Genomic DNA, 111,576 nt, shown 5'->3' on the forward strand with positions numbered 1-111,576 from the left:
CGACGCAGCAACCCGTCATGCCTGATGACCATAGCGAGCTGGTCCCACCCCTTCCCATCCCGAACAGGACCGTGAAACAGCTCCACGCCGATGATAGTGCGGATTGCCCGTGTGAAAGTAGGTAATCGTCAGGCTCCTCATGCAGTATGTCCAGAACCCCGGTGGCTCACCATGAGCGCCGGGGTTCTGGCGTTTACGCGCGTGGAAATACGCTGAGTGCTTAGTCCTCCCAGACTAAGCGTCAGAGCGTGACGAGAAATGCCCCCACGGCTGGCAAGCCCAGCCGCGTCAGAAGAAAGCTCACTGCGACTGACGTGGAGACCGTTCAGCCCGCTATGTCAGCTCAGTGCCTGCGACGCATGCGGTCGAGCACATGATGCTCGGCCAGCCAGTGGTGCATCATGCCTTCGCCGTTGTGCTCCTGCTTGTAGGCTCGCGATTCAAAAATCGACAACCCAAGCAGAACCAGCAGACCGACAGCAAGACCGATCAGACCCGCAATAGTTTCGGCATCCATGGCAGCCTCCTTCGGTTGCAGCCATGTGAGTATCTTAGAACAGAGGCAGGCAAGAAAAAAATAGCAATGTTCGCTAGCCGTCAGAAGCGTCTCGTACGCGCTAGACTGCTGCACAGCAACATTAATTGAAGGAGTTTGCGTTGATACTACGTGTCTGGCTGGCCATAGCAATGGTCGCACTGCTTTCCGCTTGTGCCGACGATGCAACGATCAAGCATCATGGGCCACCGCCCCACGATCCGGCCGACTATCACGGCGTTCCGACCGATGATCGTCCACCGATGATGATCGAAACGCCGCCGGCGAAGTAAACAAACGCGCCAGCGGACAAGAACAGGCGCCTCAGGGCGCCTGTTGCACTTTGGGAGCCTGAATTGCGCCAGTGATCCGCGGAAGTAGAGGGGACAGGGTCAAGCCGCGTGCTGCCATGAAGATCAACAACGCCATCCAGAGTCCGTGATTGCCGAACGGGCCAACAAGCGCCCACGAGGCGCCGAGAAAAACAAGCAGCGAGGTCGCCATGGCCTGCATTAACTCGCGAGTGCGCGTGGCGCCGATGAAAACGCCGTCGAGCAGGAACCCCCACACGGAAATAAGTGGGGACAGCGCCGCCCATGGCAGAAAGGTTTGCGCGGCTGCGCGAACGGCGGGTTGATCGGTCAATTGCGTGATGATCCACGTGCCGGCGCCCCAATAGACCGCCGAAAACCCGAGCGCACCCAACACCGCCCAGAATAGATTCACCTTCACCGCTTGACGAAAAGCGTCGCGGTCACGGGCGCCGATCGCTGCGCCCACGAGCGCTTCGGTAGCGTGAGCGAAGCCGTCGAGCCCGTATGCCATGAAAGTCTGAAAATTAAGCAGCAACGCATTGGCGGCAAGGATCGCATCGCCTTGCCTGGCGCCCAAGTGCGCGAACCAGCCGAATGATCCCAGCAGGCACATCGTGCGCAGAAAGATGTCGCGATTGATCGCCACGAGGCGCTTGAGCTCGGCTGGCTCCACGATCGTGCGCCACGCTAGCGGCGCGAGATTGCGCGGCCGTTGATGCCACAGCACGGCAGCGCCGAACGCGAAGCCTATCGTATCGGCTGTGGCCGTCGCTGCGCCAATCCCCGCAATGTCCCAGCCGAACCCATAGACGTAGACGAGCACGGCAATCACATTGACGACGTTGATCAGCACCTGTGAAATCAGCGCGATACGTACGCGTTGTGTGCCAAGCAGATAGCCGAGCACGACATAGTTCGCCAGTGCAAACGGCGCTGAACCAATGCGGGCATGGCAATAGAGGCGTGCATTGCGCTGGACTTCGTCGCTGCCGCCGATTAGTTCGAGGACATAGCGGATCAGCGGCGCCTGCATCAGCAAGATCAGCGCGCCGATGCCGAAGGCGAGCAGCAACGCGCGCACGACGTTTGCACGCAGCCCGGACTGATCGTCGGCGCCGAAAGCCTGCGCGACGAGCCCGGTGGTTCCCATGCGCAGGAAACCGAAGCCCCAGAACACGCAGTTGAAAAAGAGGCCGCCTAGTGCGACGCCGCCGAGATCGGCGGCGCTGCCCAGATGGCCGGCGACAGCCGTATCGACGGCGCCAAGAATGGGCTGCGTGAGATTCGCGAGGACGATCGGAAAGGCCAGCACCAGTACGCGCCGATGCCAGTCACCGCGCGTCGGAAGTGCCAGGTTCTCGCTCAACGGCGCTCCTGCACGCAGATCCACGGCGAAACCACAACGGCCCAGAGCTCGGGCTTGCGCTCGGCGTAATCAGCGGCAGTCGAAGCCTGCATGCGTTCGACGAGGCCGGCGGAGAGCCATTGCGTTACCTGCTCGCTGTTGTCGCTTGCGATGGCTTCCGCGATGCTCACGAGGTCGAGGTCGCTAGCGACCGCGAGCAGCTTGCCTTGAGCGAAGAATCGTTCGAGGTCCTGCCAGTCGATCTTGGCGGTTTCGCCGAGCAACTTGGCGTAAAGCGGGCTTGGGGCGTCGTCGTGGGAAGTCGTGGCGTCGGTAGTCATGATCTTGGGCATTGAGTTGCGGGCGTTACTATAAACGATAGGTTGCGGATGGGCGGCCTGCCGGATGACATGACCGAACATCGAACAGAAGATCGGGATGCGCCCCTGCGCAATTCACGCAAGAGGAATAGTAGGGCGTGAATACACAATAGAAAGAATAGGAAATCGACTCGTGATGATTAATCGGACAAAAACACCAATAACCGGATGAGTAAAAAAAGTCTGATAAAAGATAGCAATCGAGACGCCGAAATTCGGCGTTTCAAAATTTCTGCTTGTGCGGATAATTGCATTTATTTGTGCGCTTGCACACCAAATTGCAAGGTAAGCGAACCGGTTCGATGTGCGATATTGCGGTGCGGGATAATGCGGCACGCAATGCTTCTTCAGGGGCACCCTGGTAGTACGCCGCACGCCCGTTCTATAAGCCTTTTCGGCGTTTTTTGGCGACTACACATAGCGCGCTGCAATGCGCGCATTTCGGCTCGAATTCGGCAACTTCAGCGGGTTGATTCGTCATCGGAAATTGATGCGACCCATAATCCGTGCGCCGCGACACATTTTCGATCTAATTAAGTGATTGCGCCGTCAAAGGCGCGTTGATAGATTGCCATTCGGCGCATGGTAAACCGGTCCTTTGCCGATATGCGCCAAACCCCCGTTAGCCCGGCACCATGCCGGGCTTTTTTTTGCAGAAATATCCATTAGTGCGGCGGCAAGTCGCGAGCCGGATCGATAGAGCGCCCCTGATAGCGCAACTCGAAATGCAGCATGACGCGATCGCTGTCGCTATTGCCCATTTCGGCGATCTTTTGCCCCTGTGTCACGGCCTCGCCTTCCTTCACGAACAAGGCCTGATTGTGCGCGTAAGCAGTGAGATATTCGCCGTCGTGCTTGATGATCAGCAGGTTGCCATAGCCGCGCAGGCCGTTGCCGGCATACACGACGGTGCCCGGTGCAGCGGCGACGATGGGCGTGCCGGCGCTGTTGACCATGTCGATGCCCTTTGAGTCGCGTCCGTCGAAGTTGCGGACGACCTGGCCCGTGGTTGGCCAGATGAGCGAAATGGACGAAGCGGGCGGTGCCGTCGTGCTTGCGCTCTCTGCAGCGTCCTGCCTCGGCACGGTGCGCTGGGCACTCGCCGATGAGCCGCCCGGGGGCGAGACGCGCAGCACCTGGCCGACTTCGATCGAATCGGGGTTCGGTAGATTGTTCCAGCGCACGATATTCGAAACCGACTGGCGGTTGCTGCGCGCGATTTTGCTGACCGTGTCGCCGCGCTCCACGCGGTAGAACCCGGGGCCGACCGGCGCTGATCCGCACGCCGCGAGTAGCGCGACGAGCGCCGCGCATGCAAAACGTCTAAATCCCTTTGCCAACGTTGAACCTCGCAAGACGCTGCCGGCGGTTCGCCTCGGGGGAGGCGCCGTTCCGGCAAAACGTCCGATTTTAGCGAATTTGGCGCCGCGCCTGCGTTTTTCCCCTGACGAATCGGCTGGCCTGTTCGCGCATCAAAGGCTGTGTGGCGACGACGCGCCGCATATCAGCCGAGCGTTTCGAAACGCAAGCGCAAGGCAGCGGTTTCGGTGGTGCCCGGTGCAAGCCAGCGCAGGCCGAGGCCGTTGTGAATGGCATCGGGCAGGCCAAGCCATGGTTCGACGCAATAAAAGTCGGAGTCGGCGGCTTCGGTCCAGGTCGTCACCGCGTACCACGGAAGCGAGCCTGGCCGGTCGAGGTCGAACGTGACCGCATGCTTGAGCCCGGGTGCCACCAAACGTACCGGCCGCGCTGTAGTCGCCGGCTCGAGCACGTGAAAGCGGTCCTGAATGCGGGCATCGTCGAGGTGGTACTGTGACTCGCCGGGCTCCGGCGCGCTGATCGACCCATCGGGCAACTGATGACGGCGCTGTGTCGGCGGTACGTCGAGCGTGCTCTGCGCGCGCTGCTCATGCGGCAACTCGAAGTAGAAGTGATGGCCTGCATACCAGGGCATGGGCGCATCGCCGGTGTTTGTCACAGTAAGTACGACGTCGAGTGTGCGATCGTCGGCGAGCCGGTAGGCCGCTTCGAAGCGAAACGCGAACGGGTAGCCACTGTGTGTGGCCGCAGAGTCCACCAGCGTCATGGTCACGCCGCGCCCATCGGTATCGACTTTGGCCTTGAACGGGAGATCTCGCGCAAAACCGTGTGTCGGCAGATCGCGCACGACGCCCTGGGCGTCACGCCAGCGGCCGATCTGCCCATCGACGAAATGGCGTCCGAGAAACGGGAAGAGCAGCGGATTGCCACCGCGTACGCGCGCCGGCTGATCCCAGTTCGCGTTGTCGGACCAGCGGATGACCGGCTTGCCGTCGACCTGCCACGACAGCAGCCGCGCGCCGGCCCACGGCGCGAGGCGCAGCGTCGAGGCGCCGTGGGTGAGTTCGAGAATGTCGTGCTGAGGGCTTGATTCCATGGGCGGGCGTCGAGTCGAAAAGAGGAAGAGGGCAACGGCGAAATGCGCTCAAAGCCGGGACTGGGCCGGTGTTCCACGCGCCCGGGGATTGTGCGCCGCATTCGGATGCGTGAAAACCCTCGTCGGGAAATCGTGGGTGTTGCGCAAGCTTTGGCAAGCCCATAATCGCGCTGACTCGTGCGATTGCGCACGTAGAGACGCAGAAATGAAGAAGGAGGTGCCAAAATGGATCTCGCCATGGCGATGGGAATGGGACTGTTCAGCTTGTTTATTGGCAGCAGCGCGTACTTCTTCTATAAGGTCGCCCGCTGATCGATCATTCGACCTGAGCACCAGGTTACGAATCTTTCAGCATCATTTCGTTTTTATTCTCGCCGGCTTTCGGCTCATCTCTTCCATTTCGCGAACAGGCTACCCGCGGTGCTGGTTCACGCGCGACTTCCCATTCTTTTGTTACCCGAATCCGATTTTTCCTCGCACAATTTTGTTGCGGCGCGGTAACTTTTCAGACAAATGAGTCCCGATGCTTGGCGCTGCAATACGGCCCCGGCATAATCGGTGCGCCTTGCCGCACCGTCCCCGCGATGGTCCGGCACTCTGTCCAACCATCTCGAGGATCCCCGCGTGAGTCTCTCGTTTCTGTTATTTCTGAGCGTGCTGCAAGGTGTCACGGAGCTTTTTCCGGTCAGCAGTCTTGGCCATACCCTGCTCGTGCCGGCGCTCTTCGGCATGCATATCGACAAGCACGCTCCGCAGCTCCTGCCGTTCCTCGTCGCGCTGCATCTCGGTACGGCGGTCGCGTTGCTCTGGTATTTCCGCGCGCGCTGGATCGCGCTCATCAGCGGCTTTTTCGCTTCGCTAGGAGGCCGCAAGAACGATGAGGGCCATATGATGTGGGCCCTTATTATCGGCACGATTCCGACGGGCCTCGTTGGTCTTGCGCTCGAAAAGCGCATCGAGCTGATCTTCCATGACTTGCGGATCGTTGCTGCGGCGCTGATGGTGAATGGCGTGCTGCTATGGTTCGGCGACCGCCTGCAGCGTGCGCGTGCGCATCGCCCGCCCGAGAAGCTCACGTTTCGCCAGGCATTTCTCGTCGGCCTCGCGCAGATCGGCGCGCTGATTCCCGGCTTCTCGCGCAGCGGCCTGACGATGATCGCGGGCAATGCCGCCGGCCTGACGGCCGAGAAGGCCGCCGAGTTCTCGTTCCTGCTCGGCACGCCAATCATCTTCGCGGCAGGCGTGCTCGAACTGCCGAAGCTCTTTCATGCGCACGACCAACTCGTGACGGCCTTGGTGGGCGGCGTGCTGACCGGCATCGCCGCGTGGTTGAGCGTGAAGTTCCTGATGCGCTATTTCGAAGGGCGCGGCCGCCTTGCTTCGTTCGGGTTGTACTGCGTGATCGCAGGCGCGGTCTTCCTCGGCTGGTTCGTGATGCATCCGCAGCCGGTTTGATGGTTTGACTGTGTCGGTGCCGCACTGCTGTGGGCGGTGCGGCACCGTAATCGGGCAGGGCTGATGCATTCCGAACGAGGTATAATCCACGCCCGTCTGCGCCGTGCCTGCGGCGCGCAGCCTTGCAGACCACTCACGCGACAGTAGCTCAGCTGGATAGAGCATCGGCCTTCTAAGCCGAGGGTCGGGGGTTCGAGCCCCTCCTGTCGCGCCAATGAATTCAAACACTTAGCCCGGTTTTTATAGCCGGGCTTTTTGCTATCTAGCGCCCGTGTAACCGCCATGTAACCCGATTTGGTCAATCCGCCCCCTTGGGGGTAACTACCGGTGACCGGCGCGAGGTTTCATGGAGGTATGCTGTAGCACTTTTCGGTCAACGCTTAAGGTTTCGGCTCGTCTTCTGCCGGGCCTCTTTTTATCGCATTTAAGAGCGCCCTATTGTGTTCGCTTACGTCAGACGCCGCGAGGATGATCGTCGCGACTATAACGGTCTGCATGAGCACGATTTCTACCCCGGAGACTTGGAAGTGGACCAAAACAAAGTAGGCGCTTCGAAGCCAGGCGAACGAGCCCGCGGCAAATAGCGCGTACCCGAAAAGTCTGCGGCCGAACGACCGGGTGAGAAGGGGGAGATCGTCTGTGACACTGAGAATCAGATAGCCGCCATACAACGCAGCGGACCATACGAAACCGTGAACCGCGAGCTTGAGCGCGACATCGAGTTCAGTGAACTTTAGCGTGGTCAGCGTTACTACCACGAGGATTGCCGTGGCGAACATGGCTGCAACCGCCTTTTGGCTCGAATCACGGATACCCATTGTGGTCTCTCTTGTTCAAGGTGAGCGACGTTAGTACGCGGGCAGCGGCAGGGCGGGGCATGGGGTTTGGGCTCGGCTTCGGGCGCGCTTATTTTTGGCGCTTCTATGCGCCTTGGGGTTTGTAAGGGCTGTAGTAATAGACCTCGTTTGCGTGTACGTGGAGCCGCTTGCCTTCTTCTGTCTCGACCTCTAGGTACCCCTGGCGACCCGGCTCCGGTCCAATGATCCGCGCCCGCAACTCTCTTTTGCCTATGGCGTTTTTCACGCGGCAATTGAATTTCTCGGTTGCTCGGCCGCTGGCGAGCGCGAGCACGCCTTCAATCATCTTCGCGACGTCCTCGCGTTTTGGGTGTGGGGCGAACAGACCGCTCTTCACGCCGATATCCATTGCGGCGTCAATCATCGAGCCCGTCACATCGATTTTTGCCATTTTTATCTCCAGTTGGACAAATTGGCGCGTTTATAGGTCTGAGGGATGGTACTACGCGAGTGGCGGCAGTGCGGGGCATGGGGTTTGGGCTTGGCTTCGACCAGACCGTTTTATTAGGCGCTGTGGGGCCGGCCAAACTTGGGGCCAGCGTATCATTCAGTCAGAAGAATCGGGCGGACACCGGGGCGCTATGCGCAGGTTTGGGGGTTGGGCGTTAAGTGCGGCAGCAATTGACGCAACAGAACCACATTCGGGGATCAGATGAAAATCGCATACGCAGCCATATCGGTTCTGTTGGTTAGCTTGGCATTGCCGGCATTCGGAGCCGGCCTCCAAAAGGACTATGACCCTGCAGAAACGCGATGCTCTGGCTTTGATGACGCCAGCTTGAAGAATTTCATTGGCCAGCTCGATTACGCGGACCTGGTGCTGCCGAACGTCCCACCCGAAGAAGACCGATACCTGACGGCCGAAAGCGCCGCTGCTCAGAAGCTCTACATGGATGAGTCCACACGAGGGCAAGGCAATATGCGGTATGCGGCACTTGATGCGCGGCCTCTTTACGTTGTATGGGGCGTTCGCAAAGACCTTGTGGACTCAAAACGGGCGATTGCAGGGATTCTCGAAGACGGCGGGCCGGCACGGTCATACCGGAAAAATCCGGAAGCGGAAAAACTCGAACGCGCTACACGAGCGCTCCTTCCGGTGACCGAATACTCTCTGCACATGCAAGATTTTTTGACGAGACAAAATCTTGCACCGAACAAGGCAATCGTCACGTCGGAACAGTGGGCCCGGCTTTACAGTGGCGCCCTAACGCTTACCAGCGACTTGGGGTACTACATGAGTTGCAAGCTGGCGAAGATCATGGGACGGCAGTCGTTTGAATGACGAGATTCGCCGAGCCACGGTTTCTCCCTGCAAACTTAGTTCATCGCCCGAAAACCCTCGCCAGATATAGGAGGTCGGGATTGAGCAACATAGGTGATCGCCAATCGCGGCCAATTGGCCTGCAGTCTGGTACGCGTCGAACGGTTGCGTTGGATTTGCTACTTGTTGCGCTTTATCCGGGGGACCAGCATTATCGTTTGCTTTCCTGCATGACGATGATGTTACTAGCGCGCTTGCTGACGAGGTAGACTGCGACGGGCCGCGCGCCCGGACCCTCGTGCGAGGTTTCCTCAGTTTGAGGAACACCGATTACGCCATCGGCGCATACCTCTAAATCGTCTCCGATGCGATAAGACGCTCGACTGAAACCCCGGAGGGAGAACGATGCTCGGTCTCCAGTACACAAGGCTGGCGCTGGACCACTGGAGAAAGTGGCTTCCGAAGATGTACCGAGAAATGCGCAAGGACGGAACGCTGAACGCCGAGGCGCAGAAAGCCAGTAAGGAAGCGGCCGCGCAAGTGGCGTCGCTGATGGAGGCCGGGTACCAGAAGCACGAGGCAGAGGCAGTGGTACTGCCGGAGTACATTCTGCTGCCGCCGGAGAAGTAAGGCAGCGCAAGCCACCTCCACCTGTGGATAACTGTGATTTTCCGGCTCTGCGCCGACCATGAGCAGCCGCGAAATCGCGGAGCTTGTCGAATCCCGCCATGACAATGTGAAAGTCACCATCGAGCGCCTTGTTGCGCGCGGCGTGATTGAATCTCCTGCAATGCAGGAAAAAGCCACGGCTGGGCGCCCGGCTCTGGCGGCGTCAGGCCGCGTCGTGCTTGTGCGGCTCGGCTGGCAGGGCCATGATTGTCTCCACTGCCTGCGCTATCGCCAGTTCCTCGGCCGTTTTCGTCGCCATGTTGATCTGCTGCGTGCGTTTCAGCGGGTCCGCCTCGAACTGCGGGCTTCCCTGCGTCACCATGCTTGCGATTTCCTGCTGCCGCGCGGCGCTGATCGCCTCCAGCGTCACGCCCATCAGGTTCTCCAGAAACGCGTTCAGCTCGCCGCTCGCCGCCATCTTCCGGTACGCCTTCGGCGCGTACTCCCGGAGCGCTTTCGTCAGGATTCCCAGCAGTTGGTTATCGGTCATTCCACGCCCCGTTTTTTGCATGTCCATGTGCGCGCGACTGATGCAGAGCTTCCCTACGAGAACGTAGGATTGGCGAGGGCGCGCAAGACATTGATTACGTTAGCTCTTTTTTGAGCGTGATGATGGTGGAGATGGGAGGGCACATCATCACCTGACGCTCGACATGGCGAAAGAGCTTTCAATGGTCGAGCGCAACGAGAAGGGGCGGCAGGCTCGTGTATATTTCCTCGCCGGACGAGCGCCGCACAAAGGCCACCGCTTCGCCCGACCATCACGCCTTGCACGCAACGATGAGATTCCGCCGCACGAGCGGCCCGAGGCCGGTCGGCGTGCTCGTCTCGTTCTTGTCCACGATGTCATACGGACCACCGCACTGCTTGATGGCCGCGTTGTAGCACTTCGCCCAACTATCCGCCGAGCCGTCGCACGAGATCAGGAAGCCCGGCTTGCCGTTCGGCGCCGTGACCGACTCCACGCCAGCCGCACACCCCGTAAGCGCCACAGCCGCGCACATCGAAATGATCTTGTTCATTTGTCGCCCCGTTTTTTGTTTGTTTTGGCGAGTCTACCCTCGGTGCGTTGGCATTTCTATTTCATTTCAAAAATATTCGATTCCATTACTTATATGCTCGCCCACCTTACTAATTGTTTCTCTTTCTGGGGCACCCGCAGGTTTCCGTCCATTGGGGGCTGAGCGCTTCCCCTGCAACGCAGGAAAGGGCCACGGCACTCCGTCCGACCGTCGAGCGCCTCGCCGGCAACACTTCTTCGAAGCGCTCTGCGGCCGGGAGCTTCGAGCGCATGATGAGGCGGTAGATATCGCCCTGTTTGCGCTCCAGCGCACATATGAGGCGTGTCGAGCGCTTGCGATACCGTTTTGACTGCCGTTAGACTTTGAACGTCAGCATTCTGAGAATCTGATGTGGTGCCTGTCGATTGAATCGGCAGGTTCCCGTGCATGCTCTTTAGGGCGAGCGGGTTTCGATTGTTCCGCACCCTCCTTTTACAGGACCGCCCTATGTCTCCGACTTTAGTGCGCGCTCGCGACCGCGCATACAACCTCCAGTCCGGCCATTGCTATTACTGTGGCCTTCCAATGTGGAACGACCCGACCGGCTTAGCGGTAATGGCTGCGCACTTCAGCATCTCGTGCAAGCAAGCCAGAGTCTTTCGGTGCACCGCAGAGCATTTGACAGCAAAAAAAGATGGCGGCTCAAATATACAAGGCAATATCGTCGCTGCGCATCCGCTCTGCAATATGGCCCGCCATCGATGTAAGGCACCACGTGACCCGGCTGAACATCAAAAGCACGTCTGCAATCGGATGAGCAGGAAGAAGTGGTGGCCCGCATGGGTCTATGAGTCCGCGATATACAGCGCGGGGGTGGCTCGGCCTGCGCGCGTTCGAGCATGATCTAACCGAACGCGCACACAAGCCGGGCAACCGGCTCGCTCTCGGCGTGCCAACTGATATCGCCGCACCGCGCCCGCCGCCTAGAGCTACTTCAACCACGCGTGAATGTGGGTTTCTCCAGCGTCGTCCCACACGTAGCCGTCTATTTCGCTGTCCACCGGGATATCGAACCCCTTGCGCTCGGCGCCGGCAAACAAAAACTCCCGCACCATCACATCATCGAGATCCAGGGTGCGCGTACCTGCGGGAATATGCGGCACGCCACGCCTCACCACGGCAGAAACGAAGCGCTCAACGCGGTTCGGTAGCCGCTCCACCACCACTTCGATTTTCCGCACTGAGCCGCGCAGTGCGTCGTTGATCCTTTGGGCAATCATTTCTTCGGTGAGGGTGTCGAGGTAGGTCGCCCGGTCCTTCGTCCCTTGGGTAAGCCACGCATCGAGCGTGCCGAAGAACCCAGCGCATTGCTGGCGGAGACTACCGAAACTCTCGCTTTGGCCGCGGCGTCCGACGCTAGCCATTTCTCGGCCGCCCTCCATTTCGAAGCGAATCATGAACGAATCAACGATGTTCGCCAGTTCGCTGACAGGGCAGGCGCATGCGGCCGCCGACCGGAGCGAACGCGCGCTCGTCGAGGTCGGGAATCCCGAGGATGGACAGTTGACGTTCGAGACTCATTGATTTCCCCGAGTGGTGTAGTAGCGACGCGGCTCGTCGCTATCCCAAAAATCTGCGTACTTGGTCATGTTTGCTCCTGTGGTCTGCTGCAAAAAACGATGGGAGATGGCTTCTCTAGAGGGTCACCGTCTGGCGGTGTAGGGGGGATGGTCAAATCGGCCCTGATTGCACCGTCTCCCGGTGTAGGCGGGATGCTCTCTACACCGCCTCCCGGTGCAATTTGGAGGGGCTTTGCACCGTCTCGCGGTGTAAGGCATTCAATTTCGCATCGCGGTATGCGCTGCGCACAAATCCAGCGCGCGCACCGGAGTCGTACCCGTCTAGCTCATCGAGTGCCGCCCAAGTGACTGCGTACCAGCTCGCCTTGTTTGGCCTACGTCCCTTCGCGGTTTCGTATATTAGGTTTGCCTCCAGGAGTTCATTCTTCGCTCGGTTAATCGTGTCGTTCGATGACCAGCCTCGCGGACTCAAATACGCCAGCGTGACGATCATTCGGCCGTTGTCGTCGCCGTGATACTGGCGGGCTATTTCCATCAGCAGGGACTTTGCGGGGTGCGAGAGTGCTCGGTATGCAGGGCTGTCGAGCACGACCCACGGAATTGCGACAAACCCCCCTGCGTCACGGGATACGCGGCTACCCTTCCTCTTTCCCATAGCCTTCGGGCAGAAACGTACCGATGTCCTGCTGGGTCGCGGCGCGGCTGATAGCGAGTGCAGTCATGGTCACTCTCCGATAGCGAAGACAGGAATTGCGTAGATGCGCTCAAGCGCCTCGAAGTGCGTATCGACGCCGAGAATGTCTTTCGGGTGACCGAACTCCGCGACGCAATCACTAGCGAGGTCGAGCGCGTGGTGCGCGCAATCCTCAAGGGTTGCTTCCTCGGGGGTGTCGGGGTGGGGGATTTGTGCGAGGTAGGGCTGTGCGCGGTCAACCAGGTAGCGCAGGCTGGAAACCGTCGCCATCAGAAGGGCGATGCGTTCGGTTTCGTTGGTCGGCTTGCGAGCGATGCGCGGCTGCTGACCGGCTCCGGGGAAAGGGATAACGATGGTCTGCATAGTTAGCCTCCGTTGCGGCGCGTGGCGCGGGCCACCTTCACCTCGTCCACCCACGCACGCGCGCCGGAAGCGAATGCGGCTTCGCGCACGTCGGCAGAGAGCGAGTAGGCAGTGACCGTCGCAGTGCGGCCATCCGTGGTATCGACCGGTTGGTCACGACGCTCGATACGCCAGCCGTGGCGCTTGCCGAGCTCGTGGACCACACTGGCGAGACGCGTCGTGCTGCACGCAAATACCGAGTCGATGGCGGTAAGTTCGCGACCTTCAAGCATGTGGGCCAACACCTCGGCGGCGACCGTATTTTTACGGGTCGGCAGCGTTCCTGCTTTTGCATTGCGCGTGTTGATGGCGCTTACCTCTGCTACATGGTGGCCGGCACTCTGCATTAGCGGCCCCCATTCATCAGTTGTTCCACGGCGTCTACAGGCCATGCGAGCCGGCGACTCGGCAACTTCAACGGGCGAATGCCGTGAAAGCTGCCGGTCATGCAAAGGCGCTTTCGGATGCTTTGCGGGAGCACATGCAGTGCCTCTGCAAATTGGTCAGTGGTAATGAAGTGAGAGCGATTGATCGCCGCGATTTCGCCAGTAGTGGCATTGCCAATTTTCATGGGTCACCCTCAAATTTATCGAGCTGGGATAGCTCGTTTGATGTGACTTTAGATTGATTTTGATGCTCGGAAAACCAGCTATCTCGTTGAAAGAACGAGGAAATATTGCATTGATCTATTGAGTGGAATTCGAAAAGAAATTTGCTTTCTTTATGCTGCTCTAAGCGCCAATAGATCTAATGTAATAATTGTCGGGGGAGGGGCGTGAAAAACACTAAATCAATTCATGGAGTTACCACTCCATTCACTTGCTACGAGTGCTGACGCAATCAAGTCTGGCGATTCAATACAAATTTTTTGGATGGACACGTAAATTTTGTGTCTTTTACACCACAATCACGTCAGGTTGTCACTGCACGCAAGCCCTGTTCGGTCTGCTCTGGCCTGAAGTCGATGCGCGCCTGTTCGAGCATCCACGCCTCGATTTTGTCGTGCCACATGCGAAGGAGGTCGAGCGGGCGGCGGCGATAGTGCTTCTCGGCCAGTGCGCTCGGCTTGTGGCCTTGAATCTGCGCCACCACTCCTACCGGGCATTCGACCCACTCAGACAGCGTACCGAACGAGCGGCGCAGGCCGTGAATGCTCAAATGTGGCAAGCCGGCCGCCATCAGTGCTTTGGTGTGGGCGATGCGCGGCTCCGCCAGCTTACCGTCCGCCGCCGTCTTGCTGGAAAAGACCCACGGCGAAGGCGCCCACGTTTTCCCTTCGGCGGTGAGCCGGCGCAACTGGCGCACGTTCGGCGGGGTGTCGTTCAGCCGCTTCAATTCGAGCAGCAGCGATGCGAGGTAGGGCGTAAGCGGGACGAGCCGGCCCGTTTCCGTCTCTACCTTGTCCGAGACGTGGAGGCTACGCCACTGAAAGTCCACGTCATCCCAACGAAGCCCGGCCAGTTCCTCGCGGCGCGCGCCCGTAACCAGCAAGCCTTGGAGGTAGGCGCTGATGACCGGGTTGCCAATCTGGCGCACCGCGGCGAACCACGTGGCGAGCTGCTCGCGCTGGAGACAGTCATCTTTCGCTCTTGGGCGTGGTACTGCATCGCGCACGGTGCGCGCGGCGTACGCGCCTTCAGGCACCAGCCCGCGATAGCCGGGGCGCTCACCGCACCAGCGGATGAACGCGCGGAGCTTGCGGTATGCCTGTGCCGCGTTCGTCGGGCGGTTCTGAGCCTCGTCGTTCAGCCAGTCAGTGATGCACTCGGCGCTCATGTCGGACAGCTTGAGCTGCATGAGCGGCGCGAGCGGGCCAGCAACCGTCAGCCCCTTGCCGCGCTTCTTCTTCTCGCCGCCAGCCTGAGCGAGGTTCTTGTGATCGGTGGTGTGACGCTCGCTCCACTTCGAGCGATGGGCCTCAAGGTACTCAGCCCATGCCTCCGTTACGGTCGCATCCTTGCGGCGTGCCTCCAACTGCCTCGCTTCATGTGCCGCCCGCTGCTCGGCAGCTTCCTCGCGGGGGTCTTTCCCAGCGTCCGCCAGGCGCTTGATGCGGCGCGCCTCGTCCCGCGCGTCGTCGATGCCCCAATCCTTCGGTGCGCCAATCGTGACGCGCACCGTCGCCCCGTTGAGCTTGCCTTGCCAGATATAGGTGCGCGCGCCTGCCGCCGTGACGCGCAGTCCGAGGCCGGTGGCGCCGATATCCCAGATGAACGCCTGGGACTTGCCAGCAGGGCAGCTATGCCCGTTGACCCGTCCCGCCGTGAAATTGACCTTTGCCACTGTTCGATTCCCCTCGTGCTCCGGGTTACACGGGAATCCATGTAACCGCTATGTAACCCGATTCTATGGAAATCAGTCAATTTAGGTCAACGTGGATTTTCCATGAAAGTCCATGAAGCCCTTTGCTGGATGGGCTTTTCAGGCTTTTCTGGAATTTCGGTCAACGCTGAGAAATGTGAACTTGTTCGGCCTTCTAAGCCGAGGGTCGGGGGTTCGAGCCCCTCCTGTCGCGCCAGTTTCCCGGCCTCGCACCTCTGCGGGGTTACGCCGGAGTTACACAAATCGCAGTGGTCTGGCAGTCGTCAACAAGCCGGCAAGGCACACATAACCGGAACAATCGACGCCGCCAGACTGGGGACCAGTTCAACAGGTGCGCGCGATTCACGGTTGAAGCAGCGGGGCAATCATTCGAGCGTGCTCCTTCGCGTCGTAATGGTGGTCTCGCGGATCAGCGTTAAGCAACGAATCCCTTACGACACCGTCAGCCCCACCGAGTCCTCATCGAGCATCAGATACGCGATGCCGTTCGGATTTGGCAATCCAGACACCGTAATACGAATATTGGCTGATCGCCTCCACCAAGGCCACGACCCAAAAAACGGGCAGCCCTCGGCTGCCCGAAAAAAGCCAGACACCCTCGACGCCCAGCCATCGTGGCCACAATCGCTTAAAGCTTCAAATCAAGCGAGTTGGTCAAATCGCCCATCGCCGGCGCGCCGTTGCTCTTGAGCGCGGCGTCGCGCGCGGCGAGGCCCGGTAGCGCCGGCAGCGCAAAGCGTCGCGTGATGAGCCGCAGGATCGAAGTCGTATCGTACTGCGTATGATCGACGTAACCCTTCTTCGCATACGGCGAAATGACCAGCGCCGGAATGCGCGAGCCCGGGCCCCAGCGGTCGCCCTTGGGCGGCGCGATATGGTCCCAGAAGCCGCCGTTCTCGTCATACGTGACGACCACGACCATGTTGTTCCACTGCGGGCTCTTTTGCAGATGCGCGATGACGTCGGCGATGTGCTGATCGCCGCTTGTCACGTCGGTGTAGCCCGGGTGCTCATTGAGGTTGCCTTGGGGCTTGTAGAACGCCACTTGCGGCAGCGTGCCGGCGTCGATCGCCTTGATGAACTCGCTGCCGCCCATGCCGCCGTCGAGCAGGTGTTTCGCGCGCGCGTCGGTGCCCGGCGCGTAGTTCGCGAAGTAGTTGAACGGCTGATGGTGCGGCTGGAAATTCGGCGCCGTCATGTTCGCGCCGTAGATCACATTCGATGTGCTGTTCTGCGCCGCGCTCACGGCCGCGCCCCATGCGCCGCCGTACCACGCCCACGAGACGCCCGCGTTCGAGAGCAGGTCGCCGATGGTCTGCGCGGTTTGCGGCGGTAGCGTCGACGCCGCATTCGGGTCGGCCAGATTCGTGTCGCCGCCGGAAGCAGGCTTGTTGCCGCTCGGCTGGTATGGCGGCTGCATTGTGTTGATCGCGTAGAAGTCGGGCGTGAGGTTGCCCGATTTCACGAATTTCGGCGGGCCGCCGAGCGCCGAAACCGGCGAGTTCGAGGCGAGCGTGAGCGAGACGCCATCGGCGTTGACGGCCGAGATCGAGTTGGCTGCCGGGCTCTTGTCCGCGTTCGCATAATACGGTGTGCACGCGCAAACGAGCCACTGGTGATTCAGGAACGAACCGCCGAACGCGCCCATGAAGAAATTATCGGCAAGCGTGTATTGCTGTGCGATTTTCCAGAGCGGCAGCGTTTGCGCGTTCGTCGTGTAGTGGCCCATCACGAGACCGCCCGAGTCGGCCCACGCGGCGAACATGTCGTTCTTGCCGCCGTGAATCTGCATCTGGTTTTCGTAGAAGCGGTGATAGAGGTCGCGGGTCGTCACCGAGAGCGGTACGTTGTAGCCCTTTGGGTCGTCGATGGCGAACGGGGCGTTCGGCATGTTCTCGGTCATCGCCGCCGTCACCACTGGCGTGGCGCCCGTTTGCGTGAGGCCGTTCCAGACGGTCGGCAAGGTGGCGAGCACCGAGCCGTCACGGTCGAGTTGCTGCGCGCTTTGCGCGCTCACGTTCTGCAGGCCGTTGGCGCCCGGGAAGTTGCCATACAGATTGTCGAAGCTGCGGTTTTCGGCGTAGATCACGACGATGTTCTTGACGGACGACAGGTCGGCTTTCTTGTCGTCGCTGCCGCCGCATGCCACCACGCTCAGCGTCGCCGCGGCGATCGCAATCGGCGTTGCGTAGAACCATTTTCTCTTGAGCATTCTTTTCTCTCTCTCGCGCGTTGGGGTCCCCCTGGCGGGCAGCGTGCAGACGTCGCCGCGGCACCGGCCATCGGGCGACGCGCAGTGTCTCAGCGCAATTTGACAGTCGTATGTAAATAATTACGTTTGGCTTTTCTTATCCCTCTGATTGCATGACTTCGCGCTTACGTCGGGTCATCTGTTCGTCATCTGATTGACATACGCTTTCGCGATTTCGATGCGCGATGGTGTTTGGCCGATGGTGTTTGGCTATACGTGCACCGCAGCAAGCGAGTTTCGGGGGATCCGTTCATGTTGCAAAGATTGGCGCGTCGTTCGACGCAGAAGCAGACCCAGACCCAGACCCATTCGCACGCGCCGTCAGCCCGCTCGAGCCGTTATGGACGTCTGTTGCTGGCAATGGGTGTGCTGGTGTCGCTGGCGGCTTGCGATGGCGAGACGCCCCGCACGGAGAACACCGGTGGCGTCGATCATGGCGTGAGCGCAGCGAGTGGAGGGCGCAGCGCGAAGCCAATCAAGATCGCCATGTCCGTGCCTGGTTCGACGGCGGCGTCCACCGGCCAGCCGCACGGCCAGCCCCGCGACGAGGTCTACGCCCAAGTGCGTCGCATGACGGCGCTCGGCAAACAGATGTTCTTCGATCCCTCGCTCTCGGGCTCGGGCAAGATGTCGTGCGCGACCTGCCATAACCCGGATCGCGCTTTCACGCCGGCCAACGCGTTCGACGTGCAGATCGGCGGTGCGGACATGCGCCGCCCCGGCATGCGCGCGGTGCCGACGCTCAAGTATTTGCAGGCGGTGCCGCCGTTCGCGGAGCACTACCACGACTCCGACGACGAAGGCGACGAGAGCGTCGACGCCGGCCCGACGGGCGGACTCACCTGGGATGGCCGGGTCGATCGCGGCGCGGACCAGGCGCGCATTCCGCTGCTCTCGTCGTTCGAGATGGCGAGCACGCCGCGCAAGGTGGCCGACGCGGTGCGCGCGGCGCCTTACGCGAACGCGTTTCGCGAGGCATTCGGCGAGCACGTCCTCGACGACGAGGAGGCCACCTTCAAGGCCGTGTTGAAGTCGCTGGAAACCTTCGAGCAGACCCCGGAAGTGTTCTATCCGTACACGAGCAAGTACGACGCGTACCTCGCGGGCAAGACGACGCTCACCGCGGCGGAGCTACGCGGCCTGCAATTGTTCAACGACGAGACGAAGGGCAATTGCGCGAGCTGCCACATCAGCCAGCGCGCGAAGGATGGCTCGCCGCCGCAGTTCAGCGACTTTGGGCTGATCGCGGTTGGCGTGCCGCGTAATCGTGCGCTCGCGGTGAATCGCGATCCGCGCTTCTTCGATCTGGGCGCGTGCGGGCCGGAACGCACCGATCTGGGCGGCCGCGCCGAATTCTGCGGACTCTTTCGCACGCCGACGCTGCGCAATGTCGCACTCAAGAAGACGTTCTTCCACAACGGCATCTATCACTCGCTGGAGGACGTGATGCGCTTTTACGCACGGCGCGATACGAATCCGGAGGAGTTCTATCCGGTGCTGAAGGGCAAGGTGAGGAAGTTCGACGATCTGCCGCGCCAGTATTGGGCAAACCTCAATACCGAGGCGCCGTTCGATCGCAAGCCCGGCGATGCGCCGGTATTTTCCGACGCCGAGATCAAGGACGTGGTGGCGTTTCTTGGCACGCTCACCGACGGCTGGCAGCCGTCGGCTCATTGAGCGGGTATCGCGCGGCGGGTCAGGCGCCCGCGATCAGAATGCAGGTGGCTGTGAGTATGACGAACGAGACGAGCAGGCACAGGACTCCGCCGCGCAACAGGGTTTCGGGCCAGCGCGGCGCGTTGTCGAACTGAATGGCGAAGTGCGGCGCGTTCGACTCGGGCCGCGGCTTGTTCGTATGCTGGGCGACCATGGCCATGAGCCCGATGGCGAGCAGAGACAGCATCACAGCAAAAATCCGTAGGGCGATGGCGTAAGTCATGGCAGAAAATGCCTGGCGGTGCGTAAGTGATTGATGGACCAAGCTTATTCGCCGCTCGCCTGAATCGCTATCGGACCAATCCTAAACGGAAGTCCATCGAGAATGCATCTTTCGCGCCGCGCGCGGCGCGCCGTGGCTCGCCGCACCGGGGGCGGGTAAAAATTGGGGCGCGTGTTATCCTTTTTCGCAATTAACCCTTGCCTGCTAATTCGGCGCTTTGCTTTAATTGGTTCCCGAATTCGTTCGTTATTTTTCCCGCTCATTTTCTGGTCATTTTTCTGCTCAGGGAGAACGCTCAATGCTGAAATCGCCCCGTATTCTGTCCGGCCTTGCCGCCGTATTGCTGCTTTCGGCGGGTCCGGCCGCTCAGGCCGCCAATCTGAGTTTCCTCAATGACACGCCGGCTAGCTGGATGACACAGGCAGACTACAAGTCGCTCACCAGCGCGGTGCGGGCTTCGATCGCGAACAAGGCGGACGGCGAAACCTCGAACTGGAATAACGACGGTTTGCGCAACCCCGTGAAGATTGACGCTACGATTACGCCGAACAAGACCCAAAAGGATGGCGACAAGACCTGCCGCGACTCGGAAGTGGTCGTGACCGCGAAGGGGCAGTCGATGACGCTGCGCCCGCAGTTCTGTCGCGTCGGCAGCGGCGCCTGGGTTTATCAGAAGAAGCACTGAGCACGCCGTGAACGGCAAGACCGTCTCATGCGGCATCGTGCTGCTCGACCCGAACGGCCGCGTGCTGCTTGCGCACGCGACCGGCACCGGTCACTGGGACATTCCGAAGGGGCAAGGCGAGCCGGGCGAGTCCGAGGCACAAAGCGCATTGCGTGAAATGGCCGAGGAGACCGGCATCGCGATCGACGCATCGCGGCTCGTCGATCTCGGGCGCTTCGTGTATCGGCGCGACAAGGATCTGCATCTATTTGCTGCGCGCGCCGAAGCGGGCGAACTGGATCTGTCGCAATGCCACTGCGTGTCGCTTTTCCCGCGTCGTCACGACGGCGTGATGATTCCCGAGATGGACGCTTGGGTGTGGGTCGCGCCCGCCGACGTGGACCAGTACGCGAGCCGCAGTCTCGCGCGGCTCTTCGGCACGACGCTCTCGCTCGCGGAACTGCATGGCCAGCTTTGAGTGACCCATGCGGTTATCGCGTTGATGCGACCAGACAAATAAAAAGCCCGCACGTGATGAACGTGCGGGCTTTTTGCATCTGGAGCTGAAGCGGCCCTGCGTCCGGCCGCTTTTGCGCGCTTACTTGCCCCAGCTGTCGCGCAGGCCAACGATGCGGTTGAACACCGGCGCACCCGGCTTCGAGTCGTAGCGATCGGCGACGAAGTAGCCATGGCGCTCGAACTGATAGCGGTCTTCCGGCGCCGCGTCGCGCGCGCCCGGCTCCAGATACGCCTGCACCACGCGCTTGGAATTCGGGTTGAGCGCGTCGAGGTAGTCGCGCCCGCCTGCGTCGGGCTGCTCTTCGCGGAACAGGCGGTCGTAGAGACGCACTTCCGCCGGGCACGCATGCGCCGCGCTCACCCAGTGGATGTTGCCCTTCACCTTGTAGTTGTTCGCGCCTTCGGTGCCCGACTTGCTGTCGGGGAAGTAGTTGCAATGCACGGCGATCACGTTGCCGTTCTCGTCCTTGTCCGCGCCCGTGCATTCGATCACGAAGCCATAGCGCAAGCGCACCTTGTTGCCCGGGAACAGGCGGAAGTAGCCCTTGGGCGGCGTCTCGTTGAAGTCTTCGCGCTCGATCCACAGTTCGCGCGAGATCGGGAACGTGCGCAGGCCGCGCTCCGGATGATGCGGATGCACGGGCGCCGTGCAGTCCTCGCTCTGGCCTTCCGGATAGTTGTCGATGATGAGCTTGAGCGGGTCGAGCACGGCGGCCGTACGCGGCGCCTTGTCGTCGAGATCGTCGCGCAGCGCGCCTTCGAGGATGCTCATGTCGATCCACGAATCCACCTTGGTCACACCGATGCGATCGCAGAACAGATGGATTGCTTCAGGCGTGAAGCCGCGCCGGCGCACGCCGACGATGGTGGGCAAGCGCGGGTCGTCCCAGCCGTCCACGTGGCCTTCGTTCACGAGTTGCAGCAGCTTGCGCTTGCTGGTGATCGCGTAGGTGAGGTTCAGGCGCGAGAACTCGATTTGCTGCGGCAGCGGGCGCGTGAAGACGCCGGCATCGGCGAGTTCGTTGAGCACCCAGTCGTAGAGCGGGCGATGGTCTTCGAACTCGAGCGTGCACAGCGAGTGCGTGATGTTCTCGAGCGCGTCCGAGATGCAGTGCGTGTAGTCGTACATCGGATACACGCACCATTTGTCGCCGGTGCGGTAGTGATGCGCGAAGCGGATGCGGTAGATCACCGGGTCGCGCATGTTGAAGTTCGGCGACGCCATGTCGATCTTCGCGCGCAGCACGTGCGCACCCTCCTCGAACTCGCCGGCCTTCATGCGGCGGAACAGGTCGAGGTTTTCGTCCACGGAGCGGTCGCGGAACGGCGAGTTCTTGCCAGGCTCCGTGGCCGAGCCGCGGTTCGCGCGCATCTCGTCCGGCGACTGGCTGTCCACATACGCCTTGCCGCGCTGGATCAGCAGTTCGGCGAATTCATAGAGCTTGTCGTAGTAGTCGCTCGCGTAGAAGAGGTACTCGCGGTCGTCGTCGGCCTTCTTCCACTCGAATCCGAGCCAGGTGACGGCGTCGATGATCGAATTGACGTACTCGACGCTTTCCTTTTCAGGATTGGTGTCGTCAAAACGCAGATGGCACACGCCGCCATAGCTCTTCGCCACGCCGAAGTTCAGGCAGATGCTCTTCGCGTGGCCGATGTGCAGATAGCCGTTCGGCTCCGGCGGGAAGCGCGTTTCCACGCGCTGCGCCCACTTGCCCGAGCGGTTGTCGTCGTCGATGATGTTGCGGATGAAATTGGATGCCGCAGGCGCGTCCGTGCGGTCGGCGTCTTTACGTTCGGTATTCATGCGAAAAGGGAAGTCGTTCGAGGGCGCGGTACATAAGGAAAGTCTCAACCCGGCGCCCAGTGTGTCTTCCATTCTACCTGACGAGGTGGGGCCTGCCAGTCCCGGCTCGCGGGCGTTGCGCCGGCCGCTGCCTGGCCCGGCAAGAACCAAAGGAAAAACGACGATGAACGAACCACCGGTGCTGGTGCTGCCGGGCTATATGAATTCGGGGGCGGGGCACTGGCAGACGCGCTGGGAAGCCATGCACGCTGGCTTTGCGCGCGTTTCAATGCCCGACTGGATGCATCCGGATTGCAACGCATGGTGCCGTACGCTCGAAGCCGCATTGAATGCCGATGCGGCGGGCGAGGGCGGCGTGCTGCTGGCGGCCCACAGCCTCGGCTGTCTCACAATCGCGCACTGGGCGGCGCATCACGCGAGCGCGGCGACGCTCGCGAAAGTCGCGGGCGCGCTGCTGGTGGCGGTGCCCGACCCGGACGGTCCCGAATTCCCACGCGATGCGAGCGGCTTCGATCCGGTACCGCTCGAACCTGTGCCCGTGCTGCCGTTCGCGAGCATCGTCGTGGCGAGCGGCGACGATCCCTACGGCGGGCTCGCGTTCGCCGAGCGTTGCGCGCGCGCGTGGGGCAGCCGTTGGATCGAGATCGGCGAGCGCGGGCACATCAACGCGGAGAGCGGCCTGGGGGACTGGCCGCAAGGCTTCGAATGGCTGATGTCGATGCATAAAGGGTAGAGGCGGGGCGGGTTGACACCCACGAAGTTACCCGCGAGTGACGCGCGCTTCAGACCACGCCCTTGCCGCGCAACGCCGCCACTTGCTCGTCGCTATACCCGAGCACGTCGCGCAGCACCTCCACGGTGTGCTCGCCCAGCGTCGGCGGATGGCTCGTCACGGCGGGCGGCGTCGCGCTCATGCGGATGGGGTTGCGCACGAGCTTTGCCGTTGCGCCCGAGGGGTGCGGCACGTCGACCTGCATGCCGCGCGCGATCACCTGCTCGTTCTCGAACACTTCCGCGAGGTTGTTGATCGGCCCGCACGGCACGCCCGCGCCTTCGAGCGCGCCGATCCAGTCGGCCTTGGTGCGTGCGCGGATCAGTTCGGCGACGATCGGCACCAGCGTGTCGCGATTGCGCACGCGCGCGGGATTGGTCGCGAAGCGCTCGTCGTCGGCGAGTTCGGGGCGGCCCGCGATCTCGACGAACTTGCGGAACTGCCCGTCGTTGCCCACCGCGAGAATGATCCAGCTGTCGCTCGTCTGGAACGCCTGATAGGGCACGATGTTCGGATGCGCGTTGCCCCAGCGCGCCGGCGGCGTGCCGCTCGCGAGGTAGTTCGTGTTCATGTTCGCGAGCATGGCCACCTGCACGTCGAGCAGCGCCATGTCGATGTACTGGCCGGCGCCCGTGCGGTCGCGGTGCGCGAGCGCCGTGAGCACCGCGATGGTCGAGTACATGCCGGTCATGAGATCGGCGATCGCCACGCCCGCCTTCTGCGGGCCGCCACCAGGCAGGCTGTCGCGCTCGCCCGTGATGCTCATGAAGCCGCCCATGCCCTGCACGATGAAGTCGTAGCCCGCGCGCGGCGCATACGGCCCGGTCTGGCCGAAACCGGTCACCGAGCAATAGATGAGATCGGGCTTCACGGCGCGCAGCGACTCGTAGTCGAGCCCGTACTTCTTGAGCTGCCCGACCTTGTAGTTCTCCAGCACGACGTCGCTTTGCGCCGCGAGCTCGCGCACGATGCGCTGGCCCTCGGGCGTTGCGATGTCGAGGGTCACCGAGCGCTTGTTGCGGTTCGGCGCGAGGTAGTAGGCGGCTTCGGCGGTCTCCTGGCCGTCCGGCGTCTTCAGGTACGGAGGCCCCCAGTGACGCGTGTCGTCGCCGGCGCCCGGGCGTTCCACCTTGATCACGTCGGCGCCGAAGTCGGCGAGGGTCTGCGCGCACCACGGTCCGGCAAGAACGCGGGTGAGATCGAGTACGCGGATATGACTGAGAGCGCCCATGCTTGTGTCTTCCAATGTCGTTCTGTGGCCAGGGGCGGCCCATGCGGGCAGCAAAGCGGCCGATTCGGGCATCTTAAGCGATCTGCCCGCGAAGAGGTTGGTTTTCGGTACAAAGTTCCGCTATGCGGAACAATGGGGGTGATGCGGGCCGGCGTGCCGGCATGCTGTCGCGCCTGCGCACACTGCGGAGCAGACTGCCCGAGCGCGCCGCCGCGAGCGCACGGCGATCCCGTATAATCGTTCGATTCAGCATCGCCGATTCCGCGCGCATCCGGGAGCCTTCCAGGCCCATGCGCGGGCTTCGACGACCTCACAAGATTCAGCACTGAACGCCCGAAGGTAAATACAGCACGCCATGAAAGCCGCCGAAATCCGCGAGAAATTCCTCAAGTTCTTCGAGTCGAAGGGCCACACGATCGTGCGCTCGTCGAGCCTCGTGCCGGGCAACGACCCCACGTTGCTGTTCACCAACTCGGGCATGGTGCAGTTCAAGGACGTGTTCCTCGGCACCGAATCGCGTCCGTACTCGCGCGCCACGACGGCGCAGCGCAGCGTGCGCGCGGGCGGCAAGCACAACGACCTCGAAAACGTGGGTTACACCGCGCGCCACCATACGTTCTTCGAGATGCTCGGCAACTTCTCGTTCGGCGACTACTTCAAGCGCGATGCAATCCACTACTGCTGGGAACTGCTGACCAAGGTGTACGGCCTGCCGGCGGAAAAACTCACGGTCACCGTCTACAAGGAAGACGACGAAGCCTTCGACATCTGGGCGAAGGAAGTGGGCGTGCCGGCGGAGCGCATCATCCGCATCGGCGACAACAAAGGCGCGCGCTACGCCTCCGACAACTTCTGGCAGATGGCCGACACCGGCCCCTGCGGCCCGTGCTCGGAAGTGTTCTACGATCACGGCCCGGAAGTCTGGGGCGGCCCCCCGGGGTCTCCTGAGGAAGACGGCGACCGCTTCATCGAGATCTGGAATCTCGTGTTCATGCAGTTCAACCGCGACGCCCAGGGCAACATGACGCCGCTGCCCAAGCAGTGCGTCGACACGGGCATGGGTCTGGAACGACTCGCCGCCGTGCTGCAGCACGTGCACAGCAACTATGAAATCGACCTGTTCCAGAACCTGATCAAGGCCGCTGGCCGCGAAACCGGCACCGCGGACCTCACGAACAACTCGCTGAAGGTGATCGCCGATCACATCCGCGCGTGTTCGTTCCTGATCGTCGACGGCGTGATTCCGGGCAACGAAGGCCGCGGCTACGTGCTGCGCCGCATCGTGCGCCGCGCGATCCGCCACGGCTACAAGCTCGGCCGCAAGACCGGCTTCTTCCACAAGCTCGTGGCCGATCTCGTCGCGGAAATGGGCGCGGCTTATCCGGAACTGACGGAAGCGCAGCAGCGCGTGACCGATGTGCTGCGTCAGGAAGAAGAGCGCTTCTTCGAGACCATCGAGCACGGCATGTCGATTCTCGAAGCGGCGCTGGCCGACCTCGAAGCCAAGGGCGGCAAGACGCTCGACGGCGAACTCGCGTTCAAGCTGCACGACACCTACGGCTTCCCGCTCGATTTGACGGCGGACGTCTGCCGCGAGCGCAACGTCACGGTCGACGAACCGGCCTTCGACGACGCCATGGCGCGTCAGCGCGACCAGGCGCGCGCGGCGGGCAAGTTCAGGATGGCGCAGGGCCTCGAATACTCGGGCGCGAAGACCACGTTCCACGGCTACGAGGAAATCGTCTTCGACGACGCGAAGATCGTCGCGCTCTACGTCGATGGCGCCTCGGTCAACGAAGTCAAGACCGGCCAGGACGCCGTGGTGGTGCTCGACCATACGCCGTTCTACGCGGAATCGGGCGGCCAGGTGGGCGACCAGGGCGTGATTTCCAACGCGAGCGTGCGCTTCGCGGTGACCGACACGCTCAAGGTCCAGGCCGACGTGAGCGGTCACCACGGCACGCTCGAGCAGGGCACCCTGAAGGTGGGCGACGTCGTGAAGGCGGAAATCGACGCCATCCGCCGCGCCCGCACGGCGCGCAACCACTCGGCCACGCACCTGATGCACAAGGCGTTGCGCGAAGTGCTGGGCCAGCATGTGCAGCAGAAGGGCTCGCTCGTCGACGCCGATAAAACCCGCTTCGACTTCGCGCACAACGCGCCGATGACCGACGAGCAGATTCGCCGCGTCGAAGAAATCGTCAATGCGGAAGTGCTCGCGAACGCGCCTGGCATCGTGCGCGTGCTGCCTTACGACGAAGCCGTGAAGGGCGGCGCGATGGCGCTGTTCGGCGAGAAGTACGGCGACGAAGTACGTGTGCTCGACCTCGGCTTCTCGCGCGAGCTGTGCGGCGGCACGCACGTGAGCCGTAGCGGCGACATCGGCCTCTTCAAGATCGTGATGGAAGGCGGCGTGGCCGCTGGTATCCGCCGCGTGGAAGCGATCACGGGCGACAACGCCGTGCGTTTCGTGCAGGAACTCGACGCACGCGTGAACGCGGCGGCGGCGGCTCTGAAGGCGCAGCCTTCGGAACTCACGCAGCGCATCGCGCAGGTGCAGGATCAGGTGAAGTCGCTCGAGAAGGAGCTGGGCGCGCTCAAGTCGAAGCTGGCGTCGAGCCAGGGCGACGAGCTCGCGGGCCAGGCCATCGAGGTGAACGGCGTGCACGTGCTGGCCGCCACGCTCGAAGGCGCGGACTCGAAGACGCTGCGCGAGACGGTGGACAAGCTCAAGGACAAGCTCAAGAGCGCGGCAATCGTGCTGGCGGCAGTCGACGGCGGCAAGGTCAGCCTGATCGCGGGCGTGACCGCCGAGGCCAGCAAGAAGGTCAAGGCCGGCGAACTCGTGAACTTCGTGGCCCAGCAGGTCGGCGGCAAGGGCGGTGGCCGTCCGGATATGGCGCAGGCGGGCGGCACCGAGCCGGCTAACCTGCCGGCCGCGCTCGCGGGCGTGAAGGGCTGGGTCGAAGCGAAGCTGTAAGGTGCCAGTGCGGCTGGGAAGCCGCAGCGATTGATGCGATCAATGCAAGAGGGCTGTCCGTGAGGGCAGCCCTTTTTGTTTGGGTGCGCGCCGCAGGCGGGTTGGGGCGCTTTCGGCTGCGCTCAGGCGCTCGTCGGCAAACGCATCGCCTTGGCCGTCTCGCCGCGAGCGCGCGCTTCGCTTTGCGCATGCTCGAGCAGTGCCGTTTTCAAGACGTCCAGCGCGGGCGAAAAGTGCCCGCGCCGCCACGCGAGCAGCGTGTCGACCTGGCCGAGCTTGCCGAACGAGTGAATCGCCACCTCGTCGGCGTTGCGCTGCAGTTCGAGCACGGCGCGAGGCGCAACGGCCACGCCGGCGCCCGCCGCCACGCACGCGACGATCGCGTGATACGAGCCAAGCTCCAGCACGCGCGTGGGCCGGATGCCGTGCTCCAGATACCACGCCTCCACATAGTCGCGGTAGGCGCAGCCGCGCTCGAACGCCACTAGCGTCGAGAGCGCGACGTCGCCGGGCTGGCGGATCGGCCGGTGGCCGCGCGGCGTGATCATCACCAGTTCCTCGCGGTACACGCTCACGTAGTCGAAGGTTTCGGCGTCGGGCGGTCCGGCGAGCGGCATCGCGATCAGCGCGGCGTCCACCTCGAATTCGCGCAGACGCTCGATCAGATGGCCCGTGGTGCCGGTCTCCAGTTCGAGCGTGACTTCGGGCCAGTTCTGGTGGTAGCGCGCGAGGATGCCGGGCAGACGGGTGGCCGCCATGCTTTCCATGGTGCCGAGGCGCAGGCGCCCGCTCGGTGTGCCGGCCTTGACGGCGTGGCGCGCCTCGTCGGCGAGAGCGAGCAGGCGCTCGGCGTAGGGCAGCAGCGTCTCGCCCGCGGGCGTGAGCACGAGGCGGCGGCCGTCGCGCGTGAAGAGCGGCGTGCCGAGCTGGTCTTCGAGCTGCTTGATGCGCGTGGTGACGTTCGACTGCACCCGGTTGAGCTTGGCTGCGGCCCGCGTCACGCCGTTTTCGCGGACGACGGCGCGAAAGATCGCGAGCGCGGCGAGATCCATGATTCTCTCCTTGGGATGATTCTGTTCATCATAATTCATTTTTCGTGAACATTCGTGGCGGCTACCATGCTCACATCGCAGCCCCTTCCAGCCGCCTCCGATCATGAACGACATTGCTTCCCGCGCCGACGTCTCTCGCGTGCTGCCCACCCATCCGGCCCACAGTCCGCATGCCGCGAGGCGCGCCGCGCTTGCCTGCATGGCGGTGCTGGCGGTCGCGCTAGGCGTCGGGCGCTTCGCGTTCACGCCGCTGCTGCCGCTGATGCTGCATGGCGGCGCGTTCGATTTGCGCCATGGCGGCTGGCTGGCGTCGCTCAACTACGCGGGCTATTTTGTCGGCGCGGTGGGGTGCGTGGCGCTGCGCTTCGCGCCCGCGCGCATCGTGCGCGCCGGACTGGCGGCAACGGCGCTCCTGATCGTGGCGATGGGCCTGACGCATTCGTTCTGGATCTGGGCCGTCGTGCGCTTCGTGGCGGGCGCGGTGAGCGCGGCGACCTTCGTGTACGCATCGCAGTGGGGCCTGCGGCGCCTCGCGCAGCTCGATGCGAACGCGTGGGGCGGGGTGATCTTCACGGGGCCGGGCGTCGGTATCGTCGCGACGGGGGTGATGGTGAGCGCGGCGGGCGGCCTGGGCGCGCAGGCGGGCTGGATCGGCTTCGGGCTGATCTGCGCGCTGATCACGGTGCTCGTGTGGCCGGTGTTCGGCGACGGTGCAAGCGATTCGACTGTTGAACCGTCCGTTGCGGCGGCCGCGCCCCACGCCCGAACCGCCACGCCGGCGACCGCCGCCGATGGGTCGCGCGCCGACGCCTTCTGGCTCGTGCTCCTCTACGGCGTGCCGGGCTTCGGCTACATCATCACGGCAACCTTCCTGCCGGTGATCGCGCGCCACGCGTTGCCGGGCTCCGTGTGGCCCGATCTGTTCTGGCCGATGTTCGGCGTCGCGCTGATCGTGGGCGCGCTTTCGGCGGCGCGCGTGCCGCTGCACTGGGACAATCGGTTGATCCTCGCCGCGTGCTATGTGCTGCAGGCGCTGGGCATCGCGCTCGGCATCGTCTGGCCGAACGCCGTGGGCTTCTCGCTCGGCAGCGTGCTGATCGGCCTGCCGTTCACCGCGATCACGTTGTTCGCCATGCGCGAGGCGCGCCTGCTGCGTGGCGAGCACGCCGCCGCGCTCATGGGCTACGCGACCGGAGCTTACGGGATCGGCCAGATCGCAGGGCCGCTCGTGGCCGCGCCGCTGGCGGCTTCGACGGGCTCGTTCTCGCCTTCGCTCGGGCTCGCGGCGCTGGCCTTGCTTGCGGGGGCAGCGGGGCTCGTGTGGCGTGCCGTGCGCGCGCGTGGTTGAGTGAGGGATGGACGGGGCTGTCCCTTACCGGGATGCCGGAGCCAGGAGTCGGCGCTGCACGCCGTCCGCGATGGCGCACTAAAATAGCCGTTTCGTGCTGTTTTTTGCCATTGCACGCCGTTGCGGAATGACTTGCGCAACGGCCGCCGCGCACCCTGCGATCCCTACCGATTCATGAGCGAATATCAGTTTTGCCCACGTTGCGCGTCGCGTCTCACCGAACGCGCCGATCCCGAGCATGAAGGCGGCCGCGTGCGTCTCACGTGTCCCGACCTCGCCTGTGGCTATGTCCACTGGAACAACCCGCTGCCTGTCGTGGCCGCCATCGTCGAGTACGAGGGGCGTATTTTGCTCGCGCGCAACGCGGCCTGGCCCGAAGGCATGTTCGCGCTCATCACCGGCTTCCTCGAAAACGGCGAAACGCCGGAAGAGGGCATCGTGCGCGAGGTGTTCGAAGAGACCGCGTTGCGTGCGCAAAGCGTCGAACTCGTGGGCGTCTACGAATTCGTCCGCAAGAACGAGCTCATCATCGCGTATCACGTGAAGGCGGCGGGCACCATCGCGCTTTCGCCCGAGCTGCTCGAATACCAGCTCGTGGAGCCCGCGAAGCTGCGGCCATGGCGGGCGGGCACGGGCCCGGCGCTCGGCGACTGGATGCGCCGGCGCGGTCTGCCGTTCGAATTCGTCGAGCGGCCCGGACAGTGAGCGCGCACCGGTACGCTACCCGAACCCTGGCTTTGATGAACCTCACCTGTTCGATGAATCGACTCCTCCGATGAACCGACCCGTCGCCATCGCGCGTTCCGGCTATCGCCATTTTCTGTCCATCACCACGCGCTGGATGGACAACGACGTCTACGGCCACGTCAACAACGTCGTCTACTACAGCTTCTTCGACACGGTCGTGAACGAGTATTTGATCCGCGCACAGGCGCTCGATATCGAGCATGGCGCGACCATCGGGCTGGTGGTCGAAACGCAGTGCAACTACTTCGCGCCACTCGTGTTTCCCGAGCGCGTGGAGGCGGGGCTGCGCGTGGCGCGGCTCGGTTCGTCGAGCGTGCGCTATGAAGTCGGGCTCTTTCGCGAAGGCGAGTCCACGCCTGCGGCGCAGGGACATTTCGTGCACGTCTACGTCGATCGCGCTACGCGTCGTCCCGTGCGCGCGCTGCCGGACGCCTTGCACGCCGCGCTCGCGCCGCTGGTGGCCGAGGGCGCAGGCGCGCCGCCGGCCTGAACGCGCGCGTTCACTCGATACAACAACACCGCCCAAGGCGCCCTCCGTGCAGGCTTTCGTGATCGACATGCTCAACGGCGCAAGCTACGGCCTGCTGCTGTTCATGTTGTCCGCCGGGCTCACGCTGATCTTCAGCATGCTCGGCGTGCTCAACTTCGCGCATGCGAGCTTCTACATGCTCGGCGCGTATCTGGGCGTCACGTTCGGCGCGACGCTGGGCTTCGGCTGGGCGCTCGTGCTCGCACCGCTCGCCACCGGCCTTGCGGGCGCTGCGTTCGAGCGCACGCTGCTGCGCCGCGCGCACCCGGCCAACACCGGCATGACGGGCGCCGCGCGCACGACGGCCGATCCGCTCAATGCGCTGTTGCTGACCTTTGGCGCTTCCCTGGCTATCGGCGAACTGGTCAAGCTCGTCTGGGGCTTGCAGCCGCTCGCGGCGAGCGTGCCCGCGTGGCTCGACGGCGTGCTCTTCAGGTTCGGCGGCGCGGCGTTCTCGCGCTATCGGGCGTTCGCGATGCTCGTGGCCGTGGCGATGCTCGGCGCGATCCATGCGGCGCTGCGCGTCTCGCGCACGGGCCTCGTGGTGCGCGCGGCGCTTACGCATAGCGAGGCGGTGGAAGCACTCGGCCACAATGTGCCGCGCGTGCAGACGATGGTGTTCGCGCTGGGCACGGCGCTCGCCGCGCTGGCGGGCGTGGTTGCCGCGCCGCTCTTCGTGGTCGAGCCGGCGATGGCCGAATCGATGGGCTCGATCGTGTTCGTGGTGGTCGTCACGGGGGGCCTCGGGTCGCTCTCCGGCGCGTTCGTCGCAGCGCTCGCGGTGGGCCTGCTGCAGACCTTCGCAGTGTCGAGCGACGTATCGCTGGGCGGCGTGGCCGCGCACCTGGGCGTGACGCTCGCACCCGCGTGGCGTGCGCTCACGCTGGCGCAGATTGCGCCGCTGCTGCCGTATCTGCTGCTGGTCGCGATGCTCGCGGTGCGTCCACAAGGCTTGTTCGGCCAACGCGGCCAACGCGGCCAACGCGGCGGGGACGCGTGAGGCGCCATGAAAACCGATAAATCCCGCACACGGTTGAACACGGCGCGCCAGCAGACGGCGCGCTGGGTCCACTTGGCGCCCTGGCTTGCGCTCGTGGCGCTGCTTGGTTTGCCGCCGCTCGCTTCCGCATGGCTTTCGCCCGCTGGCGTGCCGCAGGGTTGGCTGCTCGCGTGCCTCGCCCAAGCGGCGACGATGATCGTCTTCGCACTCTCGTACAACCTCCTGCTCGGCGAGACCGGGCTGCTGTCGTTCGGCCACGCCGCGCCCGCGGGGCTCGGGGCGCTTGCGGCGGCACATGTCTTCAATCACTACGCGATTGCGTTGCCAGCATTGCCGCTGGTGGGCGGTGTGGTGGGTGCGGCGGTCGGCGCAGCTATGGCGCTCGTCGCCGCGCGCCGCGCTGGCACCGCGTTCGCCATGATCACGCTCGGGCTGGGCGAGCTAGTTGCCGCTGCCGCGTGGGCGCTGCCCGACTGGTTCGGCGGCGAGGCGGGCGTCGCCATCGACCGGGCCAGCGGGCCAGCGATGTCGACTATGACAACCGCGGCAACCTGGACCTTCGGGCCGGATCGTCAGGCTTACTGGGTAATTGCCGCCTGGTGTCTGGTTGCGAGCGTCGCGATTCGCGCACTGTCGCGTGCGCCGTTCGTGCGCCTCGCCAATGCGGTGCGCGACAACCCGGTGCGCGCCGCGTCGCTCGGCGTGTCGCCGGCGCGCGTGCGGGCCGTGATGATCGTGCTCGCGGCGGGTTTCGCCGGCGTGGCGGGCACGCTCACGCTCATCAATGTGGAGCTGGCCGCCGCCGAAAGCGTCGGCATGATGCGCTCTGCCGCCGTGTTGATCGCGACCGTGACGGGCGGGACTGCGTCATTCTTCGGGCCGGTGCTCGGCGCGCTGGTGTGGGTCGCGTTCAGCGTGGGCATGGCGAGCGTGTCGCGGGCCTGGATGCTGTACGTGGGGCTCTTTTTCATCGTCGTGGTGCTGGCGGCGCCCGACGGGCTCGCGGGTCTCGCGGCGCGTCAGCGCGCGGCGCTCGCACGGCACGGCTGGCGGCGTTGCGGCGCGTACTGGGCGATGGCGGTGCTCGCGGCTGCGTGCGGCGCGCTGGCGCTCGTGCTGGCGGTGCAATGGGCCTACGCGCTGCGCTTCGGCGACGACGCTGCCGGCGCGTGGTTCGCCACGCTGCCGACGCGTGCGGCGTGGGGGCTCGCCATGGCGATCGGCGCGTTGATGGCCGTGGCGTTCTGGACGGCGCGCCGCGCGCGGCACGCCGTGCGCGCGCTCGATCGACACGAGCGGCTCGACATGCGCGACCGGCGCAAGGAGGCGGCATGACGCCCGCGCTGCAACTCATCGGCGTAGAGAAACGCTTTGGTGCGACGACCGTGCTGCGCGGTGTCGATCTCGACGTGCGCCGGGGCGAGCGCCACGCGCTGATCGGTCCCAATGGCGCGGGCAAGTCCACGCTGTTCAGCCTGATCGCGGGCGAGCAGCGCGCGAGCGCGGGACGCATCGTGTTGCACGGCGAAGACGTCACGCGTCTGACGAGCGCCGTGCTCGCCCGGCGCGGCCTTGCGCGCAGCTTCCAGACCACGAGCGTGTTCGCGCGCCTGCCGGTGCGCGAGAACTTGCGCTGCGCGGTGCTGGCGTCGCTGCGCGGCGGCGCGGGGCTCGCGGCGCGCTGGCTCGGCTCGGCGCGCGCCGATGCTCGCGTGGCCGAACTGCTCGATGCCCTCGGCCTTGCGCACGCCGCGCAACGCGAGGCCGCAGCGTTGAGCTACGCCGAACAACGCGCGCTCGATCTTGGCCTCGCGCTCGCTGGCGGCGCACACACGCTGCTGCTCGACGAGCCCACCGCCGGCATGAATCGCGCCGAAGCCGCACGCGCCGTCGATCTGATTCGCGCGACCACGGCGGGCAAGACCGTGTTGCTGATCGAACACGACATGGATGCCGTGTTCGGCCTCGCCGACCGCGTTTCGGTGCTGGTGCAGGGGCGCGTGATCGCGACGGGAACACCGGAGGCCGTTCGCACCGATGCCGCCGTGCGCAACGCATATCTGGGCGCGCATTTCGATGCCCGCTTCAATGCCCCCGGACACACGAGGCGCTCGCCGTGAACGCGCTGCTCGAAGTCGGGAATCTGCGCGCATGGTACGGCGCGAGCCAGGTGCTGCATGGCGTCGATCTGGGCATCGGCGCGGGGGAGATCGTCGCGCTCGCGGGCCGCAACGGTTCGGGGCGCTCGACGCTCGCGAAGGCGTTGATGTCGATGGTCGAAGCCGAAGGCGTGCGCCGTTTCGCGGGCGTGGATCTCGCGCCGCTGCGCACCTTCGAGATTGCGCGGCTGGGCCTGGGCTATGTCGCCGAACAGCGCGACGTGTTCCCGACCCTGACCGTCGACGAGAACCTGAGCCTCGGTCTCGCGAAGCGTGGCGCGCCGCGCTTCACCATCGACGACGCTCGCGCGCTGTTTCCGATCCTGCGCGAGCGCCGCGGCGCGCGCGCGGGCGTGCTCTCGGGCGGCGAGCAGCAGATGCTCGCGCTGGCCCGCGCGCTCGTGGGCGGCCCCGATCTGCTGATCGTCGACGAGCCTGCCGAAGGGCTTTCCGCGCAGATGGCCGCGCGCGTGGGCGCGTGCCTGCGCGCGCTGCGCGAACGCGGCATCGCGGTGCTGCTCATCGAGCAGCGACTCGAACTCGCACCCGGGCTGGCGGACCGCGTCGCGGTGATGGGGCATGGGCGCATCGTGTTCGAGGGCACGCCGCAGACGCTCGCGCAGCGCGAAGACATCGTGCGCGACTGGCTAGGTGTGGGCTGACGCCGGCGGCGCATCCGGTTTCGCGACGCTCGCGAGCGCCGTCATTGGCCCGATGCGCGCGAGCGTTTCGCGTTGCGCCGCATCGCGCACGAACAGCGAACCCGCGAAGCCGAGCGCGTTCACGGAGATGCCCTCGACGCGCTCCGTCGCACGCGGCACGATCAGCATCCAGCGGCGCGTGACGAGCAGGTTATAGGGCGTGCGTTGATGCGCAACGCCATCGACTTCAACGGCGCCGACGCCTGCCACGCGTAACAACGCACGGTAGGCATCGAGCGCGCGCTGTGCTTCCTGATCCGCGGTTTCTCCAGCGGCATTTCCGGCCAGATCGAGTCGCGCGAACGCATGCGCGAAAGGCAGCCCCGGCACGCGGCTTCCATTGGGATTGGGCGCAGCCGCGTCGAGCAGCGTCTCGATTGGCATCGATGCACCTCCAGCATCGAGCGGCAGCGGCACTGCCTGAAGATGCTTGTGCGGCTGGCTCGCGCCGGCTTCCGGGCCGCCGTTGTAAAAGCACAGCGCATCGTAACCGCGCAGCGCGACGAGCAGCGCCGCGAAATCGGCATGATCGAGCAGCGCTTCCTGTGGCACGAAGCGGCGCGTGACGATCAGCAGATGCCCTTCGAGTACGTTGTATTTGTTGAGAAGTGCTACGTGCGTCGATGAAAGATCGCCCACGCACAGATCTTCGTCATAGGGCAGAAAGGGGTTGCGTCGTGGCGGCGTTGGCGTCGGCGTCGGCGTTTGCAGCGCATCTTGCGAAGGCGCACCCGCGTGCCGCGCCGCCTCCTTGCGCGCGAGACTGGACACCTCGCGAACGGCGAAGCGCACGCCGCCATCGTCGATGTGCGCTAGCGTGGTATCGATGGGCTGCAGCGCGCCGCATTGCAGCGCGTGGCGCGTGCGCTGCGCAATCGCGTCGCGCAGCGTGCTGGCCGTGAGCAGGCTCGCGGCCATCGGCGCTCAGGCCTTGTAGCCGATCGCGCGCAGCAGGTCGAGGCGCCAGCGCACGTCCTCCCCGGTTTCGACGCCAAGCGGCGGCTCGCCATCGACCACGCCGATAATGCCGCGCCCCTTGTCGGTCTCGGCGACCAGCACTTCGGCCGGATTGGCGGTCGCGCAAAAAATGCGGCAGACCTCGGGCACGGCTTTCACGGCATTGAGCACGTTGACGGGGAAATAGCCATCGCCGAGAAAGACGATGAAGCAGTGACCCGCCGCGATACGCAGCGCGTTGTCGGTGGCCATCTCTATGAGCGCGTCGCTGGTGCCCGAGCGGCGCACGAGACGCTTGCCCGAGGCCTCGCAGAACGCGAGGCCGAACTGGATGCCGGGCACCGCGCCGTAGAGCGCTTCGTGCAGGTCCTCGACCGATTTGATGAAGTGGGATTGCCCGAGGATGAAGTTGGTGGCTTCGGGCTTGACGATCTCTACCGTGGACAATTGCAATTGCATGGCGGACCTCCCGCGCGGCGGCGTGATTCAGGAAGCGTAGTGCGTCCAGGACGCTGCCGCAATGAAAAACGGCCGGCGCCCCCGCGCGCAACCGGCCGTCGTTCATGCATGACGCGCTTTGGCGCTCAGGCCGCTTTCCTTGCGCGCTTGCCCTCCACATCGGGGAGGAACACCGTGAGGATGCCAATGAGCGGCAGGAACGAGCAGACCTTGTAGACGAAGCTGATGCTGGTGGCATCGGCGAGCTGGCCGAGCACCGCCGCGCCAATGCCGCCGAGGCCGAACGCGAAGCCGAAGAACAGCCCCGCGACCATGCCCACCTTGCCGGGAATCAGCTCCTGCGCATAGACGAGGATGGCCGAGAACGCCGAGGCGAGCACCACGCCGATGATCACGGTCAGCACGCTGGTCCAGAACAGGTTTGCATAGGGCAGCAGCAGCGTGAACGGCGCCACGCCCAGAATCGAGCCCCAGATCACGTACTTGCGGCCGATGCGGTCGCCCACCGGACCGCCGATGATCGTGCCGGCCGCCACCGCCGCGAGGAAGATGAACAGATGAATCTGCGCGGCCTGCACGGGCAGGTGGAAGCGGTCGATCAGATAGAACGTGAAGTAGCTGTTGATGCTCGCGAGGTAAAAGTACTTCGAAAACACCAGCAGCACGAGAATGCCCATGGCCGCGGCCACATGACGACGCGAGAGCGCGACATGCGGAACCTCGGCGCGCTTTTTCTTCATCGCCGGATGAGCCTTGTACCAGCGGCCGATTTGCGTGAGCACGACGATCGCGACGAGCGCCGCCACCGAGAACCACGCAATGCTGCGCTGGCCGTGCGGAATCACGATCGCGGCGGCGAGCAGCGGCCCGAGCGAGGTGCCGGCATTGCCGCCCACCTGGAAGAGCGACTGCGCGAGGCCGTGGCGGCCGCCCGAAGCCATGCGCGCGACGCGCGACGATTCCGGATGGAACACCGAGGAGCCGCAGCCCACCAGCGCCGCCGCGACCAGCAGCACGGGGAAGCTCGGCGCCACCGACATCAGCAGCAGGCCGCACAGCGTGAAGCCCATGCCGACGGGCAGCGAGTACGGCATCGGGCGCTTGTCGGTGAATACGCCCACGAGCGGCTGCAGCATCGAGGCCGTGATCTGGTAGGTGAGCGTAATAAGGCCGATCTGCGTGAACGACAGCGAGAAGTTGTCCTTGAGCATCGGATAGATGGCCAGGATCAACGACTGGATCATGTCGTTGAGCAGATGCGAAAAGCTGATCGCGCCGAGCACGGAGTACACGGTGCGCTGCACGCTGGAGGCGGGCGTCGCGGATGGCGCGGACGCAGGCGCGGCGCGCTTGTCGAGACTGGTTTCCATATTGTCGTAAGCGAAAAGGCTTCACGCGGGCGCTGCGTCGGGAGCGGGGTTCAAACACCCATGAAGAACCCGGCGCGGCGATGGCGTGAAAAAGTCATGTATAGGAGTTATGAAGCGCAGTGTAATGTGTCTCGACCGAACGGTCCGGACATATTTTGTCGAGAATCGGCCATTAATGGCCGGTTCTCATCGATGATCGCTCCCTTATTGACCCTCGCGAGTCTCGCGAGCCCGACGCCGGCGGAGCTAAAGTTTGCGGCGAATCTGCCGTAGACGGGGTCGAGGCAGACCTGGGGGAAATCTCTCGTGCAGCCTGACCACAAGAAGGAGATCGTCAAGACATGAAAGCTGCATTGCAGGAGGCGCGGCGCGCCAGTTCCGTGCCGCAAGATGCGCGAGCGGGCAGGACGCTCTCGGTGAAGACGATGTTGCGCGTGGCGTTTGCGGTGGTGCTGGCCGGCACGCTGGCTATCGGCGCATTCTCGCTTGCACAGATTAGTCGTCTGAACGATTCAGCAGCATCGATCTATGAGCAGGGTCACATTGCCAGCCGTGCGGCGGAGGAAGCGCGTGCTTATGTGCTGCGGGCGAGCCGCGCGCAGAAAATGCTGCTCACTGCGACCACGGCCAAGGAGCGCGACGAACTGGGCGCCGACATCGAAAAGAATCTTGCCGCGCTCGTGGCAGAGATGAAAGTGCTCGAACAATATTCGACCCAGTCGGGCGGTGACGCGCTTGCCCAGCAAAAGCAGTTCGCGGCGGAGGCGCATACATGGAGCGGGCAATTGCGCGAGTTCGTTACGCTCGTGAAGGCGCAGCCGCTCGATCTTTCGCAGATGAACTGGCAGGTCGGCACGCGGGACGTGTCGCTGCTTGTCGAAACGGAGAAGCTCGAAAAGCTCGTCGATCGGCTTGTCGCGCAGCGCGGCGCCGCCGCCAAGGCGACGATCGCGGCGTCGGCGTTCATCTACGAGTCGTCGTTCGTGATGATCGCCGCGGCTACGGCCGGTCTTTTCGTGCTCGCATTTGTCGTGAGCGAGTGGGTCGTGCGGCGACTCGCGCGCCAACTCGGCGGCGAGCCCGCCCATGCGAAGGCCATTGCCGCGCGCATTGCTTCGGGAGATCTCGCGCAGCCGGTCGAGGTTCACGCCCGCGACGCGTCGAGCATGCTGGGCGCGCTGCGCGACATGCAGAAAGGGCTTTCGGCGACGGTGGCCGAGATTGCTGCGAGCGCGGAGGCGATTGCCGCTGCATCGGGGCAGATTTCAATGGGCAATCTCGACCTTTCGCACCGCACCGAGGCGCAGGCCGTTGCGCTCGAACGCACCGCGAGCAGCATGGAGCAGTTGACTTCGACGGTGCGCCTGAACGCCGAAAACGCGCAGCAAGCGAGTGCGTTGGCCGGCAATGCTTCGCAGATCGCGCAGAAGGGCGGCGCCGTGGTCGGCCGTGTGGTGGCCACGATGAATGAGATCAACGAGAGCGCGAAGAGCATCGCCGACATCATCGGCGTGATCGAGGGCATTGCGTTTCAAACCAACATCCTGGCGCTCAATGCCGCGGTCGAAGCGGCGCGGGCGGGCGAGGAGGGGCGCGGCTTCTCGGTGGTCGCCGGCGAGGTGCGCAATCTCGCGCAACGCAGCGCCGCTGCGGCGCGAGAGATCAAGGCCCTGATTACCGATTCGGTCGCGCGCGTCGCGAACGGCTCGACGCTCGCCAGCGACGCGGGCCGGACCATGGAAGAAGTCATGTCGGCCGTGAAGCGCGTGAACGACATCATCGGCGAGATTTCGGCGGCGTCGAGCGAGCAGCGCTCCGGCATCGAGGAGATCAATCGCGCGGTGACGCAAATGGATGCGGGCACGCAACAGAACGCCGCGCTGGTGGAAGAGGCCACGGCGGCGGCGCAATCGCTCGACGATCAGGCCAAGGTGCTCAAACGTCTTGTGAACACGTTTCAGCTCGCGTGACGTTGCCTCACTTTGCGTCGCGCTCGATGATCCACTCGTGCGCGGGATCGTTGTGGAAGTGCCACTCGCGCTTGGGACCGGCCATGACGTTCAGGTAGTACGAATCGTAACCGTAGGGCACGACCACGGGATGGTAGCCGCGCGGCACCATCACGACGTCGTGATCCTCTACAGCCATGGTCTCGTCGAGGTCGCGCGCGTCGGTGTAGACGCGCTGGAATGCGAAGCCCTGGCGCGGGTTGAGCCGGTGGTAATAGGTCTCTTCCAGCGCGCTCTCTTGCGGCAGGCGGTCGGCATCGTGCTTGTGCGGCGGATAGCTCGACGAATGGCCCGAGGGCGTGCGCACTTCCACCACGAGCAGCGATTCGGCCGGTTCGGTCTGCGGAAGAATATCGCAGACGTAGCGCGTATTCGCGCCCTTGCCGCGCGTGGAGCGCTTCATTTGCGCGGGCTCGATGAGCCGCACCGGCAGCGTGCCAAGCGCTGGCGCGCTCGCCACGCCCAGTTCGGCCTCGCGCGTGGCGCGCACCGTGGCCTTTACGCCGGGCGGCACATAGAGTGCGTACGGCGCGGCGTCTTCGAACACGCTGTCACGCGAGCCGAGATTCGAATACTGCTTGCCGTCTGCTTCGATATTCACGGCGCCCGAAAGCACGACGATGCAGCTTTCGCGGTCCGTCTCATAGACGTAGACCAACTCGTCGGCCGCGAGCCGGTACGCGGCGAAGCCGACATAACGCCAGCCCGCCGTGGCGGGCGTGACGCGCGCGATTGTCTGGCCTTCGCGCTCGGCCTTGACCAGCAGGCTCATGCTGCCTCCTTGCTTGTGCTACTTGCCTGGTTATCCGAATGAATGTGCGAGTCGATCAGCGAACGCAGCGTGCGGTAACCCTTTTGTGCATATTCGTACGATGGCGCGATCACCGGATCCTGCTCGGCTTCCACGACAAGCCAGCCGCGATAGCCGTGCTGCTTCAGGCGCGCGACGATTGCCGGAAAATCGACCGCGCCGTCGCCGGGCACCGTGAACGCACCCGCGAGCACCGCGTCGAGGAAACTCCAGTTGCGGTTGCGCGCCAGCTTCACGACGGCAGGGCGCACGTCCTTGCAGTGCACGTGGCAGACGCGCGCGATGTGCTTGTCGAGTTCCGCGACGGGGTCGCCCCCCGCGAACGTGATATGTCCCGCGTCGAACAGCAGCCCCACGGCGTCGCTCGTGCGCGCCATGAGCTTGTCGATGTCGGCGGGCGTTTCCACATACGCGCCCATGTGATGGTGATACGCGAGCCGCACGCCGCGCGATAGCGTATGACGCGCGAACGCGTCCACGCGCGCGGCGTAGTCGTCCCATTGTTTTTCGCTGAAAAAGCGCGGGCGCTGATAGAGCGGGCGCGGCGCGCCCTGAATCGAGTCGGCGACTTCGCCATACACCATCACGGTGGCGCCGTTCTGCGCGAGCAAGTCCAGATGTGGGCCGACAGCCTCGATCTCCTCCGCCACGCTGCGGTGCGCCAGCATGCCCGAGTACCAGCCCGACACGAGCGACAGATCGTACTGCGCGAGCAGTGCCTTGAGCGCCTGCGGTTCGCGCGGAAACTTGTTGCCGAGTTCGAAGCCTTCGTAGCCGATTTCGCGCCCTTCGGTGAGCGCCACCGAGAGCGGTGTTTCGCCTCCGAGCGAGGGCAGGTCGTCGTTCATCCACGACAGCGGATTGATGCCGATGCGTACGTCGAATGCGCTCATGTGGGTTCCGTCTCGTCATGCGTGGGTGGGTTCGTGGGCTGCGCATCGCCGGGCCGCTCGCGCCGGCTGCGCGCGGCGAGATGCGCGTCGTAGTGCTCGCGCGCCTCGCGCACGGCGGCGCGCGTCGATACCTCGGGCACGGCGACTTCCCACCACCAGCCGCCTTCCTCGGTCGTGCGCGCAGGGTCGGTGTCGATGCTGATGAGGTAGGTGCGTGAAGCCGCGCGTGCACGTTGCAGCGCGGTTTCGAGTTCCGCGATGTTGGCGACGTGCTCGGCCTGCGCTCCCAGCGCGCGCGCGTGCGAGGCGAAGTCGATGCGCGGCGCGCCAAGCGGCCCTTGCGCGCAGTCCTCGAACAAATTGTTGAACGGCGCGCCGCCGCAGGCCTGCTGGAGCCGGTTGATGCAGCCGTAGCCGCGGTTGTCGAGCACGACAATGATGAGCTTCGCGCCCAGCATCACCGATGTGGCGATCTCGCTGTTCATCATCAGATAGCTGCCGTCGCCCACCATGACGATCACTTCGCGTTCGGGCCGCGCGAGCTTCGCGCCGAGCCCGCCCGCGATCTCGTAGCCCATGCACGAGTAGCCGTATTCGACGTGGTACGCGCCTGGCTGGCCTGCGCGCCAGAGCTTGTGCAGTTCGGCGGGCAGGGTGCCGGCGGCGCACACGACAATGTCTTCGGTGTACGAACGGCTCGACGAGCGCTGCACCGCGCCGATCACATCGGCATCGTAGGGCAGGCTGTGACGGTCCTGCGGCGCGTGCGTGAGCGCCTCCACGCTCGCGCGCCATTCGTCGGCGAGGCGCCGCGCGTAAGCGGTCCAGTTCGCGTCCGCGCGCCAGTTGAGGAGCTCGTCGCCGAGCGCTGCGAGTGCGAGCTTCGCATCGGCCTCCACGGTCAGCCCGTTGTGCTTGAGTGCGTCGAAGCCGTTCGCGTTCACGCCGATCACATGTGCATGCGCGAACAGCGAATTCGAGCCGGTCGTGAAGTCCTGCAGGCGCGTGCCCACCGCGAGAATGCAGTCGGCGTCGCGCGCGAGCGCGTTCGCGGCAGGCGAGCCCGTCACACCGATCGCACCCACGTTGAGCGGGTCGTCCCAGGCGAGCGCGCCTTTGCCCGCCTGCGTCTCCGCCACCGGAATGCCGCGCGCGGTGGCGAGCGTCTTGAGTTGAGCGGCGGCGCGCGAGTAGAGCACGCCGCCGCCCGCGACAATGAGCGGCCGCTTGGCGCGATGCAGTTGCGCGAGCGCCGCGTCGATCTCGCTTTGCACCGGCGCATTCGCGTGAAAGCTCACGAGACGCGGCGTGAAGAAGCTCGCGGGATAGTCCCACGCCATCGCCTGCACGTCCTGCGGCAGCGCGAGCGTAACCGGGCCGCACAGCGCGGCGTCGGTGAGCACGCGCAGCGCACGCGGCAAGGCGGTGAGCAATTGCGCGGGATGCACGATGCGGTCGAAATAGCGCGATACCGGCTTGAGCGCGTCGTTGGCGGAGACGCTGCCGTCATGAGGATCTTCGACTTGCTGAAGCACCGGGTCGGGTTCGCGCGAGACGAACGTGTCGCCGGGCAAGAGCAGGAGCGGCAGGCGGTTCACGTGCGCGAGCGCGGCGGCCGTCACGAGGTTGGTGGCGCCGGGGCCGATCGAGGTCGTGACGGCCATCATGCGGCGGCGGAAATGCGCCTTCGCGTAGGCGATCGCGCTGTGCGCCATCGCTTGCTCGTTGTGCGCGCGCAGCGTCGGCAGTTCGTGGCGATAGTGATAGAGCGCCTCGCCGAGGCCCGCCACGTTGCCGTGCCCGAAAATGGCGAACACGCCGCCGAATAGCGGCTCGGTGCGGCCCGAGCCGTCATCGCAGGCCACGCGCTGCGCCGCGAGAAAGCGCACTAGCGCCTGTGCCGCGGTGAGGCGCACCGTGGCGGCAGGCGCGTTCGGCTGGGCGTCAGGCGTTGTGTGCGATGTGCCGGCGTTGGGAGCGACGCGCTGATTCATGCTGCTTTCTCCTCATGCGTGGCGTGAACATCGCGCTGCGTCTTGTCTTGCACCTGGCTGCGCGCCGTGCGCCACGCCGCAATCAGCGTCTCGAACGCACGGCGCACGCGTGCGATCAATTCCTGATCGTCGATTTCACCCGCGAGCCAGGCGAGGCTCGGCTCATAGAAGATCGTGCGGCCCACCGTGAAGCCACGGCACGTCCGCGAAGCAGCCGCCGCGCGAAAGTCGCTCGTCAATTGCTCGATGGGCGCCGAGAGGCCCAGCAGCACCACGCCGCGGCAATGCGGATCGCGCTCGGCGATCAGTGCGTCGATCTCGCGCCACTGCGCCGCAGCCATCGGTTCGAGCTTCCACCACTCGGGGTAAAGGCCGATGTTGTAGAGCCGCTTGAGCGCGCGATAGACGGTGTCGGGCGCATTCGGCTTGCCATCGAGCTTCGGCGGAATCACTTCGAGCAGCAGTTCGTGGCCGCTTGCCTGCACCGCGTCGTAGAGCGCGCGCAACTGCGCTTCCTGTTCGAGGCGCTGCTCGACCGGCTCATCGGGATGGAACTGCACGAGACACTTGACCGTATGCCCGATGGGCCAGGCCGCGAGCGTGGTGCCGATCGAGCGGCCATGGTCGAACACCAGCGGCACCGAGCCCGGCAGCTCGACTGGGCGGCCGATCCACCAGTCGCGCCCGGTTGCTGCGTTGAGCGCGTCCTGGCCGTAGCGGTCGTCGATCAGGACGCCTATGCGGCCTTGCAGGCCAAGCGCGCTTTCCGTTTGCGCCACGGCGTCGACGAACAGATTCTTCAGGTGCGAAATGCGCGCCTCGCTGGCGCCGGTTTGCTGGGCGAGGTCGAAGAACTGATTGCGATGGTCGAATGCGAAGCCCAGTACCTCGTCGTACTGCTTGCGCGCGGGCGTCACGCGATGCAGCCGGGCGAGCGTGGCATCGCGGTCGGGGCGGCGCATGCGAATGGGGTCCGCCGCGGCTTCGCGCAGGAAATAGTCGAGCTCCGCGGGTGTGGGCATGGCCGGCGCACAGCCGTGGCGCGAGACCACCAGCGCGCCGCAAGCATTGGCCGCGCGCGCGCAGTCGTCCAGCGGCGCGTCGCGCAGCCAGCCCGAAAGAAACCCTGCGGCGAACGCATCGCCTGCGCCTAGCACGTTGAGCACTTCGACCTCCACGCCGCGTTGCAGCGGCACGGCATCGAGCGAATCGGGCACGGCGCCCTCGATGATCTGGCAGCCGAGCGGGCCGCGCTTCACGAGCAGCGTGGCGGCCGTGACCTCGCGCACGCGCTTGAGCGCGTCGGCGAGCGTCTCCTTGCCGCCCGCGATGCGAAACTCCTCCTCAGTGCCGATCACGAGGTCGAAGCGCGGCAAGATCCGCTGCAGATGCTCGCTCACGCCCGCGCTCGCGATAAAGCGCGTCTCGCCGTCGGCCTTGCCGGTCAGGCCCCAGAGCACCGGGCGATAATCGATGTCGAGCACGGTGCGCACATCGTTGCGGCGCGCGTAATCGAGTGCGGTCAGGCTCGCGCGATTCACCTGCCCGGTCGAAAAGTGCGTGCCGGTAATGAGCAGCGCTTTCGACGAGGCAATGAAGGCTTCGTCGAAGTCGCCCGCATCGACAGCCATATCGGCGCAGTTCTCCCGATAGAAAATGAGCGGAAAGGTGTCGCGGTCCTTCAAGCCGAGCAGCACGAGGGCGGTGAGCCGCTCGCGGTCGATGCGCACGCGGCTCGTGTCGCAGCCTTCCTTCGCGAGGGTTTCGGTGAGGAAGCGGCCCATATGGTCGTCGCCGACGCGCGTGAGCATGGCCGCGTTCAGGCCGAGCCGCGCGCAGCCAAAGGCGATGTTCGCCGATGAACCGCCGAGATACTTGGCGAAGGTGGAAACATCCTCGAGCCGCGCGCCGACCTGCTGCGCATAGAGATCCACGCCGAGCCGGCCGAGGCAGACGATGTCGCGGCTGCGCGCGCTCGCGAAGCGCGAAGGGGGGGTGCTAGGGAGAGCCATGAGCATTCCTGAAGTATTCGTTCCCGCACGTATTCAAATGGTTGCGCCGTCGAGCTCGGCAATCATCTTCTGCATCTCCGCGCCGCCGGCCATCATGTCGAGCACCTCGTTCTTGCTGATTGTGTCTTTCGTGTAGGTGCCGAGCGAGCGGCCGCGATTGAGCAGCGTGAACGAGTCGCCAATCGGGTACGCGTGGTGGACGTTGTGCGTGATGAAGATCACCGAAATGCCTTTGGCGCGCGCGTTATGAATCAGCTTGAGCACGTTGAAGCTCTGCTTCACGCCGAGCGCGGCCGTTGGTTCGTCGAGAATCAGCACCCGTGCGCCGAAGTGAATCGCCCGCGCGATCGCGAGGCACTGGCGCTCGCCGCCCGACATCGTGCCGATGGCCTGGTGCGGGTCACGCACGTTGATGCCCATTTCGGAGAGGCGCTCTTTCGCAATGGTTGCGCTCGCATCTAGATCCATCACGTTGATGAAGCCAAAGAGCTTCTTCTGCGGTTCGCGGCCCATGAAGAAGTTGCGCGCCACCGAGAGCAGCGGCACCAGCGCGAGATCCTGATAGACCGTCGCGATGCCGAGATCGAGCGCGTCCTTGGGCGAATCGAAGTGCACGGGCTTGCCGTCCACGAAATACTGGCCCGAAGTGGGCGCGTGCACGCCGGCCAGCGTCTTGATGAGCGTGGACTTGCCCGCTCCGTTGTCGCCGAGCAGGCAGTGCACTTCGCCGCGCTTCAGTCGCAGCGTGACGCCGCTGAGCGCGATGACCTTGCCGAAGTACTTGCTGACGTTTTCCAGCGCGAGGATCGTGTCACCGCTTTCACCGGAGGCGGCACTTGCGTTGGCTGTGCTGTTTTGCGAGCGTGTCATGTCGGCCTCCGGCTTACGATTGCGCGACGCGTCGGCGCACATAGTGGTTGAAGAGCACGGCGATGAGCAGCATCACGCCAAGGAAGACGCGGAACCAGTCCGAATCGATGTTCGTGTAGGTGATGCCGATCTGCACCACGCCGAAGATGAGCGCACCGAACGCCGCGCCGATCACCGAGCCATAGCCGCCCGTGAGCAGTGTGCCGCCGATCACCGCGGCGATGATGGCCTCGAACTCCTTTTGCAGGCCGCGGTCCGCAGCGGCCGAGCCGATGTCGCACACTTGCAGCACGGCGAACAGGCACGAGCAGAACGCGGTGAGCATGAAGAGCGAAATCTTCACGCGCTTGACCGGCACGCCAACGTTTTTTGCGGCGTTGGCGTCGCCGCCCACGGCGAGGATCCAGTTGCCGTAGCGCGTCTTGGCGAGCGTGAACGCGCCGATGGCCACGAGCGCGAACCACCAGAGAATGACCTTCGGCACGCCCGGCACGAGCGGCTGGCCGTTGTCGAGCATCTTGCCGATGCCGATATGCGCGAGCGCCACGAACAAGCCCTTGAACGCGGTGCCGTGAAAGAGCAGATTGGTCACATAGTCGGCTTTCGCGACGTCGCCCACGCCGGAGACGATGGTGCGGTCGGCGAACATGATCGAGAGCGCGAGCGTGAGGCCGCGCAGGATAAACAGGAACGCGAGCGTGACGATGAACGAGGGCAGCCGCGTGCGCATTACGAGGTAGCCGTTCAATGCGCCTAGCGCGATACAGCCCGCGAACGCGAACAGGATGGACAGTACGATGGGCCAGTGGAAGTACATGGTGGGAATGGCCACCATCATGCCGGCAAAGCCGATCATCGAGCCGATCGAGAGATCGAACTCGCCGGCGATCATCAGCAGGCACGCGCCTACCGAAAGGATGCCTAAGTATGCGGCTACCTGCGACCAGTTCATCACTCCGTCGAGGTCGAACATCCCGGAGCCGCCCGCGCCGATCGCGAACACGGCGAACACGAGCACGGTGCCGGAAATCGCGGCAAATTCGGGGCGGCCGAGCAGATGCCCGAACCACGATTCGCGCCGCACGCGCTCGTCGGTCGCGCCTGGCCCCGCTGGCGACGGCTGACCCGCGCGCGGGTCCTGCGTGTCGTCCGTTGCATGCGAGGGGAAGTGTTTGCCGGCTACACCCATGATGGCTCCTTGATTCGACCGCACCGTGCCAGGTGCGGCCTCTTGCTGACGAGAAGACGCTTTGAACCTGCGGGATCAGCGGTATTGACCCGCGTACTTAACGACTTTGTCGATATTCTCCTTGGTGATGAAACCCGGACCCGAACGGATATTGCGCGGTCCGTACGAGGGTTGCAGGCCGTAGGTGTCCAGACGCTGCTTGAACTTCGGATTCGCTTCGAGAATCTGGCGGATCTTCGCCGGATCGGTCGTATGCTCCTTCTTCACGATCGCGAGCACGGCCACCGGGATATAGCCTTGCAGATACGGCTGCTGGTCGATGGCGAACTGGATCGTGCCCGCGCCGATCGCCTTGGCGATCTCATCGGAGAAGTCGAAGGTGCAGAAGTAGATCTTGCCCGCGAGGCCCATCTGCTGAACCGCCTTGAGCGTGGCGGCCGCCGGCACGGGACCGAGCGTGAGAATCGCGCCCGTGTTCGGGTGGTTGCGCAGATACGCGCTCACCTTCGACTGGATTTCGGTCGGGTCCTGGCCCGAGTCGATCGTCGAGGTCTTGTAGTTCACGCCGATGGCGTCCGCAAAGCCGCGGCAACGGTCGAACGAAACCGTATTGGTCGCGATATGGTTCACGCAGAGAAACGACTTCACGCCCGCGGCCTTGGCCTTTTCGCCGGCTGCGTGGCCCGCCACGTATTCGGGCTGCCCCACATGCATGATCGCGCCGAGCTTCGCGCTTTGTTCCTCGGTGCCGGAGTTGATCGTGACGAGCGGGATCTTCTTTTCGGTGACCTTGCCGATGGAATTCTTCAGCACGTCGTAGTCGGCGATGGTGGTGATGACGCCGTCGTAGTTGCGCGCGGCGGCCTGCTCGATCAGGCGCGCCATGTCGGCGATGTCGCCGTTGGGCGGATTGCGGTAGTCGGTTTCGACGTTGAAGTCTTCGTCGGCCTGCTTGATGGCGTTCTTGATGGTGTTCCACCACGAGTCCGAATCCGGCGCGTGGCTGATCAGCACGAAGTGCGCGTCGGCGGCCTGCGCCGGTTGCGCACCCAGCGCGCTCAAGCCGGTCAGTCCCGCTGCCAGCGTGAGCGCCGCGGCCAACCTTCGGAGCATGGTCTTGCCCTTGCGTTGCGTCATTGTCTCCACCTTTCTCGGTCTGTCGTTCGTTCTTGGGGTGAGCGACGCGCGCTTTCTGGCTTGCGTTGCCGCTTCGCTCATCGACAAGATTAGGCGATCGTTGGATGAGTTGCAACAGAAATTTCATTGCAAATAAAAATGGAAAATCTGTTCCAATTGGGTGTGGCGCTGCCTATAATCGGCTCCGTTGGCAGGCCGTTCGAAAGCGGGCTCAGTAAGGGTTTGCGGCACGGCTTTGCCACACTGCAGCAAGCAACAGGGAAAAACGATCATGGCCGATGAAACCAGCGACGCCGTAGCGGGCGTGGACGAATTGATGCAGCGCATCGCGCACGAGTACGAGGCGCTGCCGCGGCAGTTGAAGAGCGTCGCGACCTATATCGAGCAGAACCGCGCGAGCATCATGATGGATCGCACGAGCGACATTGCCGCGCGCTGCTCGGTGCATCCGTCGGCGGTGGTGCGCTTCGCGCAGCGCTTCGGCTTTTCGGGCTTCTCCGATTTGCAGGCGGTGTTCCGCCAGGCCTATGCGGGGCAGGGAGTGTCGGCCACGAGCTATCAGCAGCGCATACGCCAGCTGATCGAGGCGAAAGACGGCAGCGCGAGCCCCGAGCTCGGCGGCGCGGTTGCGCGCGAATTCATCGGCGCGTGCCGCAATGGACTCGACGAACTGGAGGCAGGACTCGACGACGCGCAGTTCGACGCCGCCGTGAAAATGCTCGAGCACGCGGACAACATCTACGTGATTGGCGTGCGCCGCTCGTTCGCGGTGGCGAGCTATATCGTCTACGCCTTGCAGCACACGAGAAAGCGCGTGCATCTCGTGTCGGGCTTCGGCGGCATGTATCACGAGCAGATCCGCAGCGTGAAGAAGGGCGACGTGGTGATCGCCATCAGTTTTGCGCCCTATGGCAAGGAGACGCAGTACTGCCTGCGCGTGGCGCAGCAGCATCAGGCGAAGACGCTGGTTATTACGGATAGCCAACTGTCTCCGATCGCGCGTCATGCCGATGCGCAGCTTTATGTGAAGGAGGGGAGCGCGTTCGCGTTCCGCTCGCTGACGAGCACGTTTTGCCTGTGCCAGGCGCTGTTCGTGGCGCTCGCGTACCGGCTAGAACTCAACGTGGAAGAATCGACCGACCCTGGAGAATACGATGACTGAAGCAAGGACGCCGGATGCGGCGGTGAATGTTGCGGTATTCGGCGCGGGCCGCATCGGCCGGATTCATGCGGCGAACCTCGCGCGCCAGCCCGGCGTGCGCCTGAAGTACGTGGTCGATGTGAACCGCGAGGCTGCGGCCGCGCTCGCGGCGCAGCACGGCGCGAAAGTGGCCGACGTGGAGGGCGCGCTCGGCGACGCCTCGATCGACGCGAGCGTGATCTGCTCATCGACCGATACGCATTCCGAATTGATTTTGAAGTCTGCGGCGGCGGGCAAGCATATCTTCTGCGAGAAGCCGGTCGATCTCGCCATCGCGCGCGCCCGCGAATGCGCCGACGCAGTGGCGCGCGCGGGCGTAGTGGCCATGATCGGCTTTCAGCGCCGCTACGATCCCACCTTTGCGGCGCTCAAGGCGCGTCTGGACGCCGGCGAAATCGGCACGCCCGAGATGCTGATCGTGACGAGCCGCGACCCGGGTGCGCCGCCCGTGGAATACATCCTGCACTCGGGCGGCATCTTCAAGGACATGCTGATCCACGACTTCGACATCTTCCGCTGGATTCTCGACGACGAAGCCGACACCGTGCATGCCACGGGCAGTTGCCTTTCCGACCCCGCCATCGCCGATGCGGGCGATATCGACTCCACCGCCGTCACGATCCGCACGAAGCGCGGCCGTCTTTGCCAGATCAACACGGCGCGGCGCGCGGCCTATGGTTACGACCAGCGCTTCGAGATTCTCGGCAGCGCGGGCATGCTGCAGGCCGGCAACATGACCCCTACCGAAGTGGTGTCGTGGACCAAAAGCGCGGTCGCGCGGGACGTGCCGGAGGCGTTTTTTCTCGAGCGCTACCGGGCCGCGTATGCGCGCGAGATGGCGCACTTTTACGAGGCCGTCACGCAGGGCGCGCCCGTGCGCACGAGCGTGGCCGACGGCCTCAAGGCGCTGGAACTGGCGGAGGCGGCGGCGCTGTCGTGGCGCGAGGGCCGCGTGGTGAAGCTGGGGGCGTGATCACGTCGCGCGAGTGAGGGCCGTGACGGCATCATGCTCGCCAGATAGAGAGGATGCCGAAGGAGACAGACGATGCAGGCGAATGAACGTGTCCGGCCGTTGCGCGTGGGCGTGGCCGGACTGGGGCGGCTCGGGCGGCGGCACGCGCTCAATCTTGCGTATCGCGTGCCGGGCGCGATGCTGGCGGCCGTATGCAGCCCGCTCGACGACGATCTCGCGTGGGCGCGCGAAGCAATATCTGAAGCGCGGCAATACCGCGACTACGCCGAACTCCTGGCCGATCCAGCGGTGGACGCGGTGTGGCTCGTGACGCCTTCGGCGCTGCACGCGCAGCAGATCGTTGCTGCGTTGTACGCGGGCAAGCACGTATTCTGCGAGAAACCGCTCTCGCTCGATGTGGCCGAATGCGAGCGCGTGGTCGAGGAGGCGCGGCGCTTTCCGGCGCAGCAGGTGACGATTGGCTTCATGCGCCGTTTCGACTCTAGCTATCACGACGCGTTTTCGAAGCTGCGCGCCGGAGCGATCGGGCGGCCATTTCTGGTGCGCTCGCAAACCTGCGACCTCAACGATCCGGACGGCTTTTTCGTGCGCTTCGCGCCCGGCTCGGGTGGCATCTTCCTCGACTGCACCGTGCACGACATCGACGTCGCGCGCTGGCTGCTCGGCAAGCCGCGCGCCACGCGCGTGTTCGCGGCGGGCGCGGTGGCGTTGCATGAGGGCCTGCTTGAGTTCGGCGATGTCGACAACGGCGTGGCGATTTGCGAATTCGAAGGCGGCAAGCTCGCGATGTTCTATGCGTCGCGCACCATGGCGCATGGCAACGACACGTCGAGCGAGGTAATCGGCACGGCCGGCGCGCTGGCGATCGGCCATCTGCCGCGCTCGAACCGCGTGGAGATCTACGACGCGCACGGCGTGCGCAGCGAATGCACGCCGACCTTTTTCGACCGCTTCGAGGAGGCGTTCCTGATCGAAGCGCAGGCGTTTGTCGCGGCGGTGCGCGCGCGTCGCGATGGCGAGGCCGGCGTGGCGGAGGACGCGGCGGCGAGCGCGGGGCAGGGCGCGACGCTTGAGGACGCGCTGGAGGCGACGCGAATAGGTTGCGCGTTGCGCGAGTCGCTGCGCACGGGGCAGGCGGTGACGCTCTGAGGCGCGAAGGGCGCCATGAGGGTGCAAGACGCCGTCAAGAGGGTGCCCGGGGCACGCAAGCGGCCTTGTACGCGGCTGCGGTAAAATCGCTGCTATCCGTGCACACCCTGCGCCCTCCGCCGAGGCGGCGCGCCAACGAAGGATCCAACCCGATGCAGATTGAGGTTCACAAGGAAGTGGATGCGCGTGGGCTGAACTGCCCGCTGCCGATCCTGCGCGCCAAGAAGGCGCTCGCCGACATGGAAAGCGGCCAGATTCTCAAGGTTCTCGCGACCGATCCCGGCTCGCAGCGCGATTTCGCGGCCTTCGCCAAGCAGACGGGCAATGAGATCGTGGAAAGCTCGCAGCAGGACAAGACTTTTGTGTTCCTGATGCGCCGCCGCTGAAACAGCCGCTGAATCAGCCGGTGTGCTGCGCCCGAGCGCACCGCATGAAAAAATGGCCCGCAATCGTGAGATTGCGGGCCATTTTCTTAACCAGCCAGCGGTGCTTAACCGGGGGCGCTTAACCGGGGGCGCCTAGCCCTCCAGCTCCGGCTTGCGCGTACGCAGATATTCCGCGAAATCGGTGGCCACTTCCGGGTGGCGCAGCGCGAATTCCACGGTGGCCTTCAGGTAGCCGAGCTTGCTGCCGCAGTCGAAGCGCGTGCCGTGATACTTGTACGCGAGCACCTGCTCGTCGGCGAGCAGCGACTGGATGGCGTCGGTGAGCTGGAGTTCGCCGCCCGCACCCGGCTTGATCGAGCGCAGGTGCTGGAAAATGCGCGGCTTGAGCACGTAGCGGCCCACCACGCCGAGGTTCGACGGCGCGACTTCGGGCGCCGGCTTTTCGACGATGCCCGAGAGCTTGACGATCGAGTCTTCCCACTCCTTGCCGTCGACGATGCCGTACGAGCGCGTTTCCGAGGGCGGGATCTCTTCCACGCCGAGCACCGAGCTATGGTAGTGATCGAACACCTCGACCATCTGCTGCATGACAGGCGGCGTGCCGTAGAGCAGGTCATCGGCGAGGATCACGGCGAACGGGTTGTCGCCCACGAGCTTTTCCGCGCACAGCACGGCGTGGCCCAGACCCAGCGCTTCGGGCTGGCGCACGTAGAAGCAGTCGACGTTGTTCGGCTTGATGTTGCGCACCAGCTCGAGCAGCTTTTCCTTGCCGCGTGCTTCGAGCTCGGCTTCGATCTCATACGATTTGTCGAAATGGTCTTCGATCGCGCGCTTGCTGCGGCCCGTCACGAAGATCATTTCGGTGATGCCAGCGGCGACGGCCTCCTCGACCGCGTACTGGATCAGCGGCTTGTCCACGACCGGGAGCATTTCCTTCGGGCTTGCCTTTGTGGCCGGAAGGAAGCGCGTGCCGAGGCCCGCTACCGGAAATACCGCTTTAGTAACTTTTAGCATGTCTCTTAGTCCTGGTCCTGATGGATCTGACGCCGCGCGCGCCGCCAGACCTCACCTTAAGCCGATTCAGGCAGGCAGCCGCGCGAGTTGCGCGGTCAGCTTGCCCAGCGTTGCCTGAAATTCTGCCAGCCTCTTCTGCTCCTGCTCAACCACTGCAGGCGGGGCTTTTGCAACAAAACTGTCATTTCCCAGCTTGGCATTGCACTTCGTCACTTCGTTCGTCAGTCGCGTGATTTCCTTCGAGAGACGCTCGCGTTCGGCCGCCACGTCGATCTCTACCTTGAGCACGAGCTTATCCGTACCTACGATAGCAACCGGCGCGCCTGCCGAGGCCGCGTCGAGCGTCGCTTCGTCGGCAATGATCTGGACCTCCGAGAGCTTCGCGAGCGCCTGCGCATAAGGCGCGAACGACGCGAGGCGTTCCGCGTTGCCCGTCACCAGCAGCGGCACCTTCGTGGCGGGCGAGATGCCCATCTCGCCGCGCAGGTTGCGGCATGCATCGATCACGGCCTTCAGGTCGGCGGCCCACTGCTCGGCGGCTTCGTCGATCTTCTTCGGCTCGGCCAGCGGGTAGCGCTGCATCATGATCGATGCTTCGCCTTCAGCCGCGCCTGCCGGCCAGGCGTCGGTGAGCGGCGCTACCTTCTGCCACAGCGCTTCGGTGATGAACGGAATCACCGGATGCGCGAGGCGCAGCACCGTCTCCAGCACGCGCAACAGCGTGCGCCGCGTGGCGCGCTGCTGCGCGGGCGTGCCGGTCTGGATCTGAACCTTCGCGAGCTCCAGGTACCAGTCACAGTATTCGTCCCAGACGAACTTATATATGGCGTTGGCCACGTTGTCGAAGCGATAGTCGGCGAAACCCTTCGCGACTTCGGCTTCCACGCGCTGGAGCAGCGAGACGATCCAGCGGTCGGCCTGCGAGAAGTCGGTGTAGCCGCCCGGGCCGCAATCGCCCGGTTCGCACGCGCCCGGCTTCGAGAAGCCGCAGTCGTGGCCTTCGCAGTTCATCAGCACGAAACGCGTGGCGTTCCAGAGCTTGTTGCAGAAGTTGCGATAGCCCTCGCAGCGCGCGAGGTCGAAGTTCACATTGCGGCCGAGCGTCGCCATCGAGGCCATCGTGAAGCGCAGCGCGTCTGTGCCGAAAGCGGGAATACCGTTCGGGAACTCCTTGCGCGTCTTCTTCTCGATGGTCGCGGCCTGCTTGGGGTTCATGAGGCCAGTGGTGCGCTTGGCAACCAGCGCTTCGAGCTCGATGCCGTCCACGATGTCGATCGGGTCGAGCGTGTTGCCCTTGCTCTTCGACATCTTCTGGCCTTCGGCGTCGCGCACGAGGCCGTGCACGTAGACCGTGTCGAAGGGCACCTTGCCGGTGAAATGCGTGGTCATCATGACCATGCGCGCCACCCAGAAGAAGATGATGTCGAAGCCCGTGACCAGCACGGAGGAGGGCAGGAAGGCCTTCAGTTCAGGCGTTTCGGCAGGCCAGCCGAGCGACGAAAACGGCACGAGCGCCGACGAGAACCACGTGTCGAGCACGTCTTCGTCGCGCTTCAAGGCGCCCTTGTAGCCCTTGGCATTGGCCTGCGCGCGCGCTTCTTCTTCGCTCTTCGCGACGAAGATCTCGCCGTTTTCGCCGTACCACGCCGGGATCTGGTGGCCCCACCAGAGCTGGCGCGAGATGCACCAGTCCTGGATGTTCTCGAGCCACTGGTAGTAGGTGGTGGTCCAGTTTTCCGGCACGAACTTGATCTGGCCGCTGCGCACCACGTCGAGCGAGGTTTCGGTGATCGACTTGCCGGGGTTGAAGGTGCCTTCGGGCGCGGGCTTGGTCATCGCCACGAACCATTGGTCGGTGAGCATCGGCTCGATCACGACGCCGGTGCGGTCGCCGCGCGGCACCATGAGCTTGTGCGGCTGCACCGATTCGAGCAGGCCCAGCGCCTCGAAGTCGGCCACCACCTGCTTGCGCGCCTCGAAGCGGTCGAGGCCGCGATATTTTTGGGGTGCGTTGTCGTTGATCTTCGCGTCGAGCGTGAGGATCTCGACCATCGGCAGGCCGTGGCGCTGGCCCACCTGGTAGTCGTTGAAGTCGTGCGCGGGCGTGACCTTCACGACGCCCGTGCCGAACTCGCGGTCCACGTATTCGTCGGCGATGATGGGGATCTCGCGGTCCGCGAGCGGCAGCTTGACCATCTTGCCGATCAGGTGCGCATAGCGCTCGTCTTCGGGGTGGACCATCACGGCGGTGTCGCCGAGCATGGTTTCCGGGCGCGTGGTGGCGACCGTGAGGTGGCCCGAGCCATCCGCGAGCGGGTAGCGCAGGTGCCACAGATGGCCGTTTTCTTCTTCGCTCGCCACCTCGAGGTCCGAGACGGCGGTGAGCAGCACCGGGTCCCAGTTCACGAGGCGCTTGCCGCGGTAGATCAGGCCCTGTTCATAGAGGCGCACGAACACGTCGCGCACGGCGGCCGACATCTTGTCGTCCATCGTGAAGTACTCGCGCGACCAGTCGATCGAGGCGCCCAGGCGCCGCACCTGGCCCGTGATGGTCGAGCCCGACTGCTGCTTCCATTCCCACACGCGTTCGACGAACTTCTCGCGGCCGAGGTCGTGGCGAGAGATCTTCTGCGCGTCGAGCTGGCGCTCGACCACGATCTGCGTGGCGATGCCCGCATGGTCGGTGCCCGGCACCCACAGCGTGTTCTCGCCGAGCATGCGGTGGTAGCGCGCGAGGCCGTCCATGATCGTCTGGTTGAACGCGTGACCCATGTGCAGCGTGCCGGTGACGTTGGGCGGCGGCAACTGGATCGAGAAGTTGGCGCGGCCGGGCGTGAGGGTCGCGGCGGCGTAGCCGCGGCGCTCCCATTCGGGGCCCCAGTGGGCTTCGATCGTCTGCGGCTCGAAGCTTTTCGCTAGCGTGCTGTCGCTCATGGGTGGAATCTGCCGAAAAAAGATGCTGAAAACTTTCGATTATAAGGGGAAGCGCCGTCAGCACGGGCCGCCCGGCTTTACGGAGCCGCTTATAGGGCGTATGCCGGGGGCCGCGTAAAACGATGCGTAGGTACCGCCCCTGCGTTTTCAGTTCTCGTAACTTCGATCCTGTCCCGGCTTTCGCGCAGTGGCCTGCATGGGCGGTGCCTGGCCCGCGGACAACCCGGCCAGACGGGCTTTCTGGTAGTGCATCTGAGGATTGTCATGCAAAAAATCGATCGAGAAGAGATGAAAGCGGTGACGGGCGGTTGCAGTCTGCTTACTTGTGGTAATTCCCCGTCGATTAGCGAGGCGCTTTCCAGTCCGGGCGGCACCGCGGGTGGTAATCCCGGCGGGCTCGTTGGCGGCGAGATCGGTCAGAAGCTCGGTGGCGCGGTGGCGGGTCCGCTTGGCGCTGCCGCCCTGGGCGGGTTGTTCGGCGGGGCAGGCGGGCTGCTGAGCGGCCTCGCCAACGGCATTCTGGGCGGGCTGGGCTGCAAGGGGGATTCCGGGTCCGGCACTGGCTCGCCGGACGGCGGCGCGAGCCAGGCGGCGATCCCGGCTGACGCGGGCGGCGGCGCGAACCCGGCGGCGATCCCGGTTGGGGCGGGCGGCGGCAACGGGACGGCCGCCTCGCTCAACCTGGCGAATCTGGGCGGCGCTGGCAGTGGGGTGGGCGCGAACTTTGGCGCCGGGACCACGGCGAATTTCGGCAACAGCAATAGTTACAACTTCAGCTCGCCGTCCGGGGTCGTCGGCAGTACCAGCTACTCGAATTCGGGCAGCGTCGGGCCCATGGGCAGCTATAACCAGTACCAGAGTTCCACTCATGCCTTTAACGCCGTGTCCGGCGAGCAGTCGTCGAGCCAAAGCAGTAGCTATAGCAGCGTGAGCGGCGGCGCCGCGCCGGGCTTCATGCCGGGTAACGCCATGGCGTCCCCGCTTTCGGCGTAAGTCGCCCGAGCGTACTGACCGACACGGCATCGCCGGCCGCCATGGCAGCGGCGGCCGGCCCGATGGCGCGTCTGGTTGGCCGGCAAGTCCGATCTCGCGAGGGCTTGCCCGGTTCATCCAGGCATTGCGAGCCGGACGAGGCGGCATGCCGGACGATCGCCCCTGCCCATTTATAATGGCGGTCTACCCTGAAGCCCCGCCGCTTTCCACGCCCCGTCCATGCCCGAACTGCTCGCGAACCTGAACCCCGAACAACACGCCGCCGTTACATTGCCGAACGAACCGGCGCTCATTCTGGCCGGGGCCGGCAGCGGCAAGACGCGCGTGCTCATCACGCGCATTGCGTGGCTCATCCAGCAGGGCCTCGCCTCGCCGATGACGATTCTCGCCGTGACCTTCACGAACAAGGCCGCGCGCGAAATGACGAGCCGCCTTCAGGCGATGATGCCCATCGACACGCGCGGCATGTGGATCGGCACCTTCCACGGCCTGTGCAACCGCATGCTGCGCGCGCACTACCGCGACGCGGGCCTGCCGCAGACCTTCCAGATCCTCGATACGGCCGACCAGCTTTCGGCCATCAAGCGCCTGATGAAAGGTCTGAATATCGACGACGAGAAGTTCCCGCCGAAGAACCTCCAGCACTTCATCAACAACGCGAAGGAGCAGGGCCTGCGGCCGAAGGACGTCGACGTCACGGACCACTACAACCGCAAGTTCGTCGAGCTTTACGAGGCCTACGATCAGCAGTGCCAGCGCGAGGGCGTGGTTGATTTCGCCGAACTGCTGCTGCGCTGCTACGAGCTGCTCTCGTACAACCCGCCGCTGCGCGCGCATTACCAGGCGCGCTTTCGCGACATCCTCGTCGATGAGTTCCAGGACACCAACAAGCTCCAGTACGCGTGGCTCAAGCTGCTCGCGGGCCCGGGAAACGCGATCTTCGCCGTGGGCGACGACGACCAGTCGATCTACGCGTTCCGCGGCGCGAACGTAGGCAACATGCGCGACTTCGAGAGCGAATTCCGCGTGAAGCACATGATCAAGCTCGAGCAGAACTACCGCTCGCACGGCCATATTCTCGATGCGGCGAACTATCTGATCGCGCATAACTCGCGACGCCTCGGCAAGAATCTGCGCACCGACGCGGGCCACGGCGAGCCGGTGCGCGTCTACGAGGCCGCCACCGATTCGCAGGAGGCGGGCTGGATCGTCGAGGAAGTGCGCGCGCTCATCAATCAGGGCCTCGCGCGCAACGAGATCGCGATTCTCTACCGCAGCAACGCACAGTCGCGCACGATCGAGCACACGCTCGTGAACGCGGGTGTGCCGTACAAGGTGTATGGCGGCCTGCGCTTCTTCGAGCGTCAGGAAGTGAAGCACGCGCTCGCTTATTTGCGCCTGATCGACAACCCCAACGACGACACCGCGTTCGCGCGCGTCGTGAACTTCCCGACGCGCGGCATTGGCGCGCGCTCGATCGAGCAGCTCGCCGACGCAGCGCGCCTCTATAACTGCTCGATGGCGGCGGCCATTCCGTACGTCACGGGCAAGGCCGGCACGAGCCTCGGCTCGTTCGCGAACCTGGTCGCGAAGATGCGCGCCGAAACCGCGCAGATGAGCCTGCCCGAGACCGTCGAGTACACCGTGCGCATGAGCGGTCTGGCCGAGTTCTACCAGGGCGAGCGCGAAGGCCAGGACCGTCTGGAGAACTTGCAGGAACTCGTCAATGCGGCCACCGCGTTCGTAAGCGAGGAAGGCTACGGCATGGACACGCCCGCGCGCTCGATCCCGCTGCGCCCTGGCGCGAGCGCGCTGCCCGAGATCGTCTCGCAGGACGGCGAGATCGAAGTGCTCGACGCGCCCGCGATCACGGATCCCGCGCAGAACCCCGACCTCATGACGCCGCTCGCGGGTTTTCTCTCGCATGCATCGCTCGAAGCGGGCGACAACCAGGCGCAGGCCGGCCAGGACGCCGTGCAGTTGATGACAGTGCACGCCGCGAAGGGGCTCGAATTCACGGCGGTGTTCATCACCGGTCTCGAAGAGGGGCTGTTCCCGCACGAGAACAGCGCGATGGAAGCCGATGGCCTCGAGGAAGAGCGCCGCCTGATGTATGTGGCGATCACGCGTGCGAAGGAGCGGCTTTATATCTCGTTCGCGCAGAGCCGTCTGCTGCACGGCCAGACGCGCTACAACGTGCGCTCGCGCTTTTTCGACGAGTTGCCGCAGGAGTCGCTCAAGTGGCTCACGCCGAAGGTCGAGGCTGGCGCGCGCTGGGGCGGGCGCTCGGACAACGCTGGTTGGGGGCGCGACTGGTTTGCGCGTCCGGGCAGTGGCGGTAACAGCGGTGGCAGCCGCGACCGCGATGCCTATATCGCGGACAAGAGCCCCGCGCCCGCGTTCGCCAACGAGCAGCGCGCGGCTGAGACGGGCTTTCGCGTGGGCCAGGTCGTGTTTCACACGAAGTTCGGCGAAGGTACGATCACAGCGCTCGAAGGCAGCGGCACCGACGCCAAGGCGCAAGTGCGCTTCAAGCGCCATGGCGAGAAATGGCTTGCGCTGGCCGTGGCGAAGCTGCAGCCGGTCGAGTGAGCGCCGCTCCCGTGCAACGCATCAACCCATCGACGCAACCCATCGACGCAACCCTGCAGGCCTTTGAAGCAATGACCCCCTCATCCACACAGCCCGGCGCCGCGGCGCGCCCGCTCGGCGTGCTTGCCGCGCTTCCACAGGAACTCGGCGATCTGATCGCCACGATGCAGGCCGAATCGGGTGTCGTCACGCGCACGCTCGGGCGGCGCGACTATCACGTCGGCACCGTGCATGGCGTGCCCTGCGTGGTGACGCTCGCACGCGTCGGCAAGGTGGCCGCGGCGGCTACGGCGAGCGCGCTGATTCACGTCTTCGACGTGGGCGCGGTGGTTTTCACGGGCGTGGCGGGCGGCGTGGGACCGGACGTGCACGTGGGCGACGTGGTGGTGGGCGAGACGCTGCTCCAGCACGACATGAATGCCGAGCCGCTGTTCCCGCGCCACGAGATTCCGCTGCTTGCGCGCTCGCGTTTTGACGCCGACCGTGCGCTGGCCGATGCGCTGGCCGCCGCGTGCGAGCGCTTCGTCGCGGAAGAGGGCGCGGCGCTGGCGGCGCGCTTTAGCGCCGCGCTGCCGCGCTTCGAAACCGCGCTCCCCGGTGTGCATCGCGGGCTCGTGATCAGCGGCGACCAGTTCGTGGCGAGCGCGGCGGCCGTGGGCGCATTGCGCGCGGCCTTGCCCGATGCGCTCGCCGTGGAAATGGAAGGCGCGGCGCTGGCCCAGGTCTGCCACGAGTACGAAGTGCCGTGCGCGGTCGTGCGCACCATCTCCGACACCGCCGACGAGCATGCGAGCACCTCGTTCTCGTCGTTCCTCACCGATATCGCCGGGACGTATTCGACCGGTATTCTGCGGCGCTTTCTCGCGTCGTACCGCCCGGCGGGGCGCTGAGCGGCGCGGCTTCGGGGGGCCGCCGTCGACCCGCAGTCGACCCGCGGGCGCGGGTTAACAATGACTGTGAAATTATTTATATCTAAAGTAATCTGGCCTGCCGTTCAACCGCCATTGACCGACTGCGCCTGAAAGTCCGCGCCTGCGCCTTGGAACCTTGCTGCAAGGCATCTGGAGACGCCCGGACGGGATGGCGCCGTGCCCGCCCATGTCCGATGCCCGCTTCATTCCCGCGCGCACGACGCGCGCCGTACTGCTCGTCTGCGGCTTGTCCGTCCTGTTCGAAGGTTACGACGTCGGCAGTCTCGGCGCGGTGCTGCCCGCGCTGGCCGCCGACCGCCACTGGAATCTCACGCCGATGCAGCTCGGCGCGCTCGGCAGCTATGCGCTCGCGGGCATGTTTTTCGGCGGGATGGCGATCGGCACGCTCGGCGATCTGCTCGGGCGGCGGCGCATGCTGCTGGCCTGCGTCGCGCTGTTCTCGCTGACGATGGCCGGCGCCGCGCTCGCGCCCACGCCGTTCTGGTTCGGCCTGTGCCGGTTTCTGGGCGGCCTCGGCCTCGGCGGAGTGATTCCGGTGGCCGCCGCGCTGACGATCGAGTATTCGCCGCCGGCGCGGCGCAGCTTCAACTACGGAATGATGTACTCCGGCTACTCGCTCGGGATCCTGTGCGCGGCGCTCGCGGCCATGGCGCTGTTGCCCGCATGGGGCTGGCGCGGCGTGATGGCGGTGGGGGCGCTGCCGCTGCTCGCGCTGATGCCGATGGCGCTCGCCTTGCCCGAATCGCTCGAATATCTGGCCGCGCGCGGACGTATCGACGAGGCGAGCGCGCTCGCCTCCCGGCTCGGCGTGACCGGTGAGATGCCTGTTGTACACGGCGCGCGCGGCGCTGCGTCCCAGCGACGGACCAGCCTGCGCGACGTCGTGGCCGCGATCTTCGCGCGCCGGCGTCTGCGCGCGACGGCCTGCTTCTGGATCGCGCTGTTCTGCGGCATGTTGCTCGTCTACGGCCTCAACACCTGGCTACCGATGATCATGCGCAAGCAGGGCTACGATCTCGGCTCGAGCCTCGCTTTCCTGGTCGTGTTCAGCCTGACTTCCGCGTGCGGCGGCGTGGTGCTCGGCAAGATCGCCGACCGCTTCGGCGCGCGTGCGACGGTCGCTCTGGCTTATGCCATCGGCGCGCTCGCGATCGCCGCGCTGATGACCCGCAACGCGCTCGTTGTGAGCTATGCGCTCGTGGCGCTCGCGGGCATCGGCAGCATCTCCGCTTCGCTGATCCTGACGGGCCATCTGACACACTTCTATCCGTCCCACGCACGCGGCGCGGCCACGGGCTGGGCGCTGTCCTTCGCGCGCTTCGGAGCGATGTGCGGGCCGCTCCTGGGCGGCTATATCGCGAGCGTCGGCGCGAACTGGTCGTGGAACTTCGTGGCTTTCGCGGTGACCGGGCTCGTGGCGGCGCTGGCGGTCGCGGCGTTGCCGTCGCGTGCGCGCGTTGAGGCCGACATCGAAGCCGATGAAGCCGATGAAGGCGGCGAGGCCGAGCAGGGCGAAGCCCGCCGCGCCGCCCAGCTTTCCTGAAGGCGCAGCGAGCGCGCCTTCGATCGCCGCCTTACGCCTTGCCGGTTGACTCGACCGCCTCGCGGATCTGCTGCAGCGCCGCCGCGTCTTCGATGGTCGGCAAGTCGCCAGGATCGCGCCCCTCGGCGAGCGCCGCGATCGCGCGGCGCAGGAGCTTGCCCGAGCGCGTCTTCGGCAGCATCGACACGAAGTGCACGCGCGCGGGCCGCCCGATGGCGCCGAGCTGGCGGTCCACGGTGGCCGCGAGCGCGGCGGCGAGATGGTCCGCCGCTGCCGGATCGGCCGCCGCACCCGCATCGCGCAGCACCACGAACGCGAGCGCGGCCTGGCCCTTCACCGTGTCGTTCACGCCCACCACGGCCACTTCGGCGACCGCCGCGTGCGACGAGATCGCTTCCTCGATCTCGCGCGTGCCGAGCCGGTGGCCCGCCACGTTGATGACGTCGTCGGTGCGGCCGAGGATCGTCACATAGCCGTTCTCGTCCTGCACGCCCCAGTCGAAGGTCGAATACACCTGGTGGCCGGGCACGCTCTCCCAGTACGTCTTCACGAAGCGCGCATCGTCGCCCCAGACCGTTTGCATGCAGCCCGGCGGCAGCGGGTAGCTCAGCGTGATCACGCCTTTCTCGCCCTGCGCGCAGGGCTCGCCCGTATGCTCGTTGCGCAGCACGAGGTCGTAGCCGTAGCACGGCACGCCCGGCGAGCCGACCTTCGGCGGCAGGGCTTCCACGCCGCGCTGGATCGCGAGCATCGGCCAGCCGGTCTCGGTCTGCCAGTAGTTGTCGACGACCGGCTTGCCGAGCGCGTCCGAGATCCACACCGAGGTGGGCTCGTCGAGCGGCTCGCCCGCGAGAAAGAGGGTGCGCAGGCTCGACAGGTCGGCGGCGCGCAGCAGCGCCGGATCCTGCTTCTTGAGCACGCGGATCGCGGTGGGCGCGGTGAACATGAGGTTGATGCGGTGCTGCTCGACCAAGCGCCACCAGATGCCGCCGTCGGGCCGCACGGGCGTGCCTTCGTACATCACCGTGGTCATGCCCGCGAGCAGCGGCGCATAGATGATGTAGCTGTGGCCCACGACCCAGCCGATGTCCGACGCCGTGAACATGGTGTCGCCGGCGCGGCCCTCGAAGATGTACTCCATCGACGCGGCAAGCGCCACCGCATAGCCGCCGACGTCCCGCTGCACGCCCTTGGGCTTGCCGGTCGTGCCCGAGGTGTAGAGCACATAGGACGGCTCGTTCGATTCGAGCCATTCGCAGGGGACATGCGCGTTGTAATGCTGCTCGCGCAACGGTTCGTAGTCGATCAGCCAGGGCGCGCTGAGGCGCTCGGGCGCCAACTGCCGGTCGATCAGCAGCACGCGCGGCGGCGCATGTTCGGCGCGCGACATGGCCTCGTCGACGAGCGGTGTGTAGTCGATCACCTTGCCGCCGCGCGCGCCGGCGTCGGCGGCGACGAGCAGCGTGGGCTTCGCGTCGTCGATGCGCGCGGCGAGGCTTGGCGCCGCGAAGCCGCCGAACACCACCGAGTGGATCGCGCCAAGGCGCGCGCAGGCGAGCACCGCGAACACGGCCTCGGGAATCATCGGCAGATAGATCAGCACGCGATCGCCGCGCTGCACGCCGAGCGAGCGCATCACGGCGGCCATGCGGTTCACTTCGGCGTGCAGATCGGCGTAGGTGTAGCGGCGCTCGATGCCGGTTTCGGTCGACACGTAGACGAGCGCATTTTGCTGCGCACGGGTGTCGAGATGCCGGTCGACGGCGTTGAAGCACAGATTCGTGCGCCCGCCCACGAACCAGCGCGCAAAGGGCGGATTCGACTGGTCGAGCACCTCGGTGAACGGCGTTTGCCAATGGATGCGCGCGGCTTCGCGGCGCCAGAAGTCTTCGGGTCGATCGATCGACTCGCGGTGGAACTCGCGGTAACGGCGCATGATGCCCATCCTCCCGTGCGGTGTCGCGGGCGCGGCGCCTGGGGTGATGCATGGGACGGCGCCCGCATGATGCCGCGCATGATGCCGCGCATGATGCCGGTTTGGCGGCTGGATCCGGCTCTGAAGGGTCGAGGATAGTGCAGTGCAATGGGCGCGGGCAACGCGGGTTCACCCGTGGGTGGATCCGCCGATTTGCCCACCGATTTGCCCACCGATTCGCCCACCGATTCGCCCACCGATTCGCCCGCGGACTTGCCCGCAGACACGCCCGCCGATTCACCTTTACGCGCGCCGCGCGAGGTCAGTGCATGCTCACGAGCGCCGCGAGGCTTTGCGCGCGGTATTGGGCTACACGAGGGGCTACACGAGGGGCTGCACGAGGGATTGCACGAGTGGGCGCGGGTGCGCATGCCAGCGCCGCAGCCGGCGGCACGCGAGTTCCACCGCGGGATCGATCTGCGCGCTCACAGCAGCGCCGAGTCCCGTGCCATACGCGTCGTGCGCATGTGGTTGCACGCCGATCAGCACGAGTTCGCGCGGATAGCGGCCTTTGAGCTGTGCGCAGGCGAGCGCATCGGCGAAATCCATCTGATGCAGGTTCACGGGGCGCGTGTGCAGATACTGCACGGCTTCATCGCCTTCACGCACGCACAGCGTGCCGGGTGCACAGCCGAAGTCGGCCGAGTTGAAGACGAGCATGCGCTGTGCCGACTCGACGAGCGGCAGGAGCGCGAGTCCCTCGGTGCCGCCCGCGACGAACTCGACATGCGATGCGCATTGCCAGCCGGTTTTGAGCCGCTCGATCGCGCGCATGCCGAATCCGGCGTCGCCCCATTGCAGATTGCCCAGTCCCAGCACGACGATGCGCGGCAGCGCCGGCGTATGCGTGGCGGCGCGGGTCGGCGCCGTAAGGGCGCGTGTGAAGATAGACGGAACGTGCTCGTAAAGAAAGCTCACGCGATTCACTTTGCGAAGGCCACAGAAATCAGAATATTCTTAGCTGTCGCGTGTTTTTGTGTTGATACGCGTCAAAGAATCAGGAATTTATGCGCGTGCCGGGATAAGTTTTGCAGGTTCAGGCGATTGACTGTCGGACAACCATTGATTAGTGATGTTCAGGCGCGCTTCAGGTCACGCGCCCGGTTTCACGACCACGGTACAGGTCGTGCCTGCGGAGAGCGTCATGCCGTCCGGCACCTTGTCGATGTGGATGCGCACCGGCACGCGCTGCGCGAGGCGCACCCAGTTGAAGGTGGGGTTCACATCGGCGAGCAGTTCGCGGCTTTGCGGATTGTCGCGGTCGTAGATGCCTCGCGAAATGCTTTCCACATGACCTTCGAGCGTGCCGCCGCTCATCAGCTTGATGTCGGCCTTGTTTCCCACCTTCACGCGCGGCAGCTTGGTTTCCTCGAAATAGCCGTAGACCCAGAACGAGTGGCTGTCGACCACGGCAAGCCGCGCCTGGCCGGCGTTCGCGTAGTCGCCGCGGAACACCTGGAGGTTGGTGATATAGCCGTCCACCGGCGAGACCACGCGCGTGCGCTCGAGGTTGAGCTTCGCGGCGTCGAGCGCGGCGAGCGCCTGCTGGTACTGCGCCTGCGCCGAGTTCGCGGTGTGCGAGGCGTTCTCGCGGCTTTCTTGCGAGACGACCTGGCTGTCCATGTCGGCGCGGCGGCGCGCGTCGTCCTGCTTCATGGTGAGTTCGGCCTTGCGCGCGGCCACGGCAGCTTGTGCCTGCTCCACGGCAATCTGGTAGTGCGACGGGTCGATCTGCATCAGCAGGTCGCCCTTGTGCACGAACTGGTTGTCGTGCACAGGCAACTCGACCACAGCGCCCGAGACGTCGGGTGCGATGTTCACGACTTCGGCGCGCACGCGGCCGTCGCGGGTCCAGGGCTCGTCCATGTAGTGCACCCACAGGGTGCGCCCGACCAGAATGGCGACGGCGAAAATAAGAGCTGTCGCGAGAAAGCCAATGATGTTTCGGATAGTCATGATTCGTTTGAAACCGGTTCGGCGGTTTGCGCTATTGCAGCGAGTTCAGCGAGTTCAGCGATAAATGGCGAGCCCCAGCACGCAGCACACGACCACGAGCAGGCTCACGCGAAAGAGGGAGGGGTGCCACACGATCCGGTAGATGCCGGTTCGTGCCAGCAAGGAATCGAGCACCCACGTGAGCGCCGCGCCCAGAATGAAGAGCAGGACGATCGCGGGAAGGTAGGCGTCGAGAAACGCGACGTCACGCGGCATGGTTGGCTCCTGGCGGGGTACGGGGTTGATCCGTTGGTTGGTTCAAATACGCGGCGAACGGCGATTGCGGATCGATGAGCGCGGTGCGGATGAAATGCAGATGGCTCAGGATGCGCTGCAGCCGATGGCGCGTTTCACGCGGCGCGTTGTCCTGCACGATCCGTTCGAGCACGCCTTGGCAAGCCGCGATGGCGGCGCGCGTGGTGGCGAGCGCGGTGGCGTGGCGGTTCGCGTCGGGGCGCTCGAACAGCGCGCTCACCGTTTTGAGCGTGGCTTTGAGCGTGCCCTCGGCGGCGTCGCGCCATGGCGCGTGCTCCTTCACAGCGGCCAACTCCTCGCGCAGATCGAGCGCGGCATTGCCGATCTCGAGCGTCGCGAACATCCAGCGCAGCGTGTCCTGGCGCAACGCTGCGTCGTTGCCGGCGAGCGCGTGCAACTGGAACATCAGGTCGCGCGCGCCGCTTTCGAAGCGATTGCGCAGACCCGCGAGCCCGCGCGCGCCGAGCCAGCGCGAGCGGCACGCATGCACGGCCTGGCCGCGCAGATTGGCGAGGAGGCGCTTGCGCAGCCACGGCGCGGAGGGCGGCAGCAGCACCACGAACGCGGCGGCCGTCACGATCATCGACATGACGAGCGCCAGCGCGTCGTTCATATAGCCGGCCGGGTTGTATTGCACGACGTTGTCCGGACCCACGAGGAAGCACAGGAAGATGCAGTAGCCCATGCCGTAGCCCATATACGCCGGGCGGGTCGTGAGGAACACGCCGAAGGCGAGCGCCGGCGCGAGCGCGACGCACAGCATCGGAAAGCCGTCGATGTGAGGAAACACGCCGAACGTGAGGAACATGCCGACCACCGAAGCGAGCATCGTGCCGCCCGCCATCTGGCTCGACATGCGCGCGGGCTGGGGCGAGGCCGAGGCCAACGCGCAGGTGGCCGCGGCGGTGAGCACGAGATTCGCGCCGCTCGGCCACGCGCTGGCGATCCAGAACGTGGCGAGCAGGCCCATCACGATGGCCGCGCGCAAACCTGCCACGCCGGCCGCGACCAGATTGGTCTTCGGCTCATAGCGCGCGACCCATTTTTCGCGCGAGTGCGTGTCGACGGCGAGCGAAGCGTAGGTCGCCGTGTATTCGTTCATCTCGTGCACGAAGCGGTAGAAGAGCTCGGTGGCCGTGTCGAAGTCGAGCAGGCGCGCGGCGCGGGTGTCCGCGTTTTTGCCTTGCTGGTCCAGATCGGCTTCGAGCTGCACGCGCGTTTCGCGCACGCGCCTCGGCAGCGTCGCGCGATAGTTCTCGAGCTGCGCGGCCACATGCACCGCATCGGCGGCGCTGAGCACCGGTTCGCCGGACTTGTCGAACAGCGGCGCGATTTCGCGGAAGTACGGTTCGAGCGCGTCGACGGTGACGGTCGAGCCGCTCTCGCGCAGGCGGTTCATCAACTGATGCAGCGCGTGAAAGCGCGTCGATACGGTCATGAACTCGGTGTTCAGGCGCGCGAGGCGCCCCGCGCGCATGCGCGCGTCGGGCGACTCGAACACGGCCGTGCTGCGGCTCGCCTCGAAGCCGACGATGTCGGCCACGAAACGCGCGTTGGTCGCTTCGATCCGCGGGCGCTCGACGCGCCCGCCCAGCGCCGCCGACACGTAGTCGACGAACGACGAGAAGCGCTGGCGCACCGTGGCGCGCAGCAGCTCGCCCGTGTACTGCGGAAACACCACGGCGCTCACGAAGCCCGACGCGAGGATGCCAATCGAGATTTCGGCCACGCGCGTCATCGCGGACATGAACGCGCCATCGGGATGCTGCGACGCCGGGATGCCGATCAGCGCCGCCGTGTAGCCCGCGAGCACGAAGCCATACGAGCGGAAGTTGCGGTTGCGCGCGGCGCCCGCCGTGCAGATGCCGACCCAGAGCGACGTGGTGGCGATGAAGAGCTCGGGCTGCTGGGCGAACACGCCGATCAGCGCGAGCATGACCACGAGGCCGACCAGGGTGCCGCAGAGCCGGTAGAAGCTTTTCGCGAACACGGGGCCGCTTTGCGGCTGCATCACGATGAACACCGTGGTCATCGCAGTGCGCGGCGACGGCAAGTCGAGCTTCATCGCCACGCCGAGCGCGAGCAGCGCTGCGGCAATCGCCTTGAGAATGTAGAGCCAGACGAGGCCGTCGGTGCGCGCCCAGTCGGCGCACGCCTGAAAGACGCGCGGGCCGCCGGCTGGCGTGGAAGTGGGAGAGGACGCTGACATCTTCGCCGGCCTCAGTGGGCGGTGGCCGAATCGGCTGCCTTGGCCGAACCGCCCGTACCGGCGGCACGGGCCGTGTCCACGTCCGGCAGCTTCGGCGCGAACAGCGCGGCCGGCATGAGCGGCACGTCGCGGGTCTTTTTGCCGTGCGCGGGTAATTGCTCGGCTTGCGTCGGGCCTGCCGCCGAAGGACCGCCCGCCGGATCGATCATGCCGCCGCCGAGCGCCGCCACCAGCGTCGCATGGGCGGCGAGGCGCGCGGCCTGGATGTGCGCGACGCCTTCCTGCGCGCGCAGCAACTGCGTCTGCGCGATCAGCACGTTGACGTAGTCGCTGAGCCCGCGGCGAAAGCCGGCCTGCGAGAGATCGTAGTTGCGCTGCGCGGCTGCGACCGAGCGATGCGCGTCGTCTTCCTGAGTGGCGAGCGAGCGCATGCGCACGACCTGGTCGGCAATTTGCTTGAGTGCGCTCACGAGCGTCTGGTTGTACTGCTCGACGGCGATGTCGTAGGCCGCCGATTGCGCGCCGAGCTGCGCGCGCAGGCGCCCGCCGTCGAAGATCGGCAGCGAGAGCGCCGCGCCGCCCGCGTAGCTCCCGCTCATCGACTTGAGGAACTGGAACAGCGGGCCGGCCGCCGCGTAGCCGCCCATCGAGACGAGCAGATCGATGTTCGGGTAGAACTGGGCCTTCGCGACGTCGATGCCGCGCGCCTGCGCGGCGACGCTCCAGCGCGCCGCGACCACGTCGGGGCGATGGCCGATCAGCTCGGCCGGCAGCGCCGAGGGCAGGCCCGCCGGCGCGGCGAGCGAGAGCATCGGGCGCGTGATCGATTCGCCCGCGCCGGGGCCCTTGCCCGCGAGCGCGGCAAGCTGGTTCTTGTCGAGCGCGATGCTTTCCTCGAGCGCGTCGATCTGGCGCTCGTGCTCGGGCAGCGGCGTTTCGGCCTGACTCACTTCAAGCTGGGTGCCGATGCCGCCCGCGAGGCGCTTTTGCGCGAGCGCCAGAATTTTCTGCTGCTCGGCGAGGTTTTGCTTGGCGATGTCGAGCAACGCGTAGTTCATCGAAAGATCGATGTACGCGCGCGTCACGTTCACTTCGAGTTCGAGCTGCGCGGCGCGCGCATCGGCGGCCGTGGCGTGCGCCATGTCGAGCGCGCGCTCGGCGGCGTTCTTGTCCTGGCCCCAGAGATCGAGGTGGTACGAGAGGCCGAGCGCGGCGGTGTTGTTCCAGGTGTTGGCGCCGGCGAGCGGGCCGGGCCCGTAAAAGACGTTGTCGGCCCATTGCTGGCGCTGCACTGACATGTTGCCGTTGATTTGCGGCAGGAGCCCCGCTTGCGCGACGCCGGCCATCGAGCGCGCCTCGCGCACGCGCGCCTGGGCGGCGGCAAGCGACGGATTGCCCGCGATCGAGCTCTCGATCCACGCATTGAGCTGCGGGTCGTTATAGGCGCGCCACCAGTCGCTGGCGGGCCATTGCGCGTCGTTGTCGGCGGCACGGATGGCCGAGCCGGCGTCCAGCTCGGCCGCGTCCGTGTGCTTCGCTTGCGGTGCGATGCCCCCGGTACTGGCGCAGCCCGCGATTATCAACGAGAACGTAAGAACCGTGAGTGCGGCTAGTCCTTTCGGTACCGGAGACTGCACGATTTACTCCTTTTCCATGCATAGTTTGATGTACCGCATTATATTTTTTGATGGATTGACGAATAACCAGTAAGGATGCAAGGCATTCTTACGTGATTTGAGACAATCGATTTTGCGGGATATGTAACAATTCGTCCGTCAGCTAAAAGTTAGCCCAAGGATTGTTATGGATACGCTTCAGAACATGCGGGTATTCATGCGGGTGGTGGAAGCCGGCAGCTTCACCGGCGCCGCCCAGCACCTGAATACGACGACGGCCTACGCGTCGCGCGCGGTCTCCGATCTGGAGGCGCATTTGCGCACGCGGCTCCTGAATCGCACGACGCGCCGCATCGCGCTTACCGAGGCCGGCGAGCGCTACCTCCAGCGTTGCGAGCAGATCCTGGCCTACGTGGACCAGGCGGAGGCCGAAGCCGGCGATGCGCATGCGCGCCCTTCGGGCCGGCTCAAGGTTCACGCCATGACGAGCTTCGGCCAGCACTATGTGGTGCCTGCGGTGGGGCAGTATCAGCAGTTGTATCCGGACGTGCAGGTGGATCTCACGCTTGCGCAGCGCATGCCTGATATCCTCGACGAGGGCTACGACGTCGCGCTCGTGCTGGCCACCGATCTGCCCGATTCGGGTTTCGTCTCGCAGCGACTGACGAGCGCGTTCAGCATCGCGTGCGCGTCGCCGGCCTACCTGGAGCGCCACGGCGTGCCGCAAACGCCGCGCGACCTCGCGAATCATCGCTGCCTGCAGATGGTGACGCCGGTATTTCCGGCCTCGCAGTGGCAATTCAGCGGTCCGGACGGAGAGGAGACGATCGACCTCGGCGCGGCCCCGTTTCAGGTCAATGTCGCGGAGGCGGCGGCCGTGGCGGTGCGCGAGGGCATGGGCATCGGGCTCTTGCCGATCTATTCGGCCATCGGCGGGCTGCGCAGCGGCGATCTCGTCTGGATCCTGCCCGAATACAAGTCGCAGGGCATGAATGTCTATGCGATGTATCCGTCGCGCCAGTATCTCGACGCGAAGATCCGCACGTGGGTCGAACTGCTGCGCGAGAACCTGCCCGCGACGATGGCCGAAGACCAGGCCGAGCTGCGGCAGTTCGCGCGGACCTGAGCCGGCCGGGAGCGCGACTCGGCGCGGTGATGCGGACGCGCTGACGGCGTGCCGTGACAGCCTGTTACAGCTTCGGGCGATCGCAACACTTCCTTACGCACACCGTCGCGGCGGCTTGGTAAGGTGGCGGAACTCCAACGTCAATCCGCCAGAACCCGAGGTTTTCCATGGATATGCATACGATGATCGGCATCGCCGTGATGATGGGCCTGATCGGCATCGCCGCGTCGCGCGACTTGCTGCGCATGCGGCGCGCGCAGCTTCAACCCGTCAAGCTGCGCGTGCAGCGCACGCGCGACCCGCGCTGAGCGTCGCTCAGATCTCCACCACCTTGTCCCATGCGAAGGCCGGATTCTCCGGCTGGCCGGTGCGCCGGTCGCGATAGCCGCGCGGGTTGCACACCACGCGCGTGGCATCGACGGTGTAGTCGAAGCAGGTGTGCGTGTGGCCATGTATCCAGAGTGCGGCGGGTGGGCCCACCAGCGCGCCCAGGTCGTTCACGAATCCCGCCGAGACCAGATCGTCCGCGTAGCGCGCCGCGAGGCTCAGCCGATGCGGCGCATGGTGCGTGACGACGATCGTCTTGCCCGCAAAGGGCTTCGCCAGTTCCGCTTCGAGCCAGGCCCGCGCATGCGCGTGCAGCGCGAGCGAGTCCGCGGGCGTGAAATCGCGCGCGGCGGACTCGGGGCTCGCGGGCCACGACACCTGAATCAGCCCGCGAAAGTCGAGCATCACGCGCTTCGCGGCTTCGATCGCCGCATCGACCGCGGCTTCATCTGCGCCGAACAGCGCGAAATCCGCCCATAGCGTCGTGCCGAGCACCCTGAATCGGCCCGCCGGATCGACGTACGTCGCGTTGTTCAGGAAGTGCACATTGTCGAGCGTCGCCGCGGCGTCGCGCATGGCCGCTTCGAGCGCGCCGAGTTCGCCGTCGTAGTACTCGTGATTGCCCGGCACATAGATCACGGGCACCTGCGGGTCGAACGTCTCGGCCGCCCAGCGCAGGCCCAGCCCATGATTGTGGATGTCGCCCGCGAGCACGACGAGATCGGCCTGTGCGTGCGGGATCGTGTCCGGCTCGTCGTTTTCCAGATGCAGGTCGGATAGCACACGAACTTTCACTTCGCCTCCCTGGGCGTTCATTTCCGCGTTCAGCGGATGACTTTGCCCGGATTCATCAGATTGAGCGGGTCGAGCGCGGTTTTCACGGCGCGCATGAGCGCGAGTTCAACTTCGCTTTTGTAGTGCGCGTTCTCGTCGGCCTTCAACTGGCCGAGGCCGTGCTCCGCGCTGATCGTGCCGCGATGGCGCGCGACGCTGTCGTAGACGATGCGGTTCAGCGTTGGCTCCTGTTCCGCGAGGAAACGCTTCGGATCGCCGCCTTCGGGCGCCTGCACGTTGTAGTGCAGATTGCCGTCGCCGAGATGGCCGAACGTGACCATGCGCGCGCCGGGCACCGTGCGCGCGATTTCGGCGTCGGTTTCCTCGATGAAATGGCCGATGCGCGAGATCGGCACGCCGATGTCGTGCTTCACGTTCAACCCTTCCTGTGCCTGCGCGAGCGGAATGTGCTCGCGGATATTCCAGAACGCCTGCGACTGCGCGAGGCTTTCCGCGACCACGGCATCTTCCACGAAACCTTCTTCGAGCGCGGCTTCCATGAGGCGCTCGAAGAGCGCGCGCGCGTGCTCCTCGCTTTCGTTGTCGGAGAGTTCGAGCAGCACGACTTGCGCGTGGCGCTGCTGGAACGGGTAGCGCAACTGCGGGAAATGCCGGCCGACCAGTTGCATGCAGAAGTCCGACATCAGCTCGAAGCCGGTGAGGAGCGGCCCGGCAAAGCGCTGCGCAAGCGCGAGAAAGTCGAGCGCGGCGTGCGCCGAGGCGAGTCCCGCGAGCGCCGTGACGCGCGCGGCCGGTTGCGGATGCAGCTTCATGACGGCGGCGGTGATGATGCCGAGCGTGCCCTCCGCGCCAATGAAAAGATCGCGCAGGTCGTAGCCCGTGTTGTCTTTGCGCAGACCGCGCAGGCCGTCCCAGAGTTCGCCCTGCGACGTCACCACTTCGAGGCCGAGGCACAGCTCGCGCGTGTTGCCGTAGCGCAGAACGGCGGTGCCGCCCGCGTTGGTCGAGAGATTGCCGCCGATCGTGCAACTGCCCTCGGCCGCGAGCGAGAGCGGAAAGAGGCGCCCGGCCTCGGCGGCGCGCGCCTGGACCTCGGCGAGAATCACGCCCGCTTCAACGGTGATCGTGTTGTTGTGCGTGTCGACCTCGCGCACGCGGTTCAGGCGGCGCAGGCTGAGCACGGCTTGGCGGCCGCTCGTGTCGGGCGTCGCGCCGCCCGCGAGGCCGGTGTTGCCGCCTTGCGGCACGAGCGCGATGCGATGTTCGTGCGCGAGCTTGACGAGTGCGGCGACTTCGTCGGCGCTCGCGGGACACAGCACGGCGCATGCGGCGCCCTCATAGCGCTTGCGCCAGTCGGCGAGGTAGGGCGCGGTGTCGTGGGCGTCGGTCAGCACGTGCTGTGCGCCGATGGCGCTGGCGCAGGCGTCGAGGAAGGCTTGGCGGACGAGTGCGTTGCTTGGGGTCATGGCGGCGGGTTGTCTCCAGGGCCGGGCGGCGGTGCCGGGGCACTGACAAGCGCCCCGTGCGCACCGCGCCGGCATGCGGTTCTGGCTAAAGGGTTAGTGTGGGGTTAGTGTGACATGCCGGGGGACCGGATGGTCAAGGCGCGGGCAGTGGCCGCCGGGTGTGCGCGCTGATGCACGTTTGCGCGCTTGTGCATATTCACGCGTTTTCCCGTTTGGCGCGCCGCGCGGCGCGCTTGAACGGCGCGACATACGCGAGCGCACAGCCGAAGAACCCGAGGGCCAGCGCGGCCTCGATCCAGCCGAGCAGGTTGCCGGGCGCAGGGTCGGTCATGCCGCGCACGATGCCCTCGGCGAAGTAGAGCAGCACCAGCATCGACGCCCATTGCAGCGTGTAGAGGCGGCGCCGCAGCACGCCTGGCAGCGCGGCGGCCAATGGCAAAGCCTTGAGCACCAGCGCGCTGCCGCCGGGGCGCAGCGGCGCGAGTTTCCACTCCCACGCGAGGCACAGCAGCGTGAGCGCGGCGAGCATGACGAATGCGCCGAGCGCGGCCGGCGCGCCGCTGCGCTCGGCGATGCCGGCTTGCATGCGGGCCGAAGAGGCTGGCACGGGCGGCTCGCCGCCGTTCATGGCCGCTCGCCTTGCGACAGCGCGAGCGACGCCCGCGCGAGCCGCACGCCGAGCGCCACGGCAAGCGCTTTTTCGTCGGCGGTGAGGCCGTGGCTGCGGCCGTCGGCGCGCGCGTGATGCGATGCGCCGTACGGCGTGCCGCCGCTTTGCGTCGAAGTGAGCGCGCTTTCGGTGTACGGAATGCCCACGAGCAGCATGCCGTGATGCAGGAGCGGCAACATCATCGAGAGCAGCGTGCTTTCCTGGCCACCGTGCAGGCTGCCGGTCGACGTGAAGACGCAGGCGGGCTTGCCGGCGAGCGCGCCCGCGAGCCATTGCGGCGTGGTGCCGTCGAGGAAATACTTGAGCGGGGCGGCCATGTTGCCAAAGCGCGTGGGCGAGCCGAGCGCGAGGCCCGCGCATTCCTCGAGGTCGCGCAACTCCACATAGGGCGGACCGTCGTCGGGAATGTCGGGCGCGCTTGCCTCGCAGACCGTGGACACGGGCGGCACCGTGCGCACGCGCGCTTCGGCGCCCGGCACGCTGTCGATGCCCTGGGCGATGACGCGCGCCAGTTCGTGGGTCGCGCCATGGCGGCTGTAATAGAGCACAAGAATCGGTTTCATCGGGCCTCGTCGGTGGACGGGATATTATAGGGGCTGGGTTCGCCGCGAGTTTTCAGCCAGTTTTTCGCTGGTTTTTCGCCCGGTTTTCGCAAAATGCGGTGCGCTGTCTGGAAAAGGCAAGGCCAATGGACGTGTTGTCGAGATTACGGATCGATCTGGATATCGTGAAGCGGCTCGCGCGCTTCGCCGCGCGGCGCAGCCGCGAAGACCGTATTCCGCAGGTGGCGGGCAGCCTCACGTTCACCACCTTGCTCTCGATCGTGCCGCTGGCCACGGTGGCGTTCGCGCTCTTCACCGCGTTTCCGATCTTCGCGACGTTCCAGAATTCGCTGCAGGACTTTCTCGCCGACCACCTGATGCCGGCGCAGATCAACAGCCAGATCTTCATGTACCTCAATCAGTTCGCGTCGAAGGCCAAGGGCCTCACGACGATGGGCATGATCGTGCTGTTCGTCACCTCGGTCATGACGATGATGACGGTCGAGTCGGCGTTCAACGTGATCTGGCGCGTGCGCAAGGCGCGGCCGTTCGCGCAGCGCGTGCTGGTGTACTGGGCGATTCTCACGCTCGCGCCGATCCTGATCGGCGTGAGTCTCTCGATTTCGTCGTACCTGTTCACGCGTTCGGCCGCGCTCGCCACCGAGCAGCACGTCTCGATGCTGTTCGACTGGATGCTCATCGGCGCTTCGCTGCCGCTCACGGTGTTCGCGTTCACGATGCTTTACGTCTATCTGCCGAATTGCCGGGTGGAGTGGCGCGACGCGGTGGTGGGCGGCGTCGCGGCGGCCATTGCGTTCGAGCTGGCCAAGCGCGGCTTCGGCCTTTACGTGCGGCGCATCCCCACCTATACGGCGGTGTATGGCGCATTCGCGGCGGCGCCGATGTTCCTGCTGTGGATGTATCTGAGCTGGTTCATCACGCTCGTGGGCGCGATGATCACTTCGGCGTTGCCCGAGATCCGCACCGGACGTTTCAACCGGCCGCGCTTTCCCGGCAGCGACCTGCTGGACGCGCTGGAATTGCTCGCGGGACTCGCGGACGCGCGCGACGCGGGCCAGCCAGGCAGCACAACCGAGCAACTCGCGCAACTGCTGCGGCGCGACCTCGCCACCGTCACGCGGCTCGTGACGGATCTGGAGGAGGACGAACTGATTGGCCGGCTGGAAAAGGACGGCGAGAAGCCCCACTACATTTTGATCGCGAACCCTGCGCGCATCTCGGTGGAACGCATTTACGCGCGCTTCGTGGTCGATCGTAAGGAACTGGCGTATCAGCTCAAATCGAGCGATATCGACGCCGCGGCGCTGCTCGGCGCGCTGGACAACGACAAGCTTTCGATATCGCTCGCGTCGCTGCTGGCGGCGAGGCGCGAGTTGGCCCGCATTGCCGAGGCGGGCGCGGACCAACCGGGGTTGCCGCACCCAGCGGCTTGAGGGGAGGGCGCTTTAACGAAAAGCGCCGGGAAAGTACGTGGGCCGCTAGATGGAAATCTTTCCGCGGCAGATATCCGAGAACATGACCCAGTCGCCCATCAGGCTGTAGATGGGGTGCCGGAACGTGGCTGGGCGGTTCTTCTCGAACATGAAGTGGCCGATCCAGGCGAACCCGTAGCCGCATACCACAGCGGCGGGCAGCCAGAGCCAGTCGCCCGTGGCGATCGCCATGGAGAGGCAGCCGATCACGCCCAGCGAGCCAATGAAATGCAGCCGCCGCGACATGAGGTTGCTGTGTTCGCTCAGATAGAACGGATAGAACTGCGCGAAATTCGCGAAGTGCTCAGTATGGGTGGGATGGCTCATCGTCGTCTCCTCCTTTGCGCGCTGCGTGCTGCTGCGCCAAGGGCCGCTCATTCGATTATTCTGCGGCGATCCGGACTGCCATGCAACCGCGGCCGCCGCAGCCCCTTAACCGTTCCTGGCCGGTGTCCCGTGTTGCATCGCAAAGGCAAAGAGCGCGTCGAGCGTTGCGTCGGGCTGCTCGGTCATCAGTGCGTGTCCGGCATCCAGCGTCACCGTATCGACGGGTGCGCCGGCCTGCGCGAGCGCACTGGCGAGCGCGTGCGCCGCGCGCGGCGGAGTCATCATGTCGCGCTTGCCGACGATCAGACGCACCGGGCAGCTCACTTTGGCCGCGCTGGCGAGCCCGTCCGCGTAGGCGTTGCAGGCCGCGAAGTCGGCGTGAAAGAGCTGCGGCGCGCCGCGCGCCGAGACGCGTTCCATCAGCCGCTGGTTCATGCCGCGCAGCCAGAAGCCGGGGCCCGGGCTCGAAGGCTTAGCCGCGAGCGTCGAATGCGACCACGCGTTCACGAGCGCGATGGCTTCCGGTTCGCGCTCGCGCGCGGCATCGAGCAGCGCGGGTGACACGGCCATCGGCACGGCGGTGGCGAGCAGTGCGATGGCGCGGGTGCGCCCGGGGTGGCGCGCGGCAAATTCGAGCGCGACCAGCGAGCCCATGCTGTGCCCGGCGACGAACGCCTTCTCCACCTTGAGCGCCGCGAGCAGAGCGTCGAGCCAGTCGGCGAGCGCGCCGATGCTCGTGAGTGCCGGACCGGCGCTGCGCATATGGCCCGGCAGATCGACGGCCAGCACGCTAAAGCCGTGGTGAGCGAAATAGCGCGATTGCAGCGCCCACACGCTGTGATCGTGCTGAGCACCGTGGACGAACACCGCCACTGGCCGGGCCGGATCGAATGCGCGCCCGCCCGTGTAGGCGTAAGCGGCTTGCCCCGCGACGTCGACGATCATGACGCCTCCTTGCCGGCCGGGGCGGTTTTCTGGGGCACTTGTTGTGGCGCTTTCTGTGACATTTTGAGCGCGCGTTTGAGGTCGTCGATCAGGTCGTCGGGGTCTTCGAGGCCGATCGAGAGGCGGATGGTGCCCGCGCCGATGCCGGCGGCGGCGAGCGCGGCCTCGTCCATGCGGAAGTGCGTCGTCGAGGCCGGGTGGATCACGAGCGAGCGCGCGTCGCCGACGTTCGCGAGATGCGAGAAAAGCGACAGCGATTCGATGAAGCGCTTGCCGGCCTCGCGGCCTCCCGCCAGATCGAAGCTGAACACGGCGCCCGCGCCGCGCGGCAGCAGGCGTTGGGCGAGCGCGTGGTCGGGATGCCCGGGCAGTTCGGGATAGGCGACCGACCGCACGGCTTCGTGCGCATCGAGAAATTCGACGATGCGCCGCGTATTCGTCACGTGCCGCTCCATGCGCAGCGGCAGCGTCTCTATGCCTTGCAGCAGTTGCCACGCGGCCTGCGGATGCAGGCACGCGCCGAAGTCGCGCAGGCCTTCGCGGCGTGCGCGCAAGAGGAACGGCGCGACGCTGCTTTCCTCGCTGAACACCATGCCGTGAAAGCCCGCATAGGGCTCGGTGAGTTCGGGGAAGCGGCCCGAGGCGTCGAAGTCGAAGGTACCGCCGTCCACCAGCACGCCGCCGATGGTCGTGCCGTGGCCGCCGAGGAATTTCGTGGCCGAGTGGTAGACGAAATCGGCGCCGTGCTCGAACGGGCGCAGCAGATACGGCGTGGTGAAGGTCGAGTCGACGAGCAGCGGCACCCGGTGCTCGTGCGCGATCTGCGCGACGCCAGCGATGTCGAGCACGTCGAGCCCCGGATTGCCGAGTGTCTCGCCGAACAGCAGGCGTGTTTCAGGCCGCAGGGCCGCGCGCCAGGCGTCAAGGTCGCCGGGCTTCACGAAGGTCGTGGCGATGCCGAAGCGGCGCAGCGTGTAGTCGAGCAGGTTGTGCGAACCGCCGTAGAGGGCCGTGGACGCCACGATATGCGAGCCCGCGCCCATCAGCGTGGCGATCGCCAGATGCAGCGCCGCCTGGCCGCTCGCGGTGCCGATCGCGCCCGCGCCGCCCTCCAGCGCTGCTACGCGCTCTTCGAACACGGCGACGGTGGGGTTCGAGATGCGCGAATACACGTGGCCCGCGCGCTCCATGTTGAAGAGCGCCGCCGCGTGGTCGGTGTCGCGGAACGAGAACGACGTGGTCTGATAAATCGGCGTCGCGCGGGCGCCGGTGACGGGGTCGGGCGCGGCGCCGGCATGCAGCGCGAGCGTGTCGAAGCGTGGATCGGACATCGTGGCAGCACGGCCGGCGCAAACCGGCGTCGGGTGAAAGGTGCTGGCATCGTAACACCGGCCTGCGCTCGCTGGGGCGCGCCGCAGGGGCGGGCGGCGAGGGCGCGCCGGCTTGCCGGGCGCGTGGCAACGGATCGCGGGCGCGGCGCTTGCTGGCCCAACGGCATAGGCCAACCGGCCGGCTTTGCTCTAGCTTTGCTGTGGCTTTCCCGCGGCTTTCCTTTTGCTGGCCTTTCCGATAGCATCGAAAAGAAGTAACAATTCTTTTTTCGGCATTGCCCCCATATTTTTTGCAAGGAATGAGGCCCGGCCCGCTATGGCCAGGCCTCCTCGGCACAGGAGACACAACATGCGTGTGAGCGACATTCTCAAGGTCAAGGGCAATACGCTCTATACCGTTACGCCCGACACGTCGCTGCACGAAGCGGTGAATACCATGGCAGAGCGCGATATTGGCTCGCTCGTCGTGATGGAGTACGGCGACCTGGTTGGCATGCTCACGTTCCGCGAGATCATCATGACGGTGAGCGCGAATGGCGGCAGCGTCGGCACCACCACGATCCGCAAGGTGATGGACGACCATCCCATCACGTGCACGCCCGAAACCGACGTCGACGAAGTGCGCCGCATGATGCTCGAGCATCACGTGCGCTACCTGCCTGTCATGGATAGCCGCTCGCTCATGGGCGTGATCTCGTTCTACGACGTGGCGAAGGCGGTGGTGGAGGCGCAAGGCTTCGAAAACAAGCTGCTCAAGGCCTATATTCGCGACTGGCCCGAGGAAGAGCAGCATTCGGGGCGTTGATCCGGCGCCGCGCGCTGACCCGCGCGCGCGGGCCGTTTCGCACTAACTCGCATTAGTTCGCACAAGTTCGCACCAATCCGCATGAAAAGCGCGCGTTTAGCGCGCTTTTTCGCGTCTGGTCCTCCCTTCCTACAGCACGAATCCCACTTGATGAGCGAAAGTCCGATGCCCGTCGCGCAGCGCGCGGCAAGCGAAGCGAGCGGTCATGGCTCGCAGTTCGCGCTGCTGCGCCAGCGCCGTTTTGCGCCGTTCTTCTGGACGCAGTTCCTCGGTGCGATGAACGACAACGTTTTCAAGATCGGTTTCACGTCGCTCGTGACCTATCAGGCCGCGCGCTTTTCCGGCGTCGATCCGAAAACCGTGGCGTTCCTGATCTCGGCGATTTTCATCGCGCCGTTCGTGCTCTTTTCCGCCACGTCGGGACAGATCGCCGACAAGTTCGACAAGGCCGTGCTCACGCGCTGGGTCAAGACCTTCGAGATCGCGGTAATGCTGATCGGCGCGACGGGTTTCTGGATGCACAGCGCGCCGCTGCTCTATCTGTGCACGTTCCTGATGGGCGTGCACTCCACGGTGTTCGGGCCTATCAAATACGCGTATCTGCCCCAAAAGCTTGCGGACGACGAACTCGTCGGCGGCAATGGGCTTGTGGAGATGGGCACCTTCGTGGCGATCCTGGTCGGGACGATCATGGGCGGGCTCATGGCTGGCATTGGCGCGTCCGGCGCGGCGTCCGGTGTCGCGTCGAACGCCGCTTCCGCCATGCTCCCGGCCGGGACGCCGGCGGGCGCCTGGTGGCTTGGCGGCCTATGTATCGCCATCGCGCTGATCGGCCGTGTGGCCAGCGCGTTCGTGCCGCCCTGCGCGCCGCCGCAACCGGAACTGCGCATCAACTGGAATCCATTTTCCGAGACCTGGCGCAACTTGCGCCTCGCGCACGGCAACCGCACCGTGTTCCTGAGCCTGCTCGGGATTTCGTGGCTGTGGTTCGTTGGCGCGACGTTTCTGGCCTCGTTCTTCAACTTCGCCAAGGACGTGCTGTCCGCCGATCCCGATGTCGTGACCTTGTTGCTTGCCATGTTCTCGCTGGGCATCGGCACGGGCTCGATGCTGTGCGAGCGGCTGTCGCGCGGGCGCATCGAGATCGGCCTCGTGCCGCTCGGCTCGATCGGCATGAGCGTTTTCGGCATCGACCTGTTTTTCGCGAGCCATGCGCTGCCCGCCGCGTCGCATCTGCTTTCGGTGGGCGAGTTCGTGCGCACGCTCGCCCACTGGCGCGTCCTGGCCGACCTGTTCCTGCTCGCGATGTTCGGCGGCTTCTATAGCGTGCCGCTCTACGCGCTGATTCAGAGCCGCAGCGCGCCCAGCCATCGCGCGCGCATCATTGCCGCGAACAACATTCTCAACTCGCTTTTCATGATCGTTTCGGCGCTCATGGCGATGGCGCTCACTGCCGCCGGCGTCGGCATTGCGGGCATCTTTCTCACGACTGCGCTGCTCAACATCGTCGTGGCTGCGTACATCTACACGCTGGTGCCCGAGTTCCTGCTGCGCTTCATGGCGTGGGTGCTCGTGCATACGGTCTATCGCGTGCGGCTCGTGCACGCCGAACGCATTCCCGCCAAGGGCGCCGCGGTGCTGGTCTGCAATCACGTGAGCTATGTCGATGCGGTGGTCATCATGGCCGAAAGCCCGAGGCCGATCCGCTTCGTGATGGATCACCAGATCTTCCGCTCGCCGCTGGTCGGCTGGCTGTTCCGGCATGCGAAGGCCATTCCGATCGCGCCGGCACACGAGGACGCGGCGCTGCTGGCGGCGGCCTACGAGCGCTGCGCCGCCACGCTTGCCGATGGAGAGCTCGTGTGCATCTTCCCCGAAGGCAAGCTCACGAAGACCGGCGAGATGAATCCGTTCCGCCACGGCGTGACGGAGATCCTCAAGCGTTATCCGGCGCCGGTCGTGCCGATGGCGCTGCGCGGGCTGTGGGGCAGCGCGTTCTCGCGGCATGGGGCGTCGGGCCAGGAGCGGCCGGTGCGGCGCGGGCTGACGAGCCGGCTTACGCTCGCAGTGGGCGAGCCGGTAGCGCCCGAGGACGTGACGGTTGACGAACTCCAGCGCAAGGTAACCGAGTTGCGCGGCGCGCGGCGCTGAGTGTGGCGGCGTGGAGGCGGCGTGGAGGCGGCGTGGCTCGGGCGGCGGAGGGAAAAGCCGCGCGGGCGGGTCGTCGCGCGGGCTGGCATAATGCTGGATTCCCCGATTTACTTTGGACCACCGCCATGTCCGGCAACACGCTCGGTACGCTTTTCACCGTAACCACCTTCGGCGAATCCCACGGGCCGGCCATCGGCTGCGTCATCGACGGCTGCCCGCCCGGCATGGCGCTCACCGAAGCCGATATCCAGATCGACCTGGACCGCCGCCGCCCGGGCACGTCGCGTCACGTCACGCAGCGCCAGGAAGCCGACAAGGTCGAGATCCTTTCGGGCGTGTTCGAGGGCGTGACAACCGGCACACCCATCGCGCTCCTGATCCGCAATACCGACCAGCGCAGCAAGGACTACGGCAACATCGTCGAGACCTTCCGCCCGGGCCACGCCGACTACACCTATTGGCAGAAGTACGGTATCCGCGACTATCGCGGCGGCGGCCGTTCGTCGGCGCGCCTGACGGCGCCCACGGTGGCGGCCGGCGCCGTCGCGAAAAAATGGCTGCGCGAGCGCTTCGGTGTCGAGGTGCGCGGCTGCATGAGCGCGCTCGGCGAGATCGACGTGCCGTTCGTCGACTGGAAGCACGTGCCCGAAAACCCGTTCTTCGCCCCGAACGCCGACATCGTGCCGCAACTCGAGTCCTATATGGACGCCTTGCGCAAGGACGGCGACTCGATTGGCGCGCGTATCGACGTGGTGGCGAGCGGCGTGCCGGTGGGCTGGGGCGAGCCGTTGTTCGACCGCCTCGATGCCGACATTGCGCACGCCATGATGGGCATCAATGCGGTGAAGGGCGTCGAGATCGGCGCGGGCTTCGCGAGCGTGGCACAGCGCGGCTCGGAGCATGGCGACGAACTCACGCCCGGCGGTTTTCACGGCAATCACGCGGGCGGCGTGCTCGGCGGCATTTCGACGGGGCAGGACATCACCGTGTCGATCGCCATCAAGCCGACTTCGAGCATCCGCACGCCGCGCCGCTCGATCGACAAGGCCGGCGATCCGGCCACGGTCGAGACCTTTGGCCGCCACGACCCGTGCGTGGGCATCCGCGCGACGCCGATCGCCGAAGCGATGCTCGCGCTCGTGCTGATCGACCATGCGCTGCGCCATCGTGCGCAGAACGGCGACGTTGTCGTGACGACGCCGAAGATCCCGGCCAGCGACGCCTGATCGCCGCGCGCGAGGCAATTCCGTGCTTGCGCTGCCCGCTGGCGTGACGCTGCCAACGCCCGCTTGCGCCGACGACCCGCTCGCGCCGCTGCTGTCGCGAGTTGCGCAGTCCGATGCGCGCGCAACCGATTGGCTCGCGCTCGGCCGCGCCTTGCGCCAGCGTGCCGTCGGTGACTTCGGCCATACACGCGCGGCGCTCTTCGCCCTCACGCGCGCCGCGCAAATCGATCCTGTTGCCGATCCGAAACTCATGCATGAACTCGCGCAGACGGCGTTCGTCGCACGCGAGTGGCCGCTCGCAGAAGCGTCATGCGCGGTGCTGCTCGAGCGCGACCCGAATGACGTCAACGCGCTTGTCTGGCGCTCGGCGGCCGTGCAGGCGCGCAACGACTTCGCGCGCGCCGAGCGGCAGTTGCGCGCGGCTGCGCGCATCGTCCCGAATCATCCTGTTGTCCTGCACAAACTTGCGCTGTGCGTGAAGGAGCAGACGCGCTTTGCCGAAGCCGAGGCGCTGTTGCGCGAGGTGCTCGCGCTCACGCCGCATAGTCCCCACGCGCGCTTCGATCTATCGGAGCTGGAGATCCGTTCGGGTCGCTATGCCGAGGGCTGGGAGCACTACGAGGCGCGCCTCGAACTCGACGGAGATGGCAATGGCGCGCGTAGCGCACTTGCGTCGATCGGTGCGTCCTGGTGCGGGGAATCGCTGGCGGGCCGCACGCTCGTGGTCTACGGCGAGCAGGGCAATGGCGATTGTTTGTGGGCGTTCCGCTTCCTCGCGCCGCTGGCCGAGCGCGCGCGCCGCGAGGGCGGTCGCGTGATCCTCGGCTACGCGGGGCCGATGCGGCATCTGTTCGAGCGCATGTTGCCGCCCGATGTGGCGCTGGAAGCTTCGCTCGTCACGCGGCCTGATTACCACTGCGGCCTGATGAGCCTGCCATTGCGGCTGGGCGTGTTCGCGTCGGCGGGGTGGGGCGAGCCGTATTTGCGCGCCGACCCGGCGCGGGTGCAAACGTGGCGCACGCGCGTCGCGCAGGCGATGCCGGCTGGCGGCCGCTCGGTCGCGCTGGTCTGGAACGGCAATCCATCGCATGTGCGCGACGCGCGCCGTTCGATTCCGGATGCCGAACTCGGTGCGCTGCTTACGGTGCCGGGCCTCACGTTCTTCGTGTTGTCGCCGGGACGCGGTGCGGCTACGCAGGCGTGGCGCGCGCGCGGCGCGAAGCTGGTTGACTTGACCGCGCAGTTCGAGGCCGGTTTCGACGACGTGGCGGCGCTGATCGCGAGCGTCGACCATGTGGTGACGATCGACAGCGGCCCGGCGCATCTGGCCGGCGCGCTCGGGGCGCCGACGAGTTTGCTCATCGACCATGTTTCCGCCTGGTTCTGGGGCAGCGAAACGGCGCGCACGCCATGGTACGACTCGATCGAGCTGTTTCGGCAGCCCGCGGTGGGCGAGTGGGGTGCGGTTCTCGCGCGCGTGAGGGCGCGGTTGGAGGATTTGGCGACGAGTTGATCGTTGGCTGATCTCACGCGCCTGCATGAAACGACAAAGCCGCTCCCGGGAGCGGCTTTGTTTTCTCGTTTTCCGATCTTACATGTTCGGGTAGTTCGGCCCGCCGCCGCCCTCCGGCGTGACCCACACGATGTTCTGCGTCGGGTCCTTGATGTCGCAGGTCTTGCAGTGCACGCAGTTCTGCGCGTTGATCTGCAGGCGGTCGCTGCCGTCGTCGTTTTTCACGAATTCGTAGACCGCAGCCGGGCAGAAGCGCGCCTCAGGGCCCGCATAGGTGCGCAGGTTCACGTTCACCGGCACGCTCGCATCCTTCAACGTCAAATGCGCGGGCTGGTTCTCTTCGTGATTCGTATTGGAAATGAACACCGAAGAAAGGCGGTCGAACGTGAGCTTGCCATCGGGCTTCGGGTACTCGATGGGCTTGCACAGCGACGCCGGCTTGAGCATCTCGTGATCGCGATGCTGGTGATGCAGCGTCCATGGCACATTGCCACCCAGCAGCTTCTGTTCGACACCCACCATCAGCGTGCCCAGGTACAGGCCCTTGCTCATCCACTGCTTGAAGTTGCGCGCCTTGTGCAGCTCCGTGTGCAGCCACGACTGCTTGAACGCTTCCGGATAGGCCGCGAGTTCATCGCTTTGACGGCCGGCCTGCACCGCGTCGAACGCCGCTTCCGCTGCCAGCATGCCGGTCTTGATCGCCGCATGGCTGCCCTTGATGCGCGCCGCGTTCAGGAAACCCGCGTCGTCGCCTACGAGTGCGCCGCCCGGGAACACGAGCTTCGGCAGCGACATCAGACCGCCCGCCGTCATCGCGCGTGCGCCGTACGAAACGCGCTTGCCACCTTCCAGATACTTGCGGATCGCCGGGTGCGTCTTGTAGCGCTGGAATTCCTCGAACGGCGAGAGGTACGGATTCTGGTACGCAAGGCCGACGACGAAACCCACCATCACCTGGTTATTGTCGATGTGGTACAGGAACGAGCCGCCGTAGGTGTCTTTTTCGAGCGGCCAGCCCGCCGTATGGATCACGAGGCCCGGCTTGTGTTTCGCGGGATCGATTTCCCACAGTTCCTTGATGCCGATGCCGTACACCTGCGGATCCGCGTCCTTGCCGAGCTTGAAATGCTCGTTCAACTGGCGGCCCAGATGCCCACGGCAGCCTTCGGCAAACAGCGTGTACTTGGCATGCAGTTCCATGCCGAGCTGGAAGTTCTCGGTAGGCTCGCCATCCTTGCCGACGCCCACCCGCGCCCGAGAGGATATGCGCCCCGATTTCCGAGCCTTTTTCCAGCACGCATACGCCGATCTCAGCGCCTTTTTCCGCTGCCAGCTGTTTCAGGCGGATCGCCGCGGACAGGCCTGCCGGCCCGCCGCCCACGATCACGACGTCGTATTCCATCGACTCGCGTGGGCCGTATTGCTCCAAAAGACTTGCGGGGGTCATCAAAGCTCCTCTTGCCATTAGAATACTTTTTTCGGGTTCGTATTGTCGGGTAACGACCTCCGGGCCGCAAGCTGACGAATCAATTTTAGCACGATCGTTCTATTTTATGCCAGAATGTCCGGCACGCCGCCGGTGGCGCATTCCGGTGCTCTTTCATCCTTGAACAGGAAGCGAAAATGGGCCGCTCGATCAATCTGGAAGGTAAGGTGGCAATGATCACCGGCGCGTCGAGCGGTCTGGGCAAGCGTTTTGCCCAAGTGCTCTCGCAGGCCGGTGCGAAGGTCGTGCTGGCGAGCCGGCGCGTGGAGCGCCTCAAGGAATTGCGCGCCGAAATCGAGGCTGGCGGCGGGGCCGCGCATGTGGTCTCGCTCGACGTGACGGATTACCAGAGCATCCGCTCGGCGGTCGCGCATGCCGAGACCGAGGCGGGGACCATCGACATTCTCGTCAACAACTCGGGAGTCTCGACCACCCAGAAGCTGGCCGAAGTCACGCCCGCAGACTTCGAGTACGTGTTCGACACCAACACCCGCGGCGCCTTCTTCGTCGCCCAGGAAGTGGCCAAACGCATGATCATGCGCGGCAATGGCGGCGCGTCGAAGCCGGCGTACCGCATCATCAACATCGCCTCGGTGGCGGGCTTGAGCGTGCTGCCGCAAATCGGCCTCTACTCGATCAGCAAGGCGGCCGTGGTGCATATGACGAAAGCCATGGCGCTCGAGTGGGGGCGGCATGGCATCAACGTGAATGCAATCTGTCCCGGTTATATCGACACCGAGATCAACCACCATCACTGGGCGACCGAGCAGGGTCAGAAGCTCATCGCGATGCTGCCGCGCCACCGGGTGGGCACGCCCGCCGATCTCGACGGCCTGTTGTTGCTGCTCGCTGCGGATGAATCGGCGTTCATGAACGGATCGATTATTACCGCCGACGATGGCTTTGGCCTGATGTGAATTTCCAGTGCAACGAGTGTAAAGAGTGCAATGAGTGAGTATCACCCCGTTTTTGAAATGACCATGCCGATCCGTTGGGGCGACATGGACGCGTTCGGCCATGTGAACAATACGGTCTATTTCCGCTACATGGAGCAGGTGCGGATTTCCTGGTTCGAGCACATCGGCGCAGGTGGCGAGAGCCGCGAAAGGGGCGACGGGCAGGGACCCGTGATCGTGAACGCGTCGATGGATTTCCTGAAGCAGTTGCACTACCCCGGCGACATCGTCTGCACGATGACGGTGGGCGAGCCGGGCCGCAGTAGTTTCGATACCGGTTTCGAGCTGCGCCGCGTGGATGATCCCGATACCGTCTACGCGCGCGGCAATGCGCGCTGCGTATGGATCGACTACGCGGCGGGCAAGTCCGTGCCGATTCCGGACAGCCTGCGCGCGACGATTGAAAACGCTCCGCTCGTGAAGGCGCGCTGATTGGCTTCTACGGCGTGCGCATGTCCCGCGCGCGCCGCTTCTTCGCTTCGTCTTCGCCCCGTCAATACGCGGCATTCATGCCGCTTCAATTTCCGAGCAGCCGCTGCAGCAGTTCGGTAGCGTTGCCCGTGTCGTACTTGCGCATGAGCCGCGCACGGTAGATGTCCACCGTGCGCGAGCTGATGTCGAGAATTTTCCCGATCTGTTTGCTCGTCTTGCCCGTGACCAGTTGCGCCGCGATTTCGCGCTCGCGCGGCGTGAGTTCGACCGCCACGCGCCGTGTCGCGCTCAGATCCTCGAAGGTCCAGACACCGGCGGCGTGCGGCTCCGCGCGGTCGAGCGAGCGGCCCGTGACGTGGCACCAGAAGAGCTCGCCGTCGAAGCGCTTCATGATGCGGTCGTCGGCGTAGCTGCCCTGGGCCGTCATGATGGGCGGAATGCGCTCGCCGATGCGCTCGAACTCGACCGCCGACGGATACAGCACCAGAAACGACTGGCCGATCAGCGCCTCGCGCGGACAGCGGAAGATGGCGCAAACGGCCTCATTGCAGTCCTCCACGATGCGCTCGCGCGCGAGCACGAGCCCGATTGGCGCGAGATGGAAAGCGGTCTGGTAGTCGAGTGCGGCAGTGGGGTTTGCGGGTGCTGGCATGGCGGACGATGCGGGTATGGCTTTATGTAGTTTTGCGTATTGTGCCGCAATGCCCGCCCAGCGTACGCTTTGCAACCATCGGAGGGACGGTCGGACGCCGGGCCGGGTTCACGGCAGCGCTGCCAGGCCGTGATTAAAATGAGGCATCCGGGCGGCTGCGCCGCTGCCATGCCGAACGAATGCATTCAACAAGAATTCAACGAACAGGTTTAACGAACCAGCGCATCGACGTATTTCCATACGAGGAAGGGACACACTGATGAACAAGGTCTATAAAAGCGCGGCTGCCGCGCTCGAAGGCATCGTCAAGGACGGGCAGACGTTCGCGGTAGGCGGTTTCGGGCTGTGCGGCATTCCCGAGGCACTGATTGGCGCGCTGCGCGATTCGGGCGTGAAGGGCATCACCTGCATCAGCAATAACGCGGGCGTCGACGGCTTCGGCCTCGGCCTGCTGCTGGAAACGCGCCAGATCAAGAAAATGATCTCGTCCTACGTGGGCGAGAACAAGGAATTCGAGCGCCAGTACCTTTCGGGCGAACTCGAGCTCGAATTCACGCCGCAGGGCACGCTGGCCGAAAAGCTGCGCGCCGGCGGCTCGGGCATTCCGGCGTTTTTCACCAACACCGGCTACGGCACGCTCATCGCCGAAGGCAAGGAAACGCGCCAGTTCGGCGACAAGCACTACGTGCTCGAGCATTCGCTCACGGCCGACGTGGCGCTCGTGAAGGCCTGGAAGGCCGACAAGTCGGGCAACCTGATCTATCGGCGCACGGCGCGCAACTTCAACCCGATGTGCGCGATGGCGGGCAAGATCACCGTGGCGGAAGTGGAGGAGATCGTCGAGAACGGCGAACTCGATCCGGACAACATCCATACGCCGGGCATCTTCGTGCAGCGCATCGTGCTCAATGCGCACCCCGAAAAACGCATCGAACAACGCACCGTGCGCGCTGCATCTAACCCTGCGGGCAAGTGAGAAAGGAGACCGACCATGGCATGGAATCGTGATGAAATGGCCGCCCGCGCGGCGAAGGAACTGCAGGACGGCTTTTATGTGAATCTCGGCATCGGTCTGCCGACGCTGGTGGCCAACCACGTGCCGCCGGGCATGGAAGTGTGGCTGCAATCGGAAAACGGCCTGCTCGGCATCGGCCCGTTTCCGACCGAGGAGGAAGTGGATGCCGACATGATCAACGCCGGCAAGCAGACGGTCACGACACTGCCGGGTTCGTCGATCTTCTCGTCGGCGGACTCGTTCGCGATGATTCGCGGCGGCCATATCAACCTCGCGATCCTCGGCGCGATGCAGGTGAGCGAGAAGGGCGACCTGGCCAACTGGATGATCCCCGGCAAGATGATCAAGGGCATGGGCGGCGCGATGGACCTCGTCGCGGGAGTGGGCCGCGTGGTCGTGCTGATGGAGCATGTGGCCAAGGGCGACCAGCACAAGATTCTCGAGGCGTGCACGCTGCCGCTCACGGGCGTGGGCGTGATCGATCTGATCATCACCGACCTTGGCGTGATTGAAGTGACCGATGCGGGCCTGAAGGTGACCGAACTCGCGCCGGGCGTGACGGTGGACGAGATCAAGGCCAAGACCGGCGCGCCGCTCGATGTGAGCGCGGTGAGCTGATTGCGGCAATGCAGTAGTCGACGGCTGCGGCATGATTGAGACGGGCGGGACTTCGGTCCCGCCCGTTTTGCGTTTGCGGGCTGATTGGGGATGGGTCCATTCTTGCGCGACCGCGCGGGTTTGAAACCTCGGCTGAATGGCATACGCCGGATCGCCGGTGTGAGGACGGCGAACCCGCCGCCCCACATGGGACGCCAGCGTGCCCGCCAGGCCTGAAGGTACCGCGAGCGTGGGCGCGCGCGACGGTTGCGCGCGGCAAAGCCGTTTACAATGGCCTCACAGCCTAACGGCGCAACCAGCGAGACTTGAGCGATGACCGAACCGTCTGCCGTGCCGCGTCAGAATTACGTCCAGTGCCTTAGTCCTTCGGGGCTGCACCGCATGGCGTATACGGAATGGGGCGATCCCGCTAATCCGAGAGTATTGGTGTGCGTGCATGGCCTGACGCGTTCGAGCCGCGACTTCGACAGGCTTGCTGCAGCGTTGTGTGAAAAATATCGCGTGGTTTGCCCCGACGTCGTAGGGCGCGGGCTTTCGTCGTGGCTCGTCGACCCGCGCGGCTATGGCGTCGCGCAGTACGTCGCGGACATGGTCACGCTCATCGCGCGCACGGGCGTGGAACAGGTGGACTGGTTCGGCACCTCGATGGGCGGCCTGATCGGCATGGCGCTCGCGGGGCTGCCCGAAGCGCCCATCGGCCGCATGCTGCTCAACGACATCGGACCGCATATCGAGCCGGCGGCGCTCGGGCGCATTGGCGATTACGTCGGCCGCGACGAGCGCTTCGGCTCGCTGCAGGAAGGCATCGACAATGCAGCGCTGCTGGCGGCGTCGTTCGGCCCGCTTACCGCGCAGGAGTGGCGCGAGATCAATACGCCGTTGCTGCACCAGGTGGACGGCGCGTGGCGTTACCGCTATGACCCGCGCATTTCCGAAGGCTTCAAGGGTGTTACGCCCGAGCAGAACGAGCAGGGCGAGCAGTTTTTGTGGCGCTCGCTCGCCGCGTTCAAGGGGCCGGTGCTCGCGGTGCGCGGCGCGCTTTCCGATCTGCTTTCGCGCGAAACCATGGCGAAGATGGTCGAAACCGGTCAGCAGGTGTCGAGTGTCGAGATCGCGGGCGTCGGGCATGCACCGGCGTTTCTGGCGGCCGACCAAATCGAGATTGCGCGGCGTTTCTTCGACGGAGGGTCCGTCGGCGGGTCATAATATCGAGATTTCCCGGCCCACCGGGGGCGTATCGAACACCCAACTTCAACAGGACTCTTCATGGCAGTCATTCGTCACCACGTCGGCCCGCGTCTTTCGGAAACCGCGATTCACAACGGCACGGTTTATCTCGCGGGTCAGATCGCCGAGGACACTAACCAGGACATCGGCGGGCAGATGCGCGAGGTGCTCGGCCACATCGACCGTCTGCTGGGCGAAGCGAACAGCGACAAGTCGCTGCTGCTCTCGGTGCAGATCTATATCGCTGACATGAAGGACTTCCCGGGCATGAATGCCGAGTGGGACAAGTGGGTGGCGCAGGGCGCCACGCCGCCGCGCGCAACCGTCGAGGCGAAGCTCGCCAATCCGGAATGCCTCGTCGAAATCGTCGTGGTGGCTGCGCAGCGCGACTGAGCGTGACCGGGCATGCTTGAGCGTGCTTGACATGCTTGTTGCGCAACTGTTGGCCTGAATCGTTTCATCGTAGTTTGCAGCCCGTCCGGTACGCCGGCGGGCGCCGTCTCATGAGCAGCGACACCGTACCTCCCGTTTCCGCCGAAGCCTCCTCCCGCGCCGCGTTGCCGTCGCTCGACGACACGCTCGCGTTCGTGCGCGAACACGCTGGCGACGCGCGCCTTTCTACGGGCGAGCCGCTTGTCGAGCATGCGCAAGGCACGGCTTCCATCATGAGCCGCCTGAACGTCGACCCTCCCGCGGTGCTGGCGGCGGCGCTCTTCAATATCGCGCCGCATCTCGACGATCCGGAGCGCACGATCGAGGCGCGCTTTGGCGGCGAGGTCGTCAAGCTCGTGTTCGACGTGCGCAAGCTGTTGCGCCTGGGCACCGTGAGCCTGCGCACGGCGGCGCAGAACGCAGCATCCGAAGCCGGCCGTGAAAGCCGCGACGCTCAGGCCGCGCGCCGGGCTCAGGTGGAGTCGTTGCGCAAGATGCTGCTGGCGTTCGCGCAAGACATCCGCGTGGTGCTGATCCGGCTCGCGTCGCGCGTGCAGTCGCTGCGTTACTACGCGGCGGCGAAGGTCACGCCTGCCCCAGAGATTGCGCGCGAAACGCTCGAAATCTACGCGCCGCTCGCGAACCGGCTGGGCATCTGGCAATTGAAGTGGGAGCTTGAAGATCTCGCGTTCCGCTTCGAGGAGCCGGCGACCTACAAGCGCATTGCGAAGCTGCTCGACGAAAAGCGCGTGGAGCGCGAGAGCTATGTGGCCGAGGCTATCGCACGGCTGCAGCACGAGCTTGCCGCCGCGCAAATCGATGCCGAAGTGAGCGGCCGGCCCAAGCATATCTACAGCATCTGGAAGAAGATGCGCGGCAAGGAGATCGACTTCTCCGAGCTCTATGACGTGCGCGCGTTTCGCGTGATCGTGCGCGATATCAAGGATTGCTATACGGTGCTCGGCATCGTGCACAATCTTTGGCAGCCGGTGCCGAAGGAGTTCGACGACTACATCTCGCGGCCCAAGCCCAACGGCTATCGTTCGCTGCATACGGTCGTGATCGGCGACGATGGCCGCGCGTTCGAAGTGCAGATCCGCACCCAGGAGATGCATCAGTTCGCGGAATATGGCGTGGCGGCGCATTGGCGCTACAAGGAGGCCGGCTCGAAGGGCTATGGCGGGCAGTTCAGCGCGGCCAGCGCGTACGACGAGAAGATTGCCTGGCTGCGTCAATTGCTGGCATGGAAGGACGACGTGGCCGACGGCCCTCAGCCGTGGGAGCAACTGCGCCACGCGACGCTCGACGACGATCACATCTACGTACTCACGCCGCAGGCGCGCGTGATTGCCTTGCCGCAGGGCGCGACGCCGCTCGACTTCGCGTACCACCTGCATAGCGAGCTCGGCCATCGCTGCCGCGGCGCGCGCGTGGACGGTGCGATGGTGCCGCTCAACACGCAGTTGCAGAACGGCCAGACCGTCGAGATCGTCGCGGTGAAAGAGGGCGGCCCGTCGCGCGACTGGCTCAACCCGCAGCTCGGCTATCTGCACAGCACGCGCGCCCGGCAGAAGGTGCGCGTGTGGTTCAACGCCATCGAGGCTCAGGAGAACATAGCCAACGGCCGCGCGATGGTGGAAAAGACGCTGCAGCGCGAGGGGCGCACGTCCGTGAATCTCGATCAGCTCGCGGCCAAGCTTGGCTTCAAGTCGCCCGACGAGCTCTTCAGCGTGGTCGGAAAGGAAGAGTTCAGCTTGCGTCACGTCGAGCAGGCGCTGCACGATGCGCCCGCCGCCGAACCCGAGGACGAGACGCCCGAGCAGATCACCAAGCGCGCGAGCGGCGCGAACGTGACGCACGGCGGTTCGTCGGGCGTGCTCGTGGTGGGCGTTGACGCGCTGCTCACGCAGCTTGCGCGCTGCTGCCGGCCGGCGCCGCCCGACGATATCTGCGGCTTCGTCACGCGCGGCAAGGGCATGTCGATTCACCGCAGCGATTGTCCGACCTTCCTGCGCATGGCCGGCCGGGCCCCTGAGCGCGTGCTGCACACCACCTGGTCCGCCGACGTGATGGGCGGGCGTGGCCAATCGGTATATCCGGTCGATATCCTGATCGAGGCTACCGACCGCCAGGGCCTGCTGCGCGATATCTCGGAAGTGTTCGCGCGCGAGAAGATGAACGTGATCGGCGTGAAGACGCAATCGCGACGCAACGCCGCATACATGCAGTTCACGGTCGAGGTGTCGAATTCAGCGCAGATCCAGCGCGCGTGCGTGCTGCTGGGCGAGGTGGGCGGCGTGCTCAGGGCGGCGCGCAAGCACTGAGTGCGGGGGCGGGGCCAGGATCCTGGCAGCTCCTGGTGGCTTTTGTGCTCCGCCGCAAAAAATACTTGCCAAGCCCGCGCAGGCAACATACAATCTTGCTTCTTCAGGCTCGTAGCTCAGCTGGTTAGAGCACCACCTTGACATGGTGGGGGTCGTTGGTTCGAGTCCAATCGAGCCTACCAACGAAATCGAAGTCGCGATACGGGTAGTGCATATCGGGGCTTCGCATGCAGTAAAAGCGCTGAATGAGCGCCTAAGGCGAATACGGTTATGACACCGCGAACGTTTACCGAAACCACTTCGGAGCGACGCTGATAGTCGAGGATCTCTTTCGCCCTGCAATCTGGTTTGAAAAGTGAATGCGGCCCCTCGAAAGCGGGGCCGCATTTTTTTTCGCCGCGAAGTTTTCGCGGGTTGCTTTGCCGGCAATCTTCCACGAACGATACGATGTGCCTCCACGGCACTTCTGGAGAAAAATATGGTTGCGATACGTCTGCCCGATGGTTCGGTTCGACAGTACGATCATCCCGTCACGGTCGCAGAAGTGGCGGCTTCGATTGGCCCCGGCCTCGCCAAGGCGGCGCTCGGCGGCAAGCTCGACGGCGAGCTGGTCGACACGTCGACGCTGATCGATCGCGACGCATCGCTTGCCATCGTCACGGAGAAGGACGCCGACGGCCTCGACATCATCCGTCACTCGACGGCGCACTTGCTCGCCTACGCGGTGAAGGAGCTCTACCCGGAGGCGCAGGTCACGATCGGGCCGGTCATCGACAACGGCTTCTACTACGACTTCGCCTATAGCCGTCCCTTCACGCCTGAAGATCTGGAGAAGATCGAAAAGCGCATGCAGGAGCTCGCGAAGAAGGACGAGCCGGTCACGCGCCGTGTCGTCTCGCGCGGCGAGGCGGTCGATTACTTCAAGAGCATCGGCGAGAAGTACAAGGCTGAGATCATCGAATCGATTCCGGGCTCCGAAGACATCAAGCTCTACGCGCACGGCGGCTTCACGGATTTGTGCCGCGGCCCGCACGTGCCGTCCACGGGCAAGCTCAAGGTCTTCAAGCTCATGAAGGTCGCGGGCGCGTACTGGCGCGGCGATGCGAAGAACGAGCAACTGCAGCGCATCTACGGCACGGCGTGGACGAAGAAGGAAGACCAGGACCAGTACCTGCACATGCTTGAAGAGGCGGAGAAGCGCGACCACCGCAAGCTCGGCAAGCAGCTCGACCTGTTCCACATGCAGGACGAGTCGCCGGGCATGGTGTTCTGGCACCCGAAGGGCTGGACGCTCTGGCAGCAGGTCGAGCAGTACATGCGCGGCCGCCTGCGCGAGGCCGGCTACGACGAGATCAAGACGCCGCAGATCATGGATCGCTCGCTCTGGGAAGCGTCGGGCCATTGGCAGAACTATCGTGAAAACATGTTTACGACGGAGTCGGAGAAGCGCGACTACGCCATCAAGCCGATGAACTGCCCGGGCCATGTCCAGGTGTTCAACCACGGCCTGCGCTCGTACCGCGACCTGCCGCTGCGCTACGCGGAATTCGGCTCGTGCCACCGCAATGAGGCGTCGGGTGCGCTCCACGGTCTGATGCGCGTGCGCGGCTTCGTCCAGGACGACGCGCATATCTTTTGCACGGAAGACCAGATCATCAGCGAGTCGATCGCCTTCAACACGCTGGCGATGAGCGTCTACAAGGATTTCGGGTTCGATCACATCGATATCAAGCTCTCGCTGCGCCCCGATTCGCGCGCGGGGACGGATGAGACGTGGGATCGCGCCGAGCAGGGTCTGCGCGAGGCGCTCACGGCTTGCGGCCTGCAGTGGGAAGAGTTGCCGGGCGAGGGCGCGTTCTACGGCCCGAAGGTTGAGTATCACATCAAGGATGCGCTTGGCCGCTCGTGGCAGTGCGGCACGCTGCAGCTCGACATGGTGCTGCCGGAGCGCCTTGGCGCCGAGTACGTGTCCGAGGACAACAGCCGCCGCCGCCCGATCATGCTGCACCGTGCAATTCTCGGTTCGATGGAGCGTTTCCTCGGGATTTTGATCGAGCACCATGCGGGGGCAATGCCGTCCTGGCTCGCTCCTGTGCAGGCAGTTGTGATGAATATCGCCGAAAGTCAGGCCGAATACGCGGCAAATCTGACCCAATCGTTGCAAAAACAAGGGGTTAGAGTGCAGGCCGATTTGCGCAACGAGAAAATTAGCTATAAAATACGCGAGCACACGCTTGAGAAGGTCCCGTACCTGCTGGTTGTAGGCGACAAAGAGCGTGAAGCACAAACGGTAGCCGTGCGTGCCCGTGGCGGCGTCGATCTGGGTGTCATGCCTGTCGGCGCGTTCGCTGAGCGTCTGGCGCAAGACGTCAAGACGTTCAAGTAAGCCACCTGGCAGCGCGGCTCGTTTTTTTAATTTTTAGAGGAAACGTAACATCGCTACGGATAAGTCGCATCGCATCAACGGTGAAATCACTGCACCCGAGGTGCGTCTCGTCGGAATCGAGAACGAGCCGCTCGGCATCGTAAAGCTGGCCGATGCGTTCCGCATGTCGGAACAGCAAGACGTCGATCTGGTTGAAATTGCCCCGCAGGCGGTGCCTCCCGTGTGCCGCCTGATGGATTACGGCAAGTTCAAGTACCAGGAATCGAAGAAGCAGCACGAGGCCAAGCTCAAGCAGAAGGTTATCCAGGTCAAGGAAGTCAAATTCCGCCCGGGTACCGACGACGGCGATTACAACGTCAAGCTGCGCAATCTCATCCGCTTCCTCGACGACGGCGACAAGACGAAGATTACGTTGCGTTTCCGGGGCCGCGAAATGGCTCACCAGGAAATCGGCATGCGCATGCTCGAACGTCTGCGCACCGACCTCGAAGAAGTCGGTCAGGTCGAGCAGATGCCGAAGATGGAAGGGCGCCAGATGATCATGGTGCTCTCGCCCAAGAAGAAGAAGTAATTGGCGCGCCGCGCGTTGGTGTATGCGCGGCGGTCACGACAGTTTTTGTCAGACGTTTTCCACGCGGTTAGCGCGGAAAACAGCAAGCAGGTTCCGGAACGGCGCCCGCACGCCGCACGTCAATGTGCGGCAAACGGGCGTTTTTCCTGAAAGCGGCGGCAAGCTTGTCTTTTTTGAGCCAGCCAGCTGCCAAAACAAGTGGAGTGGGTTTCGAAGGGCGGTTTGAGGGCGAAGCGCGCGAGCGTGGGAGCCAGCCGCACACCCATGTCCATCAAATAAATGGAGTTTTTGTCATGCCCAAGATGAAGACCAAGAAGAGCGCTGCAAAGCGCTTCGTGGTTCGTCCGGGTGGTACCGTCAAGCGCGGTCAAGCCTTCAAGCGTCACATCCTGACCAAGAAGACCACCAAGAATAAGCGTCACCTGCGTGGTGCAACGGCCGTTCACGAGTCTGATGTGAAGTCCGTTCGCGCAATGATGCCGTTCGCGTAATCCTCAACCGACAACTCATAGGAGCTACTCATGCCTCGAGTCAAACGTGGGGTTACCGCACGGGCCCGTCACAAGAAGATCATCAAGCTGGCCAAGGGTTACCGCGGCCGTCGCAATAACGTCTATCGCATCGCCAAGCAGGCGGTCATGCGCGCTGGCCAGTACGCCTACCGCGATCGCCGCAACAAGAAGCGTGTGTTCCGCGCACTGTGGATCACGCGTATCAACGCGGCGGTGCGTCAGCACGACATGACCTACAGCGTGTTCATCAACGGCCTGAAGAAGGCTTCGATCGAACTCGACCGCAAGGTTCTGGCTGACATGGCTGTGTTCGACAAGGCTGCATTTGCTGCGATCGTCAAGCAGGTGAAGGCCGCCGTCGCTGCTTAAGTTAGATACCTAAGCAAGGTATTGCGCAGGTTCGTTGCAGCAGACACTCCGGTTGTCTCGGTGATGCTGCAACAAAAACGGGGCTCCTCACCGAGCCCCGTTTTTGTTGGCGAAGCGCTTCCTGCGCCGCTCAAGTCTCAAACACTGACGCTGAAAAGATGGGATCAATGGATCTGGACCAGATTGTCGCCGACGCGCAACGCGCCTTTGCCTCCGCCTCCGACGTCAACACGCTTGAAAATGAAAAAGCGCGTTTTCTCGGTAAATCGGGCGCGCTGACCGAACTGCTCAAGGGCCTCGGCAAGCTCGACCCGGAAACGCGCAAGACCGAAGGTGCGCGCATCAACGCCGTCAAGCAGCAGGTCGAGGCCGCGCTCAACGCGCGCCGCCAGGCGCTTGCCGACGCGCTGCTGAACCAGCGTCTCGCCGCCGAGGCGATCGACGTCACGCTGCCGGGCCGTGGCGCGGGCCCGGGTAGCCTGCATCCGGTGATGCAGACATGGGAGCGCGTCGAGCAGATCTTCGGCTCGATCGGCTTCGACGTGGCCGACGGCCCCGAGATCGAAACCGACTGGTACAACTTCACCTCGCTCAACAGTCCGGAAAACCATCCGGCGCGTTCGATGCAGGACACGTTCTACGTGGACGGCAAGGATGCCGAAGGCCGCCCGCTGCTGTTGCGCACGCACACGAGCCCGATGCAGGTGCGCTACGCGCGCACGCACACACCGCCGATCAAGGTGATCGTGCCGGGACGCACCTATCGCGTGGACAGTGACGCCACCCATTCGCCGATGTTCAACCAGGTCGAAGGCCTGTGGATCGAAGAGAACATCAGCTTCGCGGACCTCAAGGGCGTCTATACGGACTTCCTTAAGAAGTTCTTCGAGCGCGACGACATTCAGGTGCGTTTCCGCCCGTCGTACTTCCCGTTCACGGAGCCGTCCGCCGAAATCGACATGATGTTCGAGCAGGGCAAGAACGCCGGCAAGTGGCTCGAAATCTCGGGCTCGGGCCAGGTGCATCCGACCGTGATCCGCAACATGGGCCTCGACCCGGAGCGCTATATCGGCTTTGCGTTCGGCAGCGGCCTCGAACGCCTCACGATGCTGCGTTACGGCGTGCAGGATCTGCGTCTGTTCTTCGAAGGCGACCTGCGCTTCTTGCGCCAGTTCGCTTAAGCCCGAAGGCCAACGTACGGCACGCACGGCATCCGCAGTTCGCGAAGCGCACGCAGCACCCCAAGCCTTTAGGGCAGTGCGCGAGAAAACGCTACGCGACGGTCTCAATCTGTCTGGAACGTAAAACGAAATGCTATTCCCCGAATCCTGGCTGAGAAGCTTTGTCGATCCGAAGCTCACGACCGATGAACTGGCCCATGCGCTGACCATGGCCGGCCTCGAGGTCGAAGGCCTGCGCCCGGCCGCGCCGCCTACTGCGAAAATCGTCGTGGGCCGCGTGCTCGAAGTCGTCAAGCACCCGGACGCGGACAAGCTCAATGTTACGCAGGTCGACGCCGGCACGGGCGCGACGCTGCAGATCGTCTGCGGCGCACCCAATGTGGCGCCCGGCATCAAGGTGCCGGTGGCGCTCGTGGGCGCCGAACTGCCGCCCGCGGAAGAGGGCGGCAAGCCCTTCGCGATCAAGCTCTCGAAGCTGCGCGGGGTGGAAAGCCAGGGCATGCTGTGCTCGGCGCGCGAACTGAAGCTTTCGGAAGACCATAGCGGCCTCATGATCCTGCCGGAAGACACGCCGGTCGGTCAGGACATCCGCGAGACGCTCAATCTCGACGACACCATCTTCGAAATCAAGCTCACGCCGAACAAGGCCGATTGCCTTTCGGTGTACGGCATCGCGCGCGAAACGGCCGCGATCACCGGCGCACCGCTGCAAGCGCCCGTGTTCCCGAAGGTCGACGTCAAGCTCAACGAAACGTTGCCCGTGAAGATCTCGGCGCCGGACCTGTGCGGCCGCTTCTCGGGCCGCGTGATTCGCGGCGTGAACGCGCACGCGAAGACGCCCGCGTGGATGGTCGAGCGCCTCGAGCGCTCGGGCCAGCGCAGCATCTCCGCGCTCGTCGATATTTCGAACTACGTGATGCTCGAACTGGGCCGCCCGTCGCACGTGTTCGATCTCGACAAGATTCACGGCTCGCTGGACGTGCGCTGGGGCAAGAAGGGCGAACAGCTCAAGCTGCTCAACGGCAATACCGTCGAAGTCGATGAAACCGTGGGCGTGATCGCCGACGAGCGCGAGATCGAAAGCCTCGCGGGCATCATGGGCGGCGACAGCACGGCCGTCTCGCTCGACACGAAGAACATCTATCTCGAAGCCGCATTCTGGTGGCCGGACAGCATTCGTGGCCGCTCGCGCCGCTACAACTTCTCGACCGATGCGGGCCACCGCTTCGAGCGCGGGGTGGATTGGTCCACGACTGTCGAGCACATCGAGCGCATCACGCAATTGATCCTCGACATTTGCGGCGGCGAAGCCGGCCCGGTCGACGACCAGACCGTGAACGTGCCCAAGCGTGCGCCGGTGAAGATGCGCGTCGCGCGTGCGAACCGCATCATCGGCGTGAAGATCGATGGCGACGCGATCGCACAGATCTTCACGCGCCTCGGTCTCACGTTCGAACGTAGCGTGGAGAACGGCGACGACACGTTCAGCGTGATGCCGCCGCCGTATCGCTTCGACATCGAAATCGAGGAAGACCTGATCGAAGAAGTCGCGCGAATTTACGGCTTCGAGAAGATTCCTGCGAACCCGCCCGTCGCGCGCAGCGAGATGCGTGCAACGAATGAAACGCGCCGCTCGGTTCACGCAATTCGCCACGCGCTCGCCGCGCGCGATTACGCCGAAACGATCAACTTCAGCTTCGTCGATGCAGAGTGGGAGCAGGATTTCGCGGGCAACGCGAATCCCGTGAAGCTGCTGAACCCGATCGCGAGCCAGCTCTCGGTCATGCGCACGACGCTGTTCGGCAGCCTCATCAACGTGCTGCGCCACAACCTCAATCGCCGCGCGGACCGTGTGCGCGTGTTCGAGGCAGGCCGAGTGTTCCTGCACGATCCGTCGATCAAGGCCGGCAAGATGACGGTGGAAGGTTTCGCGCAGCCGAAGATGATCGGTGCGCTCGCCTATGGTCCCGCGCTCGAAGAGCAGTGGGGCGCGCCCACGCGCGGCGTCGATTACTTCGATGTGAAGGGCGATCTCGAAGCGCTGTTCGCGCCGCTGGGTGCGGCAAAAGCGCCGCGTTTCGTGAAGGCGGAGCACCCGGCGCTGCATCCGGGTCGTAGCGCGCGCATCGAAGTCGATGGCCGCGCCGTGGGCTGGATTGGCGAACTGCATCCGCGCTGGATGCAGAAGTATGACCTGCCTCATGCGCCGATGTTGTTCGAAGTCGAAGCTGACGCGCTGATGGCGCGCGAACTGCCCGCACCGTCGGAAGTCTCGAAATTTCCGCCGGTTCGACGCGACATCGCGCTTGTCGTCGATCAAAATATCGAGGTGCAGGCGCTGCTCGACGAGCTTCAGAAGGGCCTGCAAGACGAGCCCTGCAAGATTGTCCAGAGGGTTGCGTTGTTCGATGAATTTCGTGCAAAATCAAATACTTCCGGACTTGGCGCGGACGAGAAAAGCCTTGCCTTCCGGGTGACCCTGCAAGATACTGGCGGAACCCTTCAGGACGAAACGGTCGATGCGGCCATCAAGTCCCTGGTGGATCGCCTGGCTCGAGTGTTTGGCGCCCGGTTGCGCGGATAAGCTCTACGGCTCATCTCCTGCCGACATTGGCTTCCGGTTTGCGGGGTTGCAAGTTTCCCTGGCAACCGGAAGCGCGCCATTTCATAGATAGATGAACGAAATGAACTCGAGTGATTTCGAAGCCCTTCTTGCGGCACAGCGTAGCGCCATGATTCGCGACATTCCTGCCTCGTCGGCAAGCGCCACGAACGACACGCCCACGCTGACCAAAGCTGAGCTCGCCGAGCTGCTGTTCGACAACGTCGGGCTCAACAAGCGCGAGGCCAAGGACATGGTCGAAGCGTTCTTCGAAGTGATTCGCGACGCGCTCGAAGGCGGCGACAGTGTGAAGCTCTCGGGCTTCGGCAATTTCCAGTTGCGCGACAAGCCGCAACGGCCGGGCCGCAATCCCAAGACCGGGGAGGCGATTCCCATTGCTGCGCGACGCGTGGTGACGTTCCATGCGAGCCAGAAGCTCAAGGCACTGGTCGAGAGCGGCGCAGAGGCAAGCTTTTCGCGCTGATCCACCGATCAAGACATCATGCGCGGGGAGGACCCGCGCACGCTCGCACGGGCCGCACGTAGCAGATCGTGCAGCGGGCGTGACTGGAAACCACTGACCGGCGGCGACGCCACATTTGCGCAACCACCACGACGGCAACCCGGCGATGACATCGACAATCGAGAAGGTCGTCTTGCCCCCCATCCCCGCCAAGCGCTACTTCACGATCGGCGAAGTGAGCGAGTTGTGCGGTGTGAAGCCCCATGTGCTGCGGTATTGGGAGCAGGAGTTCACGCAGTTGCGACCGGTCAAGCGGCGCGGCAACCGCCGCTACTATCAGCACCATGAAGTGCTGCTGATCCGGCGTATTCGCGAACTGCTTTACGAGCAGGGTTTCACGATCAATGGGGCGCGCAACCGGCTCGATTCGTCGGGCGCGGTGGTGGAAGAGGCGGCGCCGGGCGAGGTGGGTGAGGAGAGCGTTGCGCAAGGCAATATGGCGCTGGTCGACGTCGATCAACTGCGCAAGGAATTGCTGCATGTGATCGATCTGCTCGGCCAATGAAGACCCCTTGGCAATCTTTGTAGCGAATTGCGATTTAGGTGGTTCTAATTAGAGAAGCGCTCTGTTATACTTTCTAGCTCTCGGGGCGTAGCGCAGCCTGGTAGCGTACCTGCATGGGGTGCAGGTGGTCGGAGGTTCAAATCCTCTCGCCCCGACCAAGGAAATCAACGGGTTACAGATGCAAGTCTGTAACCCGTTTTCCATTTCTGGCTTCTGTGCCCGAAACATGCCCGAAAAAACTTTGGGCATGTGGATCTGCTGCACGACGGCAACGACTACAGCCTGACTCCATAGCGGCGCGTGTAGATCTTCTTCTTGTCCCGACCATGCTCCGGTCCGCGTTATCATTGGCCACAATCAATACCGCATGCGGGGAATCATGGCTGCTGGTTCTGAAATGCTTTCGGATCGCGTAATAGGCGCAGTCATTACGGCTATCGTTGGCCTCATATTCTGGTGGATACAACGACGATTGGAGCCAGCCGCCAAAGTAGGGTATTGGGTCCCGCACAACTTCTTATTCAACGTTCCGATAGCCAACCAGCCTAATCCGCTGGTTCTGCAAACAGCAACTTTGACTGTGCAGAACTTGGGAAGGAAGGCAGCGGAGGGCGTTGAGATTGTCCATATGATGAAGCCCGACCACTTCCAGCTTCATCCGAAGCGGGGCTATGAGGAGCGATCTGCACCAGATGGAGCGCATATCATCTATCTGGAATCGCTCGGCCCGAAAGAAGTGCTGCAGATTCAGCTTTTGGCGTACAACACACAGCCGAATTTGGTGGGGGTCCGCTCGAAGGATGGATCAGCGAAAGCCATCCGCTTCCAGATAAGCCGCGTGTTCCCGCGCCCGATATTGTTGATGCTTCAGTTTTGTATGTTTGTTGGTGCGTTCGGAATTCTGTACTGGCTTGTTCGGGCGGCGCTCTATGTTTCGCGTGCGAATGGCATGTTGTAGCGTTCTCGGCGTCGTGGTGGCCTCGACGCCGGTTTTCACCTTCACCGCATCCGCCCCATCGCAGCCAACGGCAGTTTAGGCATCCAATCAGCCGGCACGTCTGCCGGGGCGTCCAATTCGCCGTGAAAGTCCGGCACCAGCGATTCGCGCGTGAAGAACGCCGCCGGTCTTGTGGATTCCTCGGTTTGCCGTTTCCTCGCTTTCACGCGTGGCGCCTGCCTGTCCAGGCCGCCCAATTTGGCGCGCAATGCCGCGTTCTCGCGCTCCAGTTCAGCAAGACGGGCAGAGTCGGGGGCGCCGGACATGGGCACGCCGCGCGATCTGATACCGACTTTCGAGACAGCGTGTTCCTCGGTGTAGAACCGGTGGCGACACGCGGCAGCTAGGCATTCACGCCGCCGGGTAATGCCGCGCGTATCTTTTACCTTGGTGTCGCTGTTGCACTTCGGGCATTGCATAGAGTCTCCCTGTGTGGATGCCCCGATACTTCCGGCGTCGGGGCCAGCGCGAAACACCCTCGCCCATACAGGCAGAGGAAGGCAGCCGAGTCGATGTGATTTCCCCGTCACATCACCCCTCGGCAAACAGGGCAACCCGGGTCTACGGAAAGCGCCCGATTCGGCGCGATTTACCCGTCGCGCCTCCCCTCGATGCACAGGGTCCCTCGGGAGGTAAGGTGTTACGCGCCGCTTGCAGCTTCCAGGCCACGACGTAGCAAGCTGGTTGTGGCCTGGCTCAGAGACAGGCGAAAGCCGGTCTGTTCCTGAATGCGCGCGCGGTGCCGCTCAATCTGGGCAAGCAGGGCTGCGTCGGTGTAGATGGTGAAGCGGCGCCCTTCAGCGGCGATTGCGGTTTCCAGCGTGTTCGGCTGCATGGTCAGAAATCTCGCGTATTGATCGAGTGGGAATAGTCCCAATCCATAGCCCACGAACGGCGCGGCGGCCCCGGCGGCTTCGTACGTGCGATAGCAGCCAACGCAATGCCCTTAATGTCGCGCTCTACGCGAGCGACCTGCGCCGCGTCCAGCTCAGGCCACGCTCGCTGGATGCGCTCCGATAGGTCAGGCGTTTGCTCGAAGATGAAATGTCCGAGTGAAGGCATGGACACCAATGTCCGGCTGCCCTTGTCCGTCGCCTCGCGGCACATGCACCTCGCGCCTTCCAGCGCGGCCCGCACGGGCGTCGGCAGCGTGACGACGCCCTTTGCCTTGCGGCTGACCTTCTTGGCCAGCACGCGATTAAGGTAGCTTTGCGGGCCTTCCATCACGCAGCCGTCCAGAAACGCGACAGGTCAGGCGTCAGCGGCTGGAGTGCCGCCACTGCCGTTACAGCCATCGTGCCGCTCAGTGGGTTCACACTCACGCGCTCGGCGTACACGTCCACAGTGGAACGGATCATGATGGCCGAGCGGCTGAAAGCGCCCACGATGGTGGGTGCAATGGCGGGCGTCAGTTCGCCACGCACACCAGATGCACGCAGCACGCCATCTTGCCCAACTGCAGCGCCTGCGGCGTTCGTGCCGATCAGGGCGCGCAGTTCATCGAAGCGGACATTGTGGGCGGCGGCATCACCCAGGCTGAAGGCTTGCAGCGGAAGATTCGGCTGCGCCACGTCGTTCACTGCTGGCTGCGGTGTGCCGGCGGCGATTGCGCCGAGCAACAGCGCGTCCGCGGTGTCAGCCAGGCCTTGCGTGAATGAATGCATGATCTGGTCGGTAAAGTCCGGGTAGGACTTCATGTATGCGCGCGTGAACTCGTACCGAACCATGTACGTCAGCGTGCCCGTTTTCGGCCCTTGCCCCAGACCATCGTCAACGAAAATCTTCGCGCGGCTGATTGGCAGCGATGACACGCCGACTTCGAGGCCGTTTGCAACGGTAGTGAATGGCGCTGATTCGACCGTCACGAAATAGGTGGGCTTTTCCACCAGGAGCGGTTCGCCATCGGTCCCGGTCGCATTAAGCTCGGTCGGGTCTTCGTAAATAATCACTTCCGCACCGGCTTGTGCGACCAGTGAGCGCTTGATGATGTCGGCGGCGAGCGTGATCGTTTGACCAGCAGGATGACCAACAGGCGGACGCTTCAAATGCATGCCGCTCTTGGTCTGCAGGTCCGGCAGCATGTCGCCATTCAGGTCGAGCAGGCTTCGAACAATGGGCCTGACGGGTGTAATCCGGCGAACGTCGCCGTTGCCGTCATACCGCACGTCGGCGCCAGGCTCTGTCAAGGCGCGTTCGATAAGGGCGTTCAGTGGGTTGGGCTTGGCCATGATCTTTTAGACGTTGAGAGAGATTTTCCACAGGGCCAGCAGCCGTTCGTCGGTGCTAAGCATGTGCGGGTGATCCTGATGAACATGCAACCATGCAAACAGGCCGAAAAGATCCGTTTTGCCTTGCAGGTTGACGGGGGCGCCGCGCTCGGCCCACTTGGTAACGATCGGCGCCGAGCATTTGAACGTCGCGCACAGCTCCGAGACGTCCATCTGCGGGGATTGCGGCTTGTTCGCCTTCGCTTCTGCAACAAGCTGGTTCAATTCTTCGATGGTCATGAAGTGTGTAGCACTACTAATAGTATTGAGTGGATTAAAGTATGCGTCAGGATGTGAATTGATTACACAGCGGGGTTTTTCTCGGGGCGAAGGTGTTGCATAGCGCGGCGCAACGATGTGGAAATATTGTCCAAATCACGCGCGCGCCGGGTTTCCTTCAGCCAATCGCACACCGCGAAGAGGTTGTATTGATCTTGCCGGCGGCGGTTGCCGTGCAGATGGACAGGGCAGCCGGCAGCCTTCCACGCGGCCACCTTTTCGCGCGTCACGTTCAGTTGGCGACATACGCCTTGGGTAGTTACGATGCACTGCATGTGTCAAATCTCCGTTTCAGGTTCTTCTTCGTCAAACACGTTTTCGGCATCCAGGGCGGCTGATTGCAGGCCGTCCGTGATATGCCGGCGTAGCGTTGCCGCAAACTTGGTGCGGTCAGTCTCGCCCAGCAATGACAATTCGGCATGGCGCACGACGTTAAGCATGTTCGTCCGAATGGCCGTCATCAGCTTTGCAGTGGCGCGCTCGAATTCATCGACCGGCGCAATTGCGCCTTTGTCGCGCTCCATCTCCAGTTCGGCTGATACTGTCTGCGCTTCAAGCTTGCGCAGTTCCAGTTCTTCGCGCCTTTGCTGAACTGGTGCAACAAGCTTGCTGCGGAGCCGTTCTTCGCGCCATCTCCACACGTCGGCGCTGTTGAACTGAGCGGCGACACCCCGCGAACCCTCTCGCAAGATGGGGCAGCCGTCGCGCACCCACGCATCAAGCGTTTTCGGGTCAATTCCACAATACGCAGACAGGTCGGCACGGCTCAAAATCACGCCACCAGTGGTTTTCAGCGATTTAGATTCCATTGCGAGTTATGGTCATGGAAAAGGATTTCAAAAGCGGGTCAGATTTTGAAAGATGCGGTGCCTTGTACCCCTCGGCCACTCCCCCGGCGGGAGGACCCGTGAGTTATCCACAGGCCGACGCGCCGGAATGCCGCTCCCATCTTGCTGTCAATGATCCGCTGGCCCTTGGATGGTGAACGGTGCATTGTCAACGGGCAGCACGGCAGGCAGTGGAGCGATGCGACCGATCCGCAGAGTGGTTTCGATAATCGATTCGATGAAATGAATTTCATCTTCACCAACCTTGCAACTATGAAAAGCAATATCGGAGCTTTCCATTCGCGCTTCGATAACGCTCACAACATCTTTGGTAACTTTGCTTGCCATAACTTCGAGTTCATGCATATCGGTTTTAAGCATGTTTCTATTTCCTTCGTTGATTAAAAGATCTGTGTAAATCAATGGGGTAGTGCAGCAGCGTTACGCGTAGCACCTTCAATGGCCAGCACAACGGCGGCTTTGAGGACTATCGCTTCGGCATCCATCAGTGCATTTGCAAGGCCGAGACCAGACAGGCGATGCAAGATTAAGCGTTCGACCTCACCGGCAATCACTTTGCTTGTGGAGTCAATATCAATCGTGTAAGCAATTCGGCTCATATTCACTATATGTAGTAAGGGTGTGAATAAAGCTTAACACCGCTTACTTGATAGGTGATATTCACTTAGGTAAACATCAATGTTTATTTGATTGGTAACTATTTGATTTATATGATGAATTATTTTTAAAATTTTTATCCGGTAAAGCGTAATCGTGCGCCATCTAAGCGCCGGTTACCAGAGTTACCGCAGTTTCCGGCAACCACACCCGTTTCAACTCTTTCCTAAATACATAGGGGGTGTCTTTTACTAGATAGGTGGTAACAGTGGTAACCTTGGTAACGGCCTTGTGCCGCAATGGGTTCAGCGGTTGCCACCTTCTCGATGGCGGTAACCGCGTGGAAACCGGGTTAGAACGGCGCGTCAGCCTCGGCGGGCGTGGTGTCTCTCGTCCATACCTTGACAGCCTTTCCGGCGCGTTTGACCGTCCCGCGTTCGAAGCCTAGCGATTTGAGCACCTTCGCGACACGCATCTGTTCCGGCTTGCCTTGCTTGGCTGTTTCAAGCCCGATTGCGTCGCGAAGTATTTCCGGCACTGCAATTTCGGTGCGGCCGATGCAGTGATCGGCAATAACCGATTCCCACGCATCCTCATCGCGCCGATCTTCGGTATGTTGCCGGTGCGCTTGCTCTGGGACTTCCCACCACGTCGCGCCGCTCTCGTAGATTTCCATTGCTTCTGCAAAAAGCTGCTCGCGGTTGAGCGTAAGCCACGCAATATCGACGGCTTCGACTGCCACGGGCCAGAATCGGCGGGCGCCAGTAGCGTCTCGCAGGTAGTCACTTTCATTCGTCGTGCCTGCGAACACGGTGCGCCTCGGCGCGTCGATGGCATGCTTTGCATACGGGGGGCGGAATCGGTCAACCTGTGAGCTAAGAACCTGTTTGATGCGCGTCACGTCTGATTTTCTGAACGCGTCGAGTTCCGCAATCTCGATTAGCCACTTTCCCTGAATCGACACGAAAAAGTCCTTGCTGTCCAGGGAGTCGGTGAGCTCCGCGTAGAACGGGCCACCCAGCGTTGCCAAAAGCGTCGATTTGCCTTTGCCCTGTCTGCCTTCAAACACGGGCATCGTGTCCACCTTGCAGCCTGGCGTAAGACCGCGCGCAACCATCGACAGGATGAAATTGCGTGCAACAGCGGTGTGGTAATCGTCAGTCGGTACGCCTGCAGCATTCGAAAGCCAATCATCCAGGCGTGACACGCCATCCCATCGCAGCGATTTCAGCCAATCGTGCAATTCGTCGCGCTGGTTCTCTTGAACAATGGCCATGACGGCCTGCTCCACTAAATCAGGGGTGAAGCGGGTCAATCCCATTTCGCCTTGCAACACAACCGCGATGGAGATACGGTCCACGTCTGCCCAGCGACGCGGCTCACCGCCGGCCCACGTCGTGAATGTTTCGTTGTGGAATTTGTCGCGCCAAAAGTGGCCAGCGAAGCGACGGTGCTTTTCGAGCACTTCACGCACATTCGCCACGGTGCCGATTGCTTCGCCACGCCCGTTCGGTTGAACCATCACGCCCACGGCTGCGAGGTGCTGGACAGCGAAGAACGGGCTAACCATGACAGCGCCGGTTGCTGCGTTTTCCCTCATGCACGCTCCCGCTTCGGGGTCCAGCCGATTTCCTTCAGGATTCGCCGTGTGAGCGCTACATAATCAACGGGCGCGCGGCCTTCGACAATCCTTTCCAGCACCAAGTCGCAAGCTTCGTCCAGCGAGTATCCACGGCGGACTTCATGCTCAACATGTCGACGGACGTTTGCGGGTGCGGTGGAGAACATGCGGGCGCGCTGCTCGGCTTGAATCATCGCCATGCGGGCTTTAAAATCGGCCCAAGTAAGCTGTTTTTCTTGGGGGAGTGCCATAGTTGTGGTGCTCCCTTTTTTATTGGTTGCGCGCCGCGGCGCGCTCGTGAATCCATGCGTCGATTTCGGATGCGAGCCAGCCAACCTTGCGCGCCCCAAGTTTGATTTGTTTCGGGAATTCGCCAGCGGCTGCCAGTCGGTAGATGCTCGTTGTGGAATAGCGCGTGCGTGCCTTCACGTCATCAATGTTGAGAATGCGATTTTCGGTCTGTGTGGTTTGCATTGATTAGGCTTCCTGTTTGGTTTTTCATGGGTTGCCAATTCATCCCATGACTTATATTGGCTGGTCACGGTCGCATTTTCCACGTGGGGGTTTTCGCGTTCCACATGAGGGTTTTCGGGAGCGCGTCAGATATACAAAAAAGCCCGCTTTCGCGGGCTCGGGCTGCTCTGGTCGCTAGGCTTGTCGCCGCTCCAGTATCACAATGTTTTCATCGTTGCTGCGCGTCAACAGTTCCAGCCGGTCACCTAGCAGGCGCCACGCCTCGCGCTTTTCTGCGGCGTAGTCGTAACGCTGATAGGTGCGCTTCATGCGGTTTTGCTCCCGGTGATTCAGGCACGCTTCGATAACCGCAGGCAGAACCCCCAGCGGTTGCATCATGGTGGCCGACGTGCGGCGCAAGTCGTGTGGCGTCCACTTCTCGTCACCCAGGACAAGAGCATTTTCGTGCTTCGTCCGCTTGCTGTGCGCGGCCCGCTCGTAGAATTTCAATTGCCGGTCAGCAATCTGCTTCGTGATGCCTTTCGGGTCTGTGTGTGTCTCGGCGCCGTCCTTCGTTCGCGCCGGCAAGAGCCATTCTTCGCTGTCGGATGCTTCAATTAGCGTGCGCATGTGCTCGACGGCGAACGCCGACAGATAGACTGTGTGCGCGTCGTCGTTCTTCGCGTTTTCCGCAGGGATTCGCCAGATACCGGCGTCTAGGTCAATGTCTGCCTTTCGCGCTTTAGCTATCTCGCCAACGCGCGCGGTGGTGGCGAGGATCAGCCAGATAACGTATTTCGTCGTGTCGATCAGGGCTGACGCCTTGAGCGCGGCGGGTAGGGCTTTCAGTTCAGTATCGGATAGCGTGCGGTCGCGTTCTTCCTCGCGACCGCCTGCATGCCTCTTCTGGATGCCAGCGGTAGGGTCGGCTGCGATGATTTCGCGAACTGCGGCGAAACCGAACATTTGGCGCATTTCAGCCAGCAGGCGATTGGCCAGCCGCTTCGCACCGCGAGCCACAACAGCATCAAGCACGCCCATAATGTCAGCACGCTTCACTTCCTCGGCATACAGGTGCCCGAGTTTCGGTAGCACGTCCTTTTTCCATCCGCGCCGTACTTCGTCGGCTCCCTTGCGCGTCGATAGCACCAAGCCATCCCAGCGTTCAAAAACCGCGTTCACCGTCTGTCGATTCATTCGGCGGGCATGCTCGGCCGCCTCGGCTTCGCGCTGCCGCTCGCGCGCAGCCAGTTCGTCGGCCAATTCAATCTGATAGTCGATACCGGCCCGCGCTTTGGATCGGATTTCGGTGGCTCGTTCACGAGCCGACGCCAGGGAGCAACACCCCTTGCCGTTCCCGTAAGGTTCCGGTAATCGGTATTGGCGCTCCTGACCGTCGAACATATAGAGGACCAGCCAGCTTGCGGAGCCGTCCTTGTAGACACGTAGCCGCAGGCCCGTGTCCGCCGTCAGCTTGAGAGGTTTCGTACCGCTGGCACGCTGCGCCGCAATTGCCGCTTCTATGTCCCGCACCGTTAATTTGGCCATGCCACCCCCGCTGTGCCCGATTCGTGCCCGAAAAACGGGGAGATTGTACGCTAATTCATGGGA

The 111,576-nt window shown here is 64.2% G+C and carries 107 protein-coding genes, 3 tRNA genes, 1 rRNA gene and 1 pseudogene; 53 read left to right on the forward strand and 59 right to left on the reverse strand.

What is annotated here, in order from left to right; translation table 11 throughout:
• Nucleotides 1-20 precede the first annotated feature (20 nt).
• Nucleotides 21-134, forward strand: a 5S ribosomal RNA gene (gene rrf / locus NH14_RS24160).
• A gap of 209 nt (nt 135-343) precedes the next feature.
• On the opposite strand, the gene NH14_RS24165 is transcribed toward rrf, so the two are convergent.
• The gene (locus tag NH14_RS24165) at nt 344-517 is read right to left on the reverse strand and encodes a hypothetical protein (protein ID WP_165976554.1); all 174 of its coding nucleotides are present in this window, start codon (nt 515-517) and stop codon (nt 344-346) included.
• Between the two features lie 170 nt (nt 518-687).
• Between NH14_RS24165 and NH14_RS24170 the strand changes: the two genes are divergently transcribed.
• On the forward strand, nt 688-828 hold the full coding sequence (locus NH14_RS24170; RefSeq protein ID WP_162531590.1) for a hypothetical protein: 141 nt from the start codon (nt 688-690) through the stop codon (nt 826-828).
• 31 nt (nt 829-859) lie between these two features.
• Here the strand turns inward: NH14_RS24170 and NH14_RS24175 are convergent, their stop codons facing one another.
• The 4 genes from NH14_RS24175 to NH14_RS24190 all read right to left on the reverse strand — a co-directional run bounded on the left by NH14_RS24175 (nt 860) and on the right by NH14_RS24190 (nt 4,990).
• On the reverse strand, nt 860-2,215 hold the full coding sequence (locus NH14_RS24175) for an MATE family efflux transporter (RefSeq protein WP_052148504.1): 1,356 nt from the start codon (nt 2,213-2,215) through the stop codon (nt 860-862).
• Nucleotides 2,212-2,535, reverse strand: coding sequence for a DUF2288 domain-containing protein (locus tag NH14_RS24180; RefSeq protein ID WP_035533663.1), 324 nt, complete (start codon nt 2,533-2,535; stop codon nt 2,212-2,214). Before NH14_RS24180 ends, NH14_RS24175 begins: the two co-directional genes overlap by 4 nt.
• Nucleotides 2,536-3,239: 704 nt before the next feature.
• Nucleotides 3,240-3,914, reverse strand: coding sequence for a peptidoglycan DD-metalloendopeptidase family protein (locus NH14_RS24185; protein WP_035533575.1), 675 nt, complete (start codon nt 3,912-3,914; stop codon nt 3,240-3,242).
• A 164-nt stretch (nt 3,915-4,078) separates the two neighbouring features.
• A complete protein-coding gene (locus NH14_RS24190; RefSeq protein ID WP_035533578.1) occupies nt 4,079-4,990 on the reverse strand; it encodes an aldose epimerase family protein in 912 nt (303 codons plus the stop codon).
• 624 nt (nt 4,991-5,614) lie between these two features.
• Between NH14_RS24190 and NH14_RS24195 the strand changes: the two genes are divergently transcribed.
• Nucleotides 5,615-6,445 (forward strand): undecaprenyl-diphosphate phosphatase, encoded by an 831-nt coding sequence (locus NH14_RS24195; RefSeq protein ID WP_035533580.1) that lies wholly within the window; start codon nt 5,615-5,617, stop codon nt 6,443-6,445.
• 137 nt (nt 6,446-6,582) lie between these two features.
• Nucleotides 6,583-6,659: transfer RNA gene (locus NH14_RS24200), tRNA-Arg, on the forward strand.
• 166 nt (nt 6,660-6,825) lie between these two features.
• Here NH14_RS24200 and NH14_RS24205 read toward each other — a convergent pair.
• On the reverse strand, nt 6,826-7,263 hold the full coding sequence (locus tag NH14_RS24205) for a hypothetical protein (protein ID WP_035533582.1): 438 nt from the start codon (nt 7,261-7,263) through the stop codon (nt 6,826-6,828).
• A gap of 103 nt (nt 7,264-7,366) precedes the next feature.
• Nucleotides 7,367-7,693 (reverse strand): hypothetical protein, encoded by a 327-nt coding sequence (locus tag NH14_RS24210; protein ID WP_035533585.1) that lies wholly within the window; start codon nt 7,691-7,693, stop codon nt 7,367-7,369.
• Nucleotides 7,694-7,954: 261 nt separating this feature from the next.
• Here NH14_RS24210 and NH14_RS24215 point away from each other — a divergent pair, with 261 nt between their 5' ends.
• Together NH14_RS24215 and NH14_RS24220 are read left to right on the forward strand one after the other, a co-directional pair.
• Nucleotides 7,955-8,584, forward strand: a complete 630-nt coding sequence (locus NH14_RS24215) for a hypothetical protein (RefSeq protein ID WP_035533587.1) — start codon at nt 7,955-7,957, stop codon at nt 8,582-8,584.
• 384 nt (nt 8,585-8,968) lie between these two features.
• Nucleotides 8,969-9,193, forward strand: coding sequence for a hypothetical protein (locus tag NH14_RS24220; protein WP_035533588.1), 225 nt, complete (start codon nt 8,969-8,971; stop codon nt 9,191-9,193).
• A 202-nt stretch (nt 9,194-9,395) separates the two neighbouring features.
• Here NH14_RS24220 and NH14_RS24225 read toward each other — a convergent pair whose 3' ends face one another.
• From NH14_RS24225 to NH14_RS24240, 3 genes are all read right to left on the reverse strand, one after another.
• A complete protein-coding gene (locus NH14_RS24225; RefSeq protein ID WP_035533590.1) occupies nt 9,396-9,722 on the reverse strand; it encodes a hypothetical protein in 327 nt (108 codons plus the stop codon).
• A gap of 271 nt (nt 9,723-9,993) precedes the next feature.
• A complete protein-coding gene (locus tag NH14_RS33670) occupies nt 9,994-10,254 on the reverse strand; it encodes a hypothetical protein (protein WP_035533592.1) in 261 nt (86 codons plus the stop codon).
• A gap of 968 nt (nt 10,255-11,222) precedes the next feature.
• Nucleotides 11,223-11,690, reverse strand: coding sequence for a hypothetical protein (locus NH14_RS24240; protein ID WP_035533594.1), 468 nt, complete (start codon nt 11,688-11,690; stop codon nt 11,223-11,225).
• Between NH14_RS24240 and NH14_RS33915 the strand changes: the two genes are divergently transcribed.
• A complete protein-coding gene (locus tag NH14_RS33915; RefSeq protein WP_269151853.1) occupies nt 11,689-11,817 on the forward strand; it encodes a hypothetical protein in 129 nt (42 codons plus the stop codon). The two genes, NH14_RS24240 and NH14_RS33915, sit on opposite strands and share 2 nt — an antisense overlap.
• A gap of 720 nt (nt 11,818-12,537) precedes the next feature.
• On the opposite strand, the gene NH14_RS24245 is transcribed toward NH14_RS33915, so the two are convergent.
• From NH14_RS24245 to NH14_RS24265, 5 genes are all read right to left on the reverse strand, one after another.
• On the reverse strand, nt 12,538-12,870 hold the full coding sequence (locus NH14_RS24245; RefSeq protein WP_035533595.1) for a hypothetical protein: 333 nt from the start codon (nt 12,868-12,870) through the stop codon (nt 12,538-12,540).
• Between the two features lie 2 nt (nt 12,871-12,872).
• Nucleotides 12,873-13,154, reverse strand: coding sequence for a helix-turn-helix domain-containing protein (locus tag NH14_RS24250; protein ID WP_407947183.1), 282 nt, complete (start codon nt 13,152-13,154; stop codon nt 12,873-12,875).
• A gap of 101 nt (nt 13,155-13,255) precedes the next feature.
• Complete coding sequence (locus NH14_RS24255; RefSeq protein WP_052148507.1) at nt 13,256-13,480, reverse strand: hypothetical protein; 225 nt, start codon at nt 13,478-13,480, stop codon at nt 13,256-13,258.
• Between the two features lie 341 nt (nt 13,481-13,821).
• Complete coding sequence (locus tag NH14_RS24260; protein WP_035533597.1) at nt 13,822-15,192, reverse strand: tyrosine-type recombinase/integrase; 1,371 nt, start codon at nt 15,190-15,192, stop codon at nt 13,822-13,824.
• A gap of 667 nt (nt 15,193-15,859) precedes the next feature.
• Nucleotides 15,860-17,443: an acid phosphatase gene (locus NH14_RS24265; protein ID WP_035533599.1), complete on the reverse strand. Its 1,584-nt coding sequence runs from the start codon at nt 17,441-17,443 to the stop codon at nt 15,860-15,862.
• A 291-nt stretch (nt 17,444-17,734) separates the two neighbouring features.
• On the opposite strand from NH14_RS24265, the gene NH14_RS24270 reads away from it, so the two are divergent.
• Complete coding sequence (locus NH14_RS24270) at nt 17,735-19,159, forward strand: cytochrome-c peroxidase (RefSeq protein WP_237179753.1); 1,425 nt, start codon at nt 17,735-17,737, stop codon at nt 19,157-19,159.
• A 19-nt stretch (nt 19,160-19,178) separates the two neighbouring features.
• Here the strand turns inward: NH14_RS24270 and NH14_RS24275 are convergent, their stop codons facing one another.
• Complete coding sequence (locus NH14_RS24275; RefSeq protein WP_052148509.1) at nt 19,179-19,421, reverse strand: hypothetical protein; 243 nt, start codon at nt 19,419-19,421, stop codon at nt 19,179-19,181.
• A 298-nt stretch (nt 19,422-19,719) separates the two neighbouring features.
• On the opposite strand from NH14_RS24275, the gene NH14_RS24280 reads away from it, so the two are divergent.
• Together NH14_RS24280 and NH14_RS24285 are read left to right on the forward strand one after the other, a co-directional pair.
• On the forward strand, nt 19,720-20,106 hold the full coding sequence (locus NH14_RS24280) for a hypothetical protein (RefSeq protein WP_035533600.1): 387 nt from the start codon (nt 19,720-19,722) through the stop codon (nt 20,104-20,106).
• Nucleotides 20,107-20,113: 7 nt separating this feature from the next.
• A complete protein-coding gene (locus NH14_RS24285; protein ID WP_035533602.1) occupies nt 20,114-20,563 on the forward strand; it encodes an NUDIX hydrolase in 450 nt (149 codons plus the stop codon).
• Between the two features lie 120 nt (nt 20,564-20,683).
• Here the strand turns inward: NH14_RS24285 and NH14_RS24290 are convergent, their stop codons facing one another.
• A complete protein-coding gene (locus tag NH14_RS24290; RefSeq protein WP_035533604.1) occupies nt 20,684-22,408 on the reverse strand; it encodes a glutamine--tRNA ligase/YqeY domain fusion protein in 1,725 nt (574 codons plus the stop codon).
• Nucleotides 22,409-22,571: 163 nt separating this feature from the next.
• Between NH14_RS24290 and NH14_RS24295 the strand changes: the two genes are divergently transcribed.
• A complete protein-coding gene (locus NH14_RS24295; protein ID WP_035533605.1) occupies nt 22,572-23,141 on the forward strand; it encodes an RBBP9/YdeN family alpha/beta hydrolase in 570 nt (189 codons plus the stop codon).
• A 49-nt stretch (nt 23,142-23,190) separates the two neighbouring features.
• Here the strand turns inward: NH14_RS24295 and NH14_RS24300 are convergent, their stop codons facing one another.
• On the reverse strand, nt 23,191-24,411 hold the full coding sequence (locus NH14_RS24300) for a CaiB/BaiF CoA transferase family protein (RefSeq protein WP_035533606.1): 1,221 nt from the start codon (nt 24,409-24,411) through the stop codon (nt 23,191-23,193).
• A 355-nt stretch (nt 24,412-24,766) separates the two neighbouring features.
• Here NH14_RS24300 and alaS point away from each other — a divergent pair, with 355 nt between their 5' ends.
• The gene (gene alaS / locus NH14_RS24305; RefSeq protein ID WP_035533608.1) at nt 24,767-27,391 is read left to right on the forward strand and encodes an alanine--tRNA ligase; all 2,625 of its coding nucleotides are present in this window, start codon (nt 24,767-24,769) and stop codon (nt 27,389-27,391) included.
• A 122-nt stretch (nt 27,392-27,513) separates the two neighbouring features.
• Here alaS and NH14_RS24310 read toward each other — a convergent pair whose 3' ends face one another.
• Nucleotides 27,514-28,443, reverse strand: coding sequence for a LysR substrate-binding domain-containing protein (locus NH14_RS24310; protein WP_084225933.1), 930 nt, complete (start codon nt 28,441-28,443; stop codon nt 27,514-27,516).
• Between the two features lie 103 nt (nt 28,444-28,546).
• Here NH14_RS24310 and NH14_RS24315 point away from each other — a divergent pair, with 103 nt between their 5' ends.
• The 7 genes from NH14_RS24315 (at nt 28,547) to NH14_RS24345 (ending at nt 34,888) form a co-directional block, all read left to right on the forward strand.
• Nucleotides 28,547-29,791, forward strand: a complete 1,245-nt coding sequence (locus NH14_RS24315) for a YbfB/YjiJ family MFS transporter (RefSeq protein WP_035533609.1) — start codon at nt 28,547-28,549, stop codon at nt 29,789-29,791.
• Between the two features lie 174 nt (nt 29,792-29,965).
• Nucleotides 29,966-30,496 carry an NUDIX domain-containing protein gene (locus tag NH14_RS24320; protein WP_035533676.1) on the forward strand — a complete coding sequence of 177 codons (531 nt, stop codon included), beginning with the start codon at nt 29,966-29,968 and terminating at the stop codon, nt 30,494-30,496.
• A gap of 70 nt (nt 30,497-30,566) precedes the next feature.
• Nucleotides 30,567-31,028 (forward strand): acyl-CoA thioesterase, encoded by a 462-nt coding sequence (locus NH14_RS24325; protein ID WP_035533612.1) that lies wholly within the window; start codon nt 30,567-30,569, stop codon nt 31,026-31,028.
• 46 nt (nt 31,029-31,074) lie between these two features.
• Entirely contained in the window at nt 31,075-32,067 is a 993-nt protein-coding gene (locus tag NH14_RS24330) for a branched-chain amino acid ABC transporter permease (protein ID WP_035533614.1), read from the forward strand.
• Between the two features lie 6 nt (nt 32,068-32,073).
• Nucleotides 32,074-33,402, forward strand: a complete 1,329-nt coding sequence (locus NH14_RS24335) for a branched-chain amino acid ABC transporter permease (RefSeq protein WP_084225934.1) — start codon at nt 32,074-32,076, stop codon at nt 33,400-33,402.
• A complete protein-coding gene (locus tag NH14_RS24340; protein ID WP_035533615.1) occupies nt 33,399-34,187 on the forward strand; it encodes an ABC transporter ATP-binding protein in 789 nt (262 codons plus the stop codon). Before NH14_RS24335 ends, NH14_RS24340 begins: the two co-directional genes overlap by 4 nt.
• Complete coding sequence (locus NH14_RS24345; protein ID WP_035533617.1) at nt 34,184-34,888, forward strand: ABC transporter ATP-binding protein; 705 nt, start codon at nt 34,184-34,186, stop codon at nt 34,886-34,888. Before NH14_RS24340 ends, NH14_RS24345 begins: the two co-directional genes overlap by 4 nt.
• Here the strand turns inward: NH14_RS24345 and NH14_RS24350 are convergent.
• The 3 genes from NH14_RS24350 to NH14_RS24360 all read right to left on the reverse strand — a co-directional run bounded on the left by NH14_RS24350 (nt 34,874) and on the right by NH14_RS24360 (nt 37,713).
• Nucleotides 34,874-35,845, reverse strand: coding sequence for an ATP adenylyltransferase family protein (locus NH14_RS24350; RefSeq protein WP_035533619.1), 972 nt, complete (start codon nt 35,843-35,845; stop codon nt 34,874-34,876). The genes NH14_RS24345 and NH14_RS24350 overlap by 15 nt on opposite strands.
• A 6-nt stretch (nt 35,846-35,851) precedes the next feature.
• Complete coding sequence (locus tag NH14_RS24355; protein WP_152617306.1) at nt 35,852-36,343, reverse strand: adenosine-specific kinase; 492 nt, start codon at nt 36,341-36,343, stop codon at nt 35,852-35,854.
• Nucleotides 36,344-36,468: 125 nt separating this feature from the next.
• A complete protein-coding gene (locus tag NH14_RS24360) occupies nt 36,469-37,713 on the reverse strand; it encodes an MFS transporter (RefSeq protein WP_035533621.1) in 1,245 nt (414 codons plus the stop codon).
• Nucleotides 37,714-38,138: 425 nt separating this feature from the next.
• Between NH14_RS24360 and NH14_RS24365 the strand changes: the two genes are divergently transcribed.
• Nucleotides 38,139-39,683: a methyl-accepting chemotaxis protein gene (locus NH14_RS24365; protein WP_237179757.1), complete on the forward strand. Its 1,545-nt coding sequence runs from the start codon at nt 38,139-38,141 to the stop codon at nt 39,681-39,683.
• A gap of 7 nt (nt 39,684-39,690) precedes the next feature.
• Here NH14_RS24365 and iolB read toward each other — a convergent pair whose 3' ends face one another.
• From iolB to NH14_RS24400, 7 genes are all read right to left on the reverse strand, one after another.
• On the reverse strand, nt 39,691-40,494 hold the full coding sequence (gene iolB, locus NH14_RS24370) for a 5-deoxy-glucuronate isomerase (protein WP_035533623.1): 804 nt from the start codon (nt 40,492-40,494) through the stop codon (nt 39,691-39,693).
• Nucleotides 40,491-41,426: a myo-inosose-2 dehydratase gene (iolE, locus tag NH14_RS24375; protein ID WP_035533624.1), complete on the reverse strand. Its 936-nt coding sequence runs from the start codon at nt 41,424-41,426 to the stop codon at nt 40,491-40,493. Before iolE ends, iolB begins: the two co-directional genes overlap by 4 nt.
• The gene (gene iolD, locus NH14_RS24380) at nt 41,423-43,420 is read right to left on the reverse strand and encodes a 3D-(3,5/4)-trihydroxycyclohexane-1,2-dione acylhydrolase (decyclizing) (protein WP_035533625.1); all 1,998 of its coding nucleotides are present in this window, start codon (nt 43,418-43,420) and stop codon (nt 41,423-41,425) included. Before iolD ends, iolE begins: the two co-directional genes overlap by 4 nt.
• Complete coding sequence (locus NH14_RS24385; RefSeq protein ID WP_035533682.1) at nt 43,417-45,432, reverse strand: bifunctional 5-dehydro-2-deoxygluconokinase/5-dehydro-2-deoxyphosphogluconate aldolase; 2,016 nt, start codon at nt 45,430-45,432, stop codon at nt 43,417-43,419. The genes iolD and NH14_RS24385 overlap by 4 nt, the downstream gene beginning before the upstream one ends.
• 33 nt (nt 45,433-45,465) lie before the next feature.
• The gene (locus NH14_RS24390) at nt 45,466-46,302 is read right to left on the reverse strand and encodes an ATP-binding cassette domain-containing protein (RefSeq protein ID WP_052148515.1); all 837 of its coding nucleotides are present in this window, start codon (nt 46,300-46,302) and stop codon (nt 45,466-45,468) included.
• 13 nt (nt 46,303-46,315) lie between these two features.
• Nucleotides 46,316-47,491, reverse strand: a complete 1,176-nt coding sequence (locus NH14_RS24395; RefSeq protein WP_035533627.1) for an ABC transporter permease — start codon at nt 47,489-47,491, stop codon at nt 46,316-46,318.
• A 75-nt stretch (nt 47,492-47,566) separates the two neighbouring features.
• Nucleotides 47,567-48,628, reverse strand: a complete 1,062-nt coding sequence (locus tag NH14_RS24400) for a sugar ABC transporter substrate-binding protein (protein WP_035533628.1) — start codon at nt 48,626-48,628, stop codon at nt 47,567-47,569.
• Between the two features lie 271 nt (nt 48,629-48,899).
• On the opposite strand from NH14_RS24400, the gene NH14_RS24405 reads away from it, so the two are divergent.
• From NH14_RS24405 to NH14_RS24420, 4 genes are all read left to right on the forward strand, one after another.
• Entirely contained in the window at nt 48,900-49,790 is an 891-nt protein-coding gene (locus tag NH14_RS24405) for a MurR/RpiR family transcriptional regulator (protein WP_035533630.1), read from the forward strand.
• A complete protein-coding gene (iolG, locus tag NH14_RS24410) occupies nt 49,783-50,802 on the forward strand; it encodes an inositol 2-dehydrogenase (protein WP_035533631.1) in 1,020 nt (339 codons plus the stop codon). The genes NH14_RS24405 and iolG overlap by 8 nt, the downstream gene beginning before the upstream one ends.
• 72 nt (nt 50,803-50,874) lie before the next feature.
• Nucleotides 50,875-51,951: a Gfo/Idh/MocA family oxidoreductase gene (locus NH14_RS24415; protein ID WP_035533633.1), complete on the forward strand. Its 1,077-nt coding sequence runs from the start codon at nt 50,875-50,877 to the stop codon at nt 51,949-51,951.
• A 158-nt stretch (nt 51,952-52,109) separates the two neighbouring features.
• Complete coding sequence (locus tag NH14_RS24420) at nt 52,110-52,337, forward strand: sulfurtransferase TusA family protein (RefSeq protein WP_035533686.1); 228 nt, start codon at nt 52,110-52,112, stop codon at nt 52,335-52,337.
• A gap of 132 nt (nt 52,338-52,469) precedes the next feature.
• On the opposite strand, the gene galU is transcribed toward NH14_RS24420, so the two are convergent.
• Together galU and NH14_RS24430 are read right to left on the reverse strand one after the other, a co-directional pair.
• On the reverse strand, nt 52,470-53,351 hold the full coding sequence (gene galU, locus NH14_RS24425) for a UTP--glucose-1-phosphate uridylyltransferase GalU (protein ID WP_035533635.1): 882 nt from the start codon (nt 53,349-53,351) through the stop codon (nt 52,470-52,472).
• 66 nt (nt 53,352-53,417) lie between these two features.
• A complete protein-coding gene (locus NH14_RS24430) occupies nt 53,418-56,285 on the reverse strand; it encodes a valine--tRNA ligase (protein WP_035533637.1) in 2,868 nt (955 codons plus the stop codon).
• A gap of 264 nt (nt 56,286-56,549) precedes the next feature.
• On the opposite strand from NH14_RS24430, the gene NH14_RS24435 reads away from it, so the two are divergent.
• The 4 genes from NH14_RS24435 (at nt 56,550) to NH14_RS24450 (ending at nt 62,345) form a co-directional block, all read left to right on the forward strand.
• Complete coding sequence (locus NH14_RS24435) at nt 56,550-57,278, forward strand: hypothetical protein (RefSeq protein ID WP_152617308.1); 729 nt, start codon at nt 56,550-56,552, stop codon at nt 57,276-57,278.
• 219 nt (nt 57,279-57,497) lie between these two features.
• Complete coding sequence (locus NH14_RS24440) at nt 57,498-59,870, forward strand: UvrD-helicase domain-containing protein (RefSeq protein WP_035533640.1); 2,373 nt, start codon at nt 57,498-57,500, stop codon at nt 59,868-59,870.
• Nucleotides 59,871-59,941: 71 nt separating this feature from the next.
• A complete protein-coding gene (locus NH14_RS24445; protein WP_035533687.1) occupies nt 59,942-60,760 on the forward strand; it encodes a 5'-methylthioadenosine/adenosylhomocysteine nucleosidase in 819 nt (272 codons plus the stop codon).
• A 208-nt stretch (nt 60,761-60,968) separates the two neighbouring features.
• Nucleotides 60,969-62,345, forward strand: a complete 1,377-nt coding sequence (locus NH14_RS24450) for an MFS transporter (protein WP_152617309.1) — start codon at nt 60,969-60,971, stop codon at nt 62,343-62,345.
• 31 nt (nt 62,346-62,376) lie between these two features.
• On the opposite strand, the gene NH14_RS24455 is transcribed toward NH14_RS24450, so the two are convergent.
• The 6 genes from NH14_RS24455 to NH14_RS24480 all read right to left on the reverse strand — a co-directional run bounded on the left by NH14_RS24455 (nt 62,377) and on the right by NH14_RS24480 (nt 70,416).
• Nucleotides 62,377-64,281 (reverse strand): propionate--CoA ligase, encoded by a 1,905-nt coding sequence (locus tag NH14_RS24455; protein ID WP_035533690.1) that lies wholly within the window; start codon nt 64,279-64,281, stop codon nt 62,377-62,379.
• Between the two features lie 360 nt (nt 64,282-64,641).
• Nucleotides 64,642-65,238 (reverse strand): HyaD/HybD family hydrogenase maturation endopeptidase, encoded by a 597-nt coding sequence (locus NH14_RS24460; RefSeq protein WP_161790889.1) that lies wholly within the window; start codon nt 65,236-65,238, stop codon nt 64,642-64,644.
• 174 nt (nt 65,239-65,412) lie between these two features.
• Nucleotides 65,413-66,276, reverse strand: a complete 864-nt coding sequence (locus tag NH14_RS24465; RefSeq protein ID WP_035533644.1) for an efflux RND transporter periplasmic adaptor subunit — start codon at nt 66,274-66,276, stop codon at nt 65,413-65,415.
• 54 nt (nt 66,277-66,330) lie between these two features.
• Nucleotides 66,331-66,531 (reverse strand): DUF1656 domain-containing protein, encoded by a 201-nt coding sequence (locus NH14_RS24470; RefSeq protein ID WP_035533645.1) that lies wholly within the window; start codon nt 66,529-66,531, stop codon nt 66,331-66,333.
• On the reverse strand, nt 66,521-68,779 hold the full coding sequence (locus NH14_RS24475; protein ID WP_052148513.1) for an FUSC family protein: 2,259 nt from the start codon (nt 68,777-68,779) through the stop codon (nt 66,521-66,523). Before NH14_RS24475 ends, NH14_RS24470 begins: the two co-directional genes overlap by 11 nt.
• A gap of 11 nt (nt 68,780-68,790) precedes the next feature.
• On the reverse strand, nt 68,791-70,416 hold the full coding sequence (locus tag NH14_RS24480; RefSeq protein WP_084225936.1) for an efflux transporter outer membrane subunit: 1,626 nt from the start codon (nt 70,414-70,416) through the stop codon (nt 68,791-68,793).
• A gap of 166 nt (nt 70,417-70,582) precedes the next feature.
• Here NH14_RS24480 and NH14_RS24485 point away from each other — a divergent pair, with 166 nt between their 5' ends.
• A complete protein-coding gene (locus tag NH14_RS24485; protein WP_035533646.1) occupies nt 70,583-71,521 on the forward strand; it encodes a LysR family transcriptional regulator in 939 nt (312 codons plus the stop codon).
• A 167-nt stretch (nt 71,522-71,688) separates the two neighbouring features.
• Nucleotides 71,689-71,829, forward strand: coding sequence for a hypothetical protein (locus tag NH14_RS24490; RefSeq protein ID WP_167556515.1), 141 nt, complete (start codon nt 71,689-71,691; stop codon nt 71,827-71,829).
• 7 nt (nt 71,830-71,836) lie between these two features.
• Here the strand turns inward: NH14_RS24490 and NH14_RS24495 are convergent, their stop codons facing one another.
• The 4 genes from NH14_RS24495 to wrbA all read right to left on the reverse strand — a co-directional run bounded on the left by NH14_RS24495 (nt 71,837) and on the right by wrbA (nt 75,342).
• On the reverse strand, nt 71,837-72,643 hold the full coding sequence (locus NH14_RS24495; RefSeq protein ID WP_035533697.1) for a metallophosphoesterase: 807 nt from the start codon (nt 72,641-72,643) through the stop codon (nt 71,837-71,839).
• A gap of 29 nt (nt 72,644-72,672) precedes the next feature.
• Entirely contained in the window at nt 72,673-74,109 is a 1,437-nt protein-coding gene (locus tag NH14_RS24500; RefSeq protein ID WP_035533648.1) for an FAD-binding oxidoreductase, read from the reverse strand.
• A 196-nt stretch (nt 74,110-74,305) separates the two neighbouring features.
• The gene (locus tag NH14_RS24505; protein WP_035533699.1) at nt 74,306-74,695 is read right to left on the reverse strand and encodes a DUF2069 domain-containing protein; all 390 of its coding nucleotides are present in this window, start codon (nt 74,693-74,695) and stop codon (nt 74,306-74,308) included.
• Nucleotides 74,696-74,733: 38 nt separating this feature from the next.
• Nucleotides 74,734-75,342 carry an NAD(P)H:quinone oxidoreductase gene (wrbA, locus tag NH14_RS24510; protein WP_035533649.1) on the reverse strand — a complete coding sequence of 203 codons (609 nt, stop codon included), beginning with the start codon at nt 75,340-75,342 and terminating at the stop codon, nt 74,734-74,736.
• A gap of 125 nt (nt 75,343-75,467) precedes the next feature.
• Here wrbA and NH14_RS24515 point away from each other — a divergent pair, with 125 nt between their 5' ends.
• Nucleotides 75,468-76,775, forward strand: a complete 1,308-nt coding sequence (locus NH14_RS24515) for a YihY family inner membrane protein (RefSeq protein ID WP_176329275.1) — start codon at nt 75,468-75,470, stop codon at nt 76,773-76,775.
• A gap of 45 nt (nt 76,776-76,820) precedes the next feature.
• Here the strand turns inward: NH14_RS24515 and NH14_RS24520 are convergent, their stop codons facing one another.
• From NH14_RS24520 to NH14_RS24530, 3 genes are all read right to left on the reverse strand, one after another.
• On the reverse strand, nt 76,821-77,141 hold the full coding sequence (locus NH14_RS24520; protein ID WP_035533702.1) for an Mpo1-like protein: 321 nt from the start codon (nt 77,139-77,141) through the stop codon (nt 76,821-76,823).
• Nucleotides 77,142-77,246: 105 nt separating this feature from the next.
• On the reverse strand, nt 77,247-78,086 hold the full coding sequence (locus NH14_RS24525) for an alpha/beta fold hydrolase (RefSeq protein ID WP_035533651.1): 840 nt from the start codon (nt 78,084-78,086) through the stop codon (nt 77,247-77,249).
• Nucleotides 78,083-79,417 carry an O-acetylhomoserine aminocarboxypropyltransferase gene (locus tag NH14_RS24530; RefSeq protein WP_035533652.1) on the reverse strand — a complete coding sequence of 445 codons (1,335 nt, stop codon included), beginning with the start codon at nt 79,415-79,417 and terminating at the stop codon, nt 78,083-78,085. Before NH14_RS24530 ends, NH14_RS24525 begins: the two co-directional genes overlap by 4 nt.
• 349 nt (nt 79,418-79,766) lie before the next feature.
• On the opposite strand from NH14_RS24530, the gene NH14_RS24535 reads away from it, so the two are divergent.
• The 4 genes from NH14_RS24535 to NH14_RS24550 all read left to right on the forward strand — a co-directional run bounded on the left by NH14_RS24535 (nt 79,767) and on the right by NH14_RS24550 (nt 85,112).
• Nucleotides 79,767-80,222 (forward strand): CBS domain-containing protein, encoded by a 456-nt coding sequence (locus NH14_RS24535; protein ID WP_035533653.1) that lies wholly within the window; start codon nt 79,767-79,769, stop codon nt 80,220-80,222.
• Nucleotides 80,223-80,372: 150 nt separating this feature from the next.
• The gene (locus NH14_RS24540; protein WP_035533656.1) at nt 80,373-82,373 is read left to right on the forward strand and encodes an MFS transporter; all 2,001 of its coding nucleotides are present in this window, start codon (nt 80,373-80,375) and stop codon (nt 82,371-82,373) included.
• Nucleotides 82,374-82,498: 125 nt separating this feature from the next.
• On the forward strand, nt 82,499-83,599 hold the full coding sequence (aroC, locus tag NH14_RS24545; RefSeq protein ID WP_035533658.1) for a chorismate synthase: 1,101 nt from the start codon (nt 82,499-82,501) through the stop codon (nt 83,597-83,599).
• Nucleotides 83,600-83,621: 22 nt separating this feature from the next.
• Nucleotides 83,622-85,112 (forward strand): tetratricopeptide repeat protein, encoded by a 1,491-nt coding sequence (locus NH14_RS24550; protein ID WP_244143475.1) that lies wholly within the window; start codon nt 83,622-83,624, stop codon nt 85,110-85,112.
• A gap of 78 nt (nt 85,113-85,190) precedes the next feature.
• Here the strand turns inward: NH14_RS24550 and NH14_RS24555 are convergent.
• Nucleotides 85,191-86,559, reverse strand: a pseudogene (locus NH14_RS24555) (electron transfer flavoprotein-ubiquinone oxidoreductase).
• A 176-nt stretch (nt 86,560-86,735) separates the two neighbouring features.
• Between NH14_RS24555 and NH14_RS24560 the strand changes: the two are divergent.
• Both NH14_RS24560 and NH14_RS24565 read left to right on the forward strand, forming a co-directional pair.
• Nucleotides 86,736-87,515 carry an SDR family oxidoreductase gene (locus NH14_RS24560; protein WP_035530920.1) on the forward strand — a complete coding sequence of 260 codons (780 nt, stop codon included), beginning with the start codon at nt 86,736-86,738 and terminating at the stop codon, nt 87,513-87,515.
• 30 nt (nt 87,516-87,545) lie between these two features.
• Complete coding sequence (locus tag NH14_RS24565) at nt 87,546-87,986, forward strand: acyl-CoA thioesterase (protein WP_035530922.1); 441 nt, start codon at nt 87,546-87,548, stop codon at nt 87,984-87,986.
• Between the two features lie 85 nt (nt 87,987-88,071).
• Here the strand turns inward: NH14_RS24565 and NH14_RS24570 are convergent, their stop codons facing one another.
• Complete coding sequence (locus NH14_RS24570) at nt 88,072-88,638, reverse strand: LuxR C-terminal-related transcriptional regulator (RefSeq protein WP_035530924.1); 567 nt, start codon at nt 88,636-88,638, stop codon at nt 88,072-88,074.
• Between the two features lie 259 nt (nt 88,639-88,897).
• Here NH14_RS24570 and NH14_RS24575 point away from each other — a divergent pair, with 259 nt between their 5' ends.
• The 16 genes from NH14_RS24575 (at nt 88,898) to NH14_RS24650 (ending at nt 103,861) form a co-directional block, all read left to right on the forward strand.
• Nucleotides 88,898-89,614 (forward strand): CoA transferase subunit A, encoded by a 717-nt coding sequence (locus tag NH14_RS24575; RefSeq protein WP_035530926.1) that lies wholly within the window; start codon nt 88,898-88,900, stop codon nt 89,612-89,614.
• A gap of 15 nt (nt 89,615-89,629) precedes the next feature.
• The gene (locus NH14_RS24580; RefSeq protein ID WP_035530927.1) at nt 89,630-90,271 is read left to right on the forward strand and encodes a CoA transferase subunit B; all 642 of its coding nucleotides are present in this window, start codon (nt 89,630-89,632) and stop codon (nt 90,269-90,271) included.
• A 312-nt stretch (nt 90,272-90,583) separates the two neighbouring features.
• Nucleotides 90,584-91,477: an alpha/beta fold hydrolase gene (locus tag NH14_RS24585; protein ID WP_035530929.1), complete on the forward strand. Its 894-nt coding sequence runs from the start codon at nt 90,584-90,586 to the stop codon at nt 91,475-91,477.
• Nucleotides 91,478-91,537: 60 nt separating this feature from the next.
• Nucleotides 91,538-91,891, forward strand: a complete 354-nt coding sequence (locus tag NH14_RS24590; protein ID WP_035530931.1) for a RidA family protein — start codon at nt 91,538-91,540, stop codon at nt 91,889-91,891.
• 110 nt (nt 91,892-92,001) lie between these two features.
• Nucleotides 92,002-94,254, forward strand: a complete 2,253-nt coding sequence (locus tag NH14_RS24595; RefSeq protein ID WP_035530933.1) for a RelA/SpoT family protein — start codon at nt 92,002-92,004, stop codon at nt 94,252-94,254.
• A 105-nt stretch (nt 94,255-94,359) separates the two neighbouring features.
• Nucleotides 94,360-94,436, forward strand: a tRNA-Val gene (locus tag NH14_RS24600).
• 296 nt (nt 94,437-94,732) lie between these two features.
• Nucleotides 94,733-96,640, forward strand: coding sequence for a threonine--tRNA ligase (gene thrS, locus NH14_RS24605; protein ID WP_035530934.1), 1,908 nt, complete (start codon nt 94,733-94,735; stop codon nt 96,638-96,640).
• 49 nt (nt 96,641-96,689) lie between these two features.
• Nucleotides 96,690-97,211, forward strand: coding sequence for a translation initiation factor IF-3 (gene infC / locus NH14_RS24610; RefSeq protein WP_083245567.1), 522 nt, complete (start codon nt 96,690-96,692; stop codon nt 97,209-97,211).
• A 293-nt stretch (nt 97,212-97,504) separates the two neighbouring features.
• Complete coding sequence (gene rpmI, locus NH14_RS24615; RefSeq protein ID WP_035530936.1) at nt 97,505-97,702, forward strand: 50S ribosomal protein L35; 198 nt, start codon at nt 97,505-97,507, stop codon at nt 97,700-97,702.
• A gap of 30 nt (nt 97,703-97,732) precedes the next feature.
• Nucleotides 97,733-98,092 carry a 50S ribosomal protein L20 gene (rplT, locus tag NH14_RS24620; RefSeq protein WP_007585475.1) on the forward strand — a complete coding sequence of 120 codons (360 nt, stop codon included), beginning with the start codon at nt 97,733-97,735 and terminating at the stop codon, nt 98,090-98,092.
• A 167-nt stretch (nt 98,093-98,259) separates the two neighbouring features.
• Nucleotides 98,260-99,273, forward strand: coding sequence for a phenylalanine--tRNA ligase subunit alpha (pheS, locus tag NH14_RS24625; RefSeq protein ID WP_035530940.1), 1,014 nt, complete (start codon nt 98,260-98,262; stop codon nt 99,271-99,273).
• A 130-nt stretch (nt 99,274-99,403) separates the two neighbouring features.
• Nucleotides 99,404-101,857, forward strand: a complete 2,454-nt coding sequence (gene pheT / locus NH14_RS24630; protein WP_035530942.1) for a phenylalanine--tRNA ligase subunit beta — start codon at nt 99,404-99,406, stop codon at nt 101,855-101,857.
• 91 nt (nt 101,858-101,948) lie between these two features.
• Nucleotides 101,949-102,359 carry an integration host factor subunit alpha gene (locus NH14_RS24635; RefSeq protein ID WP_035530944.1) on the forward strand — a complete coding sequence of 137 codons (411 nt, stop codon included), beginning with the start codon at nt 101,949-101,951 and terminating at the stop codon, nt 102,357-102,359.
• A 145-nt stretch (nt 102,360-102,504) separates the two neighbouring features.
• Nucleotides 102,505-102,903: a MerR family transcriptional regulator gene (locus tag NH14_RS24640; RefSeq protein WP_035531156.1), complete on the forward strand. Its 399-nt coding sequence runs from the start codon at nt 102,505-102,507 to the stop codon at nt 102,901-102,903.
• Nucleotides 102,904-102,984: 81 nt separating this feature from the next.
• Nucleotides 102,985-103,061, forward strand: a tRNA-Pro gene (locus NH14_RS24645).
• 221 nt (nt 103,062-103,282) lie between these two features.
• Nucleotides 103,283-103,861: a hypothetical protein gene (locus NH14_RS24650; RefSeq protein ID WP_035531158.1), complete on the forward strand. Its 579-nt coding sequence runs from the start codon at nt 103,283-103,285 to the stop codon at nt 103,859-103,861.
• 41 nt (nt 103,862-103,902) lie between these two features.
• Here the strand turns inward: NH14_RS24650 and NH14_RS24655 are convergent, their stop codons facing one another.
• From NH14_RS24655 to NH14_RS24715, 13 genes are all read right to left on the reverse strand, one after another.
• Entirely contained in the window at nt 103,903-104,319 is a 417-nt protein-coding gene (locus tag NH14_RS24655) for an NrdR family transcriptional regulator (protein WP_152617243.1), read from the reverse strand.
• A 221-nt stretch (nt 104,320-104,540) separates the two neighbouring features.
• Nucleotides 104,541-104,735, reverse strand: a complete 195-nt coding sequence (locus NH14_RS24660) for a hypothetical protein (RefSeq protein ID WP_035530948.1) — start codon at nt 104,733-104,735, stop codon at nt 104,541-104,543.
• A 2-nt stretch (nt 104,736-104,737) separates the two neighbouring features.
• A complete protein-coding gene (locus NH14_RS24665) occupies nt 104,738-105,124 on the reverse strand; it encodes a hypothetical protein (RefSeq protein ID WP_035530950.1) in 387 nt (128 codons plus the stop codon).
• On the reverse strand, nt 105,124-106,128 hold the full coding sequence (locus NH14_RS24670) for a hypothetical protein (protein ID WP_035530951.1): 1,005 nt from the start codon (nt 106,126-106,128) through the stop codon (nt 105,124-105,126). Before NH14_RS24670 ends, NH14_RS24665 begins: the two co-directional genes overlap by 1 nt.
• Nucleotides 106,129-106,134: 6 nt before the next feature.
• Complete coding sequence (locus NH14_RS24675) at nt 106,135-106,407, reverse strand: hypothetical protein (protein WP_035530953.1); 273 nt, start codon at nt 106,405-106,407, stop codon at nt 106,135-106,137.
• Between the two features lie 62 nt (nt 106,408-106,469).
• Nucleotides 106,470-106,721 carry a hypothetical protein gene (locus NH14_RS24680; protein ID WP_035530955.1) on the reverse strand — a complete coding sequence of 84 codons (252 nt, stop codon included), beginning with the start codon at nt 106,719-106,721 and terminating at the stop codon, nt 106,470-106,472.
• Between the two features lie 3 nt (nt 106,722-106,724).
• Entirely contained in the window at nt 106,725-107,255 is a 531-nt protein-coding gene (locus tag NH14_RS24685) for a terminase small subunit (RefSeq protein WP_084225805.1), read from the reverse strand.
• Between the two features lie 147 nt (nt 107,256-107,402).
• The gene (locus NH14_RS24690) at nt 107,403-107,654 is read right to left on the reverse strand and encodes a hypothetical protein (protein WP_035530959.1); all 252 of its coding nucleotides are present in this window, start codon (nt 107,652-107,654) and stop codon (nt 107,403-107,405) included.
• 38 nt (nt 107,655-107,692) lie between these two features.
• Nucleotides 107,693-107,893: a hypothetical protein gene (locus tag NH14_RS24695; RefSeq protein WP_152617244.1), complete on the reverse strand. Its 201-nt coding sequence runs from the start codon at nt 107,891-107,893 to the stop codon at nt 107,693-107,695.
• Nucleotides 107,894-108,243: 350 nt separating this feature from the next.
• On the reverse strand, nt 108,244-109,491 hold the full coding sequence (locus NH14_RS24700) for a virulence-associated E family protein (RefSeq protein WP_084225806.1): 1,248 nt from the start codon (nt 109,489-109,491) through the stop codon (nt 108,244-108,246).
• Nucleotides 109,488-109,763: a hypothetical protein gene (locus NH14_RS24705; protein ID WP_035530961.1), complete on the reverse strand. Its 276-nt coding sequence runs from the start codon at nt 109,761-109,763 to the stop codon at nt 109,488-109,490. Before NH14_RS24705 ends, NH14_RS24700 begins: the two co-directional genes overlap by 4 nt.
• 19 nt (nt 109,764-109,782) lie before the next feature.
• Nucleotides 109,783-109,986 (reverse strand): helix-turn-helix transcriptional regulator, encoded by a 204-nt coding sequence (locus tag NH14_RS24710; protein WP_035530962.1) that lies wholly within the window; start codon nt 109,984-109,986, stop codon nt 109,783-109,785.
• A gap of 174 nt (nt 109,987-110,160) precedes the next feature.
• On the reverse strand, nt 110,161-111,513 hold the full coding sequence (locus NH14_RS24715; RefSeq protein WP_052148357.1) for a tyrosine-type recombinase/integrase: 1,353 nt from the start codon (nt 111,511-111,513) through the stop codon (nt 110,161-110,163).
• Nucleotides 111,514-111,576 lie beyond the last annotated feature (63 nt).

This window comes from Paraburkholderia sacchari, assembly GCF_000785435.2.
Classification (GTDB): domain Bacteria; phylum Pseudomonadota; class Gammaproteobacteria; order Burkholderiales; family Burkholderiaceae; genus Paraburkholderia; species Paraburkholderia sacchari.

Excerpts from the sequence above, each read along its gene's own strand:
- NH14_RS24500 (WP_035533648.1), bottom strand. The coding sequence starts at position 74,109 with ATGACCCCAAGCAACGCACTCGTCCGCCAAGCCTTCCTCGACGCCTGC.
- NH14_RS24515 (WP_176329275.1), top strand. The coding sequence starts at position 75,468 with ATGGACGTGTTGTCGAGATTACGGATCGATCTGGATATCGTGAAGCGG.
- NH14_RS24365 (WP_237179757.1), top strand. The coding sequence starts at position 38,139 with ATGTTGCGCGTGGCGTTTGCGGTGGTGCTGGCCGGCACGCTGGCTATC.
- NH14_RS24290 (WP_035533604.1), bottom strand. The coding sequence starts at position 22,408 with ATGAATACCGAACGTAAAGACGCCGACCGCACGGACGCGCCTGCGGCA.
- NH14_RS24715 (WP_052148357.1), bottom strand. The coding sequence starts at position 111,513 with ATGGCCAAATTAACGGTGCGGGACATAGAAGCGGCAATTGCGGCGCAG.
- NH14_RS24560 (WP_035530920.1), top strand. The coding sequence starts at position 86,736 with ATGGGCCGCTCGATCAATCTGGAAGGTAAGGTGGCAATGATCACCGGC.
- NH14_RS24675 (WP_035530953.1), bottom strand. The coding sequence starts at position 106,407 with ATGACCATCGAAGAATTGAACCAGCTTGTTGCAGAAGCGAAGGCGAAC.
- NH14_RS24710 (WP_035530962.1), bottom strand. The coding sequence starts at position 109,986 with ATGCAAACCACACAGACCGAAAATCGCATTCTCAACATTGATGACGTG.
- NH14_RS24400 (WP_035533628.1), bottom strand. The coding sequence starts at position 48,628 with ATGACGCAACGCAAGGGCAAGACCATGCTCCGAAGGTTGGCCGCGGCG.
- NH14_RS24660 (WP_035530948.1), bottom strand. The coding sequence starts at position 104,735 with ATGCAGCCGAACACGCTGGAAACCGCAATCGCCGCTGAAGGGCGCCGC.
- NH14_RS24430 (WP_035533637.1), bottom strand. The coding sequence starts at position 56,285 with ATGAGCGACAGCACGCTAGCGAAAAGCTTCGAGCCGCAGACGATCGAA.
- NH14_RS24395 (WP_035533627.1), bottom strand. The coding sequence starts at position 47,491 with ATGGGTGTAGCCGGCAAACACTTCCCCTCGCATGCAACGGACGACACG.
- NH14_RS24165 (WP_165976554.1), bottom strand. The coding sequence starts at position 517 with ATGGATGCCGAAACTATTGCGGGTCTGATCGGTCTTGCTGTCGGTCTG.
- NH14_RS24525 (WP_035533651.1), bottom strand. The coding sequence starts at position 78,086 with ATGATCGTCGACGTCGCGGGGCAAGCCGCTTACGCCTACACGGGCGGG.
- NH14_RS24265 (WP_035533599.1), bottom strand. The coding sequence starts at position 17,443 with ATGCTCAAGAGAAAATGGTTCTACGCAACGCCGATTGCGATCGCCGCG.
- pheS (WP_035530940.1), top strand. The coding sequence starts at position 98,260 with ATGGATCTGGACCAGATTGTCGCCGACGCGCAACGCGCCTTTGCCTCC.
- NH14_RS24700 (WP_084225806.1), bottom strand. The coding sequence starts at position 109,491 with ATGAGGGAAAACGCAGCAACCGGCGCTGTCATGGTTAGCCCGTTCTTC.
- NH14_RS24445 (WP_035533687.1), top strand. The coding sequence starts at position 59,942 with ATGACCCCCTCATCCACACAGCCCGGCGCCGCGGCGCGCCCGCTCGGC.
- NH14_RS24310 (WP_084225933.1), bottom strand. The coding sequence starts at position 28,443 with ATGGATCTCGCCGCGCTCGCGATCTTTCGCGCCGTCGTCCGCGAAAAC.
- alaS (WP_035533608.1), top strand. The coding sequence starts at position 24,767 with ATGAAAGCCGCCGAAATCCGCGAGAAATTCCTCAAGTTCTTCGAGTCG.
- NH14_RS24540 (WP_035533656.1), top strand. The coding sequence starts at position 80,373 with ATGAGCGAAAGTCCGATGCCCGTCGCGCAGCGCGCGGCAAGCGAAGCG.
- NH14_RS24355 (WP_152617306.1), bottom strand. The coding sequence starts at position 36,343 with ATGCAATTGCAATTGTCCACGGTAGAGATCGTCAAGCCCGAAGCCACC.
- wrbA (WP_035533649.1), bottom strand. The coding sequence starts at position 75,342 with ATGAAACCGATTCTTGTGCTCTATTACAGCCGCCATGGCGCGACCCAC.
- NH14_RS24300 (WP_035533606.1), bottom strand. The coding sequence starts at position 24,411 with ATGGGCGCTCTCAGTCATATCCGCGTACTCGATCTCACCCGCGTTCTT.
- NH14_RS24590 (WP_035530931.1), top strand. The coding sequence starts at position 91,538 with ATGGCAGTCATTCGTCACCACGTCGGCCCGCGTCTTTCGGAAACCGCG.
- NH14_RS24530 (WP_035533652.1), bottom strand. The coding sequence starts at position 79,417 with ATGTCCGATCCACGCTTCGACACGCTCGCGCTGCATGCCGGCGCCGCG.
- NH14_RS24440 (WP_035533640.1), top strand. The coding sequence starts at position 57,498 with ATGCCCGAACTGCTCGCGAACCTGAACCCCGAACAACACGCCGCCGTT.
- NH14_RS24350 (WP_035533619.1), bottom strand. The coding sequence starts at position 35,845 with ATGGCCGCGAGCCTGCTCACGGCCAGCACGCTGCGCGACGCGATTGCG.
- NH14_RS24215 (WP_035533587.1), top strand. The coding sequence starts at position 7,955 with ATGAAAATCGCATACGCAGCCATATCGGTTCTGTTGGTTAGCTTGGCA.
- NH14_RS24275 (WP_052148509.1), bottom strand. The coding sequence starts at position 19,421 with ATGACTTACGCCATCGCCCTACGGATTTTTGCTGTGATGCTGTCTCTG.
- NH14_RS24475 (WP_052148513.1), bottom strand. The coding sequence starts at position 68,779 with ATGTCAGCGTCCTCTCCCACTTCCACGCCAGCCGGCGGCCCGCGCGTC.
- NH14_RS24650 (WP_035531158.1), top strand. The coding sequence starts at position 103,283 with ATGGCTGCTGGTTCTGAAATGCTTTCGGATCGCGTAATAGGCGCAGTC.
- NH14_RS24340 (WP_035533615.1), top strand. The coding sequence starts at position 33,399 with ATGACGCCCGCGCTGCAACTCATCGGCGTAGAGAAACGCTTTGGTGCG.
- NH14_RS24315 (WP_035533609.1), top strand. The coding sequence starts at position 28,547 with ATGAACGACATTGCTTCCCGCGCCGACGTCTCTCGCGTGCTGCCCACC.
- NH14_RS24520 (WP_035533702.1), bottom strand. The coding sequence starts at position 77,141 with ATGAGCCATCCCACCCATACTGAGCACTTCGCGAATTTCGCGCAGTTC.
- NH14_RS24270 (WP_237179753.1), top strand. The coding sequence starts at position 17,735 with ATGTTGCAAAGATTGGCGCGTCGTTCGACGCAGAAGCAGACCCAGACC.
- NH14_RS24360 (WP_035533621.1), bottom strand. The coding sequence starts at position 37,713 with ATGGAAACCAGTCTCGACAAGCGCGCCGCGCCTGCGTCCGCGCCATCC.
- NH14_RS24705 (WP_035530961.1), bottom strand. The coding sequence starts at position 109,763 with ATGGCACTCCCCCAAGAAAAACAGCTTACTTGGGCCGATTTTAAAGCC.
- NH14_RS24205 (WP_035533582.1), bottom strand. The coding sequence starts at position 7,263 with ATGGGTATCCGTGATTCGAGCCAAAAGGCGGTTGCAGCCATGTTCGCC.
- rplT (WP_007585475.1), top strand. The coding sequence starts at position 97,733 with ATGCCTCGAGTCAAACGTGGGGTTACCGCACGGGCCCGTCACAAGAAG.
- NH14_RS24335 (WP_084225934.1), top strand. The coding sequence starts at position 32,074 with ATGAAAACCGATAAATCCCGCACACGGTTGAACACGGCGCGCCAGCAG.
- NH14_RS24505 (WP_035533699.1), bottom strand. The coding sequence starts at position 74,695 with ATGCAAGCCGGCATCGCCGAGCGCAGCGGCGCGCCGGCCGCGCTCGGC.
- iolG (WP_035533631.1), top strand. The coding sequence starts at position 49,783 with ATGACTGAAGCAAGGACGCCGGATGCGGCGGTGAATGTTGCGGTATTC.
- NH14_RS24570 (WP_035530924.1), bottom strand. The coding sequence starts at position 88,638 with ATGCCAGCACCCGCAAACCCCACTGCCGCACTCGACTACCAGACCGCT.
- NH14_RS24435 (WP_152617308.1), top strand. The coding sequence starts at position 56,550 with ATGCAAAAAATCGATCGAGAAGAGATGAAAGCGGTGACGGGCGGTTGC.
- NH14_RS24695 (WP_152617244.1), bottom strand. The coding sequence starts at position 107,893 with ATGAGCCGAATTGCTTACACGATTGATATTGACTCCACAAGCAAAGTG.
- NH14_RS24255 (WP_052148507.1), bottom strand. The coding sequence starts at position 13,480 with ATGAAAATTGGCAATGCCACTACTGGCGAAATCGCGGCGATCAATCGC.
- NH14_RS24595 (WP_035530933.1), top strand. The coding sequence starts at position 92,002 with ATGAGCAGCGACACCGTACCTCCCGTTTCCGCCGAAGCCTCCTCCCGC.
- NH14_RS33915 (WP_269151853.1), top strand. The coding sequence starts at position 11,689 with ATGAACGAATCAACGATGTTCGCCAGTTCGCTGACAGGGCAGGCGCAT.
- NH14_RS24565 (WP_035530922.1), top strand. The coding sequence starts at position 87,546 with ATGAGTGAGTATCACCCCGTTTTTGAAATGACCATGCCGATCCGTTGG.
- NH14_RS24535 (WP_035533653.1), top strand. The coding sequence starts at position 79,767 with ATGCGTGTGAGCGACATTCTCAAGGTCAAGGGCAATACGCTCTATACC.
- NH14_RS24240 (WP_035533594.1), bottom strand. The coding sequence starts at position 11,690 with ATGATTCGCTTCGAAATGGAGGGCGGCCGAGAAATGGCTAGCGTCGGA.
- aroC (WP_035533658.1), top strand. The coding sequence starts at position 82,499 with ATGTCCGGCAACACGCTCGGTACGCTTTTCACCGTAACCACCTTCGGC.
- NH14_RS24485 (WP_035533646.1), top strand. The coding sequence starts at position 70,583 with ATGGATACGCTTCAGAACATGCGGGTATTCATGCGGGTGGTGGAAGCC.
- NH14_RS24190 (WP_035533578.1), bottom strand. The coding sequence starts at position 4,990 with ATGGAATCAAGCCCTCAGCACGACATTCTCGAACTCACCCACGGCGCC.
- NH14_RS24580 (WP_035530927.1), top strand. The coding sequence starts at position 89,630 with ATGGCATGGAATCGTGATGAAATGGCCGCCCGCGCGGCGAAGGAACTG.
- thrS (WP_035530934.1), top strand. The coding sequence starts at position 94,733 with ATGGTTGCGATACGTCTGCCCGATGGTTCGGTTCGACAGTACGATCAT.
- NH14_RS24320 (WP_035533676.1), top strand. The coding sequence starts at position 29,966 with ATGAGCGAATATCAGTTTTGCCCACGTTGCGCGTCGCGTCTCACCGAA.
- NH14_RS24245 (WP_035533595.1), bottom strand. The coding sequence starts at position 12,870 with ATGCAGACCATCGTTATCCCTTTCCCCGGAGCCGGTCAGCAGCCGCGC.
- NH14_RS24585 (WP_035530929.1), top strand. The coding sequence starts at position 90,584 with ATGACCGAACCGTCTGCCGTGCCGCGTCAGAATTACGTCCAGTGCCTT.
- NH14_RS24385 (WP_035533682.1), bottom strand. The coding sequence starts at position 45,432 with ATGGCTCTCCCTAGCACCCCCCCTTCGCGCTTCGCGAGCGCGCGCAGC.
- NH14_RS24470 (WP_035533645.1), bottom strand. The coding sequence starts at position 66,531 with ATGCCGCGTGACGTCGCGTTTCTCGACGCCTACCTTCCCGCGATCGTC.
- pheT (WP_035530942.1), top strand. The coding sequence starts at position 99,404 with ATGCTATTCCCCGAATCCTGGCTGAGAAGCTTTGTCGATCCGAAGCTC.
- NH14_RS24210 (WP_035533585.1), bottom strand. The coding sequence starts at position 7,693 with ATGGCAAAAATCGATGTGACGGGCTCGATGATTGACGCCGCAATGGAT.
- NH14_RS24225 (WP_035533590.1), bottom strand. The coding sequence starts at position 9,722 with ATGACCGATAACCAACTGCTGGGAATCCTGACGAAAGCGCTCCGGGAG.
- NH14_RS24465 (WP_035533644.1), bottom strand. The coding sequence starts at position 66,276 with ATGACTATCCGAAACATCATTGGCTTTCTCGCGACAGCTCTTATTTTC.
- iolE (WP_035533624.1), bottom strand. The coding sequence starts at position 41,426 with ATGAGCGCATTCGACGTACGCATCGGCATCAATCCGCTGTCGTGGATG.
- NH14_RS24490 (WP_167556515.1), top strand. The coding sequence starts at position 71,689 with ATGGATATGCATACGATGATCGGCATCGCCGTGATGATGGGCCTGATC.
- NH14_RS24295 (WP_035533605.1), top strand. The coding sequence starts at position 22,572 with ATGAACGAACCACCGGTGCTGGTGCTGCCGGGCTATATGAATTCGGGG.
- NH14_RS24170 (WP_162531590.1), top strand. The coding sequence starts at position 688 with ATGGTCGCACTGCTTTCCGCTTGTGCCGACGATGCAACGATCAAGCAT.
- NH14_RS24455 (WP_035533690.1), bottom strand. The coding sequence starts at position 64,281 with ATGCGCCGTTACCGCGAGTTCCACCGCGAGTCGATCGATCGACCCGAA.
- NH14_RS24450 (WP_152617309.1), top strand. The coding sequence starts at position 60,969 with ATGTCCGATGCCCGCTTCATTCCCGCGCGCACGACGCGCGCCGTACTG.
- NH14_RS24655 (WP_152617243.1), bottom strand. The coding sequence starts at position 104,319 with ATGCAATGCCCGAAGTGCAACAGCGACACCAAGGTAAAAGATACGCGC.
- NH14_RS24405 (WP_035533630.1), top strand. The coding sequence starts at position 48,900 with ATGGCCGATGAAACCAGCGACGCCGTAGCGGGCGTGGACGAATTGATG.
- iolB (WP_035533623.1), bottom strand. The coding sequence starts at position 40,494 with ATGAGCCTGCTGGTCAAGGCCGAGCGCGAAGGCCAGACAATCGCGCGC.
- rpmI (WP_035530936.1), top strand. The coding sequence starts at position 97,505 with ATGCCCAAGATGAAGACCAAGAAGAGCGCTGCAAAGCGCTTCGTGGTT.
- NH14_RS24415 (WP_035533633.1), top strand. The coding sequence starts at position 50,875 with ATGCAGGCGAATGAACGTGTCCGGCCGTTGCGCGTGGGCGTGGCCGGA.
- iolD (WP_035533625.1), bottom strand. The coding sequence starts at position 43,420 with ATGAATCAGCGCGTCGCTCCCAACGCCGGCACATCGCACACAACGCCT.
- NH14_RS24670 (WP_035530951.1), bottom strand. The coding sequence starts at position 106,128 with ATGGCCAAGCCCAACCCACTGAACGCCCTTATCGAACGCGCCTTGACA.
- galU (WP_035533635.1), bottom strand. The coding sequence starts at position 53,351 with ATGCTAAAAGTTACTAAAGCGGTATTTCCGGTAGCGGGCCTCGGCACG.
- NH14_RS24685 (WP_084225805.1), bottom strand. The coding sequence starts at position 107,255 with ATGGAATCTAAATCGCTGAAAACCACTGGTGGCGTGATTTTGAGCCGT.
- NH14_RS24325 (WP_035533612.1), top strand. The coding sequence starts at position 30,567 with ATGAACCGACCCGTCGCCATCGCGCGTTCCGGCTATCGCCATTTTCTG.
- NH14_RS24640 (WP_035531156.1), top strand. The coding sequence starts at position 102,505 with ATGACATCGACAATCGAGAAGGTCGTCTTGCCCCCCATCCCCGCCAAG.
- NH14_RS24220 (WP_035533588.1), top strand. The coding sequence starts at position 8,969 with ATGCTCGGTCTCCAGTACACAAGGCTGGCGCTGGACCACTGGAGAAAG.
- NH14_RS24390 (WP_052148515.1), bottom strand. The coding sequence starts at position 46,302 with ATGACACGCTCGCAAAACAGCACAGCCAACGCAAGTGCCGCCTCCGGT.
- NH14_RS24575 (WP_035530926.1), top strand. The coding sequence starts at position 88,898 with ATGAACAAGGTCTATAAAAGCGCGGCTGCCGCGCTCGAAGGCATCGTC.
- NH14_RS24680 (WP_035530955.1), bottom strand. The coding sequence starts at position 106,721 with ATGCAGTGCATCGTAACTACCCAAGGCGTATGTCGCCAACTGAACGTG.
- NH14_RS24180 (WP_035533663.1), bottom strand. The coding sequence starts at position 2,535 with ATGACTACCGACGCCACGACTTCCCACGACGACGCCCCAAGCCCGCTT.
- NH14_RS33670 (WP_035533592.1), bottom strand. The coding sequence starts at position 10,254 with ATGAACAAGATCATTTCGATGTGCGCGGCTGTGGCGCTTACGGGGTGT.
- NH14_RS24665 (WP_035530950.1), bottom strand. The coding sequence starts at position 105,124 with ATGGAAGGCCCGCAAAGCTACCTTAATCGCGTGCTGGCCAAGAAGGTC.
- NH14_RS24635 (WP_035530944.1), top strand. The coding sequence starts at position 101,949 with ATGAACGAAATGAACTCGAGTGATTTCGAAGCCCTTCTTGCGGCACAG.
- NH14_RS24280 (WP_035533600.1), top strand. The coding sequence starts at position 19,720 with ATGCTGAAATCGCCCCGTATTCTGTCCGGCCTTGCCGCCGTATTGCTG.
- NH14_RS24690 (WP_035530959.1), bottom strand. The coding sequence starts at position 107,654 with ATGCTTAAAACCGATATGCATGAACTCGAAGTTATGGCAAGCAAAGTT.